This is a genomic window from Amycolatopsis benzoatilytica AK 16/65, assembly GCF_000383915.1.
Lineage (GTDB): Bacteria > Actinomycetota > Actinomycetes > Mycobacteriales > Pseudonocardiaceae > Amycolatopsis > Amycolatopsis benzoatilytica.
The window spans coordinates 8012863-8123020 of the sequence record NZ_KB912942.1; the positions used below are offsets into that span (position 1 = coordinate 8012863).

Consider the following 110158-nt stretch of genomic DNA (forward strand, 5'->3'; position numbering starts at 1 on the left):
AGAACAGGGACGTCTTCCAGATCAGCGACGCGACCACGTACGAGCACGCGAACGGCAGGAAGAACACCGAACGGAAGAACGCCTGAGCGAACCGCAGCTGGTTCACGCCCAGCGCCAGCGCCAGCGACAGCACGAAGGTGAGCGGCACGATGAACAGCGCGAACACGCTGAACGTGCCGAGGCTCGAGACGAACGGGCCGTCGACGAGCATGTGCGCGTAGTTGTCCAGGCCCACGAAGACGCTGGGGGTGACGGTGTTGCGCGCGTCGAAGAACGACAGGTAGAGACTCCACCCGATCGGCAGGTACGCGAACACGGCCAGGCCGATCACGAACGGCCCGACGAACCCCCAGAACGCCAGCGTGTCCCGGTTCTGTCGGGACAGCCTCATCCGAACAGGCGCTTCAGCTCGGACTGCGCGACGGTGACCGCCGCCTTCGTCTGGGCCACCGGGTCCGCGCCTTCCTTCGCGATCTTCGCCAGCGCGTCGGACAGTGCGGTGTTCGCCGCCGAAGTCCACACCGGACCGCCGACGAGGTGACTGTTCTCCTTGACGTACTGGACGACGTCGGCGGCCGGACCGGTCGCCAACGTGTCCGCCTTGTCGATCAGGCTTTGCCGGGCGGGCACGTGGAAGCCGTAACGGGTGGCGAACTGCAGCTGGTCGTCGGTCTGGTCGATCCAGAGCCACTTCACGAACGCCTTGGCCTCGTTCACGTGCGCGCTCTTCGCGTTCACCATCGCGCCGTATGCGCCGACCGGCACCGACGGCTTGCCACTGTCGTCCAGCTTCGGGAACGGCAGCACACCGAAATCGTCGTTGAGCGCGTCGCGGACCTTCGGGATGTTCCACAAGCCGGTCCATTGCATCGCGCAGAGCCCGTCGACCAAAGCACCCGGGTCGGACCAGTCCGCGGGGGCGCCCAGCAACAGGGAGCCGTTGGCGTTCAACGTGTGCAGCTTCGTGAACGCGGTGGCCGCCCGCGGGTCGTCGAAGCCGACCTCGCGGTTGTTGTTCTTCAAGTAGTCCAGGCCGGCCGACCACAGCAACGGACCGGCGAGCGTGCCGACCCCGCCGTCATTGCCCGCGAACAGGCCCTTCACGCCGTCCTTCGTCAGCTTGCCCGCGGCGTCGATCAGCTCGTCGACCGTCTGCGGCGGCTGCACGCCCGCCGCCTGCAACATGCTCTTGCGGTAGAACAACACCTGCGTGTCCGTCGCCTGCGGGATGCCGTAGACCTTGCCTTCCACGGTCTGCGCGGCGAGCACGGCGGGGCTGAAATCGTTCTTGACCGGCCCGATGATGTCGTCCAGCGCCACCACCTGGTTCTGCCGGACCCAGTCGATCTTCACCTGTGCCTCGAAGACGTCCGGGACGGGGCTGTTCTGCAGCGCGGTGACGATCTTCGAGTCGTAGTCGCCCGGGTTCCACACGACGTTGACCTTCGCGGCCGGATAGCTGGCCGCGTAGTTCTTGACGGCTTCCTGCACGCCGTCCTCGCCGTAGGCGTGATACCACTGCTGCAGCGAGACTTTCGGCGGCGCGACGGTGGGCGTGGCCCCGGCCGACATCGCGGTGGACGGCGGCGGGTCTCCCGGCCGTCCGGTGTTCGACCCGCACGCTGCCGCCACCGCGCCCACCGCGGCTGTGCCGGCCAGCGACAGGAACGCCCTCCTGCTGCGCTGCTGCATCCCCAGTTCTCCTCCGACGTGCCGGGAAAGGACTCAGTGCGGGCAACAGATTCCCTCACTGAGCCCTTCCCGGGCCGACAACTCGCCGGAGATTAACCGCTTAGAAGTGTGAGATGTCGAGCTTTCCCTCGGAGTAGGACGCGCGCAGCCGCTTCTTGTCGAACTTGCCGACGCTGGTCTTGGGCACCTCGTCCACGAACGTCCAGTTCTCCGGCAGCTGCCACTTCGCCACCTTGTCCGTCAGGTAGTCGCGCAATTCATCGGCGGTGACGCTCTGGCCCTCCTTCACCACCACCGCGACCAGCGGCCGCTCGTCCCACTTCTCGTCCGGGATGCCGACCACCGCGGCCTCGGCCACCGCCGGGTGGCCCATCACCGCGTTCTCCAGATCGACCGACGAGATCCATTCGCCGCCGGACTTGATCACGTCCTTCGCCCGGTCGGTCAGCGTCAGGAAGCCGTCCGGGCTGATCTTGCCGACGTCGCCGGTGCGCAGCCAGCCGTCGTGGAACTTCTCCGGGTCGATCTCCGCCCCGCCGTGGTAGGCGCCGGCGATCCACGGACCGGACACCTCCAGCTCGCCGACCGCTTCGTTGTCCCAGGGCAGCTCCTGCCCGTCGTCGCCGATCAGCCGGGCCGCCACGGACGCCGGGAACCGGCCCTGGGTGTAGCGGTAGGCCCAGCGCTCGTCCCCGGTCGCGCTGGCCGGCGGACGCGCGACGCTGCCCAGCGGCGAGGTCTCGGTCATGCCCCAGGCGTGCAGGATCGGCACGTGGTAGCGCTCCTCGAAGGCGTGCATCAGCGACGGCGGCGCGGCCGACCCGCCGACCACCACCTCCCGCACGTGGCTGATGTCCTGCGGGTTCGCGTCCAGGTAGGCGAGCAGGCCCTGCCAGATCGTCGGCACCGCGGCCGCGAACGTCGGCTTCTCGGCGGCCAGCATCGCGGCGATCGGGGCCGGCTGGAGGAACCGGTCCGGCATCAGCAGCGACGCGCCGACCATCATCGCCGCGTACGGCAGACCCCACGACATCGCGTGGAACATCGGCACGATCGCCAGCGCCAGGTCCTCCTGGGCGAGCCGCATGCTGTCGGTCATGCAGACCTGCATCGAGTGCAGCCAGATCGACCGGTGCGAGTAGACGACGCCCTTCGGGTCACCCGTCGTGCCCGAGGTGTAACACATCGCAGCGGCCGAGCGCTCGTCGATCTCCGGCCAGTCGAACTCGTCGGGCTGGGCGGCCAGCAGCTCGTCGTAGGAGTGCACGGTGACGCCCTCGGGGGCCTCCAGCGCGGCCGCGTCGCCGTTGGCCACGATGACGTGCTTGACGGTCTTCATCCCGGGCAGATTGCTCGCCAGCAGCTGCACGAGCGTGCCGTCGACCAGGATGACGTGGTCCTCGGCGTGGTTCGCGACGAAGACCAGCTGCTCCGGGAACAGCCGGATGTTCAGCGTGTGCAGCACCGCGCCCATCGCGGGCACCGCGAGGTAGGCGGCCAGGTGCTCCGCGTTGTTCCACATGAACGTGCCGACTCGCTGGTCGCCGGTGACGCCGAGGCCGCGCAGCGCGTTGGCCAGCCGCGCGGCGTGCTTGCCGAGTTCGGCAAAGGTCTCCCGGCGGGCTTCTGAACCGGTCCAGGTGACGACTTCGCTCTTCGCGTGCACCTTCGTGCCGTGGCGCAGCAGCTTCGCGAGCGACAGCTGTCCGTCCTGCATCGTGCTCAACATGGGTGACTCCCGTGGTGCTCGTTCGCCGGTGAACTGGGGTTGGCCCGACTCTAATGCGCATCCGCCGGGTCCGGCACGAACAAGTTCGGTCACAGGTTGGCGCCACCGTCCGCCCAACGGGTGGCGGCACGGGCCGTCGATGATCCGTTTCGATCGCGCTTTCTGTTGTGGGACAAGAAAATGCGTTGTGTTAACTGTGTCGGAATAGACTCTCGTTCGGGTGAGGTAATGGGGGTGGAAAACGGCCCTTCCGGGTCGTTTTCACAGGTCGCGAGGGGTCCCTTCGCGCAGGTCCGCCGCGCCCGTTCGCGGGTGATAAGTGCGTGTCGGTTGCGCGTACCGGGTGGACGTGGCGTTTACTGGGGCCGTGGTAAGTGACGGCTGGCCAGCGCTTGCAGCTGCAAGCGACAAGGTAAAGCTGTCGGCCGCGAAAGCGGAGACCTGAGAGGAAAGGACATTACGTTGGCTCTGCCCACGTTGACTCCGGAGCAGCGCGCCGAGGCCCTCGCCAAGGCGGCAGAGGCTCGTAAGGCGCGTTCGGAGCTGCTCGCTTCGATCAAGTCCGGCAAGGAGAGCATCGAGTCGGTGCTCAAGCGGGCCAAGGAGAACAAGACCGTCGGCAAGACGAAGGTCACGCAGCTCCTCAAGGCCGTGCCCGGCCTCGGTGCGGTCAAGGTCGCCGCGCTGCTCGAGCAGGCGGGGATCGACCCCGACCGCCGGGCCGCGGGCCTGGGCGAACGGCAGCGCGAAGCGCTGATCGACGCGCTCAAGTAAGGCCGTTCCCGGCGCCTGCGGGGAAGGTGGCCCGAAGATGTTCTTCCGGCAACACTTTCCCCGCGGGGCTCCCGGATCCTGGGACGCTGGTGGGGTGACGACCAGTACCGCGCCGGCGAACCCGGCCGAGACCACCGTCCGCTACCGGCGAGGCGACTTCCTGTTCGCGACCGCCCGGCGAGCCCTGCTCGCCAAGGGGGCGCTCGGCGTCGTCACCGACGCCGACCCGAATCGCCTGGCCCAGGCCGTGGCCGCGGAGCTGGACCGCTCCGGCGTGCCGCTCGCGGTCGGTGTCCTGCCGTTCGACACCGGCCCCGGTGCCACCTCGCCGGGGCATCTAGTGCTGCCCCGCACGGTGCACCGGGCGCAGGCCGAGGCCGAAACCCCGGCCGCACCGCCCGCCGCGGAGCTGCCCGCGCCGATGGCCACCCGCCGGCTCCCCTCCGCGGACGGGCACCGCGCGAACGTTCGCGCCGCGGTCGCCGCCCTGCATGACCGCGACCTGCGCAAAGCTGTGCTGGCCCGGGCGCTCGAGCTCGAGTTCGACGCGCCGATCCCGGTCGAGCGGATCGTCCGCAACCTCGCCCGCGGCAACCCGCGCCACTTCACCTACGCCGCTGAGCTGCCCGGCGGTGCCACGCTTGTCGGCGCCACCCCTGAGCTGCTGCTTTCCCGCGCCGGGGACTCCGTCTTCACGACTCCGCACGCCGGCTCGATGCCGCGGTCGGCGGATCCGGCGACCGACCGGGCCAACGGCGAAGCCCTCCTCGCGTCCGCGAAGGACCGGGAAGAGCACGACCTGGTGATCGACTACGTCGTCGAGGCACTGCGGCCGTTCTGCCGGAAACTCGACGTGCCGGCCGGCCCGGAGCTGATCTCGACCCCGGCGATCTGGCATTTGCGCACGTCCATCACCGGCGTGCTCGCGGACCGTTCGGTGACCGCGCTGGACCTCGCCGCCGCGATGCACCCGACCCCGGCGGTGTGCGGCACCCCGACCGCCCGCTCGCGCGAGCTGGTGCAGGAGCTGGAGCCGTTCGACCGCGGGTACTACGCGGGCGCGGTCGGCTGGGTCGACTCGGCAGGCGACGGCGAATGGGCGGTCGCGATCCGGTGCGCCGAGGTGGCCCAGAACACGATGCGGCTCTACGCGGGCGGCGGGATCGTCCCGGCCTCGGACCCGGACACCGAGTACCGGGAGACGATCGCCAAGTTCCGCACCCTGCTCGGCGCGATGGGGCTGGACGACAGCGCCGCCTGACCGGGAGTTGCGAAAGCCGTGAAGGGAACATTGAGGGAATCAGATTCCCTCAATGTTCCCTTCACGGACTCGCTGGAGCGGTGGGGCTAGGGCAGCCAGTGCTCCTCGGTGACGCTGAGGGGCTCCGCGGTCAGCGCCGCCACCGCCGCCCGGTGCCCGTCGGCCGCCTTGAGGTCGGCGAGCCGGGTGCGTGCCGGATCGAGTGCTTCGTCGCTGGAGGAGACCAGCTCGGCAGGGGCGTCGTAGCGGGAGAACGTGATGCTCCGCAGCGGGATCTTCAGGCCCTTGCCGGTGGCCTTCATCACCGCTTCCTTGCGCGTCCAGTAGATGAAGAACGCAGCCGAGCGCGCCTCGTCGGACAGGCCCGCGACGGCCTCCCGCTCGGCCGGGCTGAGCGCGTAGTCGACGAGCGAGGCGTCCGCGTTGCGGTTCGCGGTTTCGACGTCCAGGCCCACTGGCACGCCCTCGGCCACCGCGAGGCCGATCAGGTTCCCCGAATGCGAGATGGACAGCACCAGGTCCGAGTCCGGCACGCGCGGCCGGCCGTGCGGCTTGCCGCAGTCCTCGCAGGTCGCGTCCAGGCGCACGGATTCGACCGGACGGCCGAGCCGTTCCGCGACGAGCGTCTTGGCCAGCATGCGGCCGGTCAGGAACCGCCGCTGGTCGATTTCCAGCCGGTACGCGTCGTAGCGGCCGCGTTCCAGCTCGTCCAGCAGCTCCAGGTAGCGGTCCAGCGCGGGCAGCGGCTCGGACCAGCGCACCACGATCTCGGTCACAGACACCCCTTCTCGTCCGCCTCCGATCTTGCCGGGACGGGGCGCGGTTTGTCATGCGACGGCGCCGAAACGCGGCGAAGGCCCCCTCGGCGTGGCGAGAGGGCCTTCGCGGCGGAATGACGAGACTACTTGCTGTTGCGCATGGCGATCGGCACGCCGGCGAGATCCTCTTCGTTGCAGAGCACCTTGACGTCGTAATAAGGCGATCCCTGGCGCTCGTCGTAGTCGAGGTGGATCGCGAGCACGTCGAGCGGTTCGCCGAGCCACTCCTGCGCCTGACGTAGCCACGAGGCACATCGTTCCAGCGCGGAAGGCAGGTCGTCGTCGCGGAATTCGACCGGCCGATACGGCACGTCCTGGACCTGATCGCGGGGGTGGGAGGGTGCGGGCAGGCCAGGCGAGAGACCCGAGTCGTCCAGTTCGAGTTGGATCGTTTGCTCACTCACCCTTCGAGCGTCCCCCACGTTCGCCGTCTGGGCAAGGCGTACGGCGCTAAAAGCCCTCCTTGACCGGCAGGTCCCACACTTGGGCGACCACTTCGAGGCAGTTCCGGAGATCCCCGGTACGCACCGCCACCGGGTGCCCGAGCGCCCTTAACGCCAGTTCGGCATAGTGCGTGGCCAGGTCTTCGAGCCGCATCGGACCGTGCGGCGAATACCAGCGGGCCACTCCGCTGCACATTTCCAGCAATGCGAGCCGGGTCACGCTCGGTTGTGCGGTGTGGAACACGTTCGCCGCGACGCCGTCGCCGATCGCCCGCGCCCAGCAGCGCTCGTATTCGTCCCGCAGCGCGACGACCCGGGCGCGTGCCGGTGCCGACAGTGCGTCGACTTCGTTGTCCACCACGCGGGTTTCGCCTGGCTGCGCGGCGTGCGCGAGGACGTGCAGCGCGACCAGCGTGCGCACCCGGACTACCGGGTCCTCGCTGTCCGCGGTGGCCTGCGCGGCGGCGTCGATCAGCCGGCGCAGCGAGGCAGTCATGATTTCGACAAGAAGATCTTCTTTGGTGCCCATGTAGTGATACAGCGTGGCCGAAGAAAGCTCGGCCTCCTGGGCGAGATCCCGAATGCCTGTGCCGTGGAAACCCTTGGTGGCGAACAGTTTCACCGCGGCCGCGCGGACCCGCTCGGCGCTGCTCACTGCCACTGTCCAGTGCTGCGGTCCCAGGATCCGCCGCGGAGGTCGGCGACCTTGCGCAGCTCGCCCTTGGCGACGCGTTCGGACGGGGTGCGCGGCAGATCGTCGGCGAACGTCCAGAACCTCGGCACCTTGAAATAGGCCAGCTGCTGGGCGCAGAACTCCGCCAGCTCCTGCGGTGCCGGTCGCTCGCCGGCACACACGACGTACGCCTTCACCTCCTCGCCGCGCAGCTCGTCCGGCACCGCGAGCACGGCGGCGAGCTGCACCGCCGGGTGCTGCAGCAGCGCCCGCTCCACCTCGTCGGCCGAGATGTTCTCGCCGCTGCGACGGATCATGTCCTTCGTGCGGCCGAGGTAGTAGACGCGGCCCTCGGCGTCCATCCGGGCGAGGTCGCCGGTGTGGAACCAGCCGCCGGCGAAGGCGCGGGCGGTCGCTTCCGGGTCGTCGTGGTAGCCGTGCATCAGGCCGATGCCACGGATCAGCAGCTCGCCGGTTTCTCCGCGCGGCAACGGTTTCCCGTCCTCGCCGGCGATCATCACCTCTCGGTCGCGAGACGGCCGTCCGATGCAGCCGGTGCCCACCGCGGCGTCGTGGTCGGCCGCGGAAACCCGGATGTCGCCGCCGGTCTCGGTCATCCCGAACGCCTCGTGCCACGGCACGCCCCAGCGCTGCTCCAGCTGGGCGTGCAGGTCCGGCGGGATGGCCGACGCGCTGATCGCCCGGACGCGGTGATCGCGGTCGCGCGGGTGCGGCGGCTGGCGCAGCAGCAGCGTGGGCATCAGGCCCAGGCAGTAGAACCAGGTGACCTGGTGCTCGCGGACCTTCTCCCAGAACGTCGACGGGTGGAACCGGTCGAGCACCACCAGCGTGGCCCCGGCGGCCAGTGCGAGCGCCACGTTCCACTGTGGATCGATGTAGTGGAACGGTTGCGCGGTAAGCAGGATGTCGTCCTCGCCGACCGAGGGAAAGTCGGCGGCCAGTCCGATCGCCAGGGTGGTCCAGTACCGGTGCGGCAGCACGCAGCCCTTCGGCGCGCCGGTGGTGCCGGACGTGTATTGGATGTTCACGGGTTGCTCGGCGACCACCGTTTCCGGTTCGCAGCACGTTTCGGACTGCAGCGCGTCCGGCGTGAGGACGCGTTCCACCGACGTTTCCGGCGCGATTTTCTCCAGTAGCTCCACGAACTCTTCGGCGGCTACCGCGAGCCGCGCGCCGGAGTGGCGCAGGACGTGCGCGCCGTCGAATTCCCGGTAATTGACGTTCACCGGGACCAGCACCGCGCCGAGTTTGGCGAGCGCGAGCCACAACAGCGGGAACTCCGGATCGTTGCGAAGCATGACCGCGACCCGGTCGCCTGCCTGAACGCCCTGATCGCGCAGGGCTTGGGCGAGGCGCCCGGTGCGCTCGTCGACGTCGGCGAAGGTGAACCGGGCATTCGTGCTGTCGAACACCCACGCGGTGCGCTCCGGCCACAGCTGCGCGGCGCGGGCGACCAGTCCGACCAGCGTGTCGACGTTCTGCAGTGGGGTCACGCCCGGCTCCGGAAGGCTTCGGTGGACTCGCGGACGGCGGCCGAGTGTTCGGTGATCAGGGCGTGCGTGACCTCGAGCTCCAGCGCCGAATCGAGGGCGTGGTCGATTCCGGTGTCCAGCGCGCGCTTCGCGAGCGCGGCGGCCTCCGGCGGATGGTGCGCGATCTTCTCCGCCCAGCCGAGCGCGAGCGGCATCAGCTCGTCCGCCGGGACGGCCGCGTTGACCAGGCCGAGGTCGTGCGCGCGGCGGCCGTCGAACCGGTCGCCGAGCAGCAGGAGTTCCTTGGCTTTCAGCGGCCCGACCAGCAGCGGGAGCAACCGGGACGCGGCACCGGTGACGCTCAGCCCGAGCGATACCTCCGGGAACGCGAACACCGCGTCCTCGGCGGCGAGCACCAGGTCGCAGCCCAGCGCGAACTCCGCGCCCGCACCGATCGCGTACCCGTGCACCGCGGCGATCACCGGCTGGCGGAGCGCGCGCAGCTTGCGTGTGACGTCCTGGAGCCGCTCGAGCCTCGCCCGTGAGTCCCCCGCCGGGGTGGGTTCCTTGAGGTCGTGCCCGGCGCAGAACGCGCGGCCGTTGCCGGCGAGCAGCACGACGCGGGCGTCGCTTCCGGCGACTTGGTCGAGCGCGGTCAGGAAGTCGTCCACCAGCACGGGCGCGACGGCGTTGAGCCGCTCAGGACGGTTCAGCCGGATCTGCGCGATGCCGCCTTCGACGGCCAGGTCAACGGTGCTCATACCGGAGAGCCTAGACGTTCGATCGATCGATCGATAGTGTCGGCGGCATGCAGGTGGACGCGGTGTACGAGAACGCCAGGCTGGTCACCGGCGAGTCGGCGCTGGCAGTGCTGCACGGCCGGATCGTGGCGCTCGGCGACGACGCCCGCGAACTGTCCGCCCGCCGGCGGGTGGACCTCGGCGGCGGGTACGTCGCGCCCGGGTTCCACGACGCGCACAACCACATGGCCTGGTTCGGCATGGGCCTGGACGACGTGCCGCTGAGCGACTGCCGGACCGTCGACGAGGTGTACGACGCGGTGGCCCGGCGCGCGGCGGAACTGCCTGCGGGCAGCTGGGTGGTCGGCAGCGGCTACGACCAGAACAAACTGGCCGGCGGACAGCACCCGGACCGGTCCGGGCTGGATCGGGCGGCCCCCGGGATGCTGGTGCGGCTCAAACACACGTCGGGGCACATGACGGTGGTCAACTCCGCCGTGCTGGAGCAGCTCGACCTGGCGCATGTTCCGGTCGGCGGGGACGTGGTCCTCTCGTCCGACGGTTCGCCCACCGGCCTGCTTCGCGAACAAGCGCAGTTGTTGCTGCGGCCGTTGACCTACCCGACGCCGGTCGAGTCGGTGGTCCGGGGCCTGGGCAGGGCAAGCGAGCGGTACCTGTCCGAAGGCATCACGAGCGTTCAGGAAGCCGGCATCGGCGGCGGATTGGTCGGCGAGACGCCGGCTGAGCTGGCCGCGTACCAGCTGGCCCGAGCCCGTGGCGTGCTCTGGGTGCGCAGCACGGTGATGGTCGCCGCGAGCGTGCTGCACGACATGCCCGACGGCGCCGGTTTCGGCCTGGACCTGGGCCTGCGCACCGGCCTGGGCGACGAGTGGCTGCGCGTCGGCCCGATGAAGCTCTTCGCCGACGGTTCGCTGGTCGGCCGCACCTGTGCGATGCACGAGCCCTTCGACGGCGAGCCGGACAACCGGGGCTACTTCCAGGTGCCCGAAGACGAGATCGCGAGCACGATTCGCAAGGCACACGACGCCGGCTGGCAAATCGCGACGCACGCCATCGGCGACCGGGCCGTCACAGTCGTCCTGGACGCCTACGAAGCCGCACTCGCGGCCACCCCGAGGGCCGACCACCGGCACCGTATCGAGCACTGCGCGGTGGTTCCGCCGGCGGAACTGACGCGACTTGCCTCGCTGGGCCTGATCGCGTCCCCGCAGGGCCGCTTCGTCAACGAGCTGGGCGACGGGATGCGCGCGGCATTGGGCGAGGGCCGCGTGCCGTGGTGCTACCGGCTCCGCAGCGTGCTGGACGCTGGCTGCGTTCTGCCTGCCAGCTCAGACCGCCCGGTAGTCGACGGTGCGCCTTTGCTCGGAATCGCGGACATGGTGCATCGCCGGACCTCCACTGGAGCGCCGTTCTCCGTGGAGGAGGCGTTGACACCGGCCGAAGCGTTGCGCGCGTACACCTACGGCTCGGCCTACGCGACCTTCGCGGAGGACTACCTCGGCACCCTGGAGGCCGGGAAGCTCGCGGACTTCGTGGTGTTGTCCGCGGACCCGCTGTCGCAGGAGGTGCTGTCCTCGGTGGAGGACGTGCGCGTGCTGGGCACCGCGGTCGGCGGCGAACTCCGGTACGAGGCTTGACCAGCGTGGCTGTTCAGGAGCGGGAGACGGCTCCTTCCCGGCGCACCGGGGGAACGGCGGAGGGCAGCGGGGGCGGGCATAGCGGCGGTCCGGGCTGGTGCGCTTCATTCACCCACGAATGCCATCGCCTCCCGGGCCAGTGCGCTCCACTCCACCGGTGCCTCCGGATCCATCGAAAACCACTCCTTCATCGGAATCCCTTTGTTCGCGTCGAAGCGCACCCCGTGGCGGTCCGCGACCAGTTCGTCCACCCGGGCTCTGGGCAACTTGACCACGAGCCTGCCGCGGACGAGCATCGCGAAAATCCGCCCGTGCACTTTCAGCGCATGGGAGCCGAAGCCGCGGCCGAGCCGGGGCGGAGTGACGCCCGGGCAGTGCTGCAGCTCGTCGACCAGGTCTTCGAACCGCTCTTCGATCATTCCCGCACCGTAACCGTCACCACCGACAAGAACCGACGAGAAAGGGGCGCCCGATGCCCGTCCGCGACGCCGTCTTCGAAGATGTCGAGGAGATTTGCACCCTCATCGAGGAACACGCGGTCTACGAGGACAAACACGACCTCAAGCTCGACCGCGCCGAAATGAGCGGCCACCTGTTCGGTCCGGAACCGAAGGCCTGGGTGCTGATCTGCACGCCGCCGGAACGTCCGGACCTCGTCGCCGGATTCGCGTTCTGCAGCTGGAATTTCTCCACCTGGGAGGGGCGGCCGGGGATCTGGCTGGACGACCTGTTCGTCCGCCCGGAACACCGCCGGTACGGCCTCGGCAGCGAATTGCTCGACGAACTCCGGACCCGCACCACCGGACGCGTGGAGTGGGACATGCAGGCCGGGAACGCCAAGGCGGAGGCGTTCTACGCCCAGCTCGGCGCGGAGCCGGTGCCCGGCTGGGTCCGCTACCGCTGGCGGCCGTGAGCCGACCGGACCGGCGATCGCGCTCGGTGCGCAAGTCCGCGAAGGGGCCCTTCACGGAATCTGATTCCCTCAAGGGGTCCTTCACGGACAGCTTGAAGGGTCCCGCCAGCCGGTCCACCGGGCGGATCCAGCCCCGACCGGGGCAACCACGCCGGGCCCGACCGGGCAACCAGCGCGGGGCGGGCCCCGTATCGTATGCGGCATGGGAGATGGTTCCGTCCGGAGGTCGTCGTCGGTCGAGGACTACGTGCGGGTGATCTACGGACTGGTCGAGCGGGGCGAGGCGGTCACCAACGCGTCGCTGGCCGGCCGGCTGGAGGTGAGCCCGTCGTCGGCGTCGGGCATGGTCACGAAGCTTTCGCAGCTCGGACTGGTCGCGCACGTGCCGTATCGGGGCATCGAACTGACCGCCGACGGACGGCTGCTGGCGCGGTCGGTGCTGCGCAGGCACCGGCTGATCGAGACGTACCTGGTCTCCGAGCTCGGTTACACCTGGGACGAGGTCCACGCCGAGGCCGACGCTCTCGAACACGCGGTGTCGGACCGGCTTGTCGACCGGATCGCCGCGAAGCTCGGCAACCCGGTGCGCGACCCGCACGGCGACCCCATTCCGGCGGCCGACGGCAGCGTCGAGGAGCTGCCGGTGCGCATCCTCGACGACCTGCCGCCCGGCGCGGTCGGCGAGATCGTCCGGGTCTGGGACACCGACCCGGACCTGCTGCGATACCTGACCGAGCACGCGATCAACCTCGGCGAGCGGATCGAGGTGGTCGAGCGGCAGCCGTTCGGCGGGCCGATGGTGGTCAAGGTCGGCCAGCCGCCGGACGCGGCCACGCACGCCATCGGCAAGGAGATCGCGCAGGCGTTGTCGGTCACGCTGCGCTGAGGCGTGCGCTCCCGGGCGTACGGGCGAGTGTCGCCGCCAGCCGGATGTGCCGGGCCGGTGGTGCGCCGACCATAATCGGCATGACTACCGCCAAGCCGCTTCGCTTCGGAATCGTCGCAGGTTTCGCCCCCAGCCTGACTGCCTGGACCGCGCAGGCCCGCCGCATCGAGGAACTCGGGCTCGACACGATGTTCGCGACCGACCCGGTCGCCGGACTCGATCCGCTGACGCTCGTCCCGGCCGCCGCGGCGGTCACCGACCGGTTGACGGTCGGCACGTTCGTGCTCGCCGACCCGTTCCGCGACGCCCGGCACCTTGCGTGGCAAGCCGATTCACTGCATCAAGCGACCGGCGGTCGCTTCCTGCTCGGACTGGGCGTCGGGCATCCCGGGGCCGGAAAGCACGCGGGGACGCTCGGCCGGGAGTTCGCCAAGCCGGGGGAGCGCATCGCCCGGCTGTCGGACACGCTCGAGGTGCTCGCCGAACGCCCGGACCGGCCGCGGCTGATGCTCGCCGGATCCGGGCCGAAGATGGTCGAGCTCGCCGCGCGGAAAGCCGACGTCGTGACGTTTTCCTGGGGGCCGCGCACCACCGAAGAACAGGCTGACTCCATTGTGGACACTTTCCGGTCGTTCGCGGGGGCCCGGGAGATCGAAACCGCGGTGAACTTGACGGCGATCGGGGACCAGCCTTCGCCGCAGCTGGCGCGCTACGCCGGGGTGGACGTGCCGCAGCTCGTCGCGGAAAAAGCGGTAACGGTACTGCCGGAAAACCCTGAGGCCGCCGGGGAAACGCTTCTCCGCTGGCGGCAGCGGTGGGGAATTTCCTGTGTCACGGTCAATTCCGGCTATGCCGAACAGCTCGCCGCGATTGCCCGGGCATTGCCCGCACAAGGGTGATGGCTCTTCCGATCAAGCAATTTCCGGCCTACGCTCCGAGTTTTCCAAGCGACATGGTTCGGAGCGTGTGCGATGACCGGTCAGCAAACGCGGACGATGGACCGGGGGAACACCACGGGAAGCGACCTCGGGCAACTGCTTGAAACCGGCCCGTTCGCCGAAGCGCTGCGCGCGGCGATCCGGGCCCGCGGGCTCGGATTGGAACGGATCAGGTACCGCCTGCACGGCAAAGGCGCGACAGTCAGCCTTGCGACGCTGAGCCACTGGCAATCCGGGCGCTGCCGTCCAGAACGCGCGGAATCGTTGCGGGCGTTGAAGAACCTCGAGGAAGTGCTGGGCGTGCCGGACGGTTCGCTGCGCCGCCTGCTCGGCCCGCCGCGCCCGCGCGGCCCGTACCACCAGCCGGGCCAGCCGCTCCCCTGAGCGCGCCCGGCCGCGGCGGACGGCAGGCGCGCCGGCGAATCCCGACGCCGGCGGGTCGCCGTCCGCCGCGTCCTTGTCTCGGCTGCCGAGTCTCGGCTGCCGAGGAGCAGGCGGGCGCGGTGCTCGGACGCGGACTGGCGCTCGGACTGGTGTTCGGCTCAACCGGATTGTCCACAACTGGCACTCGGTGTGGACAACTCGGTTCCGCGGCGGTTTTCGTCGGCTCGCGCGGATAGGCTGGAGAAGGGTCGCCCCCTGGGAGGGCGGGGGTGCGTGCGGGGTGTGCCGGGTGCCGTTGCGCAGGCGGTTGGCTTCTACGATCGGTCGCATGCGTGCGGTCGTGATCGAGAAGTTCGGCGTCCTCCCCACCGTGCAGCAGGTGCCGGATCCGGTCCCGTCGGAGGGCGGGGTCGTCATCGCGGTCGAGGCGACCGGGGTGTGTCGCAGCGATTGGCATACCTGGCAGGGGCACGACGAGGCAGTACGGCTTCCGCAGGTGGCCGGGCACGAGCTTGCCGGGCGGATCGTCCAGGTCGGGTCGGGAGTGACCGGCTGGCCGGTCGGGACGCGGGTGACCGTGCCGTTCGTGTGTGCGTGCGGGGTGTGCGCCCAGTGCGCCAAGGGCGACCAGCAGATCTGCGACGACGAATTCCAACCGGGTGCGACGCACTGGGGGTCGTTCGCCGAACTGGTCGCGATCGAGCATGCGCAGGCGAACCTCGTCGCGTTGCCGGATTCGATGTCTTCGGCGGAGGCTGCAGCGTTGGGGTGCCGGTTCGGGACGGCGTTTCGGGCGGTGTTGCGGCAGGGCGGAGTGCGCGCCGGCCAATGGGTGTCGGTGTACGGCTGCGGCGGCGTCGGGATCTCGGCAGTGCTGCTGGCCGCCGCGGCGGGGGCGAAGGTCGTCGCCGTCGACGTGTCGGCTCCGGCGCGGGAGCTGGCGGAGCGGTCGGGAGCGGTGTTCAGTGTCGACGCGGGGCAGTTCGACAGTCCCGAGGCGCTGGCGGCGTACGTCCGCGAGCGTACGGACGGCGGCACGCACGTGTCGCTCGACTGCCTCGGTTCGCCGGTCACCTGCGCGGCCTCGGTGGACAGCCTGCGCAAGCGCGGTCGGCACGTGCAGGCCGGGCTGATGCCGCCCAGTCAGGGGGTGCCGCCGATTCCGATGCATCGCGTGGTCGGCAGGGAGCTGGAAATCGTCGGGATCCACGGCCTTCAGGCGCATGAGTATCCGGAGCTGCTCGGCGTGGTCGAATGGTCCGGGATCGACCTTGCCGGGTTGATCGGCGCGCGGATCGGGCTGGACGAGGTGCCGGACGCACTCGCGCGGATGAGTGATCCGGTACCGGCGCGGGCGGGCGTGACGGTGGTGGAATTCCCGTGACGCCAGGTTGCTCTCGCAACTACCTTAAGTCACGAGTCCTAGTTGTAGCTGAGCAAGCTCTGGCGGCAGCCGCCTCGGTGTGGAAGTGTCCGAAGCCTGGCGGCAAGTGGCGAGGGGAGCCCGCCGCAGGAGTGCCTGTTCGGGTGGCTCCTGCGGCCGCTCGCCAGCTGGTTCGATGATGGAACTGCTTCCCAGGCCGCGGCGGGAAATCAGCCCGGGTGCGGTGCACCTGCCGGAGTGGCTCGGCCGACAAGAACAACTCGACTTGATCGCGGCCTGTCGCGGCTGGCGCGGCTACCGCTCGACGAAGCTGCCCGGCGGCGGCGTGATGTCGGTGCGCACGGTCTGCCTTGGTTGGCAGTGGCTGCCCTACTGCTATTCCCGCACCCGCGAGGACGGCTCGCCGGTCGAACCGTTCCCGCACTGGCTGGCGGAGCTCGGCCGGCGCGCGCTCGCCGACGCGTACGAGCGGCCCGCCGAGGACTACCGGCCGGACGTCGCGCTCGTCAACTACTACGACGCCGCCGCGAAAATGGGGATGCACCAGGACAAAGACGAGAATTCGACCGAGCCGGTCGTCTCGCTCAGCCTCGGCGACGCCTGCGTCTTCCGCTTCGGCAACACCGAAAACCGCAACCGGCCCTACACCGACGTGGAGCTCCGCTCCGGCGACCTGTTCGTCTTCGGCGGCCCGGCCCGGCTGGCCTATCACGGGGTGCCGAAAACCCTCCCCGGCACGGCGGATCCGGATCTTGGCCTGACCGGACGGCTCAACCTCACGCTGCGCGTCTCGGGCAGGTGAACCGCACCTGCTGGCCGGGCCGGAGCTGCGCGGCCAGGTCCAGATCGGCCTCGTCCACGACCGCGGCGACCGGATAGCCGCCGGTGACCGGGTGGTCGGCCAGGAACAGGATCGGCACCCCGGAGGGGGGCACTTGCAGTGCACCGGGGACGGCGGCTTCCGGCGCCAGCTCGCCGCTGCGGGCGCGGGTCAACGGCGGACCGTCCAGTCGTACGCCGATCCGGTCCAGGTCGCTCGTCACGGTGTAGCCGCCGGTGCACAAAGTGGACAGCGCGGACTCGGTGAACCAGTCCAGTCGCGGGCCGGGTTCCAGGCGCAGCACGGGTTCGGCCGGCAGCGGCGGCACCGGGGCGACATCGACCCGCGGCGAATGCTCCACAGTGGACCCGATCGGCAGCGACATCCCGGCCGCCAGGACGGGAGGGCCCAGCTTGCCCAGCGTGTCGGTGGCTCGGGCGCCCAGCACCGGCGAGACGTCCACGCCGCCGCGGAGCGCGACGTAGCCGCGCAGGCCGATCTCGGCGATGCCCAGCTCCAGCTCGTCGCCGGGACGCAGGATGATCGGCGCGTTGGTCGCCGCCGGGCGGCCGCCGGCGCGGACCGGGACCGAGGCGCCGGTGACCGCGACGACGGTGAGTTCGGAGACCCGCAGTCGCAGGCCGCCGAGGGTGATCTCAAGCGCGGCATGGGTTTCCGGGTTGCCGACGAGCCGGTTGGCCAGCTTCAGCGAGCCCCGGTCGGCCGCACCGGACCGGCCGACGCCGACCGCCGCGTACCCCGGCCGCCCCAGGTCCTGCACGGTCGCGAACGGGCCGGTCGCGAGGATTTCCGCTTTGCCGGTCATCGGACCGCCTCGAATCGCACGCGCGTGCCCGGGACCAGCAAGTTCGGCTGCGCGCGTTCGACGTCCCACACCGTGGTGGCGCAGTGGCCGAGCAGATGCCAGCCGCCGGGTGACGGATGCGGGTAGACGGCGCTGTACTCGCCGGCGATCGCGACCGCGCCGGCCGGCACCCGGGTGCGCGGGGTGCTGCGGCGCGGCAGGTGCAGGACTGGATCGAGGCCGGTCAGGTAGGCGAAACCGGGAGCGAAACCGCAGAACGCCGCGACGTAGACGGCCGACGAATGCCGGTGGATTACCGCGGAGACGGACAAGCCGGTGGCCTCGGCGACCTCGGAAAGGTCGGCTCCGTCGTAGCGGACCGGCAGGGTGACGGTTGCCGCCGAACCAGCAGGAATCTCCACCGGGGACAGTGTTGCCAGCAAAGCGGACAGGGCGGAGGCGTCGGTACGGGCCGGATCGAAACGGACCAGCAGGGTGCGAGCGGCGGGAACGAGTTCGACAACGCCCTCGGGCTGAGCGGCTTCGCAGGCCGCCTGGAACCCGAGCACGTCATCGACCTCCACCAGCAACGCGGAACGCCCGTAGCGCAAGATAGTGCTCACACGAACGGCCTCAACTTCACGCCGGACTCCGTGAGGGAGTCCCGAATCCGCCGGGCCAGCTCCACCGCGCCCGGGGTATCGCCGTGCACGCACAGAGAATCCGCGCGCAGCGACAGCTTGCCGCCCTCCGCGTCCACCACCTCGCCGGTCGTTGCCATGGTGAGGGCTCGGGCGGCGACGTCGTCAGCGTCGTACAGGACGGCACCAGGCAGCTTGCGCGACACGAGGCGCCCTTCCGGTGTGTACGCGCGGTCGGCGAACGCTTCTGCGTACGCGGGCACGCCCGCGGCCTGAGCCGCGCGCAGCATTTCGGAGTCAGGCGGGCACAGCAGTGCCAGCTCCTCGCGAAAGCGCAGTACGCCTTCCACTAGCGCCGCTGCTTGCTTCGAATCGACACCGGCAGTGTTGTACAGCGCGCCATGCGCCTTCACGTACCGCACCTGACTACCCGCTGCGCGCGCGAAAGCGTCGAGAGCGCCGATTTGGTACAGCACTTCGTCTGCGAGGTCTTCCGGCGCGATATCGAGCGCGCGGCGGCCGAAGCCGGCGAGGTCGCGGTAGCCGACGTGCGCGCCGATGGTGACGCCGCGCTCGGCCGCGCGAACGCACACCCGGCGCATCACGCTCGCCTCGCCGGCGTGAAAGCCGCACGCGATGTTCGCGCTGGTCACGATGTCGAGCATGGCTTCGTCGTCGCCCATCTCCCAGGCGCCGAAGCCCTCTCCGAGGTCGCTGTTGAGGTCCATGTCATCCCACCCGGTAATCGCGGTCGTGCTTGTCCGTCACGAACATGTACCCAGGGGCGTGCGTGATCGCGAACGGAGGCCGCGACGCGATCAGCGCCGCCTGCGGGGTGACGCCGCAGGCCCAGAACACTGGCACGTCTCCCGGCGCGGCGTCGACCGGATCACCGAAATCGGGTCGCGCCAGGTCGGAGATGCCCAGCTCGGCCGGGTCGCCGACGTGGACTGGTGCACCGTGCACGGCGGGCATCGCGCCGGTGATGCGGACCGCGTCCTCGACCCGATCCGCCGGGATCGGCCTCATCGACACCACCATCGGGCCGCTCAGCCGGCCCGCCGGTGCACACTGCCGGTTCGTCACGTACATCGCGACATTGCGGCCTTGCTCCACGTGCCGCAACGGGATGCCCGCGTCGCGCAGCGAGGTCTCGAAGGTGAAGCTGCAGCCGATCGAGAAGGCGACCAGGTCGCTGCGCCACAGCCCGGTGACATCGCTGAGTTCGCTGGTCAGCGCGCCGTTGTGCCAGACGCGATAGCGGGGCAGATCGGTGCGCAGATCCGCTCCGGGCGCGAGCAGCGTGCTCGGATCGCCGGGCGCGCTGACGTCGAGCACCGGGCACGGCTGCGGGTTGCGTCCGCAGAACTCGGCGACGTCGTCCGCCCAGTCCTCGGGCACGGCGATCAGATTGGTTTGCGCGTAACCGTCGGCCCAGCCGGTGGTCGGGCGTTCGGTGCCGGCCCGGAACAGCGCGCGGGCTTCGGCCGGGGTGAGCGTCGCGGGGTCCTGGAAGATCGTCATGACACCAGCTCCCTGCCGCGAGTTTCCGGCAGCCCGAGCAGCGCTGCCGCGGCGATGGCGTAGCCCACCGCGCCGAGCACGATCGCTCCGCCCGCGCCCAGGAAGCCCACCACCGCGGGGAAAGCGGCACCGACCGCGCGGCCGAAGTTGTACGTGAAGCCCTGGCCGGTGGCGCGCAGCTCGGTCGGGTACAGCTCGGCGAGGTAAGCGCCGAACCCGCTGAAGATGGCCGAGGTGGAGAACCCGAGCGGGAAGCTGATCAGCAGCATCAGGCCGTTCGCGCCGTAGGGCAGCTGGACGAACAGCACGATCAGCAGCGCGGAGAGGACCGAGAACAGCAGGAACGTCTTCTTTCGGCCGAGCAGGTCGGTGAGGTAGCCGCCGCAGACATAGCCGATGAACGCGCCCGGGATCAACAGCGCGAAGTAGCCGCCGGTGTTGACGACGGACAGGCCCCGGCTGCTCTGCAGATACTTCGGCATCCAGGTGAACAGCGTGTAGTAGCCGCCCTGGACGCCGGTCGCGAGCAGCGCGGCGAACATCGTGGTGCGCAGCAGGTCCTTGCGGAAAATTCCGGCGAGCGACCCCTTGGTCCTGGCCGAGACGCGGCGTGCGGCGGCTTCCGGCGCGTCCTCGATCCGCTTCCGCACCCACAGCACGAGCAATGCCGGGAGCACCCCGACCCAGAACAGCACGCGCCACGCGATGTCCTGGTCCAGCACACTGAACAGCACCGTGTAGACGATCACCAGCAGGCCCCAGCCCACCGCCCAGGCGCTCTGCACGAACGCGACTGTGCGTCCCCGGTACCGCGCCGAGGAGTACTCCGCGACCAGCGCCGCGCCGACCGCCCACTCGCCGCCGAACCCGAGTCCCTGCAGGCCGCGGAAAATCAGCAGCGTCTCGAAGTTGGGCGCGAACCCGCAGAGCACGGTGAAGATCGTGTACATCGCGATGGTCAGCTGCAGGGTGCGGACCCGGCCGATCCGGTCCGCCAGGACGCCCGCGCCGACGCCGCCGATCGCGGACACCACCAGCGTGACCGTGCTGAGCAGCCCCGCCTCGCCGGAGGTGATGCCGAAGTACACGGTGATCGCGGCCAGGCCGAAGGGCAGGGTTTGGTAGTCGAACGAATCGAGGCCGTAGCCGCCAAAGGCGCCGATGAAGGCACGGCGGCCCTTCTGGCCGAGCGAGCGGTACCAGCCGAACGGGCGGGCCGCGTTCGCTGTGCCGTCGGTGACTTGGACGTTCATGGGGGCACCTCACAAGGGGGATGGACTCATGGTGGCACGGGTCACATGGCCGCTACGGTACTGGATTGTTGAACAATCCCACAAGTCCCTCATTTTATTGTTCTCGGACGGCTGGCTACGCTGGGCGACGTGGTTACCGACGGAGAGCCGATGGGGCTGGAAGCCGATCGCGGCTTGCTGGGGCGCACGAGCACGGCGGAACGAGTCGCCGGCGTGTTGCGCACGCGCATCGCGGAAGGGTTCTTCCTGCCTGGGGTGCGGCTGTCGGAACAGGACATCGGCAGCGCGCTCGGCGTCTCGCGCAACACGCTCCGGGAAGCCTTCCGGCTGTTGACCCACGAGCGGCTGCTGGTGCACGAGCTGAACCGGGGGGTGTTCGTCCGGGTGCCGAGCGTCGAGGACGTGCGCGACATCTACCGGGTTCGCAAGATCATCGAGTGTGCCGCGGTCCGCGAGGTGACCGCGAAGCCCCCGTCGTACGCGAAGGTGGCGGCAACGGTGTCCGATGGCGATCGCGCGGCGAAACAGGCGCAGTGGCAGGACCTCGGCACGGCGAACATCCGGTTCCACGCGGAGCTGGTGGCGCTCACCGGGAGCGAGCGCATCGTCGAGCTGATGCAGGCGCTCACCGCGGAGCTGCGGCTGGTGTTCCACGTGATGGCAGACCCGCGACGGTTTCACGAGCGATACCTGCCGCGTAACCACGAAATCCTGGGCGTGCTCGAAACTGGCGACGGTATGCGTACCGCCGAGCTGCTGGCGGAATACCTCGACGATGCGGAAGCGCAGCTGGTCGAGGCTTACTCGGAGCGTGCACCTGAGCTGACCGGATCGCGCTGAGGCGTTACCGGATTGCCCGGGAAGGCAGCGAGCATGGCCGTTCGGACCCTCTCGTCACTCGAAAGGCGGCACGGCGCGGGTTGCCTGACTACCGTCGGCGTCGGGCCGCGTGAGAGCGTCGCCCCGAGCGCCGGGACCCCCAGCCGACGCGCGGAAGGCGACCGGACGATGGGTTCCCCGTCCGGTGCACGCGGTGCCAGGGATGGCGGGACCGAGGCGGGCCGTGGTGACCGAGGGGAGATCACGGCCCGCCGTCGCGCTACTGGTTGACGCTCCACTTCTGGTTCGCGTTTCCGGTGCACGTCCACAGCTGAAGTTTCGTCCCGTTCGCGGAGCTGGCGCCGGCCGCGTCGAGACACTTGTTCGCGTGCGGATTGACGATGTCGTGCGCCGCGGTGACGACCCACTGCTGGGCGTTGGTGTTGTTGCAGTCGTACATCTGGACCGCGGTGCCGTCGGCGGTGCCTGCTCCGTTGACGTCCATGCACTTGCCGAGCGCGCGGATCGTGCCGTCGCTGCCGACCGTCCAGTTCTGCGCGGCATTGCCGTTGCAGTCGGTGATTTGCAGCTGGGTGAAGTTCGCCGGGTTCGCCCACGGCACGTCGACGCACTTCCCGCCGATGCCGATGATCCGGCCGGAGGCGCTGCTGTCGCTGGTGGTCACGTGCACGTAGTCGACGACGAGCTGCTGCGGGAATTGCGTGCTGCCGTCCGGGTTTCCAGGCCAGTCGCCGCCCACGGCGAGGTTGAGGATGAGGTAGAACGGGTGGTCATAGACCCAGCGATTTCCGTTGAGATCGGCCGGAGTGCGGGTCTGGTAGGCGTTGCCGTCCACTGACCAGACGATCTTGTTGGGCGACCAGTCCACCGCGTAGGTGTGGAAATCATCGGAGAAATTCGGCCCGGTATAGGCCGCGCCGATGCCGTTCGCACCGGAGTAGCCTGGCCCGTGAATCGTGCCGTGCACCGTGTTGGGCTCGCGTCCGATGTTCTCCATCACGTCGATTTCGCCGTCTGTCGGCCAGTTTCCGCCGCCGAGCATCCAGAAGGCAGGCCACATGCCCTGCCCGCGCGGGATCTTCATGCGCGTCTCGACGTGCCCGTACGCCTGGCTGAATTTTCCCGCGGTGTTGAGCCGGGCGGAGGTGTATTCGCAGGTGCCGTACCAGCAGGTATGACCGGAGTTCTCGCGCTTGGCGGTGATCACCAGATGGCCCTGGCCGTCGAGTGCGGCGTTGGCCGCGCCCGCGGTGTACCACTGGCGTTCGTGATTGTTGCCGTTGTTGTCGCCGGTTTCGTAATTCCATTTCGAGCCATCGGCGGCAGCGCCGGCCGGACCGTCGAAATCGTCGCTGAAACTGGTCGCCGCGGCGGCCGGAGGAGGAGCGAGGACGGCCGGTGCGACCAGCCCGCCAAAGGCGAGCAGGGCGGCAGCGGCGAGACTGCGGAGACGGGACATGCTGGTGTCACCTCGGTTTCGGATTCCTGCGTGCGCAGGAAGCAGCCTCGCCAACCCGCTTCCGGCGGTGCTGGCGGCGAGGGCGACGGGGACTTTGTCGTGCCGGGCAACAAAGGTGGGAGAAGTATGCCTGGTCTATACCTCTGCGGCAACGGTGCCGAGGCCTGCGGTGCAGTCAGCTTGCCCGGACGCGCGGGAGAGCTTGCCCCCGCGGCCATGTCCGTGAGGGGCCCCGTCACGGACTTGGGTTCCGTCGAGCAGTCCGTTCCGTGAGGGGCCCCTTCACGGAATTGGATTCCCTCAAGGGGCCCCTCACGGACAGCCGGCGAAGGCACCGGGACGCCGCCGAAGACCCCGGAGCGCCGCCGAAGACCCCGGGACGCCGCCGAAGTCCCGGAGCGCCGCCGAAGACCCCGGAGCGCCGCCGAAGGCCGGGAGCGCCGCCGAAGGCCGGGACGCCGCCGAAGGTCGCGGAGCGTCGGCGAACGCCCCCGCAGCGTCGGCGGAGGCCGGGTAGCGCCGTCGAAGGCCCGCCCATATCGCCAACACAGTGCGCGGGTAGGGCCATCCCTACCTGGACAACACCGGCCGCCCGCATCCCCTCCTCGCCGCTGCCGCCCTAGCGTCAAAGCCGCGAACCAGTACCGAGGGGGACGATGTGAGCACTGGAACAGACTTCAAACCGACCAGCCCGACCCAGGCCCAGGCACGGAAGAAGCCCTGGCAGCGCCCCTGGATAGCCCCGCTGGGCCTGGTGGTCGTCGCCTTCCTCGCCTACGCCCTGCCGCCCTACCTGGCGCTGGACCCGGCTCAATCCCGGGTCCCCGCCCCGGACGGTTTCCCCGCGCACTACTGGCTCCTGGTCGGGCACGTAGTCTTCGGCAGCATCGCCATGATCACCGCGCTGCTCCAGATCTGGCCTTGGCTTCGCCGAACGCGACCGCGGCTCCACCGCTACGCCGGCCGCGCGTACGTATTCGCCGGCGTGCTCCCGTCCGGCGTCATGGCGCTGACTGTCGGCGCGGCGAGTCCCTTCGGCCCGGCGACCCGGGCAAGTGACGTCCTGCTCGCGGTGATCTGGCTCGGCGCCACCTTCGCCGGCTACCGCGCGGCCAGGGAACGCCGTTTCGGCGACCACCGTCGTTGGATGATCCGCAGCTTCGCCTTGACCATGTCGATCATCCTGAACCGCGTTATCGGCCCGATCGCGGCGATCTTCCTGGCCCCGCAACTGAACACGACGTTCGGCGGCAGCGAGATCGCGCTCGGCCAGTCCATCGCGGCCATCGGCGCATGGGTGAGCTGGACGTTCGCCCTGATCTGTGCGCAGCTGTGGCTGGACCGGAAACCTCGACGGCGCACAGCGGCCGCCTGAGGGGGTGGCGTTCGGTGCGTGGGGGACACCGAACGCCGCTCACTTCCGCAACGACCGGGCGATGATCGTCCGCTGGATCTCCGACGCCCCTTCATAAATCCGCGGCGCCCGGACCTCCCGGTACAGATGCTCCAGCAAATGCCCTCGCCGCAACGCGCGTGCCCCGTGCAGCTGCACCGCCTGATCCACCACGTACTGGGCGGCTTCGGTGGCGAACAACTTGGCCATGGCCGCGCGTCCGGCGAGGTTCTCCTCACCTGCGTCGTACGCGGCGGCGGCGGCATAAACCAGGAGCCGCCCGGCCTCCGTACGCGTGGCCATCTCCGCCAGCGTGTGCGCGACAGTCTGCTGCTTCACCAAGGGCCCGCCAAAAGCCTCCCGCGAAGCGGTGTACGAGACGCTCGCGTCCAGCGCCGCCTGCGCCATCCCGACCGCGAACGCGCCGACACTCGGGCGGAACAAATCCAACGTTCGCATGGCCACCGCGAAGCCGCGGTTCTCCTCGCCGAGCAGTTCGTTCCGCTCCACCCGGACGCCGTCGAAGACCACCGTGCCGATCGGATGCGGGCTCACCAGATCCAGATGCTCCCCGCCGAGCCCGGCCCGATCGCCAGGGACCACGAACGCACTCACCCCGCGGGAACCCGCGTCCGGCGTGGTTCGCGCGAAAACGGTGTAGAAATCGGCCTCCGGCGCGTTCGAGATCCACATCTTGGTCCCGGTCAACCGCCAGCCGTCACCGTCCCGCTCGGCCGCCAGTTGCAAGGCGGCGGCGTCCGAGCCAGCGTCCGGCTCGGTCAGTGCGAAGGCCGCGACCGCGTCCCCGGCGGCGACCGCGGGCAGCCAGCGCCGCACCTGTTCGTCCAAACCAGACTGCAGCACCGGGTAGCTGCCCAGCCCCTGCAAAGCAAGTGCAGTCTCCGCTTCGGTGCACTGCGTGGCCAGAGCTTCTCGGAGCAGGCACAGGTCGGTCGCGGCAGCCTGCCGAGTCGGCTGTCCGCTCTCGACGCCGGGGAACAGCCGCGCGAGCAAGCCGTGCGAACCCATCGCCTTCAGCAGCGGACGGTTGACCGTTCCTTCGGCACCGGCGGAAGCCAGCGGGACCAGCTGCGACGCGGCGATCTCGCGCACCGAAGCCGCATATGCGGTCTGCTCGGGAGTGAAAGCGAACGCGTTCATCGGGCTTCCTCCGGTCGCCAGCGGGCATGTGCGGTCTGGTGGCCGCCCGTGCGGACGAGGTCCAGCCGTGGTTCCGGGCCGTCGGTCCGGCCGGTTTGCGGGGCCCGTTTGCCCGCCGCCCACTGCTTGGGCCACTCGACCGGATAGTCCTGCGCGGCCGCCGCGTGCAAGGTCCACTGTGGATCGAACAGGTGGGTGCGGCCCAGCGCGCACAGGTCGGCCCGGCCGGCCAGGATGAGCGAGTTCACGTCGTCGTAAGACGAGATCGCGCCGACGGCGATCACCGCGGTGCCGTAACGACGGCCGACTTCGTTGCGGATCCGGTCCGCGTACGGGGTCTGGTAGCTCCGCCCGAACTTCGGCTTTTCCTCGCTGACGACCTGGCCGGTGGAGACATCGATCGCGGCCGCGCCGTGTTCGGCGAAGGCTTGCGCGATGGCGACCGCCTCCTCCGCGTCGTTGCCGCCTTCGAACCAGTCGGTGGCCGAGATCCGGACGGTCAGCGGGCGATCCGCCGGCCACACCGCACGGATCGCGTCGAAGACCTCCAGCGGGAAGCGGAGCCGGTTCTCCGGGGAACCGCCGTAGGCGTCGGTGCGGTGGTTGGTCAGCGGCGAAAGGAAGGACGACAGCAGGTATCCGTGCGCGCAGTGCAGTTCCAGCAGGTCGAAGCCGGCGCGGGCGGCGGCCTCGGCGGCCGCGACGAACTGGTCCCGGATCTCCGCCAGTTCCGCGACGGACAACTCCCGCGGCGTCTGGTTGTTCGCGGAGTAGGGCAACGCGGAAGGCGCGCAGACTTCCCAGTTGCCTTCCGGAAGCGGATCGTCGATGCCCTCCCACATCAGCTTCGTGGAGCCCTTCCGCCCGGAATGCCCCAGCTGCAGCCCGATCTTCGCCGGAGTTTCGCGGTGCACGAAGGAGACGATCCGTTCCCACGCGGCTTCTTGCTCCGAGTTGTACAACCCGGGACAGCCCGGCGTGATCCGGCCCTCGGCGGACACGCAGATCATCTCGGTCATCACCAGCCCGGCCCCGCCGAGCGCCTTGCTGCCCAGGTGCACGAGGTGGAACTCGCCGGGCACGCCGTCGACCGCGGAGTACATGTCCATCGGCGACACTACGACCCGGTTCGCCAGCTCCAGCGAACCGATTCGGACGGGCTGGAACATCGGCGGCGCGACCGAAGTGCCGAGCGAATCAGCGAACCACTGGTCCAGTGACGCGGCGAACTCCCGGTCGCGCAGCTTCAGGTTGTCGTAGGTGACGCGACGGCTGCGAGTGAGCAGGTTGAACGCGAACTGCTCCGGGTCTTGATGCGTGTACTGGGCCAGGTTCTCGAACCACTCCAGGCTCGCCTGCGCGGCGCGCTGGGTGGAAGCGACTACCGGACGACGCTCTTCTTCGTACGCGGCAAGGGCTTCCGGCACGGTCGGCTGCTCGTGCAGGCACGCGGCGAGCGCCAGCGCGTCTTCCATCGCGAGCTTCGTGCCCGAACCGATCGAGAAGTGCGCGGTGTGCGCGGCGTCGCCGAGCAGCACGACGTTGTCGTGCACCCAGCTTCCGCACCGGACAGTGCCGAAGGTGGCCCACTTCGAGTTGTTGGCCAGCACTTGATGCCCGGCGAAGATGTCCGTGCAGAGCGAGCGGATCAGCTCGATGGACTTCTCGTCGCTCTCGCCTGGCCCCAGCCCGGTGGCGGCGATCGGGCCGAACGCGCGCTGCCACACGTCTTCGTGCATCTCCAGGATGAACGTGCTGCCGTCGCGGCCGTACGGGTAACCGTGGACCTGCATGATGCCGTGCGGCGTCTCGAGGACGTGGAACTTGAACGCGTCGAAGACCAAGTCGGTGCCGAGCCAGATATAGCGGCACTGCCGGGTCTCGACGGTCGGCTGGAACGCGCCGGCGAACGTCGCCCGCACCGCGGAGTTGACCCCGTCGGCGGCGACCACCAGGTCGGACGAGGCGGCCAGCGTCGCCGGATCCGGGGCGGTGCTGCGGAATCGGACATCGATACCCATTTCCCGGCAGCGCTGCTGCAGGATCGCCAGCAGCCGTTTGCGGCTCATCGCGGCGAACCCGTGCCCGCCGGAGGTGGAGACGGTGCCGCGGTAGTGCACGTCGATGTCGTCCCAGCGGGCGAACTCGCGGCTCATCGCGTCGTGCACGGCCGCGTCGGCGTGCTCGATGCCGCCGAGGGTCTCGTCGGAGAAGACGACGCCGAAGCCGAACGTGTCGTCCGGCGCGTTGCGTTCCCAGACGGTGATCTCGTGGTCCGGCCCGAGTTGCTTCGCGAGCACGGCGAAGTAGAGGCCCGCTGGCCCGCCGCCGACTACTGAAATCCGCACGCCGCTCAGGGTATGTCGTGTGAACTACGGTCGTCAAGAAGACGAGAGATGGGTTAGGCTCCCGGCATGGAGCGGATCAATCCCCCGGAGCTGGGCAAGCCGTCCGGGTTCTCGCACGCGGTGACCGCCGAGGGCAGGCTGGTGTTCCTGGCCGGGCAGACCGCGCTGGACGCCGATGGCCGGATCGTCGGCGACGGCGTGGTGGCGCAGTTCGAGCAGGCGCTCGGCAACCTGCTGACCGCGTTGCGCGCGGCCGGCGGCGGGCCCGCGGACCTGTGCAGCCTGACCGTCTACATCGTCGACATGGACGACTACAAAGCCCGCGCGCGGGAGATCGGCCGGGTGTGGAAGCGCCTGGTGGGCGCCGATTATCCGGCGATGGCGGGCATCGGCGTGAGCCGGCTGTGGGACGTCGAGGCGCTGGTGGAAGTGCAGGGGTACGCGGTCCTCAGCCGCTGATGACCGCGCGCAGGTGCTTGCGCGCGGCGTCTTCGAGCCGGTCGTGCAGTGCGAAGAACACTTCGGCGGCACGGATGCCGGACCAGCCGTCCGGCAGCAGTTCGGCGGGCAGGCACGGGTCCAGGTACGGCATCCGCCGCCAGTCGGTGAGCACCCGCAGGTAGTCCGCGAACGCTTCGTCGGCCGGGGTCGTGCGCCGCCGCTGCCAGCGCCGCAGCGTCGGTTCGTGCTCCTCGCGGAAAGCCGTGTACAGCTCGTCCAGCTGATCCAGGTCCCACCACTCGCGGACCTTCTCGGCCGGGTCGCCGAACGCCAGGTGCTCAGCGCGGAAGAGGTCGGCGTATTCGGAGAGTTCCAGCCGGTCGAGGGTGTCGACGGTGGCCTCGTACAGGTGCGCGGGCGCGATCCAGACCCCGGAGGACGCGGTGCCGAACCCGAGCCGCGACAGCTGGGTGCGCAGCACGTGCCGCTTGTGCCGTTCGGCCTCCGGCACCGAAAACACCGCCAGCAGCCAGCCGTCGGCGAGCTTCGCGCGATCGCGGCGGAAGATCCGGTCGTCGCCTTCGTGCAGCAAATCCAGTGCGGTACCGGACAATTCGTACCCGGCTGCCCCGTCCAGGCGCACCGCTTCGAGCACTCCGCGCCGCTTCAGCCGGGAGATGGACGAGCGCACCGCCGGTTCGTCGATGCCGACCACGGCGAGCAGGTCGATCAGTGCGGCCACCGAGAGCCATTTGCCCCCAGCCTGGTGGTGCACGCCGTAGACGGACACAATGAGGTGCCGAGGCTGGGCCGCGCGCCCGCCGTCGACATCGGTTGTTTCCGGTACGGCCGTCACCCGATCACCATAACAAGCGAGGGGTAGCATTTCCGGCGCGATGGCGTTTGCGAGCAATGCACCGTTGGTGCACCGGCTGACCCGCCGCGGGCGGCTGATGGCGAAGCGCGCCTGCGACCGCCGCGGTCATGCGTTCGCGCTCGGCCGGTTTCTCTTCCGTACCCCCACGGCCTGGGAGTACGCCGCCGCGGTGGCCGCCGGGAGCGATCCGGCCGCGCAGCGCTGGCTGGGCTGGTTGCCCGAATCGGTGGTGGCCGAGCCGATGCGCGCCGAGGCGCTGCGGGTAGTGCCGGGCACCGGACCGGACTGGACCGCGCCGGACCATCATTCGGTGGACATCGTCGCGATCGACCTGGTGGCCGGCCGCTGTGCCGGACTGGTCAGCGTGCACGCGGGCGAGGACGGCAGCCCGGAGACCGGCGGTTTCCTCGCGCCGGGCTACCGGGGACAGGGGTTCGGCCGGGACCTGTTCGCCGCCGGACTGCTGCTGGGGCACGAGCATCTGGGCCTTTCCCGGATCCAGGCCGGGGCCGAGGTGGGCAACTTCGCCAGCGCGCGGTCGCTGGAGGCCGCCGGGCTGCGCCGGATCGGCGGCCCGCCGCGGTACACGCTGCCGAACGGCGAGACCAGACCAGCCTGGTGGTACCGGCACGAGGTGGGCTGGCCGCACCAGTGCGCCGGGCCGCAGGCGTCCTGGCTGAGCGTCTAGGCGATCCTCACGAGCTGTGCTGCTCGAAGACCTTCAACGTGTTGATCACCAGCGCGCGTTCGGCCGGGGTGAGCGGCGTGAGCGCTTCCTGCCACGCCTTCGCGCTGCGGGCGAGCCACGCGTCGACTGCCGGCTCCTTGTCCGCGTTGATGCTCACGATGGTGCGCCGCCGGTCGTCCGGGTGCTCGGCGCGGTCCAGCACGCCCTGGCGGGACAGGTCGCCGACCATCAGGCTGGCCGTCGTGGGCGCGATCTCCAGCCGGGCGGCGAGCTCGTTGACCGTCATCGGACCGTCGAACAGCAGATAGGCCAGCAGCGACAGATGCCGCGGCGCGAGCGCGAGATCGCCGAGCTCCGGGGGCGGCGGCGTCCGCTTCGCACGCCCGACCAGACGGGGCATGAGCAGCAGCAGCTCGCGCACCCCGTCGGCGACGGTCGGACCCGGTTCGGTGGCCATGCCGCGACAGTACCTGCGCGTGTGTTGACAGCCCGATTCGCCGAAATCTAGGTTTGTTGTTGCATCAACCAACTTACGGGAGTGTGCGGATGTCCGACTGGAACCAGCAGATCATCGACGAGTTCCACGCGAACGAGGGCAAGGTCGGCGGGATGTTCGAGGGCAAGGATCTGCTCCTGCTCACGCACACTGGCGCGAGGAGCGGCAAGCAGCGGGTGAGCCCGCTGGTCTACACCACCGACGGGGACCGGATCGTCATCGCCGCGTCCAAGGGCGGCGCGGACACCCACCCGGACTGGTACCACAATCTGGTCGCGAACCCGGCGGTGACAGTCGAGATCGGCACCGAGCGGTTCCCGGCCAAGGCGTCCGTGGTCGAGGACCGCGCCGAGCGCGACCGGCTGTACGCCGGGATGGTCGCGCACGCCGAGGGATTCGCCGACTACGAGAAGAAGACCGACCGGGTGATTCCGGTCTTCGTCATCGAGCGTTAGCCGAGCGGCTGGCCGTACACGAAGCTCCGCAGTCGTCCGGTCGATTCCGGGGTGAGCGGGGCGAACAGCTTCGCGTGTGCGGCCCGCACAGTCGCCGCGTCCGGGTCCACCAGTGACAGGGCGCGCACGGTGTAGCGGGATTCCGGCGTGAAGTCCGATGCCTTGGCGTGCTGGTACGCGCCGCCGAGCAGGTCGATGATCAGCACGGTGGGCACCGGCGCGCCCGGGCCGGCGTGATCGAGGACGGTGGTCAGCGCCTCGTCCGGCAGTGCCGGCAGGACGCGGTTGTCGCCGAGGTACGGGTGCGGGTTCGGCGGGTCGGCGGCGATCTGGCCGGAGTCGGTATACGGCATCGTCTTCAGCGTGTCCTGGATCGGGCCGAGCGCTCGCAGCGGGGCGACGAGCTGGTCGCCGCCGGCAGCAAGGCTCGCCACCCGGACGTTGGCGATGTGCTTGCCGCGGAAGGGTTCCGGCACCATCGGCAGATCCGGGAACGGCACCAGCGCCACCGAAGTGCCGACGGTGTCCGGCAGGTCGAGGGTCCAGTCGCGCCAGGCGCGCAGGACGTCGGGGATCCGCGCGGTGTCGAAGAACAGGCCGCCGCCGTACAGCGTGGTCACCGGGACCAGTTCGAACTCCAGTGCGGTCACGATCCCCGCTTCGAGCGGGCCGGTGGTGCGCGTTCCGTCGGGGCGGACGAGGTCGGCCGAGACGACGCGATCCGAGGCCAGGCCGAAGTGCCGGCCGAGCAGGCCGAACCCGCCGCCCAGCGTGTAGCCGACCACGCCGACGCCCGGGCTGGACCCGCTGAGCGGGGCGAGTCCGTGTTCCGCGGCGGCGTCGATCACGCTGCCCCAGGTGGCCCCGGCCTCGGCGCGGGCGAGGCGGCGTCGGGGGTCGACGGTCACGCCGGTCATCCGCCGGGTCGAGATCAGCACGCCTTCCGCCGGTTCGCGCAGCCCGTGCCCGGTGGCCTGGACCGCGATCGGCAGACCCCGCTCGTTCGCGTGCCGCACCGCTTCGGCGATGTCCTCTGCGCTGGTCGCGGCGACGACCAGGTGCGGGGTGGACTGGACGCCGGTCTGGAACCCGGCGATCTCTTCGCGGTAACCGGCCTGATCAGGGGTGAACGTCTGCATGCCTTCAGCTTGCTGAAGGCGTGACGAGAAGTCCAAGAGATACTGGTTCCAGTAGCTATAATCAATGGTTATGGAACTGCATCAGCTGGAGTACTTCGTCGCGGTCGCCGAGGAAGCCAACTTCACCCGCGCGGCGGCCCGGATGCACGTCGCGCAGCCCGGGGTCAGCGCGCAGATCCGCCGGCTGGAACGCGAGCTGGGGCAGCCGCTGTTCGACCGGTCCGGGCGCAGCGTCCGGCTGACCGGGGTCGGTGCCGCGGCTCTGCCGCACGCGCGCGCCGCGCTGGCCGCCGTCGCCGCGGTGCGCGAGACGGTCGCGGAGCACGAAGGGCTGGTGCGGGGGCAGGTCGCGATGGGGATGGTGACCTCCGCCGGACCGGTGGCGCTGCCGGACTTCCTGGCGGAGTTCGCGGAACGGTACCCGGGCGTGGAGATCACCCTCGGCGAGGCGAATTCGGACGTGATGGTCGAGGCGCTGCGCGAGGGCCGGCTCGATGTGGCGGTGATCGGCCTCGCCGACGGCGTCCCGGCCGGGCTGGAGACGCAGGTGGTGCTGGACGAGGAGCTGGTGGCGGTCGTCGGCCCGCGCGACGAGTTCTCCGACCGCGCGGAGGTGAGCTTCGCCGAGCTGGCGCAGCGGCCGCTGATCTGCCTGCCGCAGGGGACCGGACTGCGCGGGGTGCTCGACCGCGAGTTCGCCGCGCACGGCCTGCGGCCGCGGGTGACGCTGGAGGCGAGCGACCCGAATGTGTTGGCACAGCTGGCAATGCGCGATCTCGGCGTGGCGCTGGTGCCGGAATCCCTGGCCCGCTACTACTCGGCCGAACTGCATCTCGTCCGATTGGCGTCGCGGCCGCGCGGCCAGTTGGCGCTGGCCTGGCGAGCGGACGGCCCGCTCGGCCCAGCGGCGCGCGCCCTGCTCGACTACGCCCGTTCGGCGATGTAGGCCAACGGCGGCGCAGACTACCCGCGGCGCCCGGTCTTGCCAATGAATTCTGGCCGGAACTGTCCGGCCCGGCCGACGAAAGTAGTCGGTTTTCCTTCGGACGTGACAGCATTCCGGAATTGTTTGTATTCTCGGCGACGGCCGCGAGTGCGGTCGAAGTGTTCGAGAAAGCGGAGGAATTTCCGTGAAGATTGTGCGCCTCGTTCGCAAGGCCCTGCCGGGCAAGAGCCTGAAGTCCTACGCCTGGTACGGCTGGATCTGACGGAGCTGAGCTCGCCTGGGGCGGCCGTTCCCGGCAACCGGGAACGGCCGCCCATATCAGAAAGGAGTCGTGCGATCACTATTCCCGCTGAACGGAACAAAGTGCGCGAGGTGGTATTCGCGCGGCGTTTGCAAGAACTGTTCGACCGTTATCGGGGAAAAACCTTCTTTCGGCTGGAACCGGACACCGTCGGGGTGGCCGGGGCCGATCTGATGGACGCGCTGCTGCGCAGCCGGCCCGCCAACGCCGAGGAACGGCCGACCTTCAAGCCGGTGCTCGGCCGGGTGGTCACCCGACCGGAGTCGTCCGCGCTGATGCGGGCTGTCGGCGCGGATGTCCGGGCCGCGCTCAAGAAGCCGCTCGATCAGCCCGACCTCACCGGCGCCTGGCCCGCGGTACCGCACAACTACCTGCGGGACCTGGTTTTCGGCCGCGAACAGTGGCGGTTCCGGGTGCTCGTGGACCGCCGTCTGGAGCTGACGCCGAAGATCACCTGGTCGGCCGTCGCCGCCGGGGCCGCGCTGTGGGGGCGGCCCGCACCCGAGGTAGCGCTGTCCGCTTTGGCTCGAATGGTGCTGGAGGCGGAGACCTTCGAACAGCGCCGGTTCGCCATGTACCTGTACCGGCGGGTGGCCGGCCCAATCTGCTTCACGGTCGCCGCACTGGTCACGAACGCGCTGTGGCTGAGCTCGCCGCTGCACGAGGAGCTGCCGACCGAATACCTGCTCCACGAGGCGTTACGGCTGCTGCCGCCGTCCTGGAACATCCTGCGCGTGCGGTCGCCGGAGTTCGCCGAGGTGGACTCGCGGATCGGCGCCGGCGACGACGTCCTGCTGCTGCCGCTGCTCAGCCACCGCGACCCGGAGCTCTGGGACGCGCCGGACGAGTTCCGGCCGCAGCGCTGGGCCGACCTCGACCCGGACGCCCATCCCGGCTACCTGCCGTTCGGGCACAGCAACGAACGCTGCTGGGGCCGGCATCTGGTGCTGCCGCTCGCGGCGCGCGTCCTTGACCTGGTCCGCCGGGACGGGCTGATCGTCGATCCGGCGCAGACCCAGGCCAAGGTGCACCTCGACGGGCTGCTGGAGGTGTCGGACGTGCGCGTCGTGCGCGCTTGACCGAAGTGCGCGGATCGGCAAGGTTGGCACCATGAGCATTGCCGAGGCACTCCGTCCCGCGGAGGCGGCGTGAGCACCGCGGACGAGGTGCGGGACGGCGTTTCCCTCACCCACCTCGACCAGGAGCTGTTCGCCGGTGCCGGAGCGACGAAGCGCGACCTCGTCGACTACTACGACGCGGTCGCGGACCGATTGCTGCCGGTGCTGCGCGACCGGCCGCTGTCGGTGATGCGGGTGCTGCGCGGGCAGGACGCGTTCATGCAGAAGAACCTGCCCAAATACACGCCGGAGTGGGTGCCGCGCGCGAAGCTGTGGGCGGAAAGCTCTCAGCGCACCGTCACTTATGGGCTGTGCAACGACCGGCGGACGCTGCTGTGGTTCGGAAATCAGCGCGCGGTCGAGCTGCATCCCGCGCTGACCCGGGTGGATCCGGTCGGTCAGACCGATCTGATCATGGATCTCGACCCGCCGGAGGGCGCTCCGTTCCACGTCGCGGTGGCGGCGGCCCGGCTGGTACGCCAGGCGCTGGCCGACACCGGCCTGGCGGGTGCGTTGAAGACCAGCGGATCCAAGGGGGTGCACGTGTTCGTGCCGCTGGTTCCCGGACTGTCCTTTGAGGACGTCGCGGCGGCGACGCGGGCCGTCGGCGCGCGGGCGGAACGGATCGACCCGCAGCTGGCGACCACCGCGTTCATCCGGGAAGACCGGCACGGCAAGGTGTTTCTCGATTCGACCCGGGCGGGCGGGGCGACGGTCGCGGCGGCCTACAGTCCGCGGATCCGGCCGGGCGCGCCGGTGTCGTTCCCGGTGCGCTGGGACGACGCGGACAACGTGGCACCGGGCGACTTCACCGTGAAGAGCGCGGTGCGGTTGCTGGGAGACGCCGATCCGTGGGCGGAGGAACTGCCCGCGCCGCAGCAGCTCCCGGCGGACCTGGTGGCTGAGGGGCACACGATCCCGGTCGCCCGGGTCGCGGCGATGCACGAGGGCAAACGCCGGGCCCGGGCGCGCCGGAAGTCAGGCGAGGGCGAGTAGGTCCTGGTGGTGCACGGTGACCGCGGTGAGCTGACGGGCGGGCACCGCCAGGGTTGGGTTCTGTTCTTGTGCGGCAGCGACGTAACCGCGATACCAGGTGTCGATGAGGTCTTGGTGTTCGGCACCGAGCCGCCAGGGCGACGGTCTGGTGTGCACAGTCCAGCCGTACCGGGTGAATTCCGCGACGGTGAACGCGACGGCGTCCGGACCCAGCTTTCCTTCGCGGCGCTGGTGGTCGTTGAAGGCTTCGCGGAGCGCCGCGTCGGCCGGATCCGCTGGGGCGAGTTCGGCCGAGCCGGTGACGGACAAGGTGAACAACGCCGGACAGTGCGCGTCCACACAGGACTTCACCAGGCGCTGAATCTCCGCCGCGGTCAGCAGATCCAGCAACGCCGACGCGGTGACCAGGGTGGTTCCGGTGAGATCGCCGAGGCGGGTGACGTCTTCGGTGGACGATTCGACGACGCCCGGGACGCTGTGTGCGGCGATCTCCACCAGCCGCGGATCGCGATCGTGCAGGATCCATCGCTGCGGGCCGGGCAGCCGTCCGCTCAGCCAGCGGCCCATCGACCCGGTGCCGCAGCCGAGGTCGCGGATCACCGCCGGCCCGGTGGGCAGCAGCTCGACCAGATCGGCGGCCCGGGCCGCCGCGTCGGCGGGTTCCCGCAGCCGCAGCCATTCCGGTGCGTATCCGGAAGGGTCCGCAGCGGTCACAAGGCACGCTCGTATCCGGCCGAGGCGACGTGGGATTCGTGCAGGGTCACCGAAAGCCGCGCCAGCCCGCGCGCGTTTTCGCCCAGGTCCCCAGCGTGGACGCGGTCCGCGAGCCGGTCGGCGATGACCTTGGCGAGGAACTCGGTGGAGGTATTGACCCCGGCGAAGTCCGGTTCGTCGTCCAGGTTCCGGTAGTTCAGGTCGGCCAGCACCGCGCCCAGCTGGTCGGTGGCGAGCCCGATGTCGACCACGATGTTGTCCGAGTCCAGTTCGGTCCGGGTGAAGGTCGCGTCGACCACGAACGTCGCGCCGTGCAAGCGCTGCGCCGGGCCGAAAACTTCGCCGCGGAAGCTGTGGGCGACCATGATGTGATCGCGCACGGTGACACTGAACAACGTGTTTCTCCTTTACCGGTAGGTGATCCGGTGCGCCAGTCCGCGCAGGGTTCCGGAGGCGAGCCGCGCCACCACGTCCGGCAGCTCGGTGAACGAGGCTTCGCTGGTGATCAACGCGTCGAACGCCGGATCGGCGAGCAGCCGCAGCGCCAGCGCCATCCGGTCGCGATAGCCGCGGCGGGCGGAGCGGGCCGGCGACACGGTGCCGACCTGGCTGCCGCGCACGGTGAGCCGTCGCGAATGGAAGTTCTCGCCGAGCGGCACCGACACCGGACGGTCGCCGTACCAGCTCAGCTCGACCACGGTGCCCTCGTGGCCGAGCAGTTCCAGCGAACGCGCGAGCCCGGCATCGGTGGCGCTGGCGTGCACAACCAGGTCGAGGTCGCCGCTCGCGGTGTCCGGGGTTGCGTAGTGGATCCCGAACCGGTCCGCGATCTCCTCGCGTGCCGGGTCCGGGTCGACGAGCTGCACGTCCACCCCGGGGAAGCGGGACAGCAACCGGGCGACGCTGCAGCCGACCATGCCCGCCCCGACCACCGCGATCCGGTCGCCGACGAGCGGCGCGGCGTCCCAGAGCGCGTTGACCGCGGTCTCCACTGTCCCGGCGAGCACTGCCCGCGCGGCTGGCACGTCGTCCGGCACCACGGTGACCGCCGACGCCGGCACCACATACTCGGTCTGATGCGGGTAGAGGCAGAAAACCGTGCGCCCGGTCAGCTCGGCCGGCCCGGCCACGACCTCGCCGACGTTCAAGTAGCCGTACTTGACCGGCCAGGGGAAGTCGCCCTCCTGATACGGCGCGCGCATCGCGGCATACTGGCTTGGCGGCACCCCGCCGCGGGCGACGAGACTTTCGGTACCTCGGCTCAACGCCGAAAAGCGCGTCCGGACCAGCACTTCCTCGGAGTTCGGCGCAGCCACCTCGGTGGATCGCAGCTCCCCGCTGGCGGCCGAAGTGAACCAGAAGGCCCGCGCCGTCCGTGTCAAAGTCGTCCTCCGTTGCTGCCGGATCGAGGCGAAATGGCTGCCACCACCTGTACACGAACCCCGGCCGAGCTGGGTTCAACCATCGTCCAGCAGGCCCCGGCCCTGCTGGCGCAGCTCGGCCTGCTTGTTCTGCTGGCACTGACCACCGGTCTCGGCGTCGCCGGTTGGGCGGTCGGCGTCGGCTACCTGGTCGGCCTGCTGGTGCTGCTCACCCAGGGCGCCTGGCGGATCCGGGTGTACCGGCTCGGCCCCGCCGATCAGGTGACGCTCGCTCGCGCCGCGCTGATCGGCGGGGTGACCGCGCTCGTCGCCGACCACCTCGACGGGAAGCCGCCGCTGGCCTTCCTGGTCCCGCTGACCGCGATCGCGCTGGCCCTGGACGCGGTCGACGGCCAGGTCGCGCGCCGCACCGGAACCGCGTCCGCACTGGGTGCCCGGTTCGACATGGAGGCGGACGCGTTCTTGATCCTGGTGCTGAGCGTGCTGGTCGCGGCGTCGGCCGGGCCGTGGGTGCTGGCGATCGGCCTGATGCGCTACGCGTTCGTGGCCGCCGCGCGAGCCTGGCCGTGGCTGCGCGCGTCGCTGCGTCCGAGCCGAGCGCGAAAGGTCGTGGCGGCCCTGCAAGGGGTCGCACTGACGGCAGCGGCGGTCGGGGTGTGGCCGGCGGCGCTGGCCGGAGTGGCGTTGGCGATGTTGAGCTGGTCATTCGGGCGGGATGTGTGGTGGCTGTACCGGAATCGGACCGTTGGATCAGTTTATTAATGCGGAATCCGCAGTTCTTTGCCGAGTGGCAGAATGATTCTGCGGCGAGGTAAAAAAGACCAGCCGCTTGCCCTGATGTCGGAAGACAGCGCAGGTCAAGCGGCTGGCGCGGGAGTTGGCTATCGGCCCCCTCAGGATGATTTCCATCCTCCCGCGGTCACCATAGCGCTACCCGAATGGGGTGTTCGCACCCGGATGCGGAAAGTCCGGGGCGGGGTTTTTGTCATCTTGTCAATAGGAGGCGCGTTGTGGTCCGTGAGGGGCCCCTTACCGGAATCTGATTCCCGGAAGGGGCCCTTCACGGACCGGGGCGCTGGTGGGCGGCCGGATTCAGCTCTTCGCCGGAGCGCTGAGCTGCCAAGAGACTCCCCACCGGTCGTTCACCCACGCGAACGGCCCGAAGCCGTAGTCGTCCAGCGGCATCAGCGTGCCGCCGCCTTCGCCGAGCGCGGCGGTGACCCGCTTCAGTTCGTCGGTCGAGTCGAGCGTGACGAACAGCGAGGTCGACGGCGTGAAGTCGAACCCGTGCTGGACGAAGCTGTCACTGCACCGCACCCGCTGTCCGGCGACGGTGAACTCGGCCATCACGATCGTCCCCTCCGGGCCGGGGCCGCCGGCGCCGTAGCGCTCGTCGGACAGGACGGAGTCGCCGGGGAACAGGGACGTGTAGAACGCCATCGCCTCGGCGGCGTCGCGCTTCTGGAACATCAGGAACGGGACGAGGTCGGTCATCGGAACAGCCCTTTCGCAGATCGGGTCCCTGCGAACGTCGCATTGACAAGAAGATTTGTCAAGCATGCGAGCGCGACGATCAGCCCGGGCGGGCCCGGCGAAAATCGCCGCCGCAGCGGGGCCTGGCGCGGTCTCCCGGTAGGCGTCGCCGATCAGCGCGCCGGGCACGGTCCGGTGCGTTGTTCACGGGTTCACGCGCGGCAGGCTGCCACGCGGTCGCGCTGGGCCGCGTCTGGCTTACGAGCGGGTCCGCATCAGCGCGGCCGGGTTGGTGCCGAGCACTCGCGCAGCGACCCAGGCCAGGCCGTCCGCGGTCTCCGCGGGAGTGCCGGACGGCTGCATCACGTGGCTGAGCACCACGCGCACCACCAAGTCGATCGCGACGGTGAGCTGGCTTTCGTCCAGCGGCGGCCGGTAGCTGCGGACTCGGCCGCGCAGCACGGCTTTCGCTTCGGTCAGCAGGCTGCCGGCGCGAGTGGTCAGCAGCGGCAGGAACTCGTTGTCCGTGCCGTGCGTGGCCGAAGCGATGGCGCGCAGCAGGATGTTGTCGTCGGCGAGTTCCAGCACCGCGCGGACGGCGTCGTAGATCGCTTCGACGAGATCGTCCGGGTGCCGTTCGAACGCGGCGCTCACCGCGGCGAGGAACCGGCCCAGCTCGTGCGAGATCATCGCTTCGGCAAGCGCGGCCTTCGAGCCGATCTCGTTGTAGACGGTCTGCCTGCTCACCCCGACCAGATCGGCCAGCCGCGCCATGGTGACCGCGGACCAGCCGGATTCCGCGGTCAGCTCGATGGCGGCGGCGATGATGGGCTGCCGGTGCTGACCGCCCGCGGGCACCGGAAGCGCACTCATGACAGTCATTCTATGCGGCCATTTCGTGGGCGAAGGAGACCGCCTCGGACCAGGGCGCCCGAGCGGCGATCCGCTTGCGGTACTTCATGATGTCGCGCGGCCGGTCGATGGTGAACGCGCCGACGAGCCGGTCTCCGCGCCGATACAGCGCGGTGAAGCCGTGCTCCGCCGGAACCGTGCTGACCTGGTCCGCGCGCGGGGTGCCGACGAACTGGATGCGCCGGTCGTACCAGTCGGACCAGAAGTACGGCACGGCGCTGAACACCCGCGCGTTCGCGGGGTCCAGCGCGTGCCGCGCCGCGGCCGCACCCTGCTCGGCCGCGTTCGTCCAGTGTTCCAGCCGCATCAGCTCGCCGTCGAACAGCGCGTTCGCCACGTGCGCGACATCGCCGGCCGCGTAGACGCCATGCGCGGCGGCGAGCGTGCTGTCGCAGACGATGCCGCCGTCGCGTTCGTGCAACAGGAGCCCGCTGCCGCGGAGCCAGCCGGTAGCGGGGACCGCTCCGATTCCGGTGACCACCAGGTCGGCTGGCACAGTTTCGCCGCTGCTCAGCTCGACGCCGGTGACCGCGCCGTCGGCGGTCTCGAAACCGGTGACATCAGTGCCCAACCGGAGATCGGTTCCGGCGGCGCGGTGCAGGTCGGCGCACACCGTGCCGACCTCGGCGCCGACCGCACGGACCAGCGGAGTGTCGAGAGACTCCACGATGGTCACCGGAAGGCCGCGTTTCCGTGCGGAGGAGGCAACTTCCGAGCCGATGAAGCCAGCTCCGACCACGACCGTCCTGGCCCCACTCTCCAATGCGGACCGGACGGCGAGTGCGTCCTCGGCCGTGCGCAAGGAGTGGATGCCGCTGATGCCCGCGGTTCCCGGGAGGGTCCGGGCGGTGGCACCGGTGGCGATCACCGCGGCGACATAAGGGATGGTCGCGTCGGCGGTGCGCACTTCGCGGGCGATCGGGTCCAGTCCGATGGCGGGCGAACCCAGGCACAACTCGACGTCCAGCTCGCGCAGCTCGTCTTGACTGAGAAACGGTTCCACCGCACGGGGTCCATCCGGCGAGAGGAACGCCTTCGACAGCGGCGGCCGGTCATACGGCAGGTGTTCCTCCGCGCCGATCAGCACGATCCGGCCGCGATATCCGGTCCGGCGCGCCGATTCGACCGCGCGCAGTCCCGCCAGCGAGGCACCGACCACCGCGAGCGTCATGACACCAGCTTCAGCGCGAGCACCGGGCAGGCGTCGACCGCCGCGGCGAGGTCGGTCCGATGCTCCTCGCCGGGGTTCTCGTCGAGCACCACGACCGTGCCCTCGTCGCCGACCTCGAAGAAATCCGGGGCCATCGCCTCGCACATGCCGAGGCCGTCGCATTTGGACAGATTCGCTTCGATCCGCATCACACACTCATCCTTCCAGGGGCCACGAAGTCGACCTTTTCCCTTACGCCGCAATCGGGGCAACACCAGGTGTCGGGAATGGACGACCACGGCGTACCGGCCGGGAAGCCCTCGCGCGGGTCGCCGCGCTGTTCGTCGTACACGTACCCGCAGCCCGGGCACATGCCGCCTTCCGAAGCGTCGCCGCGCACGTCGTCCAGTACCGCGACCGGAGCCGGCCCAGAAGTTCCATACCGGGCAAGCATCTTCTCGCGCTTCGACGGCTGGATGTTCGCCCGGCTGAGGTCTCCGTCGAAGTGGTTCAGCACTCGATGGTCCATCACCCGGCGCCACAGCGGCGGGAACAGCGCGAGCACGATCATCCCGGCGTACCCGGTCGGCAGCACCGGAGATTCGGCGAAGTCGCGCAGGGTCTGGTAGCGGCGGGTCGGGTTGGCGTGGTGGTCGCTGTGCCGCTGCAAGTGATACAGCAGAACGTTGGTGGCGATGTTGTTGGAATTCCAGCTGTGGCTGGGATCCACCCGCTCGTAGCGGCGGCGCTCGGCGGGGCCGACCTTCTGCCGCAGCATCCCGTAGTGCTCCATGTAGTTCACGACTTCCAGCAACGAGAACCCGATCACCGCCTGGACCACCAGGTACGGCAGGATCCCGACGCCCAGCCAGGCGGTCATCGCCACCCACAGCACCGCGGACATCAGCCACGCGTTGAGCACGTCGTTGCCGATCCGGAACGGGTGCTTGTCACGGCGCGCGTAGCGCTTGCGTTCCAAGCCCCACGCCGACTTCAGCGAACCGAACACGGTGCGCGGCCAGAACCGGTAGAAGCTTTCGCCGACGCGGCTGGAAGCCGGGTCCTCCGGCGTCGCGACGCGCACGTGGTGACCGCGGTTGTGCTCGATGTAGAAGTGCCCGTAGAAGCTCTGGGCCAGCGCGATCTTCGACAGCCACCGCTCGTGGCTTTCCTTCTTGTGCCCGAGTTCGTGTGCGGTGTTGATGCCGATCCCGCCGATGCAGCCGATCGAGACGGCCAGCCCGATCTTGTCCGCGACGGACAGGTCACCGCGCGCGATGAGCCAGAACGCGAAGACGAAACCGACGTACTGGATCGGCAGGAACAGGTAGGTGATCCAGCGGTAGTACCGGTCCTGCTCGAGCCGCTCGATCACATCGTCGGGCGGATTGCTCCGGTCGAGGCCGGCGACCAGGTCGATCGCGGGCACGATCACCAGGATCACGATCGGGCCGATCCAGAACCAGACGCCCCAGCCGGTCGCGGCGTGCAGGCCGATCGCGAGGAACGCCAGTGACGGCACGACCAGACCGATCAGCCACAGATACCGCTTCTTGTCGGTCCATCGCTCGGTCGATCCGAGCGGCACGGTGCCGGTCGTCTCGCTCATCGCGCCCTCCTCCGTTGGCTGGCTTTACACGAAGGTAAGACATGTACACCGAGTTTGACAAGGCTGGATCAAATGTAAAGCCGCCACGGTTGGGTGAATCAGCTGGTGGACATGTCGGGTTGCGCAGGGTGGGCATCTGCCGTACGGGTGAACGCCTGGGCCGCTAGGGTGAGCCCTCGACGCCGATCCGCCACCGGGTGCACCTGCGGATCCATCACAGCCTTAGGAAGTCTGTTGCCGAGCGAACCCAGCATGGTTGCCGTCGTGGCGAGTGTCCTCGTCTGCCTGCTCGTGGTCGGGGTGCCGGGGCTGCTCACCGGGCTCGCGGCCGGGCTGCGCGGCTGGGTGCTGGCGGCGTTCGCGCCGTTGCTGAGCTACGCGATCGGCGGGCTGGCCGGTCCGTGGGCGGCGGCGCTGGGGCTGCCGTTCAACGTCTGGACGTACCTGGCCGCCGCGCTGCTCTTCATCGCCGTCGCGTTCGGGGTGCGGTGGCTGACCCGCCGCAAGTCGCCGCCGAAACCGGAGCAGACACACTGGACGACGCTGGCGCATCTCGCGGTGGCCGGGTGCCTGATCATCGCGACAGCCGCCGGGATCTTCGCCGCTGTCCGCGGCATGGGTCACCTCGGCGCGATCGCGCAGGGCGGCGACGGGCCGTACGCGGCCAACGGCGTCCGCTACATCGCGACGACCGGCGACGGCAGCCTCACCGGCACGGGCACCGTCAACTGGTACGGCGACGGCCAGCCCCCCTTCTACCCCAACGCTTATCACCTGCTCGCCGCGCTGCAGTACACGCTGAGCGGCAGCACGTCGATCCCGCCCACGCTCGACGTCAATACGATGCTGCTGCCGGGTCTGCTGGCGCTGTCGTTCATCGCGCTGGTGCGGGAATTCCGCGGTCGCGCGGTGCTGGCCGGGTCGGTCGCGCTAGCGTCCGCGGCACCGGTGATCAGCACGTACGAGTCGATGAACCGCGGCCCGCTGTATCCGTTCCTGCTCGGGCTGACGCTCACGCCGCTGGCTGCGGTCGCGTTGCGCCGCTATCTCGAACGCGTCGCGCCGGACACCGGTTTCGTGCTGGTCGCCGTGGCCGTCGGGCTGCTGTGCATCCACTCGTCGACGCTGTTCGGCTCGATCCTGTTCGCCGGTCCGGCGCTGCTGCCGCGCTGGGTCCGGCAGTGGCGCACGATCGGCCGCGATCTCGGGTGGCTGGCGCTGGTCGGCGTGATTTCGGTGCTCGTCGCGGGGCTGCAACTGGTCGGCGCGATCGGGCTCGCGAACGGTCCGCTGCCGTATCTGGGCTGGCCGGTCGAATGGCGCGCGACGGCCGCGCTCGGCGCGTTGCTCGGGTTCCAGCATCTCGAAGCGCATCCGCAGATCTGGCTGTCGATCTTCCTCGGGATCGGGCTCGCGGGCTTCCGGCGGCTCGGGCCGTTGCGCTGGATCGGGCTGACCGCGCTGGTCACCGGCCTGTTCTACATCGCCGTGTCGTCGACGAACTCCGAGTGGATCAAGGCGCTCGCCCGGCCGTGGTGGGACGACCCGTACCGCTTCATGTCGATGGCCGCGCTGCCGCTGTCGTTCATCGTCGGCAACGGGATCGCGTCGCTGTACGACTGGCTGCGCGAACGGCTGCCCGCGCGCGTGCCCGCGATGGCGTTGTCCGGCGTAGTGCTGCTCGGTTTCGTCGTGATCACCAACGGCCTGTACTGGCAGACCAACGGCGACAAGGTCGCGGGCGGCTACCGCAACGAGAACCCGGAGAAGCTGATCATCACGCCCGGCGAGGAAGCCGCGATGGTCGAGCTGGGCAAGCTCGCGCGGCCGGGAGAATGGGCGATGAACGACCGTTACGACGGCACGACGTGGACGTACGCGCTGAGCGGCGTCCGCACCGTCGCCGCCCACGATGACGGCACGCTGCCCCCGTCCGACGCGACGCTGCTGGCCAAGCACTTCCGGGAGTACGAGACGAACGCGGCGGTCCGGGCGGCCGTGGCGCGGCTGAACATCCACTGGGTGATCCTGGGCGAGCCGGCCGAACCGCCGAAGCCGCCGGTCTGGTCGCCCGGCCTGAACGACCTGGCCGGGCTCCCGTTCCTGACCGAGGTTTTCCGCGACCAGGACTCGGTGATCTACCGCCTGAACGGCTGACCCCGCTCACGAGGCGTGCCGCAGCACCTCGACTACCGGGTCGAGCAGGGGATCGTTGGCGCGTCGGATGAGGTACGTGGTGAGCGTGGCTTCGAGGTCGTCGATCGGCAGGACCGCGCATTCGCTCGGGTCCAGCGCCAGCACGGTCGCCGATTCGACCGGCACGAGGGTGAAGCTCTTGGTGCTGCGCAAGAAGATCAGCAGCCCGCTGATGTCGGAGAACTGGGTCTCCGGGTCGACCAGGACGCCCCGGGCCGCGAGCTGCTCAGCCCGGCGCGCGCCGAGATCCCAGTGTCGCGGACCCTGCAGGTACTGGAATCCGCGCAGGTCGGCCAGGGTGAGCGAGGTTCGATCCGGGAATCGCGCCGCGTCCACCACGACGCCGAGCGGCTCGCGGTAGAGCACGATCGTGGACAGTCGGTCGTCCGAAGTGCCCAGATGCGACACCGCGAGGTCGAGCGAGTTGCTCAGAAGCGCCGATTCCATCCCGAGCGACGGCATCTGCCGCAACGTGAACCGGTACGAGCCGTCCAGTGCGCGGATCGATTCGCTGAGGGTGCGGCGGTGTGCCGGATTCAGCACGTCCGGGATGGCCAGCCGTACGTCGGCGCGCCGGTCGCGGGTGCGCATCCGCGCGGGGATGGCGTCGAAGCCCGAGACGACCGATTCGGCGAGCGGCAGCAGGGCCTCGCCGGCGGCGGAGAGGCGGGTGTGGTGGGTGGACCGGTCGAACAGCTGCTCGCCCAGCTCGCGTTCGAGGTCGCGAATGCGCTGGCTGAGCGGCGGAACCGACATGTTCAGCGACCGCGCGGCACGGGTGAAGTTCAGCTCGCGCGCGACCGCGAGGAAATACCGCAGGTGGTGTATCTCCACGTGGGCAGCGTACCCACGGTGTTATCACGGTGGTCATACCGCTCTGATGCACTCGGTCATTCCCTTCCGGTGAGCAAGCGCTTAGCGTTAGTCGGGAAGCCAAGATCGTCAACGGGAGGACCGCGAAGATGCCTGACGAAGCCACTGGACCGCTGTCCGGGGTGAAGGTGATCGACCTGTCGTCCGCGGTGATGGGCCCGTACGCCACGCAGATCCTCGGCGACTTCGGCGCCGACGTGATCCGGGTAGAACCGCTGCGCGACGTCGCCCGGACGTCGCCGGCCAACACCGGCCGCACACCCGGGATGGCCCCGCTGTACATGCAGGTCAACCAGAACAAGCGCAGTATCGAGCTCGACCTCAAGAGCGCCGCCGGCCGCGAGGACCTGCTCGCCCTGCTCGCCGACGCCGACCTTCTCGTCACCAACATGCGCGCCGCCGCGCTCGACCGGCTCGGCCTGGGCTACGAGCAGCTGCGCGACCGCTTCCCCCGCCTGGTCTACGCACACGCGCAGGGCTTCGCGGTCAACTCCTCCCGCGCCAACCGGCCGGCCTACGACGAGGTCATCCAGGCCACGTCCGGCCTGGTCAGCCTGCAGGACCGGGCGGGCGGCACGCTGCAGTTCGTGCCGACCTTCATCGCCGACAAGACCGCCGCGCTGTACCTGCTGAGCGGTGTGCTGGCCGCGTTGTTCGACCAGCAGCGCACCGGCAAGGGCCAGCAGGTCGAGCTGGCGATGGCCGACGCGATGATCGCGGTGAACCTGGTCGAGCACCTGGCGGGCGACGTGTTCGTGCCGCCCGCCGGCGACGTCGGAAACCCGCTCTCGCTGAGCGACACGCACGCCGCGATGCGCACTGCCGACGGCGGCGCGATCGCCGCGGTGCCCTACACCAACGACGCCGTCCGCACGCTGCTGATCGGCGCGGGTCTCGACGACGCCGCGGCCGACCCGGCCTGGGATTCGCCGGTGATCGACCGGGAGGTTTTCACCGCGGGCGTCGAGAAGGTGCTGGCCAACTCCACCAGCCGGACCACCGCGGAGTGGGAGGAGTACCTGTCCGCCCGCGACGTCCCGTACGCGGTCGTCGTGGACATCGCCGACCTGGCTACCGACCAGTATGTTCAGGAAGTCGGGCTCATCACGGAAAGGGAACACCCGACCGAGGGCGCCATCCGCGTGGTGGAAAGCCCGCTGCACTTCTCGCGGACCCCAGCAGGGTTCCGCAGGCACGCCGAACGCGCCGGGGCGAGCACCGCCGAAGTCGTCGGAGCCATCCGCACCACCGAAGGGGTTTGATCCATGGATCTCGAACTGTCGAAAGAGGACCTCGCGTTCCGCGACGAGCTGCGGGAGGTGTTCCTCGGCGCGATTCCCGAGGAGATCCGCAAGCGCAGTGCGCTCGGCCTGATCACCCGCGACGACATCGTCGCGAGCCAGCGGATCCTGAACGAGCACGGCCTGGCCGTCCCGCACTGGCCGGTCGAATGGGGCGGTCGCGACTGGACGCCGACCCAGTCCCACATCTACGCCTCCGAACTGCAGCGCAACGCGGTGCCGCAGCCGCTCGCCTTCAACGCGAGCATGGTCGGCCCGATCATCGCCGAGTTCGGCAGCGAGGAACAGAAGAAGAAGTTCCTGCCCGCCACGGCGAACCTCGACATCTGGTGGTCGCAGGGCTTCTCCGAGCCGGAGGCCGGTTCCGACCTCGCCGGGCTGCGCACCACCGCGAAGCGCGACGGCGACCACTACGTTCTCAACGGGCAGAAGACCTGGACCACGCTCGGCCAGTACGGCGACTGGATGTTCGTGCTCGCGCGGACCAACCCGGACGCGCCGCGCAAGCAGCAGGGACTGTCGTTCCTGCTGCTCGACCTGACCACCCCGGGCATCGAGCGCCGGCCGATCAAGCTGGTCGACGGGTCCGCGGAGGTCAACGAGTTCTTCTTCGACAACGTGGTGATCCCGGCGGAGAACCTGGTCGGCGAGGAGAACAAGGGCTGGACGTACGCGAAGTTCCTGCTCGGCAACGAACGCAACGGCATCGCCCAGGTCGGCACCGGTCAGCGGATCTTCGCCGACCTCGCCGCCGCGGCCGCCGACCTGCCCACCGAGACCGGTCGCCTCGCTGACGACGCGGAGTTCCGCGCCGCCATGCACACCGCGAAGACCACGCTGCTCGCGCTGGAAGCGACCCAGATGCGGGTCACCGCCGCCTCGGAACACGGGCAGCCCAGCCCGGTGTCTTCGCTGCTCAAGATGGAGGGCACGCAGGCCCTGCAGGCGCTCACGAAGCTGCGCATGCGGGCGGCCGGTTCGGACGGGATGCTGCTGGACACCGAGTCCCCGGTGCTGGCCGACGAGGCCGCGACGGTGGCCGCGGCGCAGTACCTGAACCAGCGGAAGCTGTCGATCTTCGGCGGCTCCAACGAAATCCAGCGCGGCGTCATCGCGAAGACGATCCTCGGGCTCTGAAAGGCCGCAACTGATGAACCTCGAATTCAACGAAGACCAGAAGCTGCTGTTCGAGACCGTCGACCAGGCGGTCGGCCGCGGCTACCCGGCAGGCGGCCGCGCGGCCGCGACCAGCAGTGAGCTCGGCTGGAACGACCAGGTGTGGAGCACTCTCGGCGAACTCGGCCTGGCCGGTCTGCCGATCTCCGGCGAGCACGACGGCGCGGACGCCGGCCCGGTCGAGGTCTACGCGACGCTCGAAGCGATGGGCAAGCACGCGGCAGCCGAACCGCTGCTGGACGGCGTGTTCCTGCCGTCCTGGATCATCGCCGGGATCGGCACTGACGAGCAGGTCAAGGCGCTGCTGCCGGTGCTGGCCGCCGGTGGCACGACGATCGCTGTCGGGCACGCCGAGCCGGGACGCCCGTGGGGGGTCGCGCCGTCGGTCAAGGCGGCCGGCTCCGCGCTGACCGGCGTGAAGTCGCCGGTGCGCAACGCCGACCAGGCGGACAAGTTCCTGGTCACCGCGGTGGACGAGAACGGCCGCACCGGAGTGTACCTGGTCGAGGCGACCGCCGACGGGATCACCCGCACGGACGGCCGCGCCGCGGACTGGGGACACACCTCGCAGGTCGAATTCGCCGGCACGCCGGCGGTCCTGCTCGGCTCCGCGGACGCCGACGTGGCGGGTGCGCTGCGCGTCGCGTTCTCCCGCGCTCGGGTCGCGGTGACCGGCGAAGCGATCGGCCTGATGGAGACCGGGCTCGCGATGACGGTCGAATACCTCAAGACCCGCAAGCAGTTCGGCGTTCCGCTGGCCGCGTTCCAGGCGCTCGTGCACCGCGCGGCCGACCTGTACGCGAAGGTCGAGCTGGCCCGTTCGCTCGCGCTGTGGGCCACCGCGACGGTGGAAGCGCACGACAATGGCGCGTCCACAGTGGACCTGGCGACGGCGGCGGACGACGCGTTCGTGTTCGTCTGCGACGCGGCGACCGCGGCCGCCGAGGAGATCGTCCAGCTGCACGGCGGCATCGGGATGACCTACGAGTCGGAGGTCGCGCACCACGCGGCCCGGCTGATCGCGATTACGGAGAGCTACGGTGGAGTGAGCGCCGCCCGCCGCCGCGCGCTAGCGTCCGAAGCGTTGCTGACGCCGCCGAGCGCGCTGCTCAACAACGCGGACGCGGTCACCGCCTGAGAAAGGATTGAGCCATGCCGGTCGTTGCGATCGTCGGCGCAGGGGTCATCGGAGTGTCGTGGGCCCGGCTGTTCGCCGAGGCGGGCTGGACGGTGCGGGTCTCCGATCCGCGCCCTGACCTGGCCGAAATCGTCACCCGTGAGCTCGCCGGGCTGCCCGCCACGGCAGTCGCGGACCTCGCCGAGGCCGCTGCCGGAGCGGACTTCGTCCAGGAGTCCGGCCCGGAGCGGATCGAGCTGAAGCGGCAGATGTTCGCCACGCTCGCCGCCGCCACGAGCGACGACACGGTGCTGGCTTCGTCCTCGTCGTCGCTGTTGCCCTCGGTGATCGCCGAGGGCAACGCGGCGGCCTCGCGGATCGTCGTCGGGCACCCGTTCAACCCGCCCGAGCTGATGCCGCTGGTCGAGGTGGTGCCTGGAGCCGCGACCTCGGCGGAGACGGTGGCGAGGGCCGTTGAGGTCTACCGCGGTCTGGGCAAGAAGCCGATCACGCTGAAGAAGGAAATCCCCGGCTTCGTCGGGAACCGGTTGCAGAAGGTCTTCAACGACCAGGCGATGTACCTGGTCCAGCAGGGCGTGGTGTCCGCTTCGGATCTGGACGAGCTGGTGAAAGCCTCGCTCGGGCCGCGCTGGGCGACTATCGGTCCGTTCGAGAGCATGCACCTCGGCGGCGGCCCGGACGGGATGCGGCATCTGGTGAGCCACGTCGGCTCGCAGATGACGTTCGAGATCGGCAAGCCGGACCGGGAACACCTGGACGCGGTGCTCGAAGAGGTCGAAAAAGACTACGGCACCGCGGAAACCTACCCGGATCGGGTCGCCGCGCGGGATCGCCGGACGCGCGCGGTGGTGGACGCGCTGGCGGCGGCGGAGCAGGAATGACGCTCACCGGCCAGCTGGAAGCGGCGCTCGCCAACCCGGCCAGCACCGACGAGTACGACCTGCACGCGCCGCTGGCCGAGCTGCTCGGCTCGGTCGGGCTGCGGGAATCCGATGCCGGCGGGCGGGTCGAGTTCACCGGTGCCGACCCGGTGCTGCCCGGCGCGCTGCGGCTGGCCGGCGCGACGGCCATCGCGCTGGCGGCGAAGTCGGTCGCGGTGGCGAAGATCTGGCAGCTGCGCGGCGGACGCGGGCAGGACATTTCGATGGACCTGCGGACCGCGCCGCACCGGCTGTGTCCCTTCTACGACCGCAAATGGGAGCTGCTCGACGGCTACCCGCAAGGCGATCCGGCGCGCGTCGACCAAGCCTTCGGCACGGACCGGTTCTACTCCACCGCGGACGGCCGGTGGGTGCACCCGATCAGCCCGTATCCGAAGCTGCGCAACGACGCGGCCGCGCTGCTCGGCGTTCCCGAGCGGGATTCCCTGGTGCGGCAAGCGATCTCGAAGTGGAACTCGTTCGAGCTGGAGGACGCGGCGGAGGCGGCCGGCGTCGTCATGCCGGTGGTCCGCACGACCGAAGAGCTGATGGCCACCGAGCAGTACCAGTCGGTGCTGTCCGCCACCGCGCCGGTGACCGTCGAGCGGATCGGCGACAGCCCGCCGGAACCGTTGAGCACCGGGCCTTCGGCACCGCTCGAAGGGATCCGCGCGCTCGGCCGGGCGCACATCATCGCGGGAGCCGGCTGCGGCCGCGCGCTCGCCTTGCACGGCGCGGACGTGCTGAACGTCTGGGATCCGGGCGAGTACGAGCTGCCGGTGCTCTACGCGACGTCCAATGTGGGCGTCCGGTCGACCCGGCTCGACTTCCGCCGTCCGGCCGACCGGGAGCGAATGCGCTGGCTGCTCGCCGGCGCGGACATCTTCTACGCCAACCGCCGTCCGGGATACCTGGCCCGGCACGGACTGGACGCCGAGACGGCCGCCGAGATCCGGCCGGGCATCATCCACGCCGAGGTCACGCTGAACGGCAGCACCGGCCCGTGGTCCGGCCGCGTCGGGTTCGACCAGACCGCCGGCTGCCTGTCCGGCGTAATGCTGCTGGAGGGTGCGGATGGTGTTCCGTCGCTGCCCGCGGTTCCGGTGGTGAACGACTACATCACGTCGTGGTTCCTGCAGCTGGGCATCCTTCGCGCACTGATGCTCCGCGCCGAACGGGGCGGTTCCTACCGGGTGCGGGTTTCCCTCACCCGGGTCGCGTTGTGGTTGCTGAGCCTGGGAATCTTCGACAAGGGTTACGCGGCGGAGGTCGCCGGCGTCGCGCCCGGACACGAGTACTTCGACCCCGAGACGTTCACCGCGGACACCGCGCTCGGCCGTTATCGCGGGGTCACCGAGCAGATCCGGATGTCGGAAACTCCCGGCTATTACACGTATCCGTTGATCCCGCAGGGATCACACCGGCCAGACTGGAGGTGACTGGTGTTCAGCGAGTTGATCGTGCTGGGCATTCGCACCGGGACGATTTACCGCGTCGGACTGCCCGACGGGCGAGTTACCCCGCTGTACAAGGAAGCCGGCGTTTCGCCGGACGGCGTCGTCGTGGTCGGCGACACGGTTTACTGGACGACCATGGGGATGCCGACGCGGGACCGGTCGGTTCCGGGCGAAGCCGGGCTGGACTACTCGGCGCGCAACGGCGGGCTGCACGCGGTCGGCCTCGACGGCACCGGTGCCCGCGACGTGCTCCCGGACGGCGCGCTGACCACCGGAAAGCAGCTGGCGTACAACGGTTCGCTGTACTGGGGCGACCGGGAGGGCTACCGGGTCAGCCGGGTGCGACCGGACGGAACCGGGCGAACCGACCTGGTCGTGAACACGCCGGATGGCACCGGCACGCAGGAATGCGTGGGCGTCACGGTGGACGCGACGCATCTGTACTGGACGCAGAAAGGTCCGGCGAAAGGCGGCCTCGGCCGGATTTTCCGGGCCGGGCTGGAAATCCCGGCAGGGGAAACCGCCGCGAACCGGTCCGACATCGAGGTCCTGTGGGACCGCCTGCCGGAACCGATCGACCTGGAAATCCACGACGGTCACCTGTACTGGACCGACCGCGGCGCGGCGCCGAAAGGCAACACGCTGAACCGGGCACCGCTTCCCGGCCCCGGTGAGAAAGGCGCCGACCCGGAGATTCTGGCCGACGGCTTCGCCGAGGCGATCGGCTTGGCGGTGGACGACGAGGTCGCCTATGTCTCGGACCTCGGCGGCCGGATCACCGCGGTGCCGCTGACCGGCGGTGCGTCGCGTGTGCTCGTGGACATGGGCGAGCTGCTGTCCGGCCTCGCCGGAATTCGCGCCTGAGCAACGGATTCTCGCGGCTACGCCGGCGGGCCCGGCGTAGCCGCTACGCGTTCGCGATGCCGTGCAGGATCATCTCCACCATGGCCAGCAAGTGTTCCTGCAGGTCGAACGGTGCCGGCTCGCTGGAGATCCAGGCGCTGAGCGTCGCGAAGTAGGACGTCGCAAGCAAAAGCCCGGCCTGCCGCGGATCGATGTCCGCGCGGATCTCGCCGGTGGCCTGCGCGCGTTCCACGAACGCGCCGAACTGATGTGCCAGTTCCGGGTTGCCGAAGACGTTGGTGGAGTGGATCGCCGCGCTCATGCAGGCGAGAGTCTCGGTGCGTGCGTCGACGCTGTTGCGCGCCAGCTCGGTCAGATACCGGTCGAGCACGTTGCGCAAGGGCTGGTTCTCGAGATTCTCCGCGCGCACCGCGGTCATCGCCCGTTCGCGGCGGCGCAGGCTCCATTCGTCCAGGAATGCGGTTTTGCGCTGAAAGTGGTTGAACACAGTGGCGCGCGCGGTGTCGGCGCGTTCGGCGATGTCGTCCATCGTGGTGTTGTCGTAGCCACGCTCCACGAACAGTTCCACCGCCGCGTGGAACAGCCGGTCCCGGCGTTCCTGCCGCTGCCGGGTCCGCCGGTCGCCGGTCGCGCGGGGACTCGCTTCTGCCGTCATGTCTTGCAGTCAACCACCAATTCGCCGCGGCGCCTGCCGAATGCCGGCCTTGACGCCTCTTCCTCCGGGTCGTAGCTTAGCTACTTATTGGACTTAAGTCCAAAGTAAGACTCTGGTTCAAGGAGGCGGCGATGCGTCTGGTCACCTATGAATCCGCTGCGACGCCCCGGCTCGGCGTCCTGCACGGCGACGCAGTGATCGATCCGGCCCGGGTCCTGCGAGCGGAACGAGCGCTGCGCCGCGGCTCGGCCGCGGCGTCGGGCGCACCGTTCGTGCCCGCCGAAATGGTCGCCTTCTTCGAGGCGGGCCCGGCCGCTCGCACCCTGGCTGAGCAGGCGCTTTCGGTCGTTGACGAAGCCGCGTCCCGCGGTGCCGCACTAGTCGACGAGGGGCATCCAGCGGTACTTCCGGCCGCCGATGTCCGGCTGCTCGCGCCGGTGCCGCGACCGCGCCGGATCCGCGACTACCTGACCTACAACGACCACGCCACCGGCTCCGGCCTCGACGTTCCGCCGGCTTTTTCGGCGATGCCGATCTGCTACAAGTGCAATGTCGAATCGGTGGTCGGACCGGGCGAACCACTGCTGTGGCCGTCCTACACCGCGCAACTCGACTTCGAACTGGAACTGGGCTTCTTCACCTCCGGCGGCGGCCGGGACCTGACTCCGGAAGAGGCGGCCAGCCGGATCGCCGGGGTGACGATCTTCAACGACGTCAGCGCGCGCGACATCCAGCTGTTCGAAATGAGCCTGATGATCGGCCCGTCCAAGGGCAAGGACTTCTGCACCGCGATGGGCCCGTGCGTGCTCACCATGGACGAGGTCGACGAATGGGCGGTGCGGATGTCGGCGACCGTCAACGGCGAAGTGTGGGCGACCGGATCCACAAAGGACCGGAAGTTCTCCTTCGCCGAGGTGCTGGCCTGGGCTTCTCTCGACGAAACGGTCTACCCAGGCGAATTCTTCGCGGTAGGCACCGTCGGCGGCGGCTGCGGTCTGGAGCTGGACCGCTGGATCCAGCCGGGCGACGTCGTGGAACTGGCCGCGTCCGGCGTCGGCGTCCTGCGCAACCCAGTGGGAGAACGGCAAGCGTCCCGCGGGGGATTGGCGACCTATCAGGGTGCACCTGAAGTGCACGTTCGTTCCTAGGAGGCAGATCGTGGCCACTGCGCAAGACATCCCGTTCGAGAAGGGGCACCACCGGCTCACCGAGCATTGCTCGGCCTGGCTGGTGCCGGACGGCACCTGGGGTTGGAGCAACGCCGGCCTGATCGCAGGCCGTGGCGAGTCCCTGCTGGTCGACACGCTTTTCGATGTCCCGATGACCCGGGAAATGCTGACCGGTCTGGCCGCGACCACTACGGACAGTCCGATTAGGACGGTAGTGAACACGCACGCGAACGGCGATCACTGGTTCGGCAACGAACTCGTCGCGGATGCCGCGATCATCGCGTCCGCGGCGACCCTGGAAGAGATGCGAACGAACGGTCCGGACCTGATGCGCGGTCTGACCTCGCAAGAGGGAACGATCGGCCGCTTCGCCAAGCACATCCTGCACCCGTTCGACTTCGACTCGATCACCGCGACGTACGCGAACCAGACGTTTGCCGACGAGCTGAAGCTCGACATCGGCGGCGTAGCGGTGGAAGTACGCCGCCTCGGCCCCGCGCACACCGAAGGCGACAGCGTCGTCTGGGTCCGCGACGAGGGCGTCCTCTATGCCGGCGACTTGTTGTTCATCGGCGGCACCCCGATCACCTGGGCCGGCCCCGTGTCGAACTGGATCGCCGCCTGCGACGCGATGCTGGCGATGGACGCCCAGTTCATCGTTCCCGGCCACGGCCCGGTGACCGATGCCGGCGGCGTCCGGGACGTCCGCGATTACCTGGAATGGGTGCAGGCCGAGTCGGCGGCGAGGTATCAGCGCGGGATGACGCCGGAAGAAGCGATGCGGGACATATCGCTGGGCCGCTACGCGGACCTGGACGAAGCAGGCCGGCTCGCGCAGAACGTGTTGGCGGTCTACTACGAACTCGACCCGGAGATGGAGCGCGTCGGCACGCGGGAAGTCTTCCAGCGCATCGCCGAACTGGAAGGCTTCTAGCCCAGCGCAGCGCGGATGCCGAGGGGTCGGCAGGGCTTCGGCTTTTCGATTGCGAGGTAACCGAAAAGCACCCGAGGCGGTGTCCGGTCCGGGGACCGACGTCGATGCGTCGGCCCCTCGGACCGGGGTTGGTGCTGTGCCTGGTCAGCTTCGCCAGGTCACCGGGAGCGTGACCGGGCCGAGGATCGACGCGTCGGCCGGCACCTGGATCTCGTCGCGGGGCACCGCCAGACGCAAGCCGGGGAATCGGGCGAACAGCCGGAACAGCGCGATCCGCATCTCGACCCGGGCGAGCTGCTGTCCGAGGCATTGGTGCACGCCGTGGCCGAAGCCGAGCTGTCCGGCGGCTTTGCGGGTGATGTCGAGGACGTCGGGATTCGCGAACTTCGCCGCGTCCCGGTTGGCGATCGGGATGGAGAAGGTGATCGGGTCGCCGGCTTTGATGGTCACGCCGCCGATCTCGATGTCTTCGAGCGCGGTGCGGACCGGGCCGATGTGGATGACGCTGAGGTAGCGCATCAGCTCTTCGACCGCGTTCGCGGTGAGATCCGGGTCGGCCTGGAACTGGGCGAGCTGGTCCGGGTTGTCAAGCAGCGCGAGCGTGCCGAGGGCGATCATGTTGCGCGTCGTTTCGAAACCGGCGACCAGCAGCATCATCCCGATGTTGGCGAGCTCCTCGTCGGTCAGCTCGCCGCTAGCGACGAGGTCGGAGAGCAGGTCGTCGCCGGGTTCGGCCCGCTTCTCTTTGATCAGGTCGGCGATGAAGCCGACGACGCCCTGTCCGGCGGCGAGCCGGTCCTCGATCGACGATTCGCTGGAGAACATGATCGCGCTGTGCCGCTGGAACTCGGCCCGCCGCTCCCACGGCGCACCGAGCAACTCGCAGATCACCAGCGACGGCACCGGCCGCGCAAACGCTTCCACCAGCTCAACCGCACCGTCCGCGGCAGCCATCGCGTCGAGGTGCTCGTCGACGATCTCGGCGACGCGGTCCTCCAGTTGACGCATCCGGTGCACGGTGAACGCCCCGGTCAGCAATTTGCGGTACCGGTGGTGGTCCGGGTCGTCCATCCCGGTGAACACCCCCGGATCGGCCGGCTTCTTCGGTGGCATCTCGCCGAGGTCGATTGGCACGTTGACCAGCTCCGCGCGGGCGGACACCCGCTTGTCCGCGAGGATCGCCCGCGTCTCGTGATACCCGGTGACGAACCAGCCCTGGGCACCGTCCGGATAGGTCAGCGGCGCGATCGGCCCCCACTCCCGCTGCGCCGGTGCCGGATCGTACGGGCACGCGCCCCTCTCGAGCGGGAGTCCTGCCTGACGGGTCATCGTCGCTCCTTCCCCTGTGGATATTTCTGAAGGTACACAGATTTCACAAAGTTGTGAAGGAAATGTTGGAGTTGAACGACGAAGGGGTGGAGATTCACCGTCTCGGTCTAGCGAGTGGGCAGGCTCTGTCCGGCAGGTGTGACGGTGTCGCGGAACTTCGGGCTCCCGGCGGTCGAATCCGCGGCGCTACTCGGCTGTTGCCGGGTCGGCGGCGTCGAGGGCTGGGGCTAAGGGCGCGAGCATCTGCCGCAACAGGTCCGGGAGTGGGCTGGTTACTACGACTAGGCCGCTGTCCCTGGGCTGTGTCCACAGCTCAAGCGCGACTCGCACGGCCGCCGCGATGCTGGCGGCCAGTACTCGCGCGGTGCGTTCGTTGCCGATTCTCGACGCGATCGCTTCCTGCAGCGGGTTTTCCAAGGCGGCCGGCGCGTCCAGGAAAGCTGCGCGCAGTCCGGGATTGGCGGTGATCAGGAGCAGCGTCTCTCGGCTTTGTTCGCCGGGGTCGGCGTATTGCTCGGTGATCGCGTCGACGATCGCGGTGGCCAGCGGTGTGCTCGGGGGGTGCGCGGCGACCGCCGCGGCAATGCGGTCTTCGCGGTCCGCAGTGACTGCCGCGACGATCGCCTCTTCTCGGCTGGAGAAGTAGTTGTTGTAGGTCCGCGGTGAGACGCCGGCGGCCTCGGCGATGTCGTCGACTCGCACGTTTGCCGGGCCGTGCTCGATTGCCAGGCGTAGGGCCGCTTCGCGCAGTGCTGCACGGGTGGCTTGCTTCTTTCGTTCGCGCAGTCCGGTCACGCGCGCAGTCTCGCAGAAAAAATGCGCCTGCGCAAACTTGCGTGCACGCAAGTTTCATGCGTAGGGTTGGCGGTATCCCCGAACGAGAGGAGCCGTCATGCGCGGCAAGGGAATGACGTACGAGACCGGGTTCGTCCGCAATGGACGGTCGTCTCGGCCGAGTTTTGAGCCCGAGGTGGTGCGGCGCGAGCTGGCGATCATCCGGGACGACCTGCATTGCACCGCGGTGCACCTGGTCGGCGGTGATCCGGAACGGCTGGACCTGGCTGCCCAGTGGGCCGCTGAGCTGGGGCTGGAGGTGTGGTTCTCGCCGTATCCGCTGGACGCAACGGAGGACGAGATGCTCGCGTTGTTCGCCGACTGCGCGACGCGCGCGGAGCGGTTGCGGGCCGGTGGTGCGAACGTGGTGTTCGTGACCGGGGTCGAGTTGAGTGTCATGGTGCACGGCTTCATTCCGGGGGCCGACACCAATGAACGGCTTGGCTGGCTGTTCGCGGACCCGGACGGGCGGGCCGAGCGGATCGCGGAGGTGAGCAAGCGGCTCGACGTGTTCCTCGACACGGCGGTGCGGCTGGTGCGGCAGCACTTCTATGGGCCGGTCACGTATGCCGCGATCCAGTACGAGCAGCTGGACTGGAGCCGGTTCGACTTCGTGACGATGGAGCTGATTCGTTCGGCCGCGGTGGCGGACATCTTCCAGGCCGGGGTGCGAACGCTGGTGTCGCAAGGGAAACCGGTGGCGATCACCGGCTTCGGGACGGCTACCTGGCGCGGGGCGGGCGACGTGGCGCCGAGGAGCCTGGAGGTGGTCGAGTACGACCCGGAGACCGGCGACCCGGTTCGGCTCGACGGCGAGTACGAGCGCGACGAAGCCGGGCAGGCCGCGTATGTGCGGGAACTGCTGGAGATCTTCGACGCGGAAGGGGTGGACAGCGCGTTCGTGTTCCTGTTCGCGCTCTGCAACTACCCGCACCGGCCGGACGGCGAGCCGCGGCTCGATTTGGACCTGGCCAGCTTCGGCATGGTGAAGGTGCTCGAACACGGATCGGGCACCGCCTATCCGGGGCTGAACTGGGAGCCGAAGGAAGTGTTCGCGGCGGTCGCGGAGCATTACTCGCGCTGAATCCTTGACGCGACGGTCCTGGCCGGGTGAGATCCGGGCATGTCGACGAAGACGAGCGCGCTGGGCAACCGGGTGATGGCCAAGGCGGCGATGCGGATCATGCCGCTGCTGATGCTGCTGTACTTCGTCAATTACCTGGACCGGGTCAACATCGGGTTCGCGGGTCCGAACGGGATGAACAAGGAGCTCGGCCTCACCGCGACCGCGTTCGGGCTCGCGTCGGGGATCTTCTTCATCGGCTACCTGATCCTCGAGGTGCCGAGCAACCTGGCACTGCACCGGTTCGGCGCGCGCCGCTGGATCGCGCGGATCATGATCACCTGGGGCGTGGTCGCGGTCGCGATGGCCTTCGTGCCGAACACGGCGACGCTGGTGGTGCTGCGATTCGTGCTCGGCGTCGCGGAGGCCGGCTTCTTCCCGGGCATCATCCTCTACCTGACGTACTGGTTCCCGGCCGCGCAGCGGGCGAAAGCGGTCGCGCTGTTCATGTGCGCGGTGCCGGTTTCGAGCGCGATTGGCTCCACCGTCTCCAGCCTCCTCATCAGCGGCGGGCACGGCGTGTTCGGCCTTTCCGGCTGGCGCTTCATGTTCCTGGTGGAAGGCGTGCCGGCGATGCTGCTGGCCGTCGTCACCTGGTATTGCTTGACCGACCGGCCGGACCAGGCGAAGTGGCTCACCACCGAGGAACGCGACTGGCTCACCGCCGAACTCGACGCCGAACGCCGCGCCACCGAGGCGGAGCACCACTGGCCGCTGCGCAAGGCGCTCACGCATCCGCGGATCCTCGGCCTGGCGTTCGTGTACTTCGCGGTGGTCTACGGCCTGTACGCGCTTGGCTTCTTCCTGCCGACGATCATCGCCGGGTTCGGACAGGAATTCGGCACCAAGCTGACCGTGCTGCAGGCCGGTCTGGTGAACGCGATCCCGTACGTCGCGGGCGCTCTGGTGATGGTCCCGTGGGCGCGCCACGGCGACCGCACCGGCGAGCGCACCTGGCACGTCGCGTTGCCGATGATCGTCGGCGGTGCGGCGATCCCGGTAGCGCTCTACCTCGGAAACCCTTACGCCACCATGACCGCGGTGACGATCTGCGCCATGGGCGTGTGCGCGGCACTGCCGGCCTTCTGGGCGCTGCCGTCGAACTTCCTTTCCGGTGCGGCGGCGGCCGGCGGGATCGCGCTGATCAACGCGCTCGGCAACCTGAGCGGCTTCGCCGCTCCCTATCTGACGGGCTGGCTGCGTGACCTCACCGGTACGCAGCGAACGGGGTTGTGGGTGGTCGGCGGATGCATGGTGGCGGGAGCGGTGCTGGCGGTGGCGTTGGGGGCGAAGCCGCGCAAGTCCAGCCGCGAGGCGTCTTAGCCCGCGCCGCCAGCCCAGGGCTCGGGCGAGTTCGGACATGTCTCCACGGTATAGAACATCTGTTCGATTCGCCGTCACTCGATGCGGTGGAACGGGTCTCGGCGCTGGTCCGGGAGAAGGCACGCTTCAAAGCGAAAACCGCGGAGTAGCGGCGAAAACTGCCACTCGCGACAGGACGTGCATCCGGCTAACCGCCCTCGAATCCTGCTCGTGGCCGGAAGGTTCGGTTGCGCCAACGCCTTCGCGCGCGCACGCGTCGGACGGGGTGCGGCGGGCTCTCGGCCGACCGCTGCGCAGCCTCGCCGACTTTGCGCACACTGCCAGCGGGCGACGGAATTCCGGTTGACCTGCCTGGCAAAGTGGGTGCACGTGACTGCCGACGACGTCCGCCGCCTTCTCCAAGCTGCCAGCCTCGCCACGCCGATGGCGTTGCGAGTCGCCGTGACGCTCGGGCTGCCGGACCGCCTGTGCGCTCCCGCCACCGTCGACGAGGTCGCCGCCGAATTGGACCTCTCGCCGATCGCACTCGGCGTTTTGTGCGGCCACTTGGGCACTCTCGGTGTCGTCGAACGCATCGACGACCGCTACCGCACCACCGAGTATGGCAAAAACCTTTGCGTGGAAGCGGAAAACGGTCTGGCCAACCTGCTCGACCTGAACCGGGCGGCCGGTCGCGCCGAACTCGCGTTCGTGGAACTGGAGCACAGCATCCGTACCGGCGAGGCGGCCTACGCTCGCCGGTACGGCCGGGACTTCTGGGCCGATCTCACCGAGCACCCGGTCCTGCGGAAAGCGTTCGACCAGCAGATGACGGACCGGTTCCGTACGGAGATCCCGGAGGTCGTCAGCGGAATCGACTGGTCGAGGTTCGCGACGCTGGTCGACGTCGGCGGAGGGCGCGGCGATCTGCTCGCCGCCGTTCTCGAAGCGAACCCGAAGCTGCGGGCCCAGCTGATCGACCTGGAAGCCACTGCGGCCCAAGCGAAAGCCGCGTTCCAGGCGCGCCGGATCGCCGACCGGGTCGAGGTGCGCGGCGGCAGTTTCTTCGATCCGCTCCCGGCCGGCGCGGACGGCTACCTGCTGGTGGACATCCTGCACAACTGGGACGACGAGCACGCCCGCCGCATCCTGGCACGCTGCGCGGAGGCGGCGGGCCGGGCCGGTCGCATTCTCGCCATCGAGGCGGTGAGCGGAATCCACGCGCGCACCGAAATGGACCTGGTGATGCTGGCCCATTTCGGCGGGCGCGAGCGCCGGGTCGAAGAATTCCGTACCCTGGCCTCGGAAGCTGGGTTGATCTTGACGGACGCGACCGCGTTGACCAGCCAGCGCGGCTTGCTGGAGTTCCGGGCCGGCTAATTCGGCGACCGGCCGAGCAGCGCGGCGAGCCGGTCCAGCGGCGACGCGTCCCCGGCGACTGGTACCGGCGGTGCGAACGGACGGCGTCCTGGCGGCAGGTCGGCGATTTTCGCTTGGCTGAACTCGATGTGCCGGGCCACGACAGTGTCGTCGAAGGCGGGCTTCTGGCCGGTCGCGACGGCCAGGTCCCAGCCGTGCACGAGGTGCTCCGTGCCGAGCAAGCGCGCCGCGGCGGCCCCGGGCACCGATCCGGCGGGGACGGTGTACTGCCCCGCCAGCACGCCCGGCTTGCCGAACTCGGCGAGCAGCTTCGCGGCAGCTCGCCGGTAGGCGGCGGCCGGATCGGCTCCGAGCACGTCCTCGGACTTCGGGTCCAGCGAGCCGCCGGGTGCGCCGCGCAGGACGTCGGTGAACAGCCGATGCCCGAGGACAAGGTGGTTCACCAGCTCGCGGACGGTCCACTCCGGGCACGGAGTCGGCTTGTCCCATCGGGCGATGCCGGCGATCAGGTCACCGGCGGAGTCGAGGACAGCGGCGAGGTCGGCTACCGGGTTCATGGGAACTGCCTTTCGTAGGGTCGTCTGTCGAGACACCGGCGGGCCCGGGAACGGAACGGTCCGTGGCAGGATGCGACAGGTGGGCCAGGAAACGCTCGATCGCGCACGCGCCGGGGACGCGCACGCCTTCCGCGAGCTGGTCGGCCCGTACCAGCACGAGCTGCAGGTGCACTGCTACCGCATCCTCGGCTCGCTCACCGACGCCGAGGACATGCTGCAAGAGACCTTGCTGGCGGCCTGGCGCGGCCTGGACGGTTATGCCGGCCGCGCATCTCTGCGGGCGTGGCTGTACCGGATCGCCACCAACCGCTGCCTCAACGCGATCCGCGACGCTGGCCGCCGCATCCCGGCCGAGCCCACACCGCCGTTCACTCCGACGGAGCCGAGCCGCCGCACCGAGGTGACCTGGCTGCAGCCCGCGCCGGACGATCCGGCTGACCAGTACCACGCCAAGGAGAATTTCGCGCTGGCGTTCGTCGCCGCACTGCAGCGGCTTCCACCGCGGCAGGCGGCCGTTCTGGTGCTGCGGGACGTGCTCGACTTTCCCGCCGGGGACGTGGCGGAGATGCTCGACACCAGTGTCACCGCGGTGAAAGGCGCTCTGCAACGCGCGCGGGCTCAGCTGCGCCAGACCGTGGAGCCCGCCCCGCCCGCGCCGCGGGAACGTGAACTCGCGCAACGGTTCGCCGACGCGTTCAGCGCGGGAGACGTCGCAGGGGTCGTCGAGCTGCTGACCGACGACGGCTGGCTCGCGATGCCGCCGGCACCGCACGAGTACGTCGGCCACGCGGATGTCTGGGCGTTCCTGACGATGTTCAGGCAATGGCGCGGGGACCGCCGGTTCCGGCTGGTCCCGACGCGCGCGAACACGCACCCGGCGTTCGGCTGCTATCTCACCGAATCCGGTGGAACGACTGGGTATCCGGCCGGAATCCTGGTTTTGGAGCCGTGCGGCGACCGGATCCGTACCGTCACCTGGTTTCTGGAGGCGGCCTTGTTCGCCCGGTTCGGCCTGCCCGCCGAGGTGTCGGCGTGCTGACGACTCTGGCGATCCAGAACTACCGCTCGCTGCGTGACTTGGTGCTGCCGCTGTCGCGGCTCACCGTGATCGTCGGCGCGAACGGCACCGGAAAGTCCAGTCTGTACCGCGCGTTGCGGCTGCTGGCCGACGCTGGCCGCAACGGCGCCGTCGCCGCGCTGGCCGGGGAAGGCGGGCTGCCGTCGACGCTGTGGGCAGGACCGGAGTCGATCGGCCGCGCGGTGCGGGAGGGCCGGGCACCGGTGCGGGGTGTGGCTCGGAAGGAACCGGTCGGCCTGCGGCTCGGCTACTCCGGCGACGATTTCGGCTACGCGCTGGACTTCGGGCTGCCGGTACCCGAAAACACCGCGTTCAACCTGGATCCGGAGTACAAACGCGAATCCGTCTGGCACGGCCCGGTGCTGCGTTCGTCCGCGCTGCTGGCCGACCGCTCCGGCAGCCGGGTCCGTATCCGCGACGAGTCCGGCGGCTGGACCGACAGTGGTCGCTCGATCGCGCTCACCGACAGCATGGTGAGCGAGTTCGCCGACCCGCGGCGATGCCCGGAGCTGCTGCTCGTGCGCGAACGGCTTCGCGCCTGGCGGTTCTACGACCAGTTCCGCACCGATGCCGGCTCACCCGCCCGGCAAAGCCGCATCGGCACCCGCACTTGGGCGCTCGACCATGACGGCAGCGACCTGGCCGCCGCGCTGCGCACCATCCAGGAGTCCGCCGCCGACGTCGTCCTCGCCACCGCGATCGACGACGCCTTTCCCGGCTCCCGGGTCGAAGTGGCGGCCACCGACGGCCGGTTCGACCTGCGGTTTCACCAGCACGGCCTGCTGCGCCCGCTGAGCGCGGCGGAGCTGTCCGACGGCACCCTGCGATACCTGTTGTGGGCGGCCGCGCTGCTCAGCCCGCGGCCGCCGGAGCTGCTCGTGCTGAACGAACCGGAGACCAGCCTGCACCCGGATCTGCTGCCCGCGCTGGCCGCGCTGATCACGGCCGCGGCGAAGAAGACGCAGGTGCTGGTGGTATCGCATTCCCAGCTGCTGGTGCGGTTCCTGGAAGACGCGTCGGTGCTGGAGCTGGAGAAGGACTTCGGCCAGACGGTGGTGGCCGGCCAGGGGCGACTGGACCGGCCGGCCTGGCATTGGCCGAAGCGGTGAAATTGGGGAGGCGACAGGCAGCAAGGCAACGCCGGATGGGCGTCCCGCCGAATCAGGGCAACCGCTGCCCCAGCAGCAGTGAACTGACTGAAGCCACGATCAACACGAACAACCCCAACGCCATCCACGGCCGGCTGTCGTCTTCCTTGCGGGTTTCGTACCCGATCTGTTGGCCGAGGTCCGCGTAGACCTGTTTGATCGCCTCCGCGCTGGCCGCTTTGTAGAACTGCCCGCCGGAAAGTTCCGCGGTCTGGCGGACCGCGTCGTCGTCGACCGGGACCGGCACCTGGCGCCCGTCGATGTCGACCGTGCCGTCCGAAGTGCCGAACGAGATTCCGGCGATCGGTGCGTTGTGCTGCTTCGCCGCTTGCGCCGCGGTGAAACAGCCGCGGGGCGAGTTGAGATCGTCGGGGACCGTTTCCTTGCCGTCGGTCATCAGCACGATCCGGGCCGGCGGCGGGCCGTCCGGGCCGGTGACCACCGATTCGATGCTGTCGATCGCCTGCAGCGCGGCATAGATCCCCTCCCCGGTCGCGGTGGACGGGGCGAGTTTCAGAGTGTCGATCTGGTGGATCACCGGGTCCCGCTGGACAGTCGGCGACACCAGCGTCGTCGCGGACCCGGCGAAGGAAACCAGGCCGAGGTTGATGCCGGGCGGTAGATCGCGGACGAACGTGCGCGCGGCTTCCTGCGCGGCCTGCAGCCGGGTTGGGACGATGTCGGTGGACTGCATGGACAGCGACACATCGATCACCAGCATCACGGTCGCCCGGTTGCGGGGAACTCGATGATCGGCGGTCGGTCCGGCCATGCCGATCGTGAACAGCGAGAGCGACACCATCAGCAGCGCGGCCGGAAGATGCCTGCGCCTGCCGAGGGCGCGCGGAGCGACCCGGTCCAGCAGGGACAGGTTGGCGAACCGGAGCACGCGCTTGCGGCGAGCCCGTTGCGAGAGCAGGTAGCCGACCGCGATCGCGGCGACGACGACGAACAGCAGGAACCACCAGGGCGCGGCGAAACCGGACAGGCTCATCGCGCACCGCCGGTCAGCGAGGCCGGACCGGCCTTCGTGCGCGAGTGGCTTTGCCGGGGCTGCGGACCGGCCGGTACGGCTCGGGCACCGGCAGCCGCAGGACACGGCCGATTTTGCCCGGGCCGAGGTGGTTGAGGTCGGCCACCGCGGCCGGTTCGTGCCGGGCGCAACTGGCCAGCACCCCGAACAGGAACATCGTCACGATCAGCGAGGTGCCGCCGTAGGACACCAGCGGCAGCGTCACGCCGGTGACCGGCAGCGCGTTCACCACGTATCCGATGTTGACCGCCGCCTGCGCGACCAGCAGCACGGTGATCGTCGCGGCGACGATGCGGATCCACGGGTCGAGGTTGCGCGTCGCGATCCGCAGGCCGACCAGCGCGAGCCCGGCGAACAGCAGCAGCACCACCGCGCAGCCGAGGAAGCCGAGCTCCTCGCCGATCAGCGCGAAAATGAAGTCGTTCTGGACATTCGGCAGGTACTTCCACTTCGACGCGCCCTGTCCGAGCCCGACCCCGAACAGGCCGCCCTCGGCCAGCGCGTACTGCGCCTGCACCGCCTGGTAGCCGGCACCCGAAGTGTCCGCGTCCGGGGAGAGGAACGACAGCACCCGCGCGAGCCGGTACTGCGCGACCAGCGCGAGGACCACGAATCCGGCCACGCCGCCGGCCAGCATCGCGCCGAACAGCCGTCCCGGCGCTCCGGCGAACCACAGCAGCGCCAGCAGCACGATGCCCAGCGAGATCGTCCCGCTCAGGTTCGGCTGCGCCATCACCAGCGCGAACATCAGCAGCGCGACCGGCACCAGCGGTACCAGCAGATGCCGCCAGTGGTGCAGCAGTTTCGCCTTCACCACCAGAATGTGCGCGCCCCACAAGGTCAACGCGACTTTCGCGAGCTCGACCGGCTGCAAGGTCAGCGGCCCGAGCGTGAACCACCGCTGCGCGCCGTTCACCTTCGCGCCCAGCGGAGTGAGCACCAGCACGAGCAGCACCAGCGTGCCGACCATCAGCATCGGCGAGAGCGATCTGATCCGCCGCAACGGGATCCGGAGCCCGGCCCACAGCGCGACCAGGCCGATCAAGACGAAGATGATGTGCTTCTGGAAGGTGCTGTACACGCCGCCGGGCTGTGCCGAGGACGCCGACAGCACCATGATCACGCCGATCAGCGTCAGCAGGCCGCACAGAGCGAGCACCAGGTGGAAGGACGCCAGCGGACGGGAAAGCCAGCCGACGATCGCGACGGGCAGCCGAGGCTGCCGGGTCCGGGTCGTTCGCACTGATGCACCGCCGTCCGCTGATTTCCGGGCGCGGTATGCGATCGCGCCGAGCCGAGTATGGCCCAGCGGTCCGGATAGGACTCAGAGGCGCGCGGGGGACCGGCGGTGTCGGCAGTCTCATTCGCCTTCCCGGGTCATTTCACGCACGGGATTCCGCCGCCGCTCAAGGCGGGCAGGTCGGCGGACTGGCCGGACGCGGGTGGGGCCGGCGCGGCCGAGCTCGGCGAACTCGCCGGGTAGTCGGCGCCGAGCACGACGCGGACGTGGCCGGGCGGGACATTCGCGTCGGCCTCGGTGGCGAGCCCGCCGAGATCCCCGGCCACCGCGTTCGCCGCCGACGACTCGCCGCTGGGGTAGTAAACCGTCGAACGGCTCTGCCGGTGCGTGCTCGTGGTGGTAGTGCCGTGGGCGTATCCCTTGCTGCGCAATTGCTGCTCGACCTGCGCGGCGAGCCCGCCGCGCGCGGTGCTGTTGACGACGTCGACCACCGCTGCCGAACTGTTGTACGCAGCAGGCGCGGCCTGCGGTTCGCCGCCGCCGCCAGAACCGAGCAGCTGTGCGACCGTGGCCTGGATCTGCGCCTGGTTGACGAAGTTGACGTCCTCGCCCGCCGGGTCCTTGCCGAAGTGGTCGACCGGCAGCGTCACGAAGCTGACGTCGCCGCCGGTCAGGCTGGACGCCTGCTTGGCGAAGGACAGCAGGTCGAGTGTGCTGTCCACCGCGGTGTTCTGCTTCGCGACGTCCAGAATCCCTTGGAGTTTTGTCGGATTCGTGAACGCCCCGCCCTGTTTGAGCTGGTATGCCAGGGAAGCGATGAACGCCTGTTGCCTGCGTTCCCGGTCCAGGTCGGTGAAATTGAGCGACGGGTGCGCGTAGTCGCGGCGCTGGCGGACGAACGCGACCGCCTGCTCGGCGTCGATCTGCTGCTGTCCGGCGTGGAAGTTCGCGCCGGAGTAGCTGTCCTGAGTGTTCTCGTTGACGCACACCGTGACCGGCTGGACGACCTGGGCGATCTCGAAGAACGCGACCAGGGTGACTTCGGCGAAATGGTCGATCGGCACTCCGCCGAGGAACTGGCGCACGGTGTCGATTTCCGCCCGGCGCCCCGCGTCCCGGGCCTGCTGTTCCCGCTGGATCTTGTCGGTGACGTGCTGCGCGGTGAGCTGTTTGGCCTTTTCGTCGAAGGCCAGCCCGTATGCCTGTTTGATTTTGCCTTTGCAGATATTGTCCGGACAGCCGGAAAGCGAGACGTAGTCGTCACGCGGAATCGAGATCGACGTCGCCTTGGCGCCGTTGCCGGGGACGTGCAGCAGCATCAGCACGTTGGCGTTGTAGCCGCCGTTCTGCTGATCGCCGGCGTGCAGTGCGTCGTAGATGTTCTTCGGCAGCGGATTGCCGTTTTCGTCGAGCCGCGAGTCGAGGCCCATGATGAGGATGTTGGTATCCCCGCCGCTGGACGTCGTTTGCCCGTTGAGCACGTCGGAAACCTGCAGTCCGTCGACCAGGCCGCGGTAGCTGGCCCAGGCGTAGCCGGTCAGGCCGAGCACCAGCGCGGCTGCCAGGGCGAGCGCGATCCTGCCCGCCAGCCGTCGTCGTCTGGCCGCGGCCCGGACCGCGACCCCGCGGGCTGCCGAGCCCCGGCGTGCCACCGCATCTCGGGGTGCGGCGGCACGCGGGTCGTTCCGGTCGGTCATCGGGCCGTCCTGTGCTGAGGGGTAGTGGCTTTCCACAGTTCTCCACGGCCGCTGTGCGAAGGCTGAGAAGCCCTCACCTTTCGCGGCGCCAGCAGACGCGCAGCCGCCGGACGCCGTTTTCGTCGATGAGCGGTTCCCAGGTCATCCGCAGCCGGCGTGGCTGTTCGATCGGGCGACGCGGGGACGGGGCGGCTGGGTGCCGGAGGTCGAAGTCGGTGATGGTCATGACGGCTGTCCTCTCTCGGTATGGAGTGCACGGTCGAACGGGGACTGTGATGCGGACTCACGGCCATCACCTCCTTTCTGCCTTGCCCGGCGGTCAGCCCAGCGCCAGCTGGACGAGCTTCACGATGACCAGTGCCATCGCCAGGAACAGGTAGCTGCGCAGCGCGGTGAGGCCGATCTTGCGTCCGGTCGACATCACCGGCGGCGGCAAGTACTGCAGCGGCGGCATCCGCCACTCGGCGCGTCCGGTGCGGTCGATCGGCCCGGTCGCGGCGCGCTTGCGACGCAGCAGCGCGTATCCCGCGGTCAGTACGCCGATCCCGGCGCTGACCTCCATGATCAGGAAAATCTGCCCCGCACTGATGTCCGGGAACAGCACCGCCGCGGTGAGGATCACCGACAGCACCACCAGAATCCCGACCACCACCGAGGTGAACATGTTGGTGAACCGGCCGTTGACCCACGGCCCGAGCACCTCTTTGTCGTTGCAAAGCAGGAGCAGGAACACGGTGGCCGACGGCAGCAGCACTCCGGCGAGCGTCTGCACGCCGGTGGTCAGCAGGCCGAGCGGCGAGCCCGGGATGAGCACGATCGTGGCCGACAGTGCGACGAGACCGGCGTACACCGCGTAGAAGCCCTTCGCGTGCTTCGCGCCACGGTGCAGCGAGTGCTTCATGCCAAGGACGTCACCGATCGCATACGCGCTCGAAAGCGACACTGCGAACGCTCCGACGATCGATGCGTCCAACAGTGCGACCGCGAACAGCGCGCCCGCTGTACGACCGGCGTACGCCTCGATGCCGTTCGTGACTCCCGCAGCGTCGGTGAAGTTGCCGAAGCCGTGCGTACCCGCGAAGGCCGCCGACACGATGCCCATGATCGCGGCCGCACCGATCATCACCACGACCAAGCCGATCCACAGGTCGGCCTTCTCGTAGCGCATGAACCGCGGGGTGATGCGCTTGTCGATCACGTAGGACTGCTGGAAGAACAGCTGCCACGGCGCGACGGTGGTGCCGACGATCGCGATGATCAGCAGCATCAGCTGGGCCATTCCGCCAGGGCCGGCAGGCATGCTGGGCACCAGGCCGCCGAGCATTTCCGACGGTGCCGGGTGCGCGAAGACGTACACCGGGATCAGCGTCAGCGAACCGAGGCAGAAGAAGATCGCGATTCGCTCGAACCGGCGGAAACTGCCGGTGAACGCGGCCCCGATGATGACCAGCGCGGCGAGCGCCACCGAGGGCACGGTCGGCAGGCCGAGGTAGCGGGTCGCCATCGTGATGCCGATGAACTCGGTGACCAGGGTCAGCGCGTTGAGCAGGAACAGGTCGATCACCGAGAACGCGCCCCAGAACTTGCCGAAGCGCTCCAGGATCAGCCGGGCGTGCCCGACGCCGGTGACGGCGCCGAGGCGCAGCACCATTTCCTGGTTCACGTACAGCACCGGAACCAGCAGCAGCAGGGTCCACAGCAGTTTCGGGCCGTAGTTCTGGCCGGCTTCGCCGTAGGTCGCGAACGCGCCGGCGTCGTTGTCGCCGACCAGCACGATCAGCCCCGGGCCGACGATCGCGAGCAGGGTCTTGAGCTTGGCGGACAGCCCGGTGCGGGCCGCGGTGTCACCGGCTTTGATGGTGCCGAGCGCGCCGCGGATGTCGCCGACGTGCTGGTCGTCGAGCACCGCGGCGGTGCGGTCGTCGATCCGGACGATCGGGTCGGTGGTGGTCATGGCAAGGACTCCCTTCGGCCCGGTCGGGGCCGATCGGGGCATCGCGTCCGGCCGGATTTTCCGCGCACGAAGACGACCTGTCCGAGGTCGATCGGACAGGCGGCGGGAGAACCGGGTTCAGCCGGGGATGCCGGAAGGTGCGGACAATCCGGGTTTCGGGGGTGTACTTCGCCCTGGACTACTTCCGCTCATTGCCCTCACCTCCCCAGGTCCGTGGCGTCGTGGCGCCTTTTCCGCGCAGCGTGCTTCGCGCGGCGCTGAGCCAGTGAACGCTATCCAGCGGAGGACTGTCAAGCAATTGTACAAGTGTTATAGCAATTGGCGTGACACGAGTCACCATGAGTCGGATGTCGAGAACCCGGCTCCGGCTCCGTCCCCGGTGCGACCCGCCCACCGACCAGGAGGCCGACCATGGAGCAGCACGAGATCACCGAGATTCTGAACCGTCCGGCCAGCCGCGAACTGCTTCACCGCGACGTGGCCCGGCTGGCGTACGTCGCCAAGGACGGGACGCCGAGGGCGATCCCGATCGCGTTCAGCTGGAACGGCACGGAGATCGTGATGTGCACGGCCACGAACGCGCCGAAGCTCGCGTCGCTGCGGGCGAATCCGATGGTCGCGCTGACCGTCGACACCGAGGTGCACCCGCCGAAGATCCTGCTGGTCCGCGGCCGTGCGGAACTCGACTACGTCGACGGCATCCCGCAGGAGTACCTCGAAATGAACGGCTCCTACGAAATGACCGCGGAGCAGCGCGTCGAGTGGGAAGCCGAGGTCCGTTCGCTCTACGACGGCATGGTGCGCGTCGTCGTCACTCCGACCTGGGCGAAACTCATCGACTTCGAGACGACTTTGCCGTCCGCGGTGGAGGAATTGATGCGCCGCCGAGCTGAGGCGGCGTCCGAAAAGTCCGTCTGACGTCTACACTGAACCGCCTACCCACAAGGTGCGAAGGCGGGGCGCATGATTCTGGTGACGGGGGCGAGCGGCAATGTCGGATCGGCGCTGGTCGCGCAATTGCGAGCGGCGGACGTCCGGTTCCGGGCGGCCTATCATTCGCCTGTCAAGGCGCAGCGCGCCGCCTCCGACGGAATCGACGCGGTCACCCTCGAAATGTCCGATTCGGACAATGTGCGGGCAGCGCTGTGCGGGGTGTCGAAGGTGTTCCTGCTCGGCGCGATGAGCCCGGCGCAGACCGCCAACGAGACCAACGTGGTCGAAGCCGCGGTGTCGACTGGGGTCGAACACGTGGTGAAGCAGTCGTTATGGCGGGCGGACGAGGAATTGACGCCGATCGCCCGCCTGCACCGTCCGGTGGAACGGCTGCTGGAAACGTCGCCGATGTCCTGGACCTTTCTCCGCGCGAACTTCTACCTGCAGGCGTTTTCGACGAACTGGGCCGGAACCATCCGGTCCGGGAATTTCTTCGCCAGCCCGCTGATCCGCGGTCCGATCGCTTTCGTGGACGCCGAGGACATCGCCCGGGTCGCGTTTCGCGCGCTGACCGAAGACGGGCACGCGGGCAAAGCGTATGCGCTCACCGGGCCGGCGGCGGTGAGCTACGACGAGGCCGCCGCGGTGTTGTCGGAACTGCTCGGCCGATCGATCGCTTACCGGGGATTGTCCAATGGGGAAGCGCTTTCCGCGCTGACCGGGGCGGGGATGCCGGCATTTCACGCTGAGGCGCTGGTCGAAGTGTGCAATGTCTATCGGGACGGCGGCGCGGAAAAGGTGACCCCGACGGTCGAGGAGGTCACCGGCCGGCGACCGCGGAGTTTCCGCGAGTTCGCCGCCGCGCACCGGGGACTGTTCGAATAGCCGTCAGGCGTTCGACAACGCGTACAACAACGGCCGCAACGCGGGTTCGCGCTCCGGCCGCCAGATCAATCGAAGCTGCAGCGGCGGCGTCGCGGTGTCCACTTCGCGAAGCCGTCCGGTCGCGAGGTCGCCCCGCGCCGCGAACTCCGGCAGCACGGCGATACCTCGGCCGGCCGCAACCCATTCGCGTACCTGGGCCAGCCCGCCGACCGCGGTCAGTGCCACGTCCGGGCCCAGCCAGCGTTCGGTCGCCATCCAGAACGAGCACCGCGCTTCCTGGCCGACCAGCCCGCCGGTCCGGCGCACCTCGTCCCGGGTCACCGCGCGGCCGAGCAGCGGACTTCCCGGCGCGGCAACGGTAACCATCCGGATTTCACGCACGTCGAGGTGGCTCAGCGCGGAGCCCGGACCGGCGAACCCGAGCCCGCCGATGCGATTTCCGGTGTCCAGCAATACCGCCGCGTCGATTTCGTCCCGGTCGAGCGAGGCGAGTAGCCGGGCCCGGTCGGAATCAGGGCGCAGGTGCACGTTCAGCGCCGGATGTTCGGCAAGCACCGCGGGGAGCACCCCGTCCGAGATCGCCGCCTGCGCGCCCACGACCAAGCCGGGCGCGTCGTGCAGCCGCTCGGCCGCCTGATCGAGAGCGGCGAGCGCGGATGCTGCGCTGGCTAGATACGCCCGGCCTGCCGCGGTCGGATGCATGCCGGCCCGATCGCGCGTGAACAGTGCCGCGCCCAGTTCGTCTTCGAGCCGGCGGACCCGGTCCGACACTGACGACGGGGCAAGACCTTCCGCGGCGGCGGTCCGGTTGACGGTGCGGTGGTGCAGCAACGCGATCGCGGTGCGGAGTTGCGCGAGGTCCACCCGGCCAGTGTATTCGGCATTGCCGAATACCGGATACGGCGCAGCCGGTCGAACCGGCCGCCGCCGCGGCCGAGGGTGAGATCCGTGCACACCAAGCTCATCGGGATCGCCCTGGCCTACTTCATGGTCCTGCTCGACACGACCGTCCTGGCAGTCGCCGAACCGGACCTCATCGCCTCGCTGCGCACCGACGTCATCGGCGTGGGATGGGCGATCACGAGTTACACGATGGCGCTGGCGGCCGCGCTGGTGCTGGGCGGCAGCCTCGCCGACCGCCTCGGCGCGCACCGGGTCTTCGTCGCTGGCGTCGCCGGCTTCGGTGCTGTCTCATTGGCCTGCGCCTTCGCACCTGGACTCGCCGTTCTGCTGGCCGGGCGGGTCTTGCTGGGCCTGTTCGCGGCCGCGATCATCCCGAGTTCGCTTGGTCTGATCGCCATCCTGTACCCGGAGCCCGGACCGCGCGGCCGGGCGATCAGCGCTTGGGCGGCGATCAGCGGCGCGGCCATGGCCGCCGGTCCGGTGCTGGGCGGCTGGCTCATCGAACTGTCCGGCTGGCGGGCCGTCTTCGTGCTCAACGCGCCGCTGGCCATCGTGGTCCTTCTGCTGTGCCGCAAGCCGATCCCGGCTCCGCGTCGCGCTGACTCGATCTCCTGGCTGCCCCACCTGGCCCTCGCCGCGACGCTCGCGGTGCTGACTCTCGCCATCACCGAAGCCGGTCAGCGGCGCTGGCCGCTGGCCCTCCTTTTCGGACTGTCCACTGTGCTCATCGGCAGGTTCGCGATGTCGGCCGACCGCCGGGCAGTCGTCCCGCTGATTCCTGAGCCGTTGCGCCGCAACGCGGCTGCCTGGACCGCGTTCGGATGGGGCGCGGCGGTCAACTACGCACTGACGACGGTCCTCTTCGCAATCCCGCTCCTGCTGCACGTTTCAGCGCTCGAAGCCGGGGCGGCGCTGCTGCCGTTGACCCTTCTGGTCGCGCTCAACCCGCTGGTCACCGGCCGTCTCGTCGCAGCCCGCGGACCGTTGCTGCCTATCCGCCTCGGCTTCGCCGCCTTCCCGGTCGGCCTGTGCCTCACCGCTTTCGCCGCGCACGCGCTGCTGCGGGGGATCGGCCTGCTGCTCTGCGGTTTGGGCGTCTCCTGGACCCTGCCCGCTCTGGTGGGATTCGCCGTCAGCCACGCGCCGCCGGAAGCGACCGGTGCCGTCGGCGGCCTGCTCAACGCCACCCGGCAGATCGGTGCCACCGTCGCCGCCGCGGTCGCCAGCGTGACCCTGGCTCAGCCGTCGCCGGTCCCCTTCGTCATCGCCGCGGTTATCTGCGGATTCGGGTTCGCGTCGACACGTGGATGGTAGGTCGCGAGAACGTCGCGGGGCGGGCCGTAGTGGCGGACTCGGCCCTCGTCCATCCAGACCGCGGTGTCGCACAGTTCGGCGAGCAGCTCGTCGGAATGATTGGCGAAAACCAGGATTCCCGAGCGGCGCACCAGGTCCTTGAGCCGGTCGCGCGCCTTGGCGAGGAACGCCGCGTCGACCGCGCCGAGCCCTTCGTCGAGCAGGAGGATCTCGGGATCGATCGTGGTCACCACCCCGAGTGCGAGCCGCACGCGCATCCCGGCCGAGTAGGTGCGCAGCGGCAGGCTGAGGTAGTCGCCGAGCTCGGTGAACTCGGCGATGTCGTCCACCCGTTTCCGCATGTCCCGGCGGCTCATGCCGAGGAAAAGCCCGCGGATCAGGATGTTCTCGATCCCGGACACCTCCGGGTCGAGCCCGACGCCGAGATCGAACACCGGCGCGACCCGCCCCGCCACCCGGCTGCTGCCCCGGGTCGGCTCGTAGATGCCGGACAGCAGCCGCAACAGAGTCGACTTGCCCGCCCCGTTGTGTCCGACCAGCCCGACCCGGTCGCCCTCGCGGAGGCTGAGCGAGATGTCCCGCAGGGCCTCGATGACCGGCGTTCTCGAGTCGGTGCCGATCACGCCGCCGACCTTGCCGAGCACGCGCTTCTTCAGCGAACGGGTCTTGGCGTCGAAGATCGGGAAGTCGACGTAGGCGTGCCGGACGTCGATGTGCACCATGGCTGCCCCCTCGGTAGATGCGAATAGAAATTATCATTCTCATCTTGGGTGCGAGCTGGTGGCCCGGTAACGTGCGCCCGGTGAGCCAGACGAGCGAGGGGTTCCGCCCTCCGCAGCAAGCACGCAGCCGGGAGTCTCTGGAAAGGGTGCTGACGGCCGCCGAACAGGTGCTGGCCGAAGACGGCCTGCCCGGATTCACGATCGGCGCGGTCGCCGCCCGGGCGGGCCTGTCCGTCGGGGCGATCTACCGGCGGTTCGACGGGAAAGAGCAGCTGCTGGGCGCGGTGAAAGACCAGCTGCTCGGCCAGTTGGAAGAGGGTGTACGGGCATCGCTGGAGTCGGCTGGTCCAGGGCTGGGGCAGATCGTCGGTGCCTTCGTGTCCGCGCTGGCGGACACCTTCGGCAGCCACGACCGAGTCTTCCCGGAGCTGCTGGATGCCCAGCGCTCCTCCGGTCGTGACCGTGGCCTCGCGGCGCTGGCCGCGGTCCAGGACACGTTGACCGAAGCCGCCCAGCCGGCGTTGACAGAAGTCCGCCGCCCGGACGCGGCCCAGGCGGTCGCCGCAACAGCGCGGACGATCATCGGGGCATGCGTGCACCGAGCCGCGACCTGCCGGTTCTGGCCGGACGGCCGATCCTGGCCGGAGTGGGCGGCGGAGTCCGCGGAAATGGCGCTGGCGTACCTGACTTCGGCGGGTGCCGGACCGGTCGGGGCTGCCGCTAGGATGTAGGCTGCGGCAGGTAACTGCCCTCGTAGCTCAGGGGATAGAGCACCGCTCTCCTAAAGCGGGTGTCGCAGGTTCGAATCCTGCCGGGGGCACCCGTCATGACCAGCGCAGATCGCCCATCTACCAGCGGAAACACTGGCGATGGGCGATCTTGCACTGTGCGGCCATATGCGGCCGGATGCACCCGGATGCGGCCATTCGCCCCGAGGACGCCCCGAAATCAGTCGGCCTTGTTCGGCCGTTTTCGGTTGTGTCCCAGCGCCTCCTCGATCTTCTGGAGGGCGTCCTGGCGGCGGCCGTCCACAACGGTCGAGTAGATGCGCAGCAGCACGTCGACCGAGTGCCCGGCCCACTCCGCAACCTGGTTGGGGTCGACGCCGGAGGCGAGCCAGGTCGACACGCAGGCGTGACGGAGGTCGTACGGGCGGCCTGCAAGCGGCGACCTTGCCGCCGGACCGGTGAATGTCCTGGCGCGCGCGACTGTCCAGACACGCTGCCAGGTGATGAGCGGCACCGGTCCGCCGCGCACGCCTCGAAAGAAGCGCCCGTCCTCGGCCACACCGAACTCGTCGACGTGGCCGAGCAGGATGGCGGTCAACTCCGGTGGGCACGGCACGAATCGCCCTTCACCGACCTCTCGCTGCTTGAGCTGGCGCGCCGCGCAGCCGGACCTCCAGCTGCCCGACCCCGGCCCGGACAGGTGGCCGGCGGGCGACTATCAGGATCTTCGCGCGGCGATCGTCGGGTTGCTCGGCCTGCTCCACCGGCATCGGCCTGCGGTGCTCGACCACGAGCCACTTGGAGCGCGGGGCCTGGCGTGCCCAGCACCGGTTGCACGAGTCCGTCGACAGCTGCAGGCCGTAGTGGTAGCCGGTGTTGCGGCCGGCCAGTTCACGTCGGTGCTTGCGGTCGAAGCACCAGACGTAGTCGCGCATCGAGCGGACCGGCAGGTCGTCCCGCTCGGTCGTGTCCGGCGTAGCCCCCAGCCAGCTCGGTCGTTCGCTCACGCGTTCGATCGTAACTCGCATCGTCGAAGCTCACCGCCCATCCTGACGGCTCGCTGTCTCATGACTAGCTACAGCGACTGTCAAGCACGACAGAGGAGGTGGATACACTGCGTGCAAGATCATAGTTGGTCCGTACTTGCAGCTCAGCAGGTGCTTCGGCGCCTCCTGTGCGCTTTAATGGCACGTATGACCGCCAAACTACCCCCACCAGGAGGCTAGCGGTGCTACGCAGCTTCGGCCTGGCCAATCACCGCTCCTTCGACGGAGCGCAGGAACTCCTGCTGATGCCTGCTGGGCATGCTGACAGGCGCCCGGTAGTGCCAGTGACCGCGATCTACGGCGCGAACGCGTCAGGGAAGTCCAGCCTGCTAGACGGACTGAGGTTCATGCAACGGGCGGTTGTTCAGTCATTCACCACTTGGGATGCCGAGGGTGGGATCCCAAGGAGGCCCTTCCGTCTCCGAAAGGATGCAGCGTCTGAACCAACCGTCTTTCGAGTCGAGCTGGTGATTGATCAGGTCCCGTACGTTTACGGCTTCTCACTGAACGACGACGAGGTTCTTGAAGAATGGCTATATTACTATCCCGAAAAGCGGAAACGAATCCTATTTGAACGCCGCGGCGACGATATTCGCTTCGGCACCACTGTATCTCGTGACCTTAAGTCCAAGCTGGAAATCCTTGAGGAGATGACGCGACCAAACTCGTTATTTTTGAGTGCTTGCGCGCAAGTTCGCATAACCGAATGGATGCCAGTTTACCGCTGGTTCCGATCGCAGCTTCGAATGCGGTCTTCCACGGCATTCTACAATACTCGTCGAATCGTCGATCAGGTTGCCCGAATGTACGCTCGCAACCCAGAGATGCTTAATCAGATGCTCGATTTGCTGGTTGCGGCCGACGTAGGGATCACAGGTTTCGGCATTTCGGAGTCGCAGGATCCATTACAACTTGAGTCACTTGGTCGAATTGAACAGGATATCGCCAACCTGCATGAGAGACTCGCCAGAGCTACGACTCCCGAAGAGAGCGACCGATTGATTAGGTCAATTGATCGCGCGCACGAGGTGCGAGAACTAACGCGCCGACGTGTCGCCGAAATGCGCCAGGAGTTGAAATTTACACACGGCTCCGGCGAGGAGTTCGGGCTCGACGAAGAATCTGATGGCACCCGATCATGGCTAGCATTGCTACCCATGGTGCTCGAAGCGCTGCAAGCGGGCTACGTAGTAGCAGTCGATGAAATCGATACTAGCCTGCATCCCTTGCTTACTGCTGAGCTAGTTAAACTTTTCCGAAACTCCGAGACCAACCAAAATAATGCACAACTGATTTTCACTTCTCACGACTCAAGCCTCCTCGGCAGAACAACGGGAGAAGAGATACTTCCCCGAGAATCGGTCTGGTTTGTAGAAAAGGGCCCTGATGGGGCCAGTTCACTCTTTCCTCTCACGGACTTCAAGCCGCGCGAAGGTCACAACACTGAGCGACGTTACCTTGGTGGCAGCTATGGCGCCGTTCCCGTTCTCGATTCTGACGACTTCGAGAATGCGGTACGGAACAGATGACAAAAGTCAATGCTCGCAAAAGAAGAGTCGCCTATCGTCAGCCGCGATCACTCATCCTCCTTGTTTCGGGCGGAGAGAATACCGAACCTGACTACTTTAATGGCCTAAGGAGGAAGGTTCGCAATCCGGCAGTCAAGGTAGTCATCAAAGATAAAATAGGTGATCCTCTCGCGCTTGTTCGGCACGCTGCGAAGATTCGGAGCGAGGACGACTATGACGAGGTTTGGTGCGTCGTTGACGTCGACGAATTCCAATTAGATGCCGCCGTGACGCTGGCAAGGAAGCTTGGGGTCAATTTAGCCGTCTCGAATCCATGCTTCGAATACTGGCTGTTGCTGCACTTCGATGACTGCAAGACCCCGATGGCCAACTACAAGCAGGTTGAGAATAAACTCAAAAAACATGTAAAGGATTACAATAAGAAAGAGCTCAAGTTCGAGAAATATGCTGCGGGCATCGATGATGCGGTTGCGCGAGCAAAAGAACGATGTCCCGAGGGGCAACTCGCGCATGAGTGTAACCCGTCAACCAGTGTGTGGCGGCTCGTTGTCAGCATCATGTGACTCACCTGCTGCGGAAATGCTCGGGGTGTCACCCGGATCGGGCTGGACTACAACGCTGGCCGCGGTCTTGCTGGTCGTAGACTGGCAACTGCTGCTGGTCGACATCCCACGGCGGCGCAGGAGGCCCCGGCGCCATCCGCGCACTCACCGCCCCGAGTCACCGGCCGCAGCGGCTACGTCAACCGCCTGTGGCTACCGCCCAAGCCACCCAACCCGGCCGGCGCCCTCACCGAGGATGCCTGTCTGCGCGACATTGCGGCCCGCTTGCCCCTCACCCGGCAGTACGGCGAGGGCCAGCTCGTCACCGCCTACTCGCGCTGTTGAGCGCGGGCTCGCGGGATGCCAAGCGTGCCGGATCAGGTAGCCTCACCCCGAGGACACCCCGAAATGGTCACCCCGAACGGCGTCCTCAGACTGTTTCAGCTGGTCAGCCCTCGTAGCTCAGGGGATAGAGCACCGCTCTCCTAAAGCGGGTGTCGCAGGTTCGAATCCTGCCGGGGGCACAAAACCCCTGGTCACGGGAGTGGTCGGGGGTTTCGTACCTCACCGGCCCATGCTTGACCGTCGGTTTTGGGCGGTTCGATGTCCGGGCGGCTCGGCCAGGGCCGGGCAGACTTCATCGTCGACGCCGCGCTCCACGCGGTCCTCTTGGGCCGTGCTGATGCCCTCATGGCTGAGGTAGTCGGCGATCTCGCGCGCTGTCAGCCCTGCGTTGTTGAGGACGCCAGCGTCGGTGAGCCATCATTGGCCGGATTTCCTCTGAGTGTCCATGACTACCTCTCTCATTGCGTCGGTTCGGCCGGTTCTTCAGCCAGTCGCACAGCGGGGGTCTCTTCCGGGGACTGGGGGAGCCTTCTCGATCCGATGGCAAGGGCGAGAACCGCGCCGAGGAGCGCCGGGATCGCGAAAAGGACGAAGTTCCACCGTGGGGCGAAATTCGCGGCGAGGATCCAGCCGCCCAGCGCCGGGCCCGCGATCGCACCGAGCCGGCCGATCCCCAGCGCGACCCCGATCGCGCTGGCGCGGGCCCGCGCCGGGTAGCTGCGCGCGAGGTAGACGTTGATCAGGCCCTGAACACCGAACGCGCCGGCGCCGCCGATCAGCACGATCGCGGAGAGAACCGCCGTCGACGACTTGATGCTCAAGGCGATCAGGGCGCCCGCGGCGACCGCGAAACACGCGATGATGGGTCCCTTCGACCCGGCTCGGTCGGCGAGTACCGCGATAGCGAGTCCTCCGACGGTCGCGCCGATATTGAGCAGCGTGAGGAAGGTCAGCGAGGAACCCGCCGGGTAGTGCGCGGCCTGCATCAACTGTGGCAACCAGGTGTTGATCCCGAAGATGAGCAGGAACGAACAGATCACCATGAGACAGAACAGCGCGGTCGTTCCCGCGTAAGGCGGCCGGGTGACCAGACGCAGGCCGCCGTCCGGTGCTCCCGGCTGTTTCCGCCGGTACACCGGTGATTCGGGCAGCCAGCGAAAGGCCATCGGCAGCAGCATCAGCCCGAGGCCGCCGCCGACGAGGTACTCCAGCCGGAAATTCTGTCCGGACAGGAACAGGTTGGCCACCAGCGCGGCCAGTGATCCGCCTGTCGTGACGCCGCACTGGACGATCGCCGAGCTCACGTTCTTCCGCTTCGCCGGCGCGAGCTCGAAGATCAGCGGTCCCATGGCGGGGTAGACCGCGCCGACTCCCAGCCCGACGACGAATCGGCTGGCGCCGAACAGTTCCGGGCCGGGAGCGAATACGCATGCGAACATTCCCAGCGAGACCACGGCGAGGCTGAACAAGGTCGTGCGCCGCCGCCCGTAGCGGTCGGTGAGCTGCCCGACCAGCAAAGCGCCGAACAGCATTCCGATCGGGGTGAGACTGCCCAGCATGCCCAGCGTGGCAATGGAAAGATGCCACGGCTGGAAGCGGAGCAACAGCGGCGTCGTCGCTCCGAAGGCGACGAGGTCGTAGCCTTCCAGCGTCATCACGGCCAGCCCGATCGCGATGGTCGGCCACGGCATCGACCGCTCTGACGCGCTGGGTTGTAGCGTGCTCACCGACGGCTTCCTTCGTCCACGGTGGACCCGGCGGGTTGGTCACGCGTCGGCAGGCGCAGCACCCGTTCGGCATTGCGGTGGCTGATCTTCGCCCGGTCGCGGTCGCTGATCGGCGCCTGTTCGAGGAACCGGACGGCCTCGGCGGTGTCTTCGAAGGGGTAGTCGACGGCGAACATGATGGCGTCGGCGCCGATGGCCAGGACCGCGCCGGCGAGAGCGGCAGGCGAGCAGACACCGCTGGTGGTGATCAGGATGTTGTCGCCGACGTAAGCTGACGGTTTCCGCGCGAGCGTCCGGTGTTCCTGCCGCGCATAGCGGGAGTCGAGCCGGGCGAGCTGGAACGGCAGGAACTCGCCCAGGTGGCCGAGAATGACCGTCGCGCGGGGATGCCGGTCGAAAACCCCGCCGAAAATCAGCCGGAGGGCGTGCCCGCCCGTCTCGGCCCCCCAGCTCCACAAAGGACCCCGCAGTTCGGGACGCCCTTCGAGAACTCGCCACGGCTCCGTCGGAGGTGCGCCGGGGTGGAGGTACAGCGGCACGCCGAGGTCTTCGAGTGCGGCCCACACCGGTTCGTAGCGCGGATCGTCGAGGTAGACGCCATCGGTGTGGTCGTTGACGAGCGCCCCGCTGAGCCCGAGTGTGCCGACGGCGCGGTGGAGTTCCGTCACCGCCGCCTCGGGGTCCTGAAGCGGCAGCGCGGCCAGGCCGAGGAACCGGTCCGGGTGAGCGGCGATCGCTTCGGCCAGGTGGTCGTTGGCCAGTTGGGCGTCCAGGACCGCCTGCCGCGCGTCGGTCAAGCCCTGGATGCCAGGAGCGGTCAGCGAAAGCACCTGGATGTCGATGCCGTGCTCGTCCATTTCGGGCAGCCGGTAGGTCGTGTAGTCGGCCAGCCGCTTTCCCCACTCCCCGGCCCAGCGGGCGGCGGTGTCCGTCTTGGGAACGGGGAACCTGGCCTGCAGTTCGGGAATGGCGAATGCTTCTTCCATCGCGATGAAGCGCATGGTGCTCAGCTTCCTTCCGGGTGCGCGCCGGTCAGGTGGGTGCCGTCGAGCCTCAGGCGTTCGATATCCACCAGGTACCAGTCGATCTCGCGGTCCGGAGGAGGCTGATCGAAGCCGGTGTTGGGCGAGTAGGTGATCATGCCTCAATTTTTGCTGGCACACTTCGCCAACGTCCAAGACCGATTCGCTCACGAGCGATAATCTGGAGGCATGGTTGAACGAACGACTCGTGCGCTCGGGTCCGTCGCGTGAGGTCGGGGAGGCCGAAGAGATGAAGCCCAACAGATCGGTTCCGCTGGCCACTGTCGTGCCCGTTCTTTCGTATCCGGACGTGCGGGCCGCAGTCGGTTGGCTGAGTGCCGCGTTCGGCTTCGTCGAGCGCACGCGGATCGGGGAGAGTCACCGGGCGCAGATGAGCATCGGCGCAGACGGAGCAGTGATCGTCGCGGAACGCCGGGGCGGGACGGCAGAGCGGGACGAAAGCCCGACGCATCTGATCCGGGTCCGCGTCGAGGACGTCCGCGCTGAGTACGAGCGTGCCCGAGCCCACGGAGCAGTTGTGCTCGAACCGCCCACGGACAGGGAATACGGCGAGCGGGACTGCACCGTCGAGGATCTGGCTGGCCATCGGTGGCAGTTCGCCGAGACAGTCCGGGATGTGGCGCCGGAGGATTTCGGCTGCCAGACCGTCGCGCCGTGGCCCAGCAATCCCCACGCTGACTGACCCCTGGCCACCGACGCGACCAGGGGTTCGGCGGATCAGCCGCGCTGCACCGTGAACTGATCGACCTCCGTGCCGTCCTCCGTCACGGAGCGGACGTTGAGCCGGGCCGGTTTGCCCGGCCGCGCCGGTATGGCGTCGACCGCGACCAGGCAGTAGCCGGTGTAGCGGATGCGCGACCAGGTGACCTGGACCGTGTGGTCCTTCCCGTCCTTGTCGGACACGACCATCGGCACTGGCTTGTCGTTCGGCGTTTCGTGGCCCAGGTAGGTGTCGGACGCGGGGAACTTGTAGATGCCGCCCCCGCCGCCGCCGGCCACGACGTAGGTGGTGCCGTCTTTGACCGGGTTGACGGTGCCACCGGTGGCGAGCTTCTTCGTCGCCTTCCCGCCGCGGATCGGGTCGGTGCGCTCGTAGATGTGGTTGTGCCCGTTGAGTACCAGGTCGACCTGATACTTGTCGAACAGCGGTGCCCAGTCGGTCTGCGCGCCCAGTTCCGCTCCGTTGTCGGCGCACGTCGAGTACGTGCACTGGTGGAAGTAGACGACGATGAAGTCGATCGTCGGGTCGGCGCGCAGCGCGGCGAGCTTCGCCTTGAGGAAGGCGAGCTGCTTTCCCTTGGTGTAGCCGAGATTCGCCGGGGTGTTGTAGCAGATGTCGTTGCCGTCCAGACTGATCAGGCCGACGTTCTGGTACCGCCACGAGTAGATCCCGGTGGAGTCGCCCCAGGCGTTGTCCGGCATGGTGAACCGCGCGCGGACGCCGCCGTAGCCGTCGGGCGAGTACCAGACCTCCATTTCGTGGTTGCCGATCGCCATCATCCACGGAGTCTGCGAAGCGACCGGCTCGTTCTGCACGAAGAAGGAATCCCAGACTCGCGCGTCGTACTTGTCGGTGGTGTTGCCGCCGCCTTCGGTGTTGGCGTAGCTGAGGTCTCCCATGTGGACGTGGAACGCCGAGCCGAGACCGGCGACGAGGTTGGTGGTCGCGGCCGCGTTGTAGCCGACGCCCTGGTCGCCGAACGCGGTGAAGGTGAACGGGCCGCCGCGGCCGGGTGCGGGGGCGGTGTGGAAGCTGGCGATGTCGCCGAGCCGGGTGCGATCGCCCGCCGGGTCATGGCCCCGGTGGCCCACGACGTAGTAGTAGGTCGTATCGGGCACGAGGCGGTCCAGGCTCGCGTGCAGGTAGTACTGCGTCACGGTGGTGGGCCTGACCAGCGGTTCGTCCTCGACCGGGTGCTGCCAGGCCAGCTTGCTCACCAGAGTCCGCACCTCGGCGGGGACCTGCTGGCCGAGGTCGGTCGGCGAGAGCCCGATCCGCACGAACGGTGCGGTCACCGCGGCTGGCACCTGCCAGGAGACGACGACCTGCCGCGACGGGTCGGCGCCGAACGCCAGATGCCGCCCGAACGGCCGCACCGCCGACCCGGCCGGCTTGTCCTTGGCCTGCCGGAAATCCGCGCCGGCCGGGGCTGCGGTCGCCAGCCCCGGCAGCAGCGCGCCCCCGGCCAGGACCGCGCCCCCGGCCGCCCCGGCGCGAAACAGCGAGCGACGCGAGTACTGGGCGACGTACTGCTCGTGCTGTTCGGCCAGGCTCGGCCGGGCGGAGAAGCGGGGACTGCTGGCGGAGCGGCCGGGCCGCGGACTCTCGGGCATGACTTTCAAGTTAGGAAACTTTACTAACTTAAGTCAAGGCTTCTTTCGTCGGAAACGCGATTGCCGATGGCGCAACGCAATTCGTCGTTCCCGCTGGCAGAGACGATCCCGGACCCCGGTGGCAATTGCGCGCCCGACGAGCAGTGCTGAGATTTCGCGACGGCAAGGTCATTTCGGAAGCGACAGTGCCGGAATTGTCCTACTCCTGCAGTTCCGCCAGCACGTCGGCAGCGTCGCTGTTGCCCAGCGCGGCGAGCCTGCGCAGTTCGTCGAGGTCCTCGCGCTCGCCGGCCAGCTCGACGAGGAGGTCGGTCGCGTCGGAGCTGCCCGCGGCCGCCAGTCGCCGCAGTTCTGCCAGGTCGCCCGCGTCGCCAGCCAGCTCCACCAATTGGTCGAGCGCGTCCTGATCGCCACTGTCGGCTCGGCGACGCAGCTCCTGTCGTTCGTCCATGGCGCACTTCCTCCAGTTCTGGGACGGTCCGCGCGACGGCAGAGCGCGGGATCTTGCTGTGGCTGCTCGCGGCCTGCGCGCTCAGTGTGACCTTCCGGCGAGCACCCGGACAGTGCGGTCAGGCCCAGGTGACCGGGAGTTCGTGGACACCGTAGATGTTCATGTTGGTGCGGAGCGGCACCTCGGCGGCCGGGACCGCGAGCCGCAGGTCCGGGAACCGGCGCAGCAGACCCTCGAAACCGGCGCGCATCTCGATGCGGGCCAGCTGCTGGCCCAGGCATTGGTGGATGCCGTGGCCGAAGGCCACCTGCCCGCGGACCTTGCGGTGCACGTCGAGCGCGTCGGGGTTCTCGAAGCGGTTCGGGTCGCGGTTGGCGGCGAGCAGAGAGACGACAACGGTCGAGCCGGCCGGAATCGTTTCGCCGCCGAGTTCGACGTCCTCCGTCGCGTAGCGATAGAAGATGTCGGCCACCGACAGGTAGCGCATCAGCTCTTCCACTGCGTTGGGAAACAGCGCCGGGTCGGCGCGCAGTTCGGCCAGCTGCGCGGGGTTCTCGAGCAGTGCGAACGCGCCCAGCGACAGCATGTTCGCGGTGGTTTCGTGGCCGGCCAGCAACAGCAGGAACGACATGCCGGTCAGCTCTTCGAGGCTGAGGTCCGCATCGCGGGCGAGATCGGAGAGGATGTCCTCGCCGGGCTCGGCGCGCTTGCCCGCGCACAGTTGGCCGAGGTAGCCCATCATCGCGCCGAACGCGGCCATCTTGTCTTCGAGGTTCACGTCCCGCTCCATGAACTTCGAAGAGTTCGCCTGGAAGGTCTCGCGGTCGGCATACGGAACGCCGAGCAGTTCGCAGATCACCAGCGACGGCACCGGAAGCGCGAACTCCCGTACGAGATCCACCGGCGGCGCCAGCCGCGCGAGCGCGTCCAGCTGCTGTTCGGTGATCGCGATGATGCCGTCTTCGAGCTGCTTCATCCGCTTGACGGTGAACGCGCCGGTGAGCTTGCGCCGCAACCGCGTGTGGTCGGGGGCGTCCATGCTGATGAACAAGCCGGGGATCTGCGGGGACGGCTCGGTGGCGACCGGCATTCCCGGCGTCTCGTACGGCACATGGAGCACGCCGAGGTCCTGGCGGCTGCTGAACCGCGCGTCCGACATCACCTGACGGACCGCGTCGTACCCGGTGACCAGCCAGCCCTGGTGACCGTCCGGGAAGAGCATCGGACTGACCGGGCGGGTCTCGCGCAGTGCGGTGATCGCGGCGGGCGGGTCGAACGGGCCGGCGTCGCGGTCCATCGGAAGGCCGTGGACGGGGAAAACCTGCTGGCTCATCGGAAATCCTCTCGCGGTGGCTTGGTGTCACCACGATCGCCGAGAGGTCAGACACCGGGCTGTCACGGCACTGACACGAGCTAAGAACCGCGTCAGGGCGCGAGCGGCGCCGCGACCAGCTCGGTCCACTCGCCCGTCCTGCCCTCCCGGGTGGCCCGGTCGAACGCTTCGTCGCCGAGGTGGCGGCGCGCCTCCTGTTCGATTCGCGTCACATCGGGATTCGACAGGTCCGTCCGGCCGAGCACGTGCGCGCCCGCCGCCAGCAGCCGCGCGGCGTGGTCGTGCTGCGCACGCCGCAGCGCCAGATCCGCGACCCCGACGACCGTCTGTGCGATCACTGGCGCGCGGCCGGTCTCCGCCGCTGCACGGCAGGCCGCCGCACGGTGTTCGCGCGCCTCGTCCAGGTCAGCGGCGAACCAGGCGTGCAGGTCGTGCGCCGCGGCCTGGAGATGCGGCTGCTGCGCTTCCTCTCCCAGCAGGTTCATCGCCCGGCCGAACTGGGCGAAGGCATCCTGCTGGTCGCCGTTCCACCGGGCCAGCTCCGCCCGGACCAGTGCGAGCGAAGCCAGCGTTCCGGGCCAGGTGACGCCTTCCGCGAGGCTTTCCGCTTCGGCCATCGCTGCGGCGCTGGCGTCCTTGTCGCCCGCGAGCCAGTGCAGCCGGGCCTGCCGCATCCGCATCTGGGCGACGTCGTCCAGTGCTTCCAGCTCGGTGACGACGGCGACCGCCTGATCGAAGTGCTCGTTCGCCTCGGCGAACTCGCCGCGCATGGCGATGCAGTCGGCCAGTTCGGACTGTGCGAACGAGATCCCGAACCGTTCGCCGAGCACCCGGAACTCGACCAGCGACTCGTCGAACCAGGCTTCGCAGTCCTGACCGAGCATCATTCGCATCTTGCCGATGTGCAGCCGGGACAACGCTCGTACCCACGGATCCTCGTCGTCGAGCAGCGACTCCCAGGCCGGCAGGAGCCCGTCCATGTCGCGCAGCATCATTTCCAGCGGCACCACCAGCCGCAGCGCCGCGTGGTAGTGCCTGCCGTGCTTGCCGAACTCGTACGCCTGGTGGATCCACTCCGCCGCTTCCGGCACGTCGCCCGGGCCCGAAGTGACGAACATCGAGGTCAGGGCGTACACCACGGCTTTGATCTCGTCAGGCACCTCGCCCGGAACCGCGATCGCGGCGGTGATCAGCTCCATGCCCTCGGCCTTGCGGCCCACGAGCCACCAGTACCAGCCGCAGCCGGCCGCGAGCCGCATCGCAGCGTGCGCGTCGCCGGCCTCGACCGCGCCGCGCGCCGCCGAGACGAGATTGTCGTGCTCTGCCTTGAGGACGGTGAGCCACTCCAGCTGCTCGGCGCGGCGCAGGTGTGGTTCCGCGGTCTCGGCCAGCTCGGTGAAATACGCGCGATGCGCCCGCCGGGCGAGGTCGGTCTCCCCGGCTTCAGCGAGCCGGGCGGCGCTGTACTCCTTGATCGTGCCGAGCATCCGATACCGCGGCGCGCCTTCGCCGAACGCGACGAGCAGCGACTTGTCGCTCAACGCGGCAAGCAGGTCCAGTACCTCGTACTCGTCGACCAGATCGCCCGCGCAGACCCGTTCCGCCGCCTCCAAGCTCGCGCCGCCGGCGAAGACCGACAGCCTGCTGAGCACCATTCGTTCGCCGTCGCTGAGCAGCTCCCAGCTCCAGTCGACCATGGCGCGCAAGGTCCGATGCCGGGGCAGCGCGGTGCGGCTGCCGCCGGTCAGCAGCCGGAACCGGTCGTCGAGGCGGTCCGCGAGCTGCTCGGCGGACATCGTGCGGAGCCGGACCGCGGCCAGTTCGATCGCGAGCGGCATCCCGTCCAGCGCGGTGCAGATGCGTGCCAGCGTCCGGTCGTCGGCGAGGTCCTGGCGTCGCGTCGTCGTCCGGTCCCGCAGCAGCTGGACGGCCTCGGCTTCGGCGAGCGGTTCGACCGGCCACAACGTCTCTCCGGTGATCCCCAGCGGTTCTCTGCTGGTCGCGAGAATCCTCAACCCCCGGCACTCGCCGAGCAACCGATGCGCGAGCGCGGCCGCGGCCTCGATGACGTGCTCGCAGTTGTCCAGTACCAGCAACGTTTCCCGGTCGCGGATCGCGGAGACCAGCCGGTCCGCCGGGTCCGCGGAGGAAGCTTCGCCGAGCAGCGCGTCACGCAGACCGAGTCCGGACAGCGCGGCCTGCGCGACATCGTCGCCGGTTCCGATGGCGGCCAGCTCCACCAGCCACGCGCCGTGCCGCAGGTCGGCGACCAACGTCCGGGCGGTTTCCGATGCCAGCCTGGTCTTTCCAGAACCGCCGGGCCCGATCAGGGTGGTGAGCCGATGCTCCGATACCAGGGCGCGCACCGCGGCTACATCAGCCTCTTTGCCGACATAGCTGGTGAACTCGGCGCGCAGGTTCGTCTTGCGGTTTTCCTCGCGCCGTCCCACCTCGCCTCGCAGCAGCGCGACGTGCAACGCGGACAGTTCGGGCGACGGGTCCGCGCCCAGCTCTTCGGCCAGCGTTTCCCTGATGCGCTGAAACGCTTGCAACGCTTCGGTATTGCGGCCCGCGGCGGCGAGCGCACGCATCAGTGCGGCGACGAGCTTCTCCCGCACCGGGTGCGCGGCCACCAGATCCGTCAGTTCCGCTACGAGTTCCGCGCCGCGGCCGAGATCGATCTCTGCTTCGGCCCGGTCTTCGACGGCCGCCAGGCGCAGGGCTTCGAGCCGGGTGGCAGCCGCATCGAACGCCTCGCTGCCTTGCAAGCCGACGTCCTGCATCGCCGGACCGCGCCACAACTCCAGCGCTTCGCGCAGCCGCCCAGGCCCGCGCCCGTCCCGGGCCTGGGCAACGAGCCGCTCGAATCGCACCGCGTCGACCGCGTCCGCGTCGACCGCCAGCCGGTACCCGTCCGTCAGCCCTTCTACCGCGGCACCCGGCAATGCCTTGCGCAGTCGAGAAACCAGGCGTTGCAGGGCGTTCGCGGCCTCGGCGGGCGGATGCTCGCCCCAGATCCAGTCGATCAGCGTCGCCTTCGGGACCACTCGGCCCGGCCGCAACGCGAGGGCGACGAGCAGCCCGCGCAGCCGCGCGCCCGGAACCTCGGCCACGTCGCCGTCGCGGACCTCGAACGGACCCAGGATCTTGATCTGCACCTGCCCGATCCTGCCATCCGATCGGGCGGTCAGACAGCGGAAAAGAGGACGATGTCGTCGAGCCGGGTGCGAGCGTGGACCCTGAGCGTGACGTTGGAGTTCTCCGGCGTGCCGAGGCTGCTGCGCACCAGGCCTTTCGCGCTCTTCGCGTCCACGTCGGCGGCGGTGCCCGCGCTGACGCCGACCTCGATCCCGCCGGCCGCGTTCGACAGCTCGACCTGGCCGCGCGTAACCCTCCCGATCCGGATCGGGCAATTGGCCGCCTTGGCGAGGACACTCCCGTCGGCCGTGCCGATGTCGAAGCTGCCGTTCGAGCCGCCGAGGTCGACGTCGGACTTGGCATGGCCGATCCAGACCTTGCCGCTCGTGCCCTGGTAGTGGAGCGCGCCGTCGACCTCTCCGATCCGCAGGCCTGCCACACTGCCCTCGATGAGCGCGTCGCCGACGACGCGGTCGACCGAGAGCCCGCCCGCGCCGAGGTTGCCGCGCAGTGCGGCGACCCGGTCGAACCGGACCTGGCCCGAGCCGATGTTGACCTCGCAGTCGCCGAGGACGCCGTCCGCCCGCACCTCGGTCCACGCCGTGTTCAGGACCAGCTTGGATCCGGCGGGCAGTTCGATCACGATGTCGACGGAGCCGTGCTGGCTGCCGGACTTGGTCGTCTTGACGGCCAGCACGCCGTCGGCGAAGTCGACCTTGGTCTTCTCGGCGACCTTCACGTCGATGGAATTCGCCGCGTCGACGGGCTGTACCCGCACGACCGTATCGGTGCGCTCGCTCGCGGTGATCCGGACGCGGGCACCGGCGGTGGTCAGGGTGGCGGTGATGGGGTTCGGGGTGGTGAACGTGGACATTTTCGGTCTCCCTGGCTGGCCGGTGGTTCGTTGTGACCACATTCGCCTGCTGGGCGGACACCCGGCTGTCACGGCTCAGACACCGGGCGGGGGCCGATGTCAGGACTGGGTGTCTACGGCTCGCGGCCGAACGGAAGCGGCTCGGTTCTTGTGGCATTCGTTCGTGGTGAGTGCGGTATGGGTGAAGCCGCCGAGGTTGGCAGCAACTGGCCCAACCGGCCACGAGTTCTCACAGCGGGACACGAGCGTGGGCAGGTGACGCTGGCTCGTACACCAAATGTCATCGGCAACCCAGGGACTGCGACCCTCAGAGCGCCATGCTACTATTTGCTAATAAAGTAGAGAGGATTGAATCTTGAAACAGCTGGACCTGACGGACGGCGACTACGGTCGAGTCATGCTGCTCGCGCGTGCCTGGCAGATTTCAGGCGGGGAGGTCGTGCGGCGACTGCTCGACGACTTCGTCAACACTGCTGGGCCTGCCGCGGAGACGGGACAGCGGCCGGCGAATGACGGGGTGCCTATCTATGCTGAATATGGTGGCGCTCGCGTCGAGGCGATCTACTACAAAGGTACGAAGCGAGTTGACATCACAAGCGGCGTGCTCGCCGGGCGTTCGTACAAGAGTCCCAGCGGTGCCGCAATGGGAGTCGTTCAGGCGCTCAACCCCAATGTTCATAACAACCGCAATGGGTGGTCGTTCTGGTTCATTGCCGAGAGCGGGGAGGCTCTGCAGACGATTCGGCCGTAGTCGATCAAGCACCGATTTGGTCGCCTGTGCAGCACGCTCGTGCAGGCAGGGGCGAAATCAGACTCGTCTCCTCACTTCTTCGGCTCGCGCCGAATCTGGGCCGGACATCCTCCGGTCCCGTTCCTCGGATGACCTGGCCCAGCTGCTGGCCGGACGAGGCTCGCGACTTCTCCACCGGACGAGCCTCGCGTTTCGGCTGGCCCGCGTCCGTCGTCGAGGGCGTCGCCGTGAACGTCGAATACCTCCGCCTGCATGACGGCAGCGACTGTGAGCGGGCCCATTTCTCATACTCGGGGGGATTCGGCGTGGCTGTGCTAGACGGTCGAAGACCGCGGCGCGCTGGTGGCGATCCGGCAGGTCGAGCTCGGTGCGGAGGGCGTGCGGCGGCGGTACTGGTGGCAGCGCCGAAAAGCCGACCACGGCATGCCGACCGACCAGCCGATCGACCCGGCCGACGAGGTGGACCGGATCGACGTGGCAGAGTTCGCAGCGGCCTGGGGAGAGGCCGAGCATTGAGCAGTGGAGCGCGTTGCCCGGATCAGGACGCGGGAGGCTCGTCCACCGCACGCTCGTTCCGTTCGTCGATCACCCAGGCCAGTTTCTTGATCAACGTCCACCCCGCGTCGACCTGCAGGCGCGGGTACTCGTACCCCAGGACGCCCTTGCCCGCGACGCCGAGGTGACCGCGAAGCGCCTGTGCCACCCCGATGACCAGTTCGGGCTCGGACGCCCCCGCCAGCCGGTCGAGGGTCCAGTCGTGCACCAGCTTCCCCGGGACGCCCGCCATCACGCCGCCGACAGTCAGCACCAGAAGCCGCTGCGAGGTGACGGACAGGGAGAGCCGACCCGGCGCACTGACCGGCTGCGGAGGATCTCGGTCTGCCCCTTGCGAGCGGCCAACGCCATTCCCGCCATCCCGGCGAGTCCGCCGATCCTGGCCGCGCCGGCGACCATGGTGTTCCGCACCCCGCCGACCCGGAAGGCGAGCGCGGTGGTGAACGGCCGCTCGTCAGCCTGGAGAAACTTGCCGAGTCGACGTGTGATCTTCTCCCGCTGCGTCAGGCGTCACGTGCCTTTCCCGTTGGCAGTGTGGAAATTCTACTGTCCACCACCGATAGACCGGATCATGGAGGCAACGGCCATAAGCGGAATCGCCTGCCATGACGGCATTTCGACCCTGCCGGCCGCGACGGGTTCGTGCGTTCGGTCGCAGCGGCTTGTGATCTGGCCGGACCGCGGAACGAATTCTCCTCACGGCCTCCATGCCGTGGCCCCGGACGCGATTACTCCGGCCGGGGTCCGGCCTGCGGCAGGTGTCCCGGCTGTTGCGGGAATCCCGGCGGAGGCGGTGTTGCCGGCTGGGCGTAGTCCGGTGGATACCCCTGCTGCTGGAACCCAGGTGTTTGCGGATGTGTCGGCGGTGGGAACCCGGGTGCCTGCGGATACCCCGGCGGGAAGGTGGCAGTCTGCGGATAGCCGGATCGCTGGGACCCTTGTCCCGGCTGGAATCCCGGTTGCTGGGCCGCTGACCACGCGGGGAACCCGGACGGTGGCTGTCCGCCTGTGCCCTGCCCGATCGGCATCTGCTCGCCGGACTCCGTCGAGGCGGTACCGCGCCTGCGCACCCGCCGGATCGCCACGACCAGCCGCCAGCCACAGCCGGCCGCGATCACGCCGCCGACACCGGCGGTGATCCAGTTGCCGCCGTTGTTGAAGCTTTTCGCGCTGTCGATCTGGTCCTGCAGCTTCTCCTCGTAGGTGTGCTGGCTCTTCTGTCCGTACGAGGTTTCCTCGCAGTAGGTGCCCGGCCGCATTTCCTCGCCGCCGCACAGCACCTTGCCACCGGTGGTGTCGCCGGTGCTGAACAAGCCGATCGCGACCAGGCCCAAACCGAACAGCAGTCCGATCGACCACCAGATCACACTCTTCACAGTTGCCCCCTTTGGCTCGATCCGGCCAGCAAGGGCACAGGAGACCACAAACCGGACTGTGACGCGTCAAAAATGGATGTCACACCCCCGAATGGACGAGTAATCCGAGGTCAGCGCCCCTGGCCGTTGGGCTCAGCTCGCGCTCTGCCGTTGTGGAAAGGACCAGAGGGGTGCTGTCGTGCCCCCGTTTGCCCGAGTCCGGCTCGGCCGCCGCGCCGGAGCGGAGACGCTCGCCGGGCTGGTCGGCGTGCGGGATGGTCTGCACCGCGATTCCGGCCGTGGTGCCTGCCGCAGTCCGGTCTCTGTTGGAGCGCGATCTTCCCGCGAGCGGCGGACCGTGAGACTCTTCGCAATGGATCACTCAAGTGGGTGACCCCGGGATGGAGGCAATGCCCGGTCCGGGCCGCTCCGGTGGACGAGTCTCGTCACCTGGTCGTGTCTGGTTTCGAAAGCATGAACAACAGTAGGTAATCTTCCGTAACGGGTGCGGGGAGCCGCCTCCAAACCCACGGGCTGCCGGAGGGCTTCGTTGATCAAGCTCATGTTCGCCGACGACGAGGAACTGGTTCGGTCAGGGCTGCGCGCCATGATGTCCGGTGCTGCGGACATCGAAATCGTGGGCGAGGCCAGCGACGGCAGATCAGCGGTCGAGGTAGCCCGCCGCTATCACCCGGACGTCGCGCTGCTCGACATCAAGATGCGCGCGCCCGACGACGGCATTCGCGCGCTCCGGGCGATCCTGGCGCTGCCCGATCCGCCCACCGTCGCCATGCTGACCACCTTCGACATCGACGAGTACGTCAGCCTTGCGCTGCGGCTCGGCGCCAACGGCTTCCTGCTGAAGGACATCGATCCGGCGGCGCTGCTGCGCGCGGTCCGCGACCTCGCCAAGGGCGGTGCCGTCCTGGACCCGGGCGTGGCCGTGCGGATGGTGCAGAGCCACCGCGACGAGCAGCGGGCCGCCCAGCCGGCGCGCAAGCTGCTGGCCTCGCTGTCCGAACGCGAACGCGAGGTCGTCGCGCTGATCGGCCAGGGCCTTTCGAACGCCGAGATCGGCGGGCGGCTGCACCTGTCCGAGGCGACCGTCAAGGGGTATGTCTCGGCGGTGCTGTCGAAGATCGGCGCCGCCAACCGGGTGCAGGCCGCGCTGCTGGCCTACCGCGGCGGACTCATCGACCAGTAGATGCTGCTGACCGCGCTCGAGTTCCTCGGGCTGGTGGCGTTCGCCGCGTCCGGTGCGCTGGCCGCGGTCCGGGCGCGGCTGGACGTGTTCGGCGTCGTCGTGGTCGGCCTGACCACGGCGCTCGGCGGCGGCATCATGCGCGACGTGCTCCTCGGCATCCACCCGCCGACGACCCTGCGCAACTGGCCTTACCTGGCCGTGTGCGCGGTGACGGCACTGGTGGTGTTCGCCTTCCATCCGCAGGTCGCCCGTCTGCGGCACGCGGTGCTGCTCGCCGACGCGGTCGGGCTGGGAGTGTTCGCCACGGCCGGGACCACGGTGGCGATCAACGCCGGGACCGCCGGGTACGCCGCCTGCCTGATCGGGATGACGAGCGGCATCGGCGGCGGCGCGGTCCGCGACCTGCTGCTGCGGGAGATCCCGCTCGTGCTGCGCAAGGAGATCTATGCGATGGCCGCGCTGACCGGCGCGGTGTGCGTGTGGATCGGGCACGACCTGCATCTCCCGGCGGGAGTGGTCACGACCTTCTCCGCGGTGGTCGTGGTGGCGATCCGCGTGCTGACTCTGTGGCGGCATTGGAACGCGCCGGTCGCCCGGCCGCCGGAGGAGCACTCTCAGTGAGCGGAGGAGCTTCCGTCACTGTTACCTCGGGCACGTCGCCAGCCCTCTTTGTGTGTTCTGCGTGTGTTCTTAGGCGGGTCTCAGCACTCTGAGCAAGACTGACGGCATGCGCATCCTCGTGGTGGACGACGACCGTGCCGTCCGTGAATCGCTCAGGCGGTCTTTGGAGTTCAACGGCTACACCGTGGAGCTCGCGAGCGATGGTGCGCAGGCGTTGGAGGCGATCCTGGCCAATCGGCCGGATGCGATGGTCCTGGACGTCATGATGCCGCGGCTGGACGGGCTCGAGGTGGCCCGACGGCTCCGCAGCACCGGCGACGACCTGCCGATTCTCGTGCTGACCGCGCGGGACACCGTCTCCGACCGGGTCTCCGGCCTCGACGCGGGTGCCGCCGACTACCTGCCGAAACCGTTCGCCCTGGAGGAACTGCTCGCCCGGCTGCGTGCGCTGCTGCGCCGCGCGGTCCCGGACGGGCAGCAGGGCGAGACGTCCGAGGTGCTCTCGTTCGGCGATCTGACGCTGGACCCGGGTACTCGCGAGGTCCGCCGCGGCGGTCGCGAGATCAGTCTCACCCGTACCGAGTTCGCGCTGCTCGAGCTGTTCCTCTCGTACCCCAAGCACGTGCTGACCCGCGGAAGGATCCTGGAGGAAGTATGGGGTTACGACTTCCCGACGTCGGGCAACGCACTGGAGGTCTACGTCGGCTACTTGCGCCGCAAGACGGAAGCGGACGGCGAGCCGAGGCTGATCCACACGGTGCGTGGAGTGGGGTACGTCCTGCGCGAGACTCCGCCGTGACCGATCCGGCCGCCGCCCAGTCCGGTTCCGCCGGAGAGCCCGGAGAGCACGGACAGGTCCCCGACCCGCGCGGCACCCGGTGGAGCACTCGCCGGTTCTCGCTGCGCGGCCGGGTCACGCTGCTGGCTGCCGCGTGTGTCGCGGGGGCGGTGGCGCTGGTGTCGCTGTGTGCGTACTACGTGGTGCGCGAAAACCTCCTGAACCAGCTCGACGACAGCTTGCTCGCCCGAGCGGAAGCCGCGGCGAATTCACCTCAGGTGCCGACTTCCCAGCTGCGCGAAGTGCCGGGTGCTCTGCTGGCCAGCGCGGACCTGCAAATCGGTGCGCTCAACGGCATCACCGGCGACCTGATCTACCCGCAACCAGGTACCCGGCCGCCGGTGGGGCCGCAGGAAATGAGCGTCGCGACCGGCGTGCTGCCGCAGTCGATCCGGACCGACCTGACCACCAACATGCGGGTCGCCGCGGTGCCGCTCGGGCACGGTCAGGCGATCGTGCTGGCGCAGTCGATGGCGCCGACGATGCGCGCGCTGAACCAGCTGGCCCTGGTGCTGTTCCTGGTCGGTGGTGCGGGGATCGTGGTGGCCGCGGGTGCGGGCACGGCGGTCGCGCGCGCCGGGTTGCGGCCGGTCGACCGGCTGACGTCGGCGGCCGAACGCGTGGCCGCGACAGGCGACCTGCGACCGATTCCGGTGAGCGGCGACGACGAGCTCGCCCGGCTCACGCACAGCTTCAACATCATGCTCGGCACGGTCGCGGAATCGCAGGAACGGCAGCGGCAGCTGGTCGCCGACGCCGGCCACGAGCTGCGCACTCCGCTGACGTCCATGCGCACCAACCTCGAACTGCTGCTGTCGGCCAGCCGCCCGGGCGCGCCGTCGCTGCCGGAGGGAGACCGCTCGGAGATCGAGGCCGACATCCGCGGCCAGCTCGACGAGCTCACCCAGTTGATCGGCGACCTCGTGGAACTGGCTCGGCAGGACGAACCGCGCGAGCAGACCGAACGCGTCGACGTCATGGACGTGGTCGAGCGCGCGCTGGACCGGGCCCGGCGGCGGGCGGGCGAGATCGAGTTCGAGGTCTCCCTGCAGCCGTGGGTGCTCACCGGCGACAACAGCTCGCTGGAACGAGCGGTGCTGAACTTGCTGGACAACGCCGTGAAGTTCTCGCCGCCGGGTTCGCGGGTGCGGGTCACGCTGCGTCCGCTCGGCGACGGCACCGCGGTGGTCGAGGTCGCGGACTCCGGCCCTGGCATCGCCGAGGAGGACCTGCCCAAGGTGTTCGACCGCTTCTACCGCTCGTCGGAGGCCCGCACCCTGCCCGGGTCCGGACTCGGGCTGGCGATCGTCAAGCACGCGGCCGAACGGCACGGCGGAACGGTGTACGCGAACCGCGCACCAGAAGGCGGCGCGCTGCTCACCATCCGGCTGCCGGGAGCGCCGGTCGACTGATTTCTCCGCACTGTCCCCGGTTGGCCGTCGCCCAGCCGGGGGACGGCCATCTGCACGTCGCGCACCACCGATGTTGAATCGTGTAGGATTTTGTGCAGTTGATGGTGTGCTTGGGGAGTGGCGGTGCTCGCGCGGCAGCGACAAGCGGTGATCCTCGAGGAAGCACGCCGGGCCGGTGCGGTCCGGGTCAGTGACCTCGTCGCGAGGCTCGGCGTCTCCGACATGACGGTCCGGCGCGATCTCGACGTGCTCGCCGGCCGCGGCCTGGTGGAAAAGGTCTACGGCGGGGCCACTTCGCTGGTCGGCAAGAGCACTGACGAGCCCGGGTTCGAGGCGAAGTCGGTGCGGCAGCGCGCGCAGAAGGAAGCCATCGCCGGACTGGCGGCCACCCTGGTCAAGCCGGGCACCGCGATCGGTCTGTCCGCGGGCACCACCACCTGGACGCTCGCGCACGCGCTCGACGGCGTCGAGGGCCTCACCATCGTCACCAACTCGATCCAGGTCGCCGACGTCCTGCGCAGCTCCGCGCAGCCGGACCGCACGGTGGTGCTCACCGGCGGGGTGCGCACGCCGTCGGACGCGCTGGTCGGCCCGGTCGCCGTGCAGAGCCTGCGGACACTGCACCTGGACCTGGTGTTCCTCGGCGTGCACGGGATGGCCGTCGGCCCCGGCTTCACCACCCCGAACCTCACCGAGAGCGAAACCGACCGCGCGCTTGTGGAGGCCGGCCGGCGGCTCGTGGTGCTGGCCGACCACACGAAGTGGGGCACGGTCGGCATCTCCACGATCGCGGACCTGGAAGAAGCCCAGGTCGTGGTGACCGACGACGGACTGGACAGCTGCGCGCGGGAAGAACTCGCGGAGCGGGTCGGTGAACTTCTGATCGCCGAAACGGCGGAGAACCTCGAGGCAGAAGAAGCGTGAAACGCACTGTGCGACACCTGGCCGACGGCCGGGAAATCATCTATTTCGACCACGACGACGCCAGCGAGCGGCTTGCCGCGGACACCCGGGATCTGCCGCCGGTCGCGGCGGCGTCGGAGATCCGCCGGGATCCGCTGACCGGCGAATGGGTCGCGATGGCGGCGCACCGCCAGACCCGCACGTACAAGCCGCCGGCCGACCTGTGCCCGCTCTGCCCGACCCGGCCCGGCAAGCCGAGCGAAATTCCGGAAGCCGACTACGACGTCGTCGTGTTCGAGAACCGCTTCCCGTCGTTCTCCCAGCAGGCGGCCGGTGAGTCGTCCACTGTGGACGGGCTGGGGCTGGTGCCGTCCGCGCCCGGCCTCGGCCGCTGCGAGGTCGTCTGCTTCACCAGCGACCACGACGGCGCGTTCTCCCGGCTCACTCCGGAGCAGGTGCGGCTCGTGGTCGACGCGTGGGCGGACCGGACCGCCGCGCTGGCCGAGACGCCCGGCGTCGAGCAGGTCTTCCCGTTCGAAAACCGCGGCGAGGAAATCGGCGTCACACTCTCGCATCCGCACGGCCAGATTTACGGGTATCCCTTCGTCACCCCGAAAACCGAACGGATGCTGGCGGTCGCTCGCGAGCACGGCGGTTCGGTGCTTGGCGAGGTGCTGGCCGCCGAGCAGAAGTCCGGCGCCCGAGTCATCGTGACCAGCGAACACTGGACGGCGTTCGTGCCGCCGGCCGCGCGCTGGCCGGTGCACATCCAGATCGTGCCACACCGGCAGATGCCGGATCTGCCGTCGCTAACCGAAGCCGAGCGCGACGACTTCGCCCGCGTGTACCTCGATGTCCTCCGTCGCTGCGACGCGCTGTATGACCGTCCGCTGCCTTACATCGCGGGCTGGCACCAGGCTCCGGTGCGGCGGGACCGGGATCTGTCGTGGCTGCACCTGGAGCTCTTCTCGGTACTCCGCGCCAAAGACAAGCTGAAGTACTTGGCCGGGTCTGAATCCGGCATGGCGGTCTGGATCAACGACGCCACGCCGGAGCAGATCGCGGAACGCCTTCGCGCGGCAGGCTGAGCCAAAGACCCGGCATACTCATCTAGGAAACACAGGTTCGACTCAGGAACCTCTCAGGCCCAGCCGCTTAGGTGAGGACATGACCGAGAACGACCCCCACGCGCCCGGCTCCGCGGCGGGTCGCCAGGACCCGGGTGCCCAGCCGGGCACCGAAGGCCAGGCGGCCTGGCAGCAGACACCAGCACAACCAGCCGCAGAGGGGCAATCGTCCCCGGTCGGACCCGCGACTGGCGGCAGCCAGCCGGAGGCGGGGTCCGCCGGACCGGCTGCCGGTGCGTTCGGCACCGCACCGGAGAGCGCGCCAAACCCGCCGGCTGGTGGCCCGTACGGTGCCGCACCGGAGAGCACGCCGAACCCGTGGTCGGCGCAGGCCGCCAGCGCCCCGCAAGGCGGTTCGGCGCCGCAGCCCGGCGCATCGCCCGCCCAAGGCGCTTCGGCACCGCACAGCGGTCCGGTGCCTGCCGGTGCCCACCCTGGCGCGGGTGAGCCATACAGCGGCCAGTACGCGGCTTACGGAGCCGCCGGGCAGCCGACGCCGCCCACTGGCATCCCGGTCAACCCGTACGGCGCGCCCGGAACCGCCGCCTACGGCGTCCCCCCGCAGCGCGAGAAGAAGAACTCCGCCGGCAAGCTGCTCGCGGGCGTCGCCCTCGTTTCGCTGGTGATCGGCGGCGTGGCGGGCGGGACCGTCGGCTATCTGACCGGCGGGTCGTCCGGTCCTTCGGTGAACGCGCTCGACCAGCCGAAGCCCGCGCAGCAGACCGGGAACGTGCCGGCCGGGTCGGTCGAGTCGGTGGCGCAGAAACTGTCGCCGAGCGTCGTCGAGCTGCAGGTGTCCGGCCGGACCGCGGCGGGCGAAGGCTCCGGCTTCATACTCAGCAACGACGGCTACATCCTCACCAACAACCACGTGGTCGAGGTCGCCGCGAACGGCGGCCAGATCCAGGCGGTGTTCCAGGACGGCAAGAAGGCCGCGGCGAAGGTCGTCGGCCGGGACCCGACCACGGACATCGCGGTGGTCAAGGTGTCCGGCGTCGGCAACCTCACGCCGGTCTCGCTCGGCCGCTCCGACGACCTGCGGGTCGGCCAGCAGGTGGTGGCGATCGGATCGCCCTTCGAGCTGACCGGCACGGTCACCTCCGGCATCGTCAGCTCGCTGCACCGTCCGGTGCAGGCGGGCGGCGACCAGACCGACCAGGCCACCGTGATGGACGCGATCCAGACCGACGCGGCGATCAACCCGGGCAACTCGGGCGGTCCGCTGGCGAACATGGACGGCCAGGTCATCGGCATCAACTCGGCCATCTACAGCCCGAACTCGGGCCGCGGCCAGGGCAGCGGATCCGAGGGCGGCAACGTCGGCATCGGCTTCGCCATCCCGATCGACCAGGCACGCCGCACCGCCGATGACATCATCAAGACCGGCCACGCGAACCAGACGTTCATCGGGGCCAAGGTCGGCGACGCGCCCCAGGGCGGCGCACAGCTCGGCGACATCACGCCGGGCAGCCCGGCGGAGAAGGCCGGCCTGAAGTCCGGTGACGTGGTGACCAAGATCGATTCGCGCGTCATCGACAGCGCCAACACGCTCGTCGCCGCGATCCGCACCCGGGCTCCCGGCGAGCAGGTCACCTTCACCCTGGCCGACGGCCGCACGGTGCAGGTCACCCTGGGCGGACAGCCCGTGCAGGTCAACTAGAACGCTCGGCCGCAGGGCGCGGCCGAGACCAGCCACGGCTCGGACCCCTTCGCCGCGCAGGGGCCGAACCTTTGCAGGCCGCGCGCGACCGGTGCAGCAATGCCGGTCGCGCGTGGTCGTTTTCCTGTCCAGCGAAGAAAACCGGGCACGCGCGCGAAAACACGAAGAGGCTCTCCGTGCCGCCTCCGACTCGGCACGGAGAGCCTCTCCGCAGGCGGTGAAGTGCCCGCCCCTGCTCCGTCCCAAACGCCGAATTCGCGGGAAAATTCCGGTACCGGAAGAAGACCCAGGTCAACGAGCTGCGCGCGGCCGAATTTTCTGGGCCGCCCGCCGGCTGATCCGAACAAACCGGACTATCGAGGCAAGAAGCACGGCCGCCCACACCGCGGCGAGCGTGAGCAGCAACCCCAGCCAGGTGTTCCCGTCGTGCAGCCCAGGCTTCGGCGGTACCCCGTACGGACGCCACAGCAGCGGAAACGCGACGAACACCAGCACCGCGGTGAGGACCGCCCCGATCTGCACCGGCACCCGCCACGGCTTCGGCAGGAACCGAGCCGCCAGCAGCCCGATCACGGCCGTCGCTGGCGCGAACACCGCGTCGTTGACGATCGGCCCGCCGCCGATCCACAGCACCGTGGTGAGGCTGTCCGGCCACGCGGGCACCGCGTAATCGAGGAACAGCACGATCCCGTACGCCAGCGCCGCCAGGCCTGGCAATGCGAGCAGAATCCGCCCGGTCTTCACCGCACCTCCAGCTTCTCTACCCACTTCGTCTGCAGCACGCCCGGCCGGCTGGGCGCGATCACCCGGCACGGGAAGCCGTGGTCGAGGTTCAGCACCTCGCCGTTCAGTTCCAGCGCCAGCAAGGTGAGCGGGTCCGCGGTGTGCTCGCCGGGCAGCGTGCTGATCCCGTACAGCCCGGTCTTCTCCAACGACGTCACGCGCACCTCCACGCCCGGCTTGCTGCCCACCGCCCGCAGCAGGTCCGGGAACGAGATGCCGCGCCAGGTCGCCAGCTGGCTCCATCCTTCGACGCACGCGATCGGCAGTTCCACAGTGGACTGCGGCAGTGCCCGCAATTCGGTCAGCGTGAACTGCCGCCTCCCCGCCGGTGTCACCACCGACAGCCGCCAGCCGGGATCGAGCGCGGCCCGGGTGACCTGCGCCGCCACCGCGGTGCGGTTGACGGGCAGTTTCTGCGTGCCCTTGTCCGACCGCCAGGACAGCCCGGAGATGCCGCGCAGCGCGGGGACCGTCGCGCCCGCGGTGGCCAGCACGGCGACGCCAGCCGCGACTCCGGTGGTCGTGAGGAATCCGCGCCGCGACAGGCCGTGTCCAGTCGGTTCGGCCGGAGTCGCCTCGCGGCTCAGCGCCCGCCGGATCGCCGGGAGCTTCACCGCGACGTGCACCAGAATCGATCCGATCGCCACCCACGCCACCGCGTAGTGGACCTGCGGGAAGTAGAAGTTCCACGGATAGTTTTGCGCGACGTTCAGCAGTCCCGAACTCAGTTCGAAGAACGCCGCACCGGATAGCACGAGGATCGACAGCCGCTCGACTGCGTGCGGGATGGAGCGCACCAGCGGCCGCTCGAACAGCTTCGGATACACGCTCCACAGCTTGGCCAGCAGCAACGGAATCGCCGCGATTCCGGACAGCACGTGTGCGCCCTGCGTCACCCGGTACAGCCACACCGGACGACTCGGCCAGAAGAACCATCCTGGTGGATGCTGGATGAGGTGGCTCAGCAGCCCGGTGGCGAAACAGATCAGGAACGCGAGCCCGAGCAGACCGCCGACTCGCGCGGTCGCCCGTTCGCCGTGCGCACCGCCCTTGAACCGGTCCGGCCTCGGAACCCGGCGATCGATGGCCTTGGCGCGCTCGCCGATCTTGGCCTGCGCGTGGGAGACCCGAGCGTCGATTCCGCGCCACGCGGTGGTCAGCCGTCCGGGTTTCATGCGCGCACCAGCCTGGCGAACCAGCGGTGTCCTCGGTTGACCGTCCAGGCGACCCGGAAGCCGGTCCGGGTCGCGACTTCGGCGATGGCGTCGACGCCGACCCAAGCCCAGGTGAACCACCGGCCGGCGGGATCCGGCCGCAGCCGGACGTGCTCGCGCCGCAGGCCGTGCCCAGGTGCATCCAGCTCCAGGAGAACGTCGCCGGTCGGGCTGAGCAGATCGCGGAGCCGACGCAGCAGCGCATCGGGATCGCCGCCGATCCCGATGTTGCCGTCGGCCAGCAGTGCGTGACTCCACCGACCTTCGCCGGGAAGCTGCCGAAAGACATTGCGCTGCAGTGCGCTTGCCCCGCGCCGACGAGTCAGCCGCACCGCGACGGGGGACGTGTCCACGCCGAGGGCCACCACTCCTCGGCGAGCTAAGGCAGCCGTGAGCCGGCCCGGCCCGCAGCCGACGTCGATCGTCGGGCCCGCACACGCGTCGAGCAGAACGGCGTCGCCAGCGCTGTTGTCGTCCGCCCAGCGGCCGACCGGCAGCTCGATCCGGCTGCCGTTCGACAGTTCCAGCCAGCAGTGCTGGCCGAGCAGCCCGCGGTCGAATTCCCGTCCTGTCGCGAGTTTCACGCCGCCGCTCCCACCGCGTCGACCGCCGCCGCGAACCTGCTGCCCGGCCGCCCGGCGGCGACCTTCCGCGCGTCCGGCATGGTGTCCACATCGGACAGTACGGGCAGTTCGCTGACTCGCAGCCCCGCGCCGCGGAGCGCGGCCAGAGTGCGGTAACCGGTGTCCGGCTGCGACATCGGCACCCCGGCGAGCACCTGCGCCTGCCTTGGATCGGCGAGACCGAGGCCCCACCAGCCGCCGTCTTCCGCGCCGCCGAGCACGGCCGAGCTGTTGCCGGCGAGCACCGGCGCGATCGCCGAGGTCAACAAGCCTGGGGAGACCTGTGGCGTGTCCATGCCGATCTGCAGCACCGGCAGTCCGGTGTGCACGGCGGCGGTGTCGGCGTGCGCGTTGGCCAGCCGGGTGCCGAAGTCCCAGCCCCGTTGGGCGATCACAGTGGCGTTCCGCAGCGCTCGGCCGATCTCGGTGCCTCGCGCCGCGGCACCGAGTTCGCCGGTCATCGCCACCACCGGGAGCGCGCCGTCGGCGGCGAACGCGGCGGACAACGTGTCCAGCAGAGCACAAGCCGCGATCTCCGCGGCCTGTTCTGCGGTAGCGGGCGGGCACAACCGGGTTTTCGCGAAGCCCGGCACCGGAGCCTTCGCGACAATCAACAGACAGAACGTCATCGGACCAGCACCCGCCCGAAGTCCCGCGCGGCTCGCCACGTTCCGCGCACCGAACCGGACACCTTCGATTTCGTGCCCTTCGCCCGCTCCCGGTATGCGATGTCGAACTCCCGGACCGCCCAGCCGGCGCGCTGGGCCTTCACCAGCAGTTCGAGCGGATAGCCGAACGCGCGGTCGGCGATGCCGAGTTCCAGCAGGTCCCCCCGCCGCACCGCCCGCAGCGGCGCGATGTCCCGCACCGGCAGACCTCGCGACCGCAATAGCAGTGACAGCAGGGCATTCCCGGCTCTGGCGTGCCACGGCCAGACCGCGCGGGACACGGGCACCCGCCGTCCCACCGCGAGGTCGGCGCCGTTCTCGACGGCCGCCACCAGCCGGGGCAAGTCGGCCAGGTCGAGCGAACCGTCCGCGTCGGCGAAACAGACGATGTCCGCCGTCGAACTCTCCAGCCCGGCATGGACCGCGGCACCGTAGCCGCGGCGCGGTTCGTCGACGACCTTCGCGCCGTGGGCGGCCGCGATCTCGGGAGAACAGTCGCGGGATCCGTTGTCCACGACGATCGCGCGATATCCTGGCGGCAGCCCGGCGAGCACGCCCGGCAGCGCGGCCGCCTCGTCGAGGCAGGGCAGGACGACGTCCACTCCGAATTCGTTCACGAGGCGTACGCTAGGTCTGCAAAGGACAGTGCAAAACCCTTGTAGTGCTTACCAAATCGTGACGGACTGCCAGATCTTACCGAGTTCTCACGGATCCCTCCGCCCGCCGTCGGAGCACCGCCAGCGGCGTTATCGTGGCCGGTGATGAGCGAGTCGACCAAGACTGCCCGGCTCGCGGAGCCGCGCCCTCCCGTTCCCGTCCGGCCTCGGTTTCGGGCCGATCTCGTGACGATCGGCGTCGCGCTTCTGGTGATCGCCGCCGCCACCGCCGTTGGCCTGTATTACAACCGTCCTGGTTCGGACGTGGTGATCTATGCGTTCGCGCCGCCGTTATTCGCGCACTGGCTTCCGCACGTCGGCCCTGGCTCGGTTTTCGCGGTTCTGATCGCCGCTGGAGTAGTCCTGCACGGCCCGGCTCTCGCTGCTCGCCTGCCCTGGCGGCGCGCTCTCGCCGCCGGCTACGCGACGTCCCTCGCCTGGATTTTCTCGCTCGCGATGGTGGACGGCTGGACGCGCGGGTTCGCCGGCCGTCTGACCACCGTCCAGGAGTACCTGCACGAAGTCCCGGGCATCACGGACATCCCGCGCTTCCTGCGCGAGTTCTCCTCGCGCATCCTCGACTTCCAGCCCAACTCCTGGACCACTCACGTCTCCGGCCACCCGCCAGCCGCGACGCTGGTGTTCGTATGGCTCGACCGGCTCGGCCTCCGCGGCGGCGGATGGGCGTCCACGGCTGTGATCTTGGTCGGGGCGCTGGTCGCGGTCGCCGTGCCCGCGACGGTCGGATTGCTCGGCCGCCTGGCCGCTGCTCGGGCCGCGCTGCCGTTTGCGGTGCTGAGCCCAGGCGCGGTGTGGCTGGGCGTGTCCGGCGACGGACTGTTCACCGGGGTGACGGCCACCGGTATCGCGTTGCTCGCTCTTGCCGCAGTGGGCTTCCGGGACCGCCGTGGTTATGCCTGGCCTGCGGCATTGGCTGCCGGGGTGCTGGTCGGCTTCGGCATTTTTCTCTCCTACGGCCTCATCTTGCTGGGCTTGGTCGCGCTTGCCGTCGCGGTGCTCGGCAGGCAATGGCGCGCGACGCTGGGTGCTGTGGTCGGGGCCCTGGCCGTGGTCGGAGTGTTCGCATTGGCCGGATTCTGGTGGCTGGACGGCTATCACCTCGTGGTCGAGCGCTACTACCAGGGCGTCGCGCTCGTGCGGCCGTATTCCTACTGGGTGTGGGCCGATTTGGCCGCGGTAGCCGTCGCCTGCGGACCGGCTGTGATCGCGGGTGCCCGGCGAGGGGTCGTGGCGGCGGCCTTCCTGCCCACTCGCCGGACGCTCCTGCGCGACCCGGTGCTGCTGATCGTGCTGGCCGCGCTGCTCACGATCGTGTTCGCCGATTCGTCCGGCCTGTCGAAGGCTGAGGTAGAACGGATCTGGCTACCGTTCGGCGCGTGGCTGATCCCGGCCACCGCGCTGCTCCCGGCCGGCCACCGCCGCTGGTGGCTGGCCGGACAGGCGGTGACGGCGCTGGCCGTCAACCACCTGCTGCTGACGAACTGGTGAGGTGAGGCATGGAAGACCAAGCGGGTCGCGTGCTCGTGGTGGACGACGACGAGACAGTGCGCGACGTCGTCCGCCGTTACCTCGAAACCGCCGGCTTCACGGTCGACCAGGCCGGCGACGGCGCGGCCGCGCTCGCCCGGTTCGCCGAACGCGAACCGGACCTGGTGGTGCTCGACGTGATGATGCCCGGTCTGAACGGCCTGGAGGTTTGCAAGCGCCTGCGGCAGACCAGCCACGTGCCGATCGTCATGCTCACCGCCCTCGGCGAGGAGGAGAACCGGATCGCCGGGCTGCAGCTGGGCGCGGACGACTACGTCACCAAACCGTTCAGCCCCAAGGAACTCACTCTGCGGGTGGCGTCCGTGCTGCGCCGGGCCCGGATGCCGCGTCCGGAGCCGCCCATCGCCGAACTGGCGGACGGCAACCTCCGGCTCCAGATGAACGCCCGCCAGGCGACCCTGGACGGCGTGGCGCTGCCGCTGACCACGCGCGAGTTCGACCTGCTCGCGTTCTTCCTCGCTCATCCCGGCGTCGCGTTCAGCCGAGCCGACCTGCTCGGCAAGGTGTGGGGCTGGGACTTCGGCGACCAGTCCACGGTGACCGTCCACGTGCGGCGGCTGCGCGAGAAGATCGAACGAGACCCCGCCAAACCGACTCGGGTCGCCACGGTGTGGGGGGTCGGCTACCGCTATGACGAGGCACAGCCGTGATCGGCTCGGGCGAGTCCGCGTGGGACATGCTCGTCCACGCGCTGCATATTCTTCCGCTCGCGCTGCTGTTCGCGTTGCCGATCGCGGCGCTCGGAGCGCTCGTGCTCTACCTGCTGCGCCGCCGATCGCTGGTCACCACGATGACCGTGCTCGTGCTGACGCCGATCGCCGCGATGCTGGTCGGCATCCTGGGCGTAAGCGGCTTCATGTTCACCGAAGCCTTGACCACGGAAGTGCTCGTCTGCCTGTTGGTCGCCTTGGTGGCGGTGCCCGCGGCGATGATCCTCGGCCGGATCATCGCGCGGCGCAGCGTCTGGGAACGCGAGGCTCGCGAACGCGAACGCGCGGCTGAGGCGTCACGTCGCGAGCTCGTGGCGTGGATCAGCCACGACCTCCGCAGTCCGCTGGCCGGCATTCAGGCGATGGCGGAGGCATTGGCCGACGGCGTGGTTTCCGAACGCGCCGAGGTGGCCGATTACGCCCAGCGCATCAGCGGCGAGACCACCCGGCTGTCCGGCATGGTCGGCGACTTGTTCGAGCTGTCCCGGATCACCGCCGGCGCGCTGGAACTGAGCATGTCGGCGGTGCCGCTGCGCGACGTCGTGAGCGACGCGGTCGCCGCGCAGTCGCCAGTGGCCGACCGGAAACGCGTGCGGGTCCTGGAGAACGCTTCGGCGTGGCCGGTGGTGTCCGGCAGCGACCCGGAGCTGGCGCGGATCGTGCGGAACCTCGTCTCCAACGCCATCCGGCATACGCCGCCGGACGGCACGGTCGCCGTGCAGATCGGCATCGACGGAGATCAGGCGCTGCTCGCCGTGGACGACGGCTGCGGCGGCATCCCGGACGACGAGATCGGCCGGGTCTTCGACGTCGCCTTCCGCGGGACGCAGGCCCGCACCCCGGACCGCACCAGCGGCGGCGGGCTGGGCCTGGCGATCGCGAAAGGGCTGGTCGAGGCGCACCGTGGCCGCATCGGCGTGCGGAACCACGGCCCAGGATGCCGCTTCGAGGTGCGGTTGCCGCTGGCGGCCTCCTGAGCTGTCACTCCACTCTGGACAGTCAGGACGCGGCGACTGCCGAGACCGGCTCCACGGTGCGGTCGGCCGCGATCCGGAAGAACGGCTCGTCCGGGAAATGCGCCGCGACGATCGTGCCGGTGCCGGCGACTTCGCCCAGCCAGCGGCGGCGGGTCAGCTCCGCCTGTCCCGGGTCCACGTCGGACGCCGCGCTGATCGCCGGGTCGGTCAGCTGCGCGGGAATCTGGAAAACGTCGCCGAGCAGAACCGCGCGCCGGTCCTGGTCCGTCACTTCCAGCACGTAATGCCCTGGCGTGTGCCCGGGTGCGTGCCGCACGGTGACGCCCGGCGCGATGCTCTCGCCGTCGATCAGCACGCGCAGCTTGCCCTTGGCCCGGAGTGCTTCCAGCGCGACGCGGCCGCGATCGTGTCGCCCGGCGGGCTCGACGAACGCCGCCCAATCCGGTGCGCCGTAACGGACTTCTGCGTTCGGGAAGTACGGCTCGCCGTTCGGCGCGACCCAGCCGACGTGGTCGGCATGCAGGTGTGTCAACACGACAATGTCGATGTCTTCGCGGGAAACGCCAGCCTCAGCTAGTGCGGCGGGCAGCCCGCCGCTGTGTTCGGACTCGGCTGGCTCGGTCAGCGGGTGCAGCTTTTCTCTCGAGTGCTGCGGCAGATGCGGCGCACCAGCCGCGCGCGGGCCGAAGCCGGCGTCGACCAGGACAGCACGGCTGCCCGCCCGGACCAGGAAAGCGCCGGTGACGACCGGAACTGTGCTCGGCGCAGAGCGTTTGCCCTGGAGCCCCGGGAAGAACGAGGACGGCAGGTGCAGCCGCCCGTCGGTCAGTGCGTGGATTTCGATGTCCCCCACCGCGATGGAACGCATGCCCAGCATCAAGATCCGGCGCAGCCGATTCATTCCGGAACGTGATCTTCACCTCATCGGGTGACCGGGGCGCGCAGCTCCGCGGTGGCGAACGCGGCGATGCCGTCTTCGAATGACGTTTCCGCGCTGAATCCGAGCAGCTCCCGGGCCCGCGCCGGGTCGGCGACGACGTGCCGGACATCGGCCGGCCGAGCGCCGCCGACGATGCGCGGTTCAGGCCCGCCGCAGGCGCGGGCCAGCTCCCGGGCCAGGTCGCCGACGCTGTGCGGCTGTCCGGAACAGACGTTCAGCGGCGTGAGATCCCCCTCTGGACCGGCGCTGCGGAGCGCGAGGACGTTCGCCCGGGCTACGTCGTCCACGTGTACGAAATCCCGTTGCTGGCGTCCGTCTTCCAGCACGGTCGGCGCCTCGCCTCGCTCCAGCGCGGACCGGAACAGCGAGGCCACCCCGGCATATGGTGTGTTCTGAGGCATCCGCGGGCCGTACACGTTGTGATAGCGCATCGCCCAGACCGTGCCGCCGGTCTGACGCGCCCAGGCGCCCGCCAGGTGCTCCTGGGCCAGCTTCGTTGCCGCGTAGGTGCTTCGAGGCAACAACGGAGCGTCTTCGGGCACGAGTTGCCAGCCCAACTCGGCACCGCATCGCGGGCAGGCGGGATCGAACCGTCCGGCGTCCACATCGGACTGCCGGCGGGGCGCTGGTGGGACAGTGCCGTGCTCCGTGCACAGATAGCGTCCCTCGCCATAAACGACCATCGACGAGGCGAGCACGAGTTTGCGCACCTTCGCGGCGTGCATCGCGGCCAGCAGCACGGCGGTGCCGTAGTCGTTGTTCAGTGCGTACGAGGGCGCGTCGGAGGGGTCGACGCCATGCCCGACGACGGCGGCCTGGTGGCAGACCGCATCGACGCCATCGAGCAGCTCAGCGACTATTTCGGCGTCGGTGACATCGCCGCGCAGGAAGCGGTGGCGACGCGTGTACTCGGGCGGTGCGGTGGAGCCGTGCGCAGTGGACAGGAGGTTGTCCAGCACGACGCCTTCGTCGCCTTCGTCGGCTAGCTGGTCGGCGATCCTGGACCCGATGAACCCGGCGCCGCCGGTGAGGAGCACTCGCACCCGGCTGACGTTAGGCCGCGCGGCCAGGTCCGCGCGGCGCCCGCGTGGACCACGTCACCGAATCGTCAGAAATCACCGGGCCCGTGGCGGCGAAGAAGGTCCGGAACCGGATACGGTGTCGGCATGGAGCGGAGCGCACAGCGGCTGGGCCGGGCACTCGTGGTCATCGTGGACGACCGGGTCGCGCACGGCGAACACGAGGACAATTCCGGGCCCCTCGTCACCGAGTTGCTCGAGGAAGCCGGGTTCATCGTGGACGGCGTCGTGGTCGTCGAAGCCGAGACCGCGGGCATCCGCAACGCGCTCAACACGGCTGTGATCGGCGGCGCGGACCTGGTGATCACGGTCGGCGGCACCGGAGTGTCGCCGCGCGACCGCACCCCGGACGCCACCGCCGGGGTGCTGGACCGCCCGATCCCGGGCATCGGCGAGGCCCTGCGCGCCTCCGGGCTCGCCGCGGGCGCGGTCGACGCCGGGATCTCCCGCGGCTTGGCCGGCGTCTCGGGCAGCACGCTGGTGGTCAACTTGGCCGGTTCGCGTGCCGCGGTGCGCGACGGCATGGCGACTCTCTCGTCGCTGGTCCCGCACGTGATCGACGAGCTCTCCGGCCTCGAAGA

112 protein-coding genes and 2 tRNA genes (2 of these 114 running past the window's edge) are annotated in these 110158 nt (G+C 69.2%); 55 read left to right on the forward strand and 59 right to left on the reverse strand.

Annotated features, from left to right (window positions below):
* From AMYBE_RS0137490 to AMYBE_RS0137500, 3 genes are all read right to left on the reverse strand, one after another.
* A protein-coding gene (locus AMYBE_RS0137490) for a carbohydrate ABC transporter permease (RefSeq protein WP_020664539.1) crosses the window boundary here: on the reverse strand, positions 1-391 show its start. 521 nt of this gene lie to the left of the window's left edge; 391 of the gene's 912 nt are visible here — the first part of the coding sequence; it begins with the start codon at positions 389-391; the stop codon falls past the left edge of the window.
* Positions 388-1692 carry an ABC transporter substrate-binding protein gene (locus AMYBE_RS0137495; protein ID WP_020664540.1) on the reverse strand — a complete coding sequence of 435 codons (1305 nt, stop codon included), beginning with the start codon at positions 1690-1692 and terminating at the stop codon, positions 388-390. Before AMYBE_RS0137495 ends, AMYBE_RS0137490 begins: the two co-directional genes overlap by 4 nt.
* Before the next feature lie 100 nt (positions 1693-1792).
* Positions 1793-3421 (reverse strand): long-chain fatty acid--CoA ligase, encoded by a 1629-nt coding sequence (locus AMYBE_RS0137500; RefSeq protein ID WP_020664541.1) that lies wholly within the window; start codon positions 3419-3421, stop codon positions 1793-1795.
* A gap of 462 nt (positions 3422-3883) precedes the next feature.
* Here AMYBE_RS0137500 and mihF point away from each other — a divergent pair, with 462 nt between their 5' ends.
* Positions 3884-4195 carry an integration host factor, actinobacterial type gene (gene mihF / locus AMYBE_RS0137505; protein ID WP_020664542.1) on the forward strand — a complete coding sequence of 104 codons (312 nt, stop codon included), beginning with the start codon at positions 3884-3886 and terminating at the stop codon, positions 4193-4195.
* 94 nt (positions 4196-4289) lie between these two features.
* Positions 4290-5456 (forward strand): isochorismate synthase, encoded by a 1167-nt coding sequence (locus AMYBE_RS0137510; protein ID WP_020664543.1) that lies wholly within the window; start codon positions 4290-4292, stop codon positions 5454-5456.
* Positions 5457-5542: 86 nt separating this feature from the next.
* Here the strand turns inward: AMYBE_RS0137510 and AMYBE_RS0137515 are convergent, their stop codons facing one another.
* The 5 genes from AMYBE_RS0137515 to AMYBE_RS0137535 all read right to left on the reverse strand — a co-directional run bounded on the left by AMYBE_RS0137515 (position 5543) and on the right by AMYBE_RS0137535 (position 9644).
* A complete protein-coding gene (locus tag AMYBE_RS0137515) occupies positions 5543-6232 on the reverse strand; it encodes a 4'-phosphopantetheinyl transferase family protein (protein ID WP_020664544.1) in 690 nt (229 codons plus the stop codon).
* A 125-nt stretch (positions 6233-6357) separates the two neighbouring features.
* A complete protein-coding gene (locus AMYBE_RS0137520; RefSeq protein ID WP_027928427.1) occupies positions 6358-6678 on the reverse strand; it encodes a hypothetical protein in 321 nt (106 codons plus the stop codon).
* 46 nt (positions 6679-6724) lie between these two features.
* Positions 6725-7372: a TetR/AcrR family transcriptional regulator gene (locus AMYBE_RS0137525; protein ID WP_020664546.1), complete on the reverse strand. Its 648-nt coding sequence runs from the start codon at positions 7370-7372 to the stop codon at positions 6725-6727.
* Positions 7369-8904, reverse strand: a complete 1536-nt coding sequence (locus tag AMYBE_RS0137530; RefSeq protein WP_020664547.1) for an ATP-dependent acyl-CoA ligase — start codon at positions 8902-8904, stop codon at positions 7369-7371. The genes AMYBE_RS0137525 and AMYBE_RS0137530 overlap by 4 nt, the downstream gene beginning before the upstream one ends.
* On the reverse strand, positions 8901-9644 hold the full coding sequence (locus AMYBE_RS0137535) for an enoyl-CoA hydratase/isomerase family protein (protein WP_020664548.1): 744 nt from the start codon (positions 9642-9644) through the stop codon (positions 8901-8903). The genes AMYBE_RS0137530 and AMYBE_RS0137535 overlap by 4 nt, the downstream gene beginning before the upstream one ends.
* Positions 9645-9691: 47 nt before the next feature.
* Between AMYBE_RS0137535 and AMYBE_RS0137540 the strand changes: the two genes are divergently transcribed.
* Entirely contained in the window at positions 9692-11281 is a 1590-nt protein-coding gene (locus AMYBE_RS0137540) for an amidohydrolase (protein WP_020664549.1), read from the forward strand.
* A 104-nt stretch (positions 11282-11385) separates the two neighbouring features.
* Here the strand turns inward: AMYBE_RS0137540 and AMYBE_RS46510 are convergent, their stop codons facing one another.
* Positions 11386-11700 carry a hypothetical protein gene (locus AMYBE_RS46510; RefSeq protein ID WP_020664550.1) on the reverse strand — a complete coding sequence of 105 codons (315 nt, stop codon included), beginning with the start codon at positions 11698-11700 and terminating at the stop codon, positions 11386-11388.
* Between the two features lie 53 nt (positions 11701-11753).
* On the opposite strand from AMYBE_RS46510, the gene AMYBE_RS0137550 reads away from it, so the two are divergent.
* The 6 genes from AMYBE_RS0137550 to AMYBE_RS0137575 all read left to right on the forward strand — a co-directional run bounded on the left by AMYBE_RS0137550 (position 11754) and on the right by AMYBE_RS0137575 (position 16588).
* Positions 11754-12194 (forward strand): GNAT family N-acetyltransferase, encoded by a 441-nt coding sequence (locus tag AMYBE_RS0137550; protein ID WP_020664551.1) that lies wholly within the window; start codon positions 11754-11756, stop codon positions 12192-12194.
* A gap of 202 nt (positions 12195-12396) precedes the next feature.
* A complete protein-coding gene (locus tag AMYBE_RS0137555; protein ID WP_020664552.1) occupies positions 12397-13080 on the forward strand; it encodes a metal-dependent transcriptional regulator in 684 nt (227 codons plus the stop codon).
* Between the two features lie 80 nt (positions 13081-13160).
* Entirely contained in the window at positions 13161-13979 is an 819-nt protein-coding gene (locus AMYBE_RS0137560; RefSeq protein ID WP_020664553.1) for an LLM class flavin-dependent oxidoreductase, read from the forward strand.
* Positions 13980-14051: 72 nt separating this feature from the next.
* Positions 14052-14402: a helix-turn-helix domain-containing protein gene (locus AMYBE_RS0137565; RefSeq protein WP_020664554.1), complete on the forward strand. Its 351-nt coding sequence runs from the start codon at positions 14052-14054 to the stop codon at positions 14400-14402.
* Between the two features lie 328 nt (positions 14403-14730).
* A complete protein-coding gene (locus tag AMYBE_RS0137570) occupies positions 14731-15786 on the forward strand; it encodes an alcohol dehydrogenase catalytic domain-containing protein (RefSeq protein ID WP_020664555.1) in 1056 nt (351 codons plus the stop codon).
* Between the two features lie 175 nt (positions 15787-15961).
* Positions 15962-16588, forward strand: a complete 627-nt coding sequence (locus AMYBE_RS0137575) for an alpha-ketoglutarate-dependent dioxygenase AlkB family protein (protein ID WP_027928428.1) — start codon at positions 15962-15964, stop codon at positions 16586-16588.
* Here the strand turns inward: AMYBE_RS0137575 and AMYBE_RS0137580 are convergent.
* The 5 genes from AMYBE_RS0137580 to AMYBE_RS0137600 are packed head-to-tail and all read right to left on the reverse strand — an operon-like array spanning position 16563 to position 20829.
* Positions 16563-17432 carry a 5-oxoprolinase subunit C family protein gene (locus AMYBE_RS0137580; RefSeq protein ID WP_020664557.1) on the reverse strand — a complete coding sequence of 290 codons (870 nt, stop codon included), beginning with the start codon at positions 17430-17432 and terminating at the stop codon, positions 16563-16565. The two genes, AMYBE_RS0137575 and AMYBE_RS0137580, sit on opposite strands and share 26 nt — an antisense overlap.
* Positions 17429-18034, reverse strand: a complete 606-nt coding sequence (locus AMYBE_RS0137585) for a 5-oxoprolinase subunit B family protein (RefSeq protein WP_020664558.1) — start codon at positions 18032-18034, stop codon at positions 17429-17431. Before AMYBE_RS0137585 ends, AMYBE_RS0137580 begins: the two co-directional genes overlap by 4 nt.
* Positions 18031-18780, reverse strand: a complete 750-nt coding sequence (locus tag AMYBE_RS0137590) for a LamB/YcsF family protein (RefSeq protein WP_020664559.1) — start codon at positions 18778-18780, stop codon at positions 18031-18033. Before AMYBE_RS0137590 ends, AMYBE_RS0137585 begins: the two co-directional genes overlap by 4 nt.
* A gap of 1 nt (position 18781) precedes the next feature.
* Positions 18782-19576 (reverse strand): putative hydro-lyase, encoded by a 795-nt coding sequence (locus AMYBE_RS0137595; protein ID WP_020664560.1) that lies wholly within the window; start codon positions 19574-19576, stop codon positions 18782-18784.
* Complete coding sequence (locus AMYBE_RS0137600) at positions 19573-20829, reverse strand: MFS transporter (protein ID WP_020664561.1); 1257 nt, start codon at positions 20827-20829, stop codon at positions 19573-19575. Before AMYBE_RS0137600 ends, AMYBE_RS0137595 begins: the two co-directional genes overlap by 4 nt.
* A 150-nt stretch (positions 20830-20979) precedes the next feature.
* Here AMYBE_RS0137600 and AMYBE_RS0137605 point away from each other — a divergent pair, with 150 nt between their 5' ends.
* Positions 20980-21669 carry a GntR family transcriptional regulator gene (locus AMYBE_RS0137605; protein WP_020664562.1) on the forward strand — a complete coding sequence of 230 codons (690 nt, stop codon included), beginning with the start codon at positions 20980-20982 and terminating at the stop codon, positions 21667-21669.
* A 259-nt stretch (positions 21670-21928) separates the two neighbouring features.
* Here the strand turns inward: AMYBE_RS0137605 and AMYBE_RS0137610 are convergent, their stop codons facing one another.
* Positions 21929-23128, reverse strand: coding sequence for a glycoside hydrolase family 16 protein (locus tag AMYBE_RS0137610; RefSeq protein WP_020664563.1), 1200 nt, complete (start codon positions 23126-23128; stop codon positions 21929-21931).
* A gap of 736 nt (positions 23129-23864) precedes the next feature.
* Here AMYBE_RS0137610 and AMYBE_RS0137615 point away from each other — a divergent pair.
* Positions 23865-24503 (forward strand): DUF2306 domain-containing protein, encoded by a 639-nt coding sequence (locus AMYBE_RS0137615; protein ID WP_027928430.1) that lies wholly within the window; start codon positions 23865-23867, stop codon positions 24501-24503.
* Positions 24504-24542: 39 nt separating this feature from the next.
* On the opposite strand, the gene AMYBE_RS0137620 is transcribed toward AMYBE_RS0137615, so the two are convergent.
* The gene (locus AMYBE_RS0137620; RefSeq protein ID WP_020664565.1) at positions 24543-25682 is read right to left on the reverse strand and encodes an acyl-CoA dehydrogenase family protein; all 1140 of its coding nucleotides are present in this window, start codon (positions 25680-25682) and stop codon (positions 24543-24545) included.
* Entirely contained in the window at positions 25679-28030 is a 2352-nt protein-coding gene (locus AMYBE_RS0137625; RefSeq protein WP_020664566.1) for a bifunctional salicylyl-CoA 5-hydroxylase/oxidoreductase, read from the reverse strand. The genes AMYBE_RS0137620 and AMYBE_RS0137625 overlap by 4 nt, the downstream gene beginning before the upstream one ends.
* Before the next feature lie 66 nt (positions 28031-28096).
* On the opposite strand from AMYBE_RS0137625, the gene AMYBE_RS0137630 reads away from it, so the two are divergent.
* Positions 28097-28489 (forward strand): RidA family protein, encoded by a 393-nt coding sequence (locus AMYBE_RS0137630; RefSeq protein WP_020664567.1) that lies wholly within the window; start codon positions 28097-28099, stop codon positions 28487-28489.
* Here AMYBE_RS0137630 and AMYBE_RS0137635 read toward each other — a convergent pair.
* Complete coding sequence (locus tag AMYBE_RS0137635) at positions 28479-29327, reverse strand: PaaX family transcriptional regulator (RefSeq protein ID WP_020664568.1); 849 nt, start codon at positions 29325-29327, stop codon at positions 28479-28481. The two genes, AMYBE_RS0137630 and AMYBE_RS0137635, sit on opposite strands and share 11 nt — an antisense overlap.
* Positions 29328-29367: 40 nt before the next feature.
* On the opposite strand from AMYBE_RS0137635, the gene AMYBE_RS0137640 reads away from it, so the two are divergent.
* The gene (locus tag AMYBE_RS0137640; protein WP_020664569.1) at positions 29368-30036 is read left to right on the forward strand and encodes a GNAT family N-acetyltransferase; all 669 of its coding nucleotides are present in this window, start codon (positions 29368-29370) and stop codon (positions 30034-30036) included.
* A 7-nt stretch (positions 30037-30043) separates the two neighbouring features.
* Here AMYBE_RS0137640 and AMYBE_RS0137645 read toward each other — a convergent pair whose 3' ends face one another.
* Positions 30044-30493 (reverse strand): MarR family winged helix-turn-helix transcriptional regulator, encoded by a 450-nt coding sequence (locus AMYBE_RS0137645; protein ID WP_020664570.1) that lies wholly within the window; start codon positions 30491-30493, stop codon positions 30044-30046.
* 89 nt (positions 30494-30582) lie between these two features.
* Here AMYBE_RS0137645 and AMYBE_RS0137650 point away from each other — a divergent pair, with 89 nt between their 5' ends.
* Positions 30583-30987: a nitroreductase family deazaflavin-dependent oxidoreductase gene (locus AMYBE_RS0137650; RefSeq protein WP_020664571.1), complete on the forward strand. Its 405-nt coding sequence runs from the start codon at positions 30583-30585 to the stop codon at positions 30985-30987.
* Here AMYBE_RS0137650 and AMYBE_RS0137655 read toward each other — a convergent pair.
* A complete protein-coding gene (locus tag AMYBE_RS0137655) occupies positions 30984-32126 on the reverse strand; it encodes an FAD-binding oxidoreductase (protein WP_020664572.1) in 1143 nt (380 codons plus the stop codon). The genes AMYBE_RS0137650 and AMYBE_RS0137655 overlap by 4 nt on opposite strands.
* A 70-nt stretch (positions 32127-32196) precedes the next feature.
* Between AMYBE_RS0137655 and AMYBE_RS0137660 the strand changes: the two genes are divergently transcribed.
* From AMYBE_RS0137660 to AMYBE_RS0137670, 4 genes are all read left to right on the forward strand, one after another.
* Positions 32197-33072, forward strand: a complete 876-nt coding sequence (locus tag AMYBE_RS0137660) for a LysR family transcriptional regulator (RefSeq protein WP_020664573.1) — start codon at positions 32197-32199, stop codon at positions 33070-33072.
* Between the two features lie 193 nt (positions 33073-33265).
* Entirely contained in the window at positions 33266-33334 is a 69-nt protein-coding gene (locus AMYBE_RS46980) for a hypothetical protein (RefSeq protein ID WP_425386970.1), read from the forward strand.
* 101 nt (positions 33335-33435) lie between these two features.
* Complete coding sequence (locus AMYBE_RS0137665; RefSeq protein WP_020664574.1) at positions 33436-34452, forward strand: cytochrome P450; 1017 nt, start codon at positions 33436-33438, stop codon at positions 34450-34452.
* 69 nt (positions 34453-34521) lie between these two features.
* A complete protein-coding gene (locus AMYBE_RS0137670) occupies positions 34522-35487 on the forward strand; it encodes a DNA polymerase domain-containing protein (protein ID WP_020664575.1) in 966 nt (321 codons plus the stop codon).
* On the opposite strand, the gene AMYBE_RS0137675 is transcribed toward AMYBE_RS0137670, so the two are convergent.
* Genes AMYBE_RS0137675 through AMYBE_RS0137685 form a run of 3 tightly spaced genes read right to left on the reverse strand, consistent with a single transcriptional unit; the run spans position 35470 to position 37583 of the window.
* A complete protein-coding gene (locus AMYBE_RS0137675) occupies positions 35470-36201 on the reverse strand; it encodes a class I SAM-dependent methyltransferase (protein WP_020664576.1) in 732 nt (243 codons plus the stop codon). The genes AMYBE_RS0137670 and AMYBE_RS0137675 overlap by 18 nt on opposite strands.
* Entirely contained in the window at positions 36198-36596 is a 399-nt protein-coding gene (locus AMYBE_RS0137680) for a 6-pyruvoyl trahydropterin synthase family protein (RefSeq protein ID WP_020664577.1), read from the reverse strand. The genes AMYBE_RS0137675 and AMYBE_RS0137680 overlap by 4 nt, the downstream gene beginning before the upstream one ends.
* Before the next feature lie 12 nt (positions 36597-36608).
* Complete coding sequence (locus AMYBE_RS0137685; protein ID WP_020664578.1) at positions 36609-37583, reverse strand: zinc-dependent alcohol dehydrogenase; 975 nt, start codon at positions 37581-37583, stop codon at positions 36609-36611.
* Positions 37584-37616: 33 nt separating this feature from the next.
* On the opposite strand from AMYBE_RS0137685, the gene AMYBE_RS0137690 reads away from it, so the two are divergent.
* Entirely contained in the window at positions 37617-38345 is a 729-nt protein-coding gene (locus AMYBE_RS0137690; RefSeq protein WP_020664579.1) for a CDP-alcohol phosphatidyltransferase family protein, read from the forward strand.
* Positions 38346-38675: 330 nt separating this feature from the next.
* On the opposite strand, the gene AMYBE_RS0137695 is transcribed toward AMYBE_RS0137690, so the two are convergent.
* The 5 genes from AMYBE_RS0137695 to AMYBE_RS0137715 form a co-directional block, all read right to left on the reverse strand.
* Complete coding sequence (locus tag AMYBE_RS0137695) at positions 38676-39077, reverse strand: VOC family protein (protein WP_020664580.1); 402 nt, start codon at positions 39075-39077, stop codon at positions 38676-38678.
* A gap of 237 nt (positions 39078-39314) precedes the next feature.
* The gene (locus AMYBE_RS0137700) at positions 39315-39938 is read right to left on the reverse strand and encodes a TetR/AcrR family transcriptional regulator (RefSeq protein ID WP_034287604.1); all 624 of its coding nucleotides are present in this window, start codon (positions 39936-39938) and stop codon (positions 39315-39317) included.
* 1 nt (position 39939) lies between these two features.
* The gene (locus AMYBE_RS0137705) at positions 39940-41139 is read right to left on the reverse strand and encodes an NAD(P)/FAD-dependent oxidoreductase (protein WP_020664582.1); all 1200 of its coding nucleotides are present in this window, start codon (positions 41137-41139) and stop codon (positions 39940-39942) included.
* Positions 41136-41327: a ferredoxin gene (locus AMYBE_RS0137710; protein WP_020664583.1), complete on the reverse strand. Its 192-nt coding sequence runs from the start codon at positions 41325-41327 to the stop codon at positions 41136-41138. Before AMYBE_RS0137710 ends, AMYBE_RS0137705 begins: the two co-directional genes overlap by 4 nt.
* A complete protein-coding gene (locus tag AMYBE_RS0137715) occupies positions 41327-42727 on the reverse strand; it encodes a fatty acid desaturase (protein WP_020664584.1) in 1401 nt (466 codons plus the stop codon). Before AMYBE_RS0137715 ends, AMYBE_RS0137710 begins: the two co-directional genes overlap by 1 nt.
* A gap of 264 nt (positions 42728-42991) precedes the next feature.
* Here AMYBE_RS0137715 and AMYBE_RS0137720 point away from each other — a divergent pair, with 264 nt between their 5' ends.
* Positions 42992-44884 (forward strand): DUF6541 family protein, encoded by a 1893-nt coding sequence (locus tag AMYBE_RS0137720; RefSeq protein WP_342663921.1) that lies wholly within the window; start codon positions 42992-42994, stop codon positions 44882-44884.
* A gap of 6 nt (positions 44885-44890) precedes the next feature.
* Here the strand turns inward: AMYBE_RS0137720 and AMYBE_RS0137725 are convergent, their stop codons facing one another.
* Positions 44891-45757 (reverse strand): LysR family transcriptional regulator, encoded by an 867-nt coding sequence (locus tag AMYBE_RS0137725; protein ID WP_020664586.1) that lies wholly within the window; start codon positions 45755-45757, stop codon positions 44891-44893.
* A 128-nt stretch (positions 45758-45885) separates the two neighbouring features.
* On the opposite strand from AMYBE_RS0137725, the gene AMYBE_RS0137730 reads away from it, so the two are divergent.
* Genes AMYBE_RS0137730 through AMYBE_RS0137755 form a run of 6 tightly spaced genes read left to right on the forward strand, consistent with a single transcriptional unit; the run spans position 45886 to position 52652 of the window.
* Entirely contained in the window at positions 45886-47058 is a 1173-nt protein-coding gene (locus AMYBE_RS0137730; RefSeq protein WP_020664587.1) for a CaiB/BaiF CoA transferase family protein, read from the forward strand.
* A 3-nt stretch (positions 47059-47061) separates the two neighbouring features.
* Positions 47062-48234 carry an acyl-CoA dehydrogenase family protein gene (locus tag AMYBE_RS0137735; RefSeq protein ID WP_020664588.1) on the forward strand — a complete coding sequence of 391 codons (1173 nt, stop codon included), beginning with the start codon at positions 47062-47064 and terminating at the stop codon, positions 48232-48234.
* A 13-nt stretch (positions 48235-48247) separates the two neighbouring features.
* The gene (locus AMYBE_RS0137740; RefSeq protein WP_020664589.1) at positions 48248-49411 is read left to right on the forward strand and encodes an acyl-CoA dehydrogenase family protein; all 1164 of its coding nucleotides are present in this window, start codon (positions 48248-48250) and stop codon (positions 49409-49411) included.
* A 14-nt stretch (positions 49412-49425) separates the two neighbouring features.
* Positions 49426-50292, forward strand: a complete 867-nt coding sequence (locus AMYBE_RS0137745) for a 3-hydroxyacyl-CoA dehydrogenase NAD-binding domain-containing protein (protein WP_020664590.1) — start codon at positions 49426-49428, stop codon at positions 50290-50292.
* Positions 50289-51770: a CoA transferase gene (locus AMYBE_RS0137750; RefSeq protein ID WP_020664591.1), complete on the forward strand. Its 1482-nt coding sequence runs from the start codon at positions 50289-50291 to the stop codon at positions 51768-51770. Before AMYBE_RS0137745 ends, AMYBE_RS0137750 begins: the two co-directional genes overlap by 4 nt.
* A 3-nt stretch (positions 51771-51773) precedes the next feature.
* On the forward strand, positions 51774-52652 hold the full coding sequence (locus AMYBE_RS0137755; protein ID WP_020664592.1) for a hypothetical protein: 879 nt from the start codon (positions 51774-51776) through the stop codon (positions 52650-52652).
* Positions 52653-52695: 43 nt separating this feature from the next.
* Here the strand turns inward: AMYBE_RS0137755 and AMYBE_RS0137760 are convergent, their stop codons facing one another.
* On the reverse strand, positions 52696-53307 hold the full coding sequence (locus tag AMYBE_RS0137760) for a TetR/AcrR family transcriptional regulator (RefSeq protein ID WP_020664593.1): 612 nt from the start codon (positions 53305-53307) through the stop codon (positions 52696-52698).
* A gap of 131 nt (positions 53308-53438) precedes the next feature.
* Between AMYBE_RS0137760 and AMYBE_RS0137765 the strand changes: the two genes are divergently transcribed.
* On the forward strand, positions 53439-54455 hold the full coding sequence (locus AMYBE_RS0137765; protein ID WP_020664594.1) for a fumarylacetoacetate hydrolase family protein: 1017 nt from the start codon (positions 53439-53441) through the stop codon (positions 54453-54455).
* A 10-nt stretch (positions 54456-54465) separates the two neighbouring features.
* The gene (locus AMYBE_RS0137770) at positions 54466-55410 is read left to right on the forward strand and encodes an MBL fold metallo-hydrolase (RefSeq protein ID WP_020664595.1); all 945 of its coding nucleotides are present in this window, start codon (positions 54466-54468) and stop codon (positions 55408-55410) included.
* A 144-nt stretch (positions 55411-55554) separates the two neighbouring features.
* Here the strand turns inward: AMYBE_RS0137770 and AMYBE_RS0137775 are convergent, their stop codons facing one another.
* Both AMYBE_RS0137775 and AMYBE_RS0137780 read right to left on the reverse strand, forming a co-directional pair.
* Positions 55555-56739, reverse strand: coding sequence for a cytochrome P450 (locus tag AMYBE_RS0137775; RefSeq protein WP_020664596.1), 1185 nt, complete (start codon positions 56737-56739; stop codon positions 55555-55557).
* 186 nt (positions 56740-56925) lie between these two features.
* Positions 56926-57585, reverse strand: a complete 660-nt coding sequence (locus AMYBE_RS0137780) for a TetR/AcrR family transcriptional regulator (protein ID WP_342663923.1) — start codon at positions 57583-57585, stop codon at positions 56926-56928.
* A gap of 46 nt (positions 57586-57631) precedes the next feature.
* Between AMYBE_RS0137780 and AMYBE_RS0137785 the strand changes: the two genes are divergently transcribed.
* The 3 genes from AMYBE_RS0137785 to AMYBE_RS0137795 all read left to right on the forward strand — a co-directional run bounded on the left by AMYBE_RS0137785 (position 57632) and on the right by AMYBE_RS0137795 (position 61378).
* A complete protein-coding gene (locus AMYBE_RS0137785) occupies positions 57632-58657 on the forward strand; it encodes a glycoside hydrolase family 113 protein (protein ID WP_020664598.1) in 1026 nt (341 codons plus the stop codon).
* Between the two features lie 39 nt (positions 58658-58696).
* Entirely contained in the window at positions 58697-60019 is a 1323-nt protein-coding gene (locus AMYBE_RS0137790) for an MFS transporter (protein WP_020664599.1), read from the forward strand.
* 369 nt (positions 60020-60388) lie between these two features.
* A complete protein-coding gene (locus AMYBE_RS0137795) occupies positions 60389-61378 on the forward strand; it encodes a methyltransferase (protein WP_020664600.1) in 990 nt (329 codons plus the stop codon).
* Here AMYBE_RS0137795 and AMYBE_RS0137800 read toward each other — a convergent pair.
* Positions 61375-61935 (reverse strand): TIGR03086 family metal-binding protein, encoded by a 561-nt coding sequence (locus AMYBE_RS0137800; RefSeq protein WP_020664601.1) that lies wholly within the window; start codon positions 61933-61935, stop codon positions 61375-61377. The genes AMYBE_RS0137795 and AMYBE_RS0137800 overlap by 4 nt on opposite strands.
* Before the next feature lie 70 nt (positions 61936-62005).
* On the opposite strand from AMYBE_RS0137800, the gene AMYBE_RS0137805 reads away from it, so the two are divergent.
* A complete protein-coding gene (locus AMYBE_RS0137805) occupies positions 62006-62974 on the forward strand; it encodes an RNA polymerase subunit sigma-70 (protein ID WP_027928435.1) in 969 nt (322 codons plus the stop codon).
* Positions 62968-64122 (forward strand): AAA family ATPase, encoded by a 1155-nt coding sequence (locus tag AMYBE_RS0137810; protein WP_020664603.1) that lies wholly within the window; start codon positions 62968-62970, stop codon positions 64120-64122. Before AMYBE_RS0137805 ends, AMYBE_RS0137810 begins: the two co-directional genes overlap by 7 nt.
* Before the next feature lie 52 nt (positions 64123-64174).
* Here AMYBE_RS0137810 and AMYBE_RS0137815 read toward each other — a convergent pair whose 3' ends face one another.
* From AMYBE_RS0137815 to AMYBE_RS0137835, 5 genes are all read right to left on the reverse strand, one after another.
* Complete coding sequence (locus tag AMYBE_RS0137815; RefSeq protein WP_020664604.1) at positions 64175-65155, reverse strand: VWA domain-containing protein; 981 nt, start codon at positions 65153-65155, stop codon at positions 64175-64177.
* A gap of 13 nt (positions 65156-65168) precedes the next feature.
* Positions 65169-66437, reverse strand: coding sequence for a putative lipid II flippase FtsW (ftsW, locus tag AMYBE_RS0137820; protein ID WP_020664605.1), 1269 nt, complete (start codon positions 66435-66437; stop codon positions 65169-65171).
* A 134-nt stretch (positions 66438-66571) separates the two neighbouring features.
* Positions 66572-68131, reverse strand: coding sequence for an LCP family protein (locus AMYBE_RS0137825; protein WP_020664606.1), 1560 nt, complete (start codon positions 68129-68131; stop codon positions 66572-66574).
* 73 nt (positions 68132-68204) lie between these two features.
* Complete coding sequence (locus tag AMYBE_RS45295; protein ID WP_020664607.1) at positions 68205-68357, reverse strand: hypothetical protein; 153 nt, start codon at positions 68355-68357, stop codon at positions 68205-68207.
* Positions 68358-68450: 93 nt separating this feature from the next.
* A complete protein-coding gene (locus AMYBE_RS0137835) occupies positions 68451-70085 on the reverse strand; it encodes an NRAMP family divalent metal transporter (protein ID WP_020664608.1) in 1635 nt (544 codons plus the stop codon).
* A gap of 411 nt (positions 70086-70496) precedes the next feature.
* Here AMYBE_RS0137835 and AMYBE_RS0137840 point away from each other — a divergent pair, with 411 nt between their 5' ends.
* Together AMYBE_RS0137840 and AMYBE_RS0137845 are read left to right on the forward strand one after the other, a co-directional pair.
* Positions 70497-71003, forward strand: a complete 507-nt coding sequence (locus AMYBE_RS0137840) for a pyridoxamine 5'-phosphate oxidase family protein (protein WP_020664609.1) — start codon at positions 70497-70499, stop codon at positions 71001-71003.
* Between the two features lie 45 nt (positions 71004-71048).
* Positions 71049-71903: an SDR family oxidoreductase gene (locus tag AMYBE_RS0137845; RefSeq protein WP_020664610.1), complete on the forward strand. Its 855-nt coding sequence runs from the start codon at positions 71049-71051 to the stop codon at positions 71901-71903.
* A 3-nt stretch (positions 71904-71906) separates the two neighbouring features.
* Here the strand turns inward: AMYBE_RS0137845 and AMYBE_RS0137850 are convergent, their stop codons facing one another.
* Entirely contained in the window at positions 71907-72767 is an 861-nt protein-coding gene (locus AMYBE_RS0137850; protein WP_020664611.1) for a LysR family transcriptional regulator, read from the reverse strand.
* An 84-nt stretch (positions 72768-72851) separates the two neighbouring features.
* Between AMYBE_RS0137850 and AMYBE_RS0137855 the strand changes: the two genes are divergently transcribed.
* Positions 72852-74120: an MFS transporter gene (locus AMYBE_RS0137855; RefSeq protein ID WP_020664612.1), complete on the forward strand. Its 1269-nt coding sequence runs from the start codon at positions 72852-72854 to the stop codon at positions 74118-74120.
* On the opposite strand, the gene wzt is transcribed toward AMYBE_RS0137855, so the two are convergent.
* A complete protein-coding gene (wzt, locus tag AMYBE_RS0137860; RefSeq protein WP_020664613.1) occupies positions 74045-74842 on the reverse strand; it encodes a galactan export ABC transporter ATP-binding subunit Wzt/RfbE in 798 nt (265 codons plus the stop codon). The genes AMYBE_RS0137855 and wzt overlap by 76 nt on opposite strands.
* A gap of 80 nt (positions 74843-74922) precedes the next feature.
* Between wzt and AMYBE_RS43030 the strand changes: the two genes are divergently transcribed.
* Positions 74923-75573, forward strand: a complete 651-nt coding sequence (locus AMYBE_RS43030) for a TetR/AcrR family transcriptional regulator (RefSeq protein WP_051124839.1) — start codon at positions 74923-74925, stop codon at positions 75571-75573.
* Positions 75574-75589: 16 nt separating this feature from the next.
* Positions 75590-75662 (forward strand) — tRNA-Arg (locus tag AMYBE_RS0137870).
* 128 nt (positions 75663-75790) lie between these two features.
* On the opposite strand, the gene AMYBE_RS0137875 is transcribed toward AMYBE_RS0137870, so the two are convergent.
* On the reverse strand, positions 75791-76168 hold the full coding sequence (locus tag AMYBE_RS0137875) for a site-specific integrase (protein ID WP_020664615.1): 378 nt from the start codon (positions 76166-76168) through the stop codon (positions 75791-75793).
* Between the two features lie 28 nt (positions 76169-76196).
* A complete protein-coding gene (locus AMYBE_RS45300) occupies positions 76197-76577 on the reverse strand; it encodes a hypothetical protein (RefSeq protein ID WP_154676413.1) in 381 nt (126 codons plus the stop codon).
* A 221-nt stretch (positions 76578-76798) separates the two neighbouring features.
* On the opposite strand from AMYBE_RS45300, the gene AMYBE_RS44485 reads away from it, so the two are divergent.
* The 3 genes from AMYBE_RS44485 (at position 76799) to AMYBE_RS0137890 (ending at position 79211) form a co-directional block, all read left to right on the forward strand.
* The gene (locus AMYBE_RS44485; protein ID WP_084470290.1) at positions 76799-78145 is read left to right on the forward strand and encodes an AAA family ATPase; all 1347 of its coding nucleotides are present in this window, start codon (positions 76799-76801) and stop codon (positions 78143-78145) included.
* The gene (locus AMYBE_RS44490; RefSeq protein ID WP_084470292.1) at positions 78142-78708 is read left to right on the forward strand and encodes an RloB family protein; all 567 of its coding nucleotides are present in this window, start codon (positions 78142-78144) and stop codon (positions 78706-78708) included. Before AMYBE_RS44485 ends, AMYBE_RS44490 begins: the two co-directional genes overlap by 4 nt.
* A 430-nt stretch (positions 78709-79138) precedes the next feature.
* Positions 79139-79211 (forward strand) — tRNA-Arg (locus AMYBE_RS0137890).
* Positions 79212-79490: 279 nt separating this feature from the next.
* Here AMYBE_RS0137890 and AMYBE_RS0137895 read toward each other — a convergent pair.
* Genes AMYBE_RS0137895 through AMYBE_RS46765 form a run of 3 tightly spaced genes read right to left on the reverse strand, consistent with a single transcriptional unit; the run spans position 79491 to position 81900 of the window.
* Positions 79491-80759 (reverse strand): MFS transporter, encoded by a 1269-nt coding sequence (locus AMYBE_RS0137895; protein ID WP_211226897.1) that lies wholly within the window; start codon positions 80757-80759, stop codon positions 79491-79493.
* The gene (locus tag AMYBE_RS0137900) at positions 80756-81760 is read right to left on the reverse strand and encodes an amidohydrolase family protein (RefSeq protein WP_020664619.1); all 1005 of its coding nucleotides are present in this window, start codon (positions 81758-81760) and stop codon (positions 80756-80758) included. Before AMYBE_RS0137900 ends, AMYBE_RS0137895 begins: the two co-directional genes overlap by 4 nt.
* Before the next feature lie 5 nt (positions 81761-81765).
* Positions 81766-81900 (reverse strand): hypothetical protein, encoded by a 135-nt coding sequence (locus tag AMYBE_RS46765; RefSeq protein WP_020664620.1) that lies wholly within the window; start codon positions 81898-81900, stop codon positions 81766-81768.
* A gap of 131 nt (positions 81901-82031) precedes the next feature.
* Between AMYBE_RS46765 and AMYBE_RS0137910 the strand changes: the two genes are divergently transcribed.
* The gene (locus AMYBE_RS0137910) at positions 82032-82484 is read left to right on the forward strand and encodes a VOC family protein (RefSeq protein ID WP_034289839.1); all 453 of its coding nucleotides are present in this window, start codon (positions 82032-82034) and stop codon (positions 82482-82484) included.
* A gap of 35 nt (positions 82485-82519) precedes the next feature.
* On the opposite strand, the gene AMYBE_RS0137915 is transcribed toward AMYBE_RS0137910, so the two are convergent.
* From AMYBE_RS0137915 to AMYBE_RS0137935, 5 genes are all read right to left on the reverse strand, one after another.
* The gene (locus AMYBE_RS0137915; protein ID WP_020664622.1) at positions 82520-84136 is read right to left on the reverse strand and encodes a purple acid phosphatase family protein; all 1617 of its coding nucleotides are present in this window, start codon (positions 84134-84136) and stop codon (positions 82520-82522) included.
* 199 nt (positions 84137-84335) lie between these two features.
* Positions 84336-84587 carry a hypothetical protein gene (locus AMYBE_RS0137920; protein WP_020664623.1) on the reverse strand — a complete coding sequence of 84 codons (252 nt, stop codon included), beginning with the start codon at positions 84585-84587 and terminating at the stop codon, positions 84336-84338.
* Positions 84588-84705: 118 nt separating this feature from the next.
* Positions 84706-85920: a cytochrome P450 gene (locus tag AMYBE_RS0137925; RefSeq protein ID WP_020664624.1), complete on the reverse strand. Its 1215-nt coding sequence runs from the start codon at positions 85918-85920 to the stop codon at positions 84706-84708.
* Between the two features lie 92 nt (positions 85921-86012).
* Positions 86013-89078, reverse strand: a complete 3066-nt coding sequence (locus AMYBE_RS0137930) for an ATP-binding protein (protein ID WP_020664625.1) — start codon at positions 89076-89078, stop codon at positions 86013-86015.
* Positions 89079-89107: 29 nt separating this feature from the next.
* Entirely contained in the window at positions 89108-89932 is an 825-nt protein-coding gene (locus AMYBE_RS0137935) for a DUF4097 family beta strand repeat-containing protein (RefSeq protein ID WP_020664626.1), read from the reverse strand.
* A 355-nt stretch (positions 89933-90287) separates the two neighbouring features.
* On the opposite strand from AMYBE_RS0137935, the gene AMYBE_RS0137940 reads away from it, so the two are divergent.
* Positions 90288-90683, forward strand: coding sequence for a hypothetical protein (locus AMYBE_RS0137940; protein WP_020664627.1), 396 nt, complete (start codon positions 90288-90290; stop codon positions 90681-90683).
* Between the two features lie 342 nt (positions 90684-91025).
* A complete protein-coding gene (locus AMYBE_RS45305; RefSeq protein WP_020664628.1) occupies positions 91026-91199 on the forward strand; it encodes a hypothetical protein in 174 nt (57 codons plus the stop codon).
* 22 nt (positions 91200-91221) lie between these two features.
* Here AMYBE_RS45305 and AMYBE_RS0137950 read toward each other — a convergent pair whose 3' ends face one another.
* Entirely contained in the window at positions 91222-91491 is a 270-nt protein-coding gene (locus AMYBE_RS0137950) for a hypothetical protein (RefSeq protein WP_020664629.1), read from the reverse strand.
* A gap of 475 nt (positions 91492-91966) precedes the next feature.
* Positions 91967-92614 (reverse strand): hypothetical protein, encoded by a 648-nt coding sequence (locus AMYBE_RS43595; protein ID WP_051124841.1) that lies wholly within the window; start codon positions 92612-92614, stop codon positions 91967-91969.
* Between the two features lie 529 nt (positions 92615-93143).
* Here AMYBE_RS43595 and AMYBE_RS0137965 point away from each other — a divergent pair.
* From AMYBE_RS0137965 to AMYBE_RS0137995, 7 genes are all read left to right on the forward strand, one after another.
* Positions 93144-93797, forward strand: a complete 654-nt coding sequence (locus AMYBE_RS0137965) for a response regulator (RefSeq protein ID WP_020664632.1) — start codon at positions 93144-93146, stop codon at positions 93795-93797.
* On the forward strand, positions 93798-94418 hold the full coding sequence (locus AMYBE_RS0137970) for a trimeric intracellular cation channel family protein (RefSeq protein WP_020664633.1): 621 nt from the start codon (positions 93798-93800) through the stop codon (positions 94416-94418).
* A 106-nt stretch (positions 94419-94524) separates the two neighbouring features.
* The gene (locus AMYBE_RS0137975; protein ID WP_020664634.1) at positions 94525-95217 is read left to right on the forward strand and encodes a response regulator transcription factor; all 693 of its coding nucleotides are present in this window, start codon (positions 94525-94527) and stop codon (positions 95215-95217) included.
* 101 nt (positions 95218-95318) lie between these two features.
* On the forward strand, positions 95319-96668 hold the full coding sequence (locus AMYBE_RS0137980) for a sensor histidine kinase (protein ID WP_051125044.1): 1350 nt from the start codon (positions 95319-95321) through the stop codon (positions 96666-96668).
* 123 nt (positions 96669-96791) lie between these two features.
* Positions 96792-97592: a DeoR/GlpR family DNA-binding transcription regulator gene (locus AMYBE_RS0137985; protein WP_027928441.1), complete on the forward strand. Its 801-nt coding sequence runs from the start codon at positions 96792-96794 to the stop codon at positions 97590-97592.
* On the forward strand, positions 97589-98659 hold the full coding sequence (galT, locus tag AMYBE_RS0137990; protein WP_020664637.1) for a galactose-1-phosphate uridylyltransferase: 1071 nt from the start codon (positions 97589-97591) through the stop codon (positions 98657-98659). The genes AMYBE_RS0137985 and galT overlap by 4 nt, the downstream gene beginning before the upstream one ends.
* 79 nt (positions 98660-98738) lie before the next feature.
* A complete protein-coding gene (locus tag AMYBE_RS0137995; protein ID WP_020664638.1) occupies positions 98739-100358 on the forward strand; it encodes a trypsin-like peptidase domain-containing protein in 1620 nt (539 codons plus the stop codon).
* A gap of 291 nt (positions 100359-100649) precedes the next feature.
* On the opposite strand, the gene AMYBE_RS0138000 is transcribed toward AMYBE_RS0137995, so the two are convergent.
* Genes AMYBE_RS0138000 through AMYBE_RS0138020 form a run of 5 tightly spaced genes read right to left on the reverse strand, consistent with a single transcriptional unit; the run spans position 100650 to position 104248 of the window.
* Positions 100650-101102: a hypothetical protein gene (locus AMYBE_RS0138000; protein ID WP_020664639.1), complete on the reverse strand. Its 453-nt coding sequence runs from the start codon at positions 101100-101102 to the stop codon at positions 100650-100652.
* Positions 101099-102316 (reverse strand): molybdopterin-dependent oxidoreductase, encoded by a 1218-nt coding sequence (locus AMYBE_RS0138005; RefSeq protein WP_020664640.1) that lies wholly within the window; start codon positions 102314-102316, stop codon positions 101099-101101. The genes AMYBE_RS0138000 and AMYBE_RS0138005 overlap by 4 nt, the downstream gene beginning before the upstream one ends.
* Positions 102313-102939 (reverse strand): class I SAM-dependent methyltransferase, encoded by a 627-nt coding sequence (locus tag AMYBE_RS0138010; protein WP_020664641.1) that lies wholly within the window; start codon positions 102937-102939, stop codon positions 102313-102315. Before AMYBE_RS0138010 ends, AMYBE_RS0138005 begins: the two co-directional genes overlap by 4 nt.
* The gene (locus tag AMYBE_RS0138015) at positions 102936-103607 is read right to left on the reverse strand and encodes a TIGR04282 family arsenosugar biosynthesis glycosyltransferase (protein WP_020664642.1); all 672 of its coding nucleotides are present in this window, start codon (positions 103605-103607) and stop codon (positions 102936-102938) included. Before AMYBE_RS0138015 ends, AMYBE_RS0138010 begins: the two co-directional genes overlap by 4 nt.
* Positions 103604-104248, reverse strand: coding sequence for a glycosyltransferase family 2 protein (locus AMYBE_RS0138020; RefSeq protein WP_020664643.1), 645 nt, complete (start codon positions 104246-104248; stop codon positions 103604-103606). The genes AMYBE_RS0138015 and AMYBE_RS0138020 overlap by 4 nt, the downstream gene beginning before the upstream one ends.
* A 159-nt stretch (positions 104249-104407) precedes the next feature.
* On the opposite strand from AMYBE_RS0138020, the gene AMYBE_RS0138025 reads away from it, so the two are divergent.
* Genes AMYBE_RS0138025 through AMYBE_RS0138035 form a run of 3 tightly spaced genes read left to right on the forward strand, consistent with a single transcriptional unit; the run spans position 104408 to position 107558 of the window.
* Positions 104408-105811, forward strand: coding sequence for a hypothetical protein (locus AMYBE_RS0138025; protein WP_027928443.1), 1404 nt, complete (start codon positions 104408-104410; stop codon positions 105809-105811).
* Positions 105812-105819: 8 nt separating this feature from the next.
* Complete coding sequence (locus AMYBE_RS0138030; protein ID WP_020664645.1) at positions 105820-106521, forward strand: response regulator transcription factor; 702 nt, start codon at positions 105820-105822, stop codon at positions 106519-106521.
* The gene (locus tag AMYBE_RS0138035; RefSeq protein WP_020664646.1) at positions 106518-107558 is read left to right on the forward strand and encodes a sensor histidine kinase; all 1041 of its coding nucleotides are present in this window, start codon (positions 106518-106520) and stop codon (positions 107556-107558) included. The genes AMYBE_RS0138030 and AMYBE_RS0138035 overlap by 4 nt, the downstream gene beginning before the upstream one ends.
* Before the next feature lie 22 nt (positions 107559-107580).
* Here the strand turns inward: AMYBE_RS0138035 and AMYBE_RS0138040 are convergent, their stop codons facing one another.
* Together AMYBE_RS0138040 and AMYBE_RS0138045 are read right to left on the reverse strand one after the other, a co-directional pair.
* Positions 107581-108459, reverse strand: coding sequence for an MBL fold metallo-hydrolase (locus AMYBE_RS0138040; protein WP_020664647.1), 879 nt, complete (start codon positions 108457-108459; stop codon positions 107581-107583).
* 20 nt (positions 108460-108479) lie between these two features.
* Positions 108480-109541, reverse strand: a complete 1062-nt coding sequence (locus AMYBE_RS0138045; protein ID WP_027928444.1) for an NAD-dependent epimerase/dehydratase family protein — start codon at positions 109539-109541, stop codon at positions 108480-108482.
* A 123-nt stretch (positions 109542-109664) separates the two neighbouring features.
* Between AMYBE_RS0138045 and AMYBE_RS0138050 the strand changes: the two genes are divergently transcribed.
* Positions 109665-110158, forward strand: partial view of a MogA/MoaB family molybdenum cofactor biosynthesis protein gene (locus tag AMYBE_RS0138050; protein WP_020664649.1) — the 5' portion only. 7 nt of this gene lie beyond the right edge of the window; only the first 494 of its 501 coding nucleotides appear in the window; it begins with the start codon at positions 109665-109667; the stop codon falls past the right edge of the window.

Excerpts from the sequence above, each read along its gene's own strand:
- AMYBE_RS0137745 (WP_020664590.1), top strand. The coding sequence starts at position 49,426 with ATGCCGGTCGTTGCGATCGTCGGCGCAGGGGTCATCGGAGTGTCGTGG.
- AMYBE_RS0137710 (WP_020664583.1), bottom strand. The coding sequence starts at position 41,327 with ATGCGGATCGAAGCGAATCTGTCCAAATGCGACGGCCTCGGCATGTGC.
- AMYBE_RS0137790 (WP_020664599.1), top strand. The coding sequence starts at position 58,697 with ATGTCGACGAAGACGAGCGCGCTGGGCAACCGGGTGATGGCCAAGGCG.
- AMYBE_RS0137805 (WP_027928435.1), top strand. The coding sequence starts at position 62,006 with ATGCGACAGGTGGGCCAGGAAACGCTCGATCGCGCACGCGCCGGGGAC.
- AMYBE_RS0137765 (WP_020664594.1), top strand. The coding sequence starts at position 53,439 with ATGCGTCTGGTCACCTATGAATCCGCTGCGACGCCCCGGCTCGGCGTC.
- AMYBE_RS0137815 (WP_020664604.1), bottom strand. The coding sequence starts at position 65,155 with ATGAGCCTGTCCGGTTTCGCCGCGCCCTGGTGGTTCCTGCTGTTCGTC.
- AMYBE_RS46510 (WP_020664550.1), bottom strand. The coding sequence starts at position 11,700 with ATGATCGAAGAGCGGTTCGAAGACCTGGTCGACGAGCTGCAGCACTGC.
- AMYBE_RS0137565 (WP_020664554.1), top strand. The coding sequence starts at position 14,052 with ATGACCGGTCAGCAAACGCGGACGATGGACCGGGGGAACACCACGGGA.
- AMYBE_RS0138015 (WP_020664642.1), bottom strand. The coding sequence starts at position 103,607 with ATGACGTTCTGTCTGTTGATTGTCGCGAAGGCTCCGGTGCCGGGCTTC.
- AMYBE_RS0137495 (WP_020664540.1), bottom strand. The coding sequence starts at position 1,692 with ATGCAGCAGCGCAGCAGGAGGGCGTTCCTGTCGCTGGCCGGCACAGCC.
- AMYBE_RS0137900 (WP_020664619.1), bottom strand. The coding sequence starts at position 81,760 with ATGCGCTTCATCGCGATGGAAGAAGCATTCGCCATTCCCGAACTGCAG.
- AMYBE_RS0137735 (WP_020664588.1), top strand. The coding sequence starts at position 47,062 with ATGGATCTCGAACTGTCGAAAGAGGACCTCGCGTTCCGCGACGAGCTG.
- AMYBE_RS0137645 (WP_020664570.1), bottom strand. The coding sequence starts at position 30,493 with ATGGCCACCGAACCGGGTCCGACCGTCGCCGACGGGGTGCGCGAGCTG.
- AMYBE_RS0137700 (WP_034287604.1), bottom strand. The coding sequence starts at position 39,938 with ATGACTGTCATGAGTGCGCTTCCGGTGCCCGCGGGCGGTCAGCACCGG.
- AMYBE_RS0137975 (WP_020664634.1), top strand. The coding sequence starts at position 94,525 with ATGCGCATCCTCGTGGTGGACGACGACCGTGCCGTCCGTGAATCGCTC.
- AMYBE_RS0137555 (WP_020664552.1), top strand. The coding sequence starts at position 12,397 with ATGGGAGATGGTTCCGTCCGGAGGTCGTCGTCGGTCGAGGACTACGTG.
- AMYBE_RS0137560 (WP_020664553.1), top strand. The coding sequence starts at position 13,161 with ATGACTACCGCCAAGCCGCTTCGCTTCGGAATCGTCGCAGGTTTCGCC.
- AMYBE_RS0137570 (WP_020664555.1), top strand. The coding sequence starts at position 14,731 with ATGCGTGCGGTCGTGATCGAGAAGTTCGGCGTCCTCCCCACCGTGCAG.
- AMYBE_RS0137620 (WP_020664565.1), bottom strand. The coding sequence starts at position 25,682 with ATGAACGCGTTCGCTTTCACTCCCGAGCAGACCGCATATGCGGCTTCG.
- AMYBE_RS0137655 (WP_020664572.1), bottom strand. The coding sequence starts at position 32,126 with ATGCAGACGTTCACCCCTGATCAGGCCGGTTACCGCGAAGAGATCGCC.
- wzt (WP_020664613.1), bottom strand. The coding sequence starts at position 74,842 with ATGGTGCACATCGACGTCCGGCACGCCTACGTCGACTTCCCGATCTTC.
- AMYBE_RS46765 (WP_020664620.1), bottom strand. The coding sequence starts at position 81,900 with ATGATCACCTACTCGCCCAACACCGGCTTCGATCAGCCTCCTCCGGAC.
- AMYBE_RS0137915 (WP_020664622.1), bottom strand. The coding sequence starts at position 84,136 with ATGCCCGAGAGTCCGCGGCCCGGCCGCTCCGCCAGCAGTCCCCGCTTC.
- AMYBE_RS0137835 (WP_020664608.1), bottom strand. The coding sequence starts at position 70,085 with ATGACCACCACCGACCCGATCGTCCGGATCGACGACCGCACCGCCGCG.
- AMYBE_RS0137740 (WP_020664589.1), top strand. The coding sequence starts at position 48,248 with ATGAACCTCGAATTCAACGAAGACCAGAAGCTGCTGTTCGAGACCGTC.
- AMYBE_RS0137920 (WP_020664623.1), bottom strand. The coding sequence starts at position 84,587 with ATGGACGAACGACAGGAGCTGCGTCGCCGAGCCGACAGTGGCGATCAG.
- AMYBE_RS0138025 (WP_027928443.1), top strand. The coding sequence starts at position 104,408 with ATGAGCGAGTCGACCAAGACTGCCCGGCTCGCGGAGCCGCGCCCTCCC.
- AMYBE_RS0137715 (WP_020664584.1), bottom strand. The coding sequence starts at position 42,727 with ATGAGCGAGACGACCGGCACCGTGCCGCTCGGATCGACCGAGCGATGG.
- AMYBE_RS0137500 (WP_020664541.1), bottom strand. The coding sequence starts at position 3,421 with ATGTTGAGCACGATGCAGGACGGACAGCTGTCGCTCGCGAAGCTGCTG.
- AMYBE_RS0137995 (WP_020664638.1), top strand. The coding sequence starts at position 98,739 with ATGACCGAGAACGACCCCCACGCGCCCGGCTCCGCGGCGGGTCGCCAG.
- AMYBE_RS0137775 (WP_020664596.1), bottom strand. The coding sequence starts at position 56,739 with ATGACCCGTCAGGCAGGACTCCCGCTCGAGAGGGGCGCGTGCCCGTAC.
- AMYBE_RS0137605 (WP_020664562.1), top strand. The coding sequence starts at position 20,980 with ATGGGGCTGGAAGCCGATCGCGGCTTGCTGGGGCGCACGAGCACGGCG.
- AMYBE_RS0137845 (WP_020664610.1), top strand. The coding sequence starts at position 71,049 with ATGATTCTGGTGACGGGGGCGAGCGGCAATGTCGGATCGGCGCTGGTC.
- AMYBE_RS0137590 (WP_020664559.1), bottom strand. The coding sequence starts at position 18,780 with ATGGACCTCAACAGCGACCTCGGAGAGGGCTTCGGCGCCTGGGAGATG.
- AMYBE_RS0137650 (WP_020664571.1), top strand. The coding sequence starts at position 30,583 with ATGTCCGACTGGAACCAGCAGATCATCGACGAGTTCCACGCGAACGAG.
- AMYBE_RS0137595 (WP_020664560.1), bottom strand. The coding sequence starts at position 19,576 with ATGACGATCTTCCAGGACCCCGCGACGCTCACCCCGGCCGAAGCCCGC.
- AMYBE_RS0137750 (WP_020664591.1), top strand. The coding sequence starts at position 50,289 with ATGACGCTCACCGGCCAGCTGGAAGCGGCGCTCGCCAACCCGGCCAGC.
- AMYBE_RS0137640 (WP_020664569.1), top strand. The coding sequence starts at position 29,368 with ATGGCGTTTGCGAGCAATGCACCGTTGGTGCACCGGCTGACCCGCCGC.
- AMYBE_RS0137540 (WP_020664549.1), top strand. The coding sequence starts at position 9,692 with ATGCAGGTGGACGCGGTGTACGAGAACGCCAGGCTGGTCACCGGCGAG.
- AMYBE_RS0138030 (WP_020664645.1), top strand. The coding sequence starts at position 105,820 with ATGGAAGACCAAGCGGGTCGCGTGCTCGTGGTGGACGACGACGAGACA.
- AMYBE_RS45295 (WP_020664607.1), bottom strand. The coding sequence starts at position 68,357 with ATGACCATCACCGACTTCGACCTCCGGCACCCAGCCGCCCCGTCCCCG.
- AMYBE_RS44490 (WP_084470292.1), top strand. The coding sequence starts at position 78,142 with ATGACAAAAGTCAATGCTCGCAAAAGAAGAGTCGCCTATCGTCAGCCG.
- AMYBE_RS0137825 (WP_020664606.1), bottom strand. The coding sequence starts at position 68,131 with ATGACCGACCGGAACGACCCGCGTGCCGCCGCACCCCGAGATGCGGTG.
- AMYBE_RS0137695 (WP_020664580.1), bottom strand. The coding sequence starts at position 39,077 with ATGACCGACCTCGTCCCGTTCCTGATGTTCCAGAAGCGCGACGCCGCC.
- AMYBE_RS0137705 (WP_020664582.1), bottom strand. The coding sequence starts at position 41,139 with ATGACGCTCGCGGTGGTCGGTGCCTCGCTGGCGGGACTGCGCGCGGTC.
- AMYBE_RS0137730 (WP_020664587.1), top strand. The coding sequence starts at position 45,886 with ATGCCTGACGAAGCCACTGGACCGCTGTCCGGGGTGAAGGTGATCGAC.
- AMYBE_RS0137910 (WP_034289839.1), top strand. The coding sequence starts at position 82,032 with ATGAAGCCCAACAGATCGGTTCCGCTGGCCACTGTCGTGCCCGTTCTT.
- AMYBE_RS0137660 (WP_020664573.1), top strand. The coding sequence starts at position 32,197 with ATGGAACTGCATCAGCTGGAGTACTTCGTCGCGGTCGCCGAGGAAGCC.
- AMYBE_RS0137785 (WP_020664598.1), top strand. The coding sequence starts at position 57,632 with ATGCGCGGCAAGGGAATGACGTACGAGACCGGGTTCGTCCGCAATGGA.
- AMYBE_RS0137800 (WP_020664601.1), bottom strand. The coding sequence starts at position 61,935 with ATGAACCCGGTAGCCGACCTCGCCGCTGTCCTCGACTCCGCCGGTGAC.
- AMYBE_RS0137550 (WP_020664551.1), top strand. The coding sequence starts at position 11,754 with ATGCCCGTCCGCGACGCCGTCTTCGAAGATGTCGAGGAGATTTGCACC.
- AMYBE_RS0137690 (WP_020664579.1), top strand. The coding sequence starts at position 37,617 with ATGGCTGCCACCACCTGTACACGAACCCCGGCCGAGCTGGGTTCAACC.
- AMYBE_RS0137970 (WP_020664633.1), top strand. The coding sequence starts at position 93,798 with ATGCTGCTGACCGCGCTCGAGTTCCTCGGGCTGGTGGCGTTCGCCGCG.
- AMYBE_RS0137630 (WP_020664567.1), top strand. The coding sequence starts at position 28,097 with ATGGAGCGGATCAATCCCCCGGAGCTGGGCAAGCCGTCCGGGTTCTCG.
- AMYBE_RS0137935 (WP_020664626.1), bottom strand. The coding sequence starts at position 89,932 with ATGTCCACGTTCACCACCCCGAACCCCATCACCGCCACCCTGACCACC.
- AMYBE_RS0137610 (WP_020664563.1), bottom strand. The coding sequence starts at position 23,128 with ATGTCCCGTCTCCGCAGTCTCGCCGCTGCCGCCCTGCTCGCCTTTGGC.
- AMYBE_RS0138005 (WP_020664640.1), bottom strand. The coding sequence starts at position 102,316 with ATGAAACCCGGACGGCTGACCACCGCGTGGCGCGGAATCGACGCTCGG.
- AMYBE_RS0137535 (WP_020664548.1), bottom strand. The coding sequence starts at position 9,644 with ATGAGCACCGTTGACCTGGCCGTCGAAGGCGGCATCGCGCAGATCCGG.
- AMYBE_RS0137580 (WP_020664557.1), bottom strand. The coding sequence starts at position 17,432 with ATGACCGGCAAAGCGGAAATCCTCGCGACCGGCCCGTTCGCGACCGTG.
- AMYBE_RS0137575 (WP_027928428.1), top strand. The coding sequence starts at position 15,962 with ATGATGGAACTGCTTCCCAGGCCGCGGCGGGAAATCAGCCCGGGTGCG.
- AMYBE_RS0138040 (WP_020664647.1), bottom strand. The coding sequence starts at position 108,459 with ATGAATCGGCTGCGCCGGATCTTGATGCTGGGCATGCGTTCCATCGCG.
- AMYBE_RS0137840 (WP_020664609.1), top strand. The coding sequence starts at position 70,497 with ATGGAGCAGCACGAGATCACCGAGATTCTGAACCGTCCGGCCAGCCGC.
- AMYBE_RS0137600 (WP_020664561.1), bottom strand. The coding sequence starts at position 20,829 with ATGAACGTCCAAGTCACCGACGGCACAGCGAACGCGGCCCGCCCGTTC.
- AMYBE_RS0137760 (WP_020664593.1), bottom strand. The coding sequence starts at position 53,307 with ATGACGGCAGAAGCGAGTCCCCGCGCGACCGGCGACCGGCGGACCCGG.
- AMYBE_RS0137925 (WP_020664624.1), bottom strand. The coding sequence starts at position 85,920 with ATGAGCCAGCAGGTTTTCCCCGTCCACGGCCTTCCGATGGACCGCGAC.